The sequence below is a fragment of the Phyllobacterium sp. 22552 genome (genome assembly GCF_052044585.1).
Classification (GTDB): Bacteria; Pseudomonadota; Alphaproteobacteria; order Rhizobiales; family Rhizobiaceae; genus Phyllobacterium; species Phyllobacterium ifriqiyense.
In genome coordinates, this window is sequence record NZ_JBQENG010000009.1 from 1 (window position 1) to 113,616 (window position 113,616).

Consider the following 113,616-nt stretch of genomic DNA (forward strand, 5'->3'; position numbering starts at 1 on the left):
TGAACATCATATCGGGACTCATCATGCTCGTGAAAGACAAGGGCCGCGATATCGCAATCCTTCGAACCATGGGTGCAACGCGAAATTCCATCCTGCGCATATTCCTGATGACTGGGGCTGCTATCGGAGTTGCTGGCACCATTGCAGGTGTTGTCTTAGGTATCGTTGTTTGCCTGAATGTCGAGCGCATCCGGCAATTCTTTTCGTGGCTGTCCGGCACAACTCTTTTCGATCCGAAGCTATATTTCCTAAGCACACTGCCAGCCAGGATGGAGCTCAACGAAACCTTATTGGTCATATCGATGGCGCTTGTCCTGTCTTTTCTGGCGACGCTTTTTCCCGCTTGGCGTGCAGCCAAACTCGATCCCGTTGAAGCTCTGAGGTACGAATAATGTCAGTTTCATCATTACATTGGCTGACTGATTAGCCGATGTCTGAAGCACCGCCCAAGCCCGAAGACTGCAAGGCGTGGGGCAGCTTTGGTTCTCGAGACGATACGGGATTGTCTGGTACTGCGGCGAGCATAAGGGTGAAGGTGAACGCAGAAATAATTCCGGAACCTAATGCTCTCGGGCGGATTGTGTAGTTCGAGTAGTTCTTGGCAACTGGCTTGGTGCACCCTCACCCTCCCGCGAAGATGACGGATGCCAAGCCCTTAATCTTCTTGCACAAGGAAACGGCATTGCCTTTTTCAAAGTCTCCGGGACGGAGCTCTACCAATATAGACTGGCAAGTAATTTCAAAAGCGCAAAATCTTGCATCCGCGTGCCTTCAGCGCCATCCAAAAGACCACGAACACAGTCAGCGCCTCGCACGTTCAATCGTCGATCTGTACCGCCGGGGAATATCGGACCCAGGGGTTCTCAGCACCTTGGCTATCAATCGCGAGAAGGCATTGGAAATCCGGGAACAGAAGGATATGCGGGTGGCGAAGCGACTCGAGCAGCAAGAACGAAGGAAGGCATACGTACCGAAGCAAAGCCAACCGCAAGTTGAATAATGTTATTTCTGCTTTTTTTCAGCTTCTTCCAACCGGACAAGAAGAACTTCAAATCTCTTGTTTGTTGGTATTGGAGCCTTTGCCGAACGCAAGGCTTCTCTAAAGCCAGGAGTACGCATTTGATCGCGAAACTTGTTCACATCGCTTCGATTCGTTGTTGGATTGTTTTCACTCACGACAGAGCCTTTCAAGCACCATACCCGTCAACCTATTAGTCACCGAATAAGTTCCGCGACACAGATTTATTGCTATAAAATATTTTATGGACTCTGGCCGACATCGGCGTATTCTGAATTCAACATCGATAGTATTTATTGGACCGGCGATCGATGTTTGAGAGATACGATGTGCTCTTCGCCTAGTGGGAGAGCACGATTATGCCTTTTCGTAGTCAAATCTACGTCAACAAGTATTCATCCCTTGATTGGGATATCATGGCGATAGCCTTTGAATTAGCTTTCCAGCAAATTGGGACCAATCCCCTGGTGCGAAAAGACCGGCTGGCGCGTTGCGTCATGACGTTCTTTGACAGAGGCGTGCATTGTCCCAGTACGTTGAGTTCGCTGGCTATGAGCCGTGAAATGAGTTTGGTAGACATTGAGCGTACGCGTGGGACGCCCGCCGGCAACTATGATATCAAAGCAGAAGACGATGGGTTTCACTTCAACGGGGCAACAGGGGAATGGAAAGACTCAACCATAAATTAGACTGCAAGGATTGCGGTACAATTTACCTCACCATTCCGGATAATGTCACGGGTAACACTCCGATATTCTGCAGTACCTGCAATCAGTTCATCGGAAGATGGGCAGACCTTGAGCGCGACTTCGATCAGCAGGGTGGCCAAGACGGCGTATTTTCAATGCATGATGGGAAGATTGATCGGATTAGCTAGGGACTGATTCCCTGCAAGAGTCGTTCACCGACTCATGGAAGATAAACCATTCAAAGAAATAACCATAATGACCCGCCAGCTCGGCAAGATGAAGGTAATCACCTCCATTATGCAGGCGGCGGAGTTCATTGTGAATGAGTGGCCGGGCACGGATACCGAAAGGCTTGATATCGCCAAACATGCGCTGCTGGAATGCTACGATGGCACGCTGTCTCCCGGCATTGTCGCATGGCTTTTATTGATGCAGCAAAGGAAGCCGACATTTACGTCGAGGCAGTTGGTCGCCCGCCATCAAACGACAAACTGGAAAAGTGGCGCAAGGGAAAGATGCGGCGCAAAGCTTAACAGGACAAGTCTTTGATAAAAAAGACTTCACTTTGTGGTTGAAAACTGCCGAATGAAATTCTGCCTTGTTCGTGGAAACCGTTGGATCTATGCCAAGCTTGGGGCTCAAGCTCATCAATCACACTCGATGTCATAAGGACATCTCCCCCCTTTGCAAGCATCAGCATTTCCCAATGACGAAACATTTTTCTCCCGATGCCCCTTCCTCGTTGTTCGGGGACAACATAGACCATATCCATGTAAGGGATTTTGCCCCAGAACCAACTGTACCGAATAAAGCCGACTGGACTGTCGCCGCACAGGGCGATGATGTATTCGCCACCGAAAATGCAGCGATTGATCCAAGACGTATCGACGTGAGGATCGTGCTCGATAAGCCACGCTTCGTGCGTGCTGTTAGCTGTCGTTATGTTTGGGTCCGTCATACCGCCTTCATATTAACTGACAGCTTGTTTGGCAATGTTGACGCCAATCGCGCTCTATTCGCTTCAGCCAATATTACAACTGACGAAGCCGTCGCATCATGTCTGACGTCATCGCGCAAAGGCTTGAACGTTCTACGGAATAGTAGGTTTTAGGGAAAGCCTGGAGGTCAGCGCCTCAATCGGTGCTGTTCGAAGAGCTCTCATGAGGCTTTCGCCAGATCCGGCGTGAATAGATTTATTGATTGGGAGGGATCATGGTAACAACTACTTGGATTGGCGGCACTGACAACATGCAGTGGTCAAATCCCAACGTCGACCCGATTTTCAATCCTTGGAACACTTCGTCGAACTGGGATAACGGCATTCCAGGAATGGGCGATGTCGCAATCCTGAACAACACCAGCACTACTTCCTATGTCGTGGACGTAGCTAGTTTAGTATTAAACAACTCCTCGCTGCTGGTCAGCAACTCAATACTGGTCGGATACCTCAATCCCGGAGTGATTTCGGGCGGTTTGATATATTTGTATGGCGCCAATTTTATTGCCGGTTCTGGCGTGTCCTCAGCCACAGGGATAGTTGAGATTGGCAGCGGTGGCTCCTATGAGTGGAATGGCGCGAATTCTACCCAAACCATCAAGATGGCATCAGTTGATCCCGACCATTCGCCCGCCGAAAGTTCTGTCTTCTCTTTTTCCACTCAGTTTGACGGGACCATTGAAGCTTTTTACGTGCACAATGTTATCAATTTCAATGTGAATGGTGCCAGCATAACCGGGATGTCCTTAGACGGTCACACGGTGACTTATACGACAACGGCGGGCAACTACACGCTAAAGTTTGGTGACAACGTCGATGTCTCTGATCTGATCTTCGATGTAAGCACTGGAAAAATCACCACACTCCAAATTGATCCAAACGCTCCATGTTTTGCGAAGGGAACATTAATCCGTACAGTCAGGGGGGATGTCGCTGTTGAAACTTTAAAAGTTGGAGACTTGGTGGTCACGTCAAGCGGTGCTGAGCGTCCGATTGTCTGGCTTGGCTGTTACAATCTGAAACGCACGCGCTCGAGCCAATACGAGATATCCCGCCCGGTTCGCATTCAAGCCAATGCCTTTGGTGAGCAACAGCCCTACGCCGATTTGTGGCTCTCCCCCGGACATGCCGTCTGCGTGCGAGTTCTGGATGAAGTGCTTATTCCAATCGGTTATCTCATTAACGGTGCGACAATCAAACAGGTGGATGTCGCTGAAATTACTTACTGGCATGTGGAGCTTGAAACCCATGACATCCTGATAGCCAATGGCTTGCCCACCGAAAGCTATCTTGATTGCGGGACCCGGGCTTTATTCCACCAAAGCTCTTACAAGCGGCGCGGAATCGACATCTGCGAGGTTACCGCACAATATTGTCGCCCCCTGACGTTGGATAGATCATCCGTAGAAGCTGTGGCTATTCGGTTGCGTGAAAGAGCCAAGCTACTCGGCTGGTCGACGACAAGTGATATGGATATTCATGTTGTTGCCGATGGCATGCGTATTAATCCGCAGGGCACCGGTAATCTGATGCGGTTCCAGATTCCATCAAATGCTCGGGACGTCCATATTTTATCAGAAACGTTTATACCGGCGGAGTGGTCTGACGGCGGAGACACGCGGAAACTTGGCATTTCCATCAATGGTTTCCAGATTAGCGACGACCAAGGACAATGCCGTCGAATTGAGGCTGCGGATGCTTGTTTGGACCAAGAATGTTACCAAGTTGAATTCTACGACAACAAATCATGGCGATGGACCAGCGGTTCATTGAGGGTGCCGAACACAATATTTGCAGACCTTTCTGAGAACAGATTCTTGGAGTTGAACATAAATGCTGGCGGTCAGCAGCGATGGTTAAAACCCATCATCGCAAGTGAACGGCGTGAAAGTGTTGAAACGGCACCACTGGGAATGGTTGCTGCTTGCGCTCTATTCGCTCCAGCATCTGCATTTCCAAACCTACTGTTCAAGTCTCCATCGACTCTGAGCGTGGATTTGGATTATCTCAATGCAGGAGACGAATAATGGCCTATTCGACGAAACCATTTTTCAGAATCGCCCTTATCGCAGGGATTGCTCTCGGCCTAGCATCGCCTTCATTCTCACAGACACCCGTACCGGATCCACAACAGAAAACGGGGGGCCAAGCTGGCTTATTGAGCGAAAGTGAGATCAAAGGAAACAGAGATATTGTAGTCGTAGTGAAACTTCGACTGAGCCGCGCCGGCAAGATCATCGGCACTCCAATTGTGTCTGGCAAAGGTGGCGATTTCATAACTCGCAGCAAAATGAAAAACCGGGCGCTGCGATCGGTATATCGTGCTCAACCGTTTAAACTATCTCCAGATAAGTATGATCAATGGAGCCAGGTGACTCTTACTTTCTATCCGTAGTCACTCAGAAAGGTTCATTCCGATTGGTGAAATACTGTTGGCTGAAACGGCATGACCAGCACGCTCGACAGTACCTTAACTTGACGTGATGTACGATCCCACCGGACTGGTCAGTCCAAGCGCTGGATCATGTTAAAGGATCAGATAAGCACCTGATACAACTGCGATCAGGACCAGGATCAATGAAACCGATTCCCACCATTCTTGGGCCATCTCTTTTTTTGTTCGAATCCTAAAAGCATTATCTTGAGGGTTTTTCATCTCATCCATAAATTTTTGAACTTCAAAATGATTGTTGGTTTCATTCTGTTTCATGGCGGAAATCTCAAGAGTCGTTCAGACAAGGACTGGGCTCCTACAGTTATGGAATTGCAGCTCGTCGGTCACGCTCTATTTTCTCTAACCTATTTAAAACGTGCAAATTGAGATCACGCTGGCCAAAGAACCCGGATTGCGCCTGCTTGATCTCATCGACCTGGCGCTGCAGGTTCATGTCGGCCGCAATCCGTCTGCCGCAAGTTGCGCATCATATGAAAGCCAAGCCCGCTCGTGCTCCTTGCGGGGCAACTGGTTGTCCATCAATTTATTAATATCGCCAGATTCATAATTATTGTGCAGCGCAGCAACTATTTCGCACTTGCAGCATTGCTGTAAAGTTGATGTGAAATTCTTCACAACGAGGTGCGCGCAATGAGAACGATTTCCGACACAATCAGGCGGTTGAATAAACAGCAGAGCGTCTTGTCCAGCGGAAGTGCAAACAACCGAGGGCGATTGTCCCCTCTCGCTGATTTTGGTTCCAATCCCGGACAATTGCGAGGTTGGACTTACCTCTCAGACAACCTGCCGCCCGACGCTCCGCTCGTTGTGGTTCTTCATGGATGCACGCAGTCGGCCGACGATTATGATGTTGGTTCGGGCTGGTCACTTCTTGCCGAGCGCTACGGATTCGGCGTGCTTTTCCCAGAGCAGCAAAGAACGAATAATCCCAATCTCTGCTTCAACTGGTTTTCGACCAGTGACACAACGCGCGGCGAAGGTGAAGTTTGTTCAATTTCACAAATGATCGAGACCCTGCTGAAAAACCACCGGATTGATCGAACGCGCGTCTATGTGACGGGGCTTTCTGCAGGGGGAGCCATGACCGCGTCGTTGCTGGCAACTTATCCTGAGTTATTCAATTCAGGGGCGATCATAGCGGGGATTGCACACGGCACGGCATCCACCATTCCCCAAGCATTTGACCGAATGCGAGGTCATGGACTTGAAGATGGGGCCGCACTTGCCGCACACGTTCGTCAGGCTTCAAGCCATAAAGGCCCTTGGCCGAAGGTATCAGTCTGGCACGGAACGGCAGACACCACCGTAGACCCGATTAATATGGAAGCGGTTATTGGCCAGTGGGGAATTCTGCACGAATTAGACCGACCTGCATCAAAAAGCACTCTTGACGGCCATCAGGTTCGAAAATGGCAAAATGCGGACGGTCAAACAGTTTTGGAGGCTTATGCTATCAACGGTATGGCTCATGGCACTCCCATAAACAGTAGAGCTGAAAACGCTGTCGGGTCAGCGCGGCCCTTCATGCTCGACGTAGGGACTTCATCTACCTGGCATATTGCTCAATCGTGGGGACTAATCGGGGAATCCACAGAGACCACTTCGGCTTTAAATCCGACGGCCGGCTTGTACTCAGTATCTCCAGACAAACAGAGCGGCAATTCGATTAAGAACACGATCGAAAACGCTCTCAAATCGGCTGGTTTATTGAGATGAGGCGCGAATGGGAACAGGCGACGGAATTTGTTAAAGCCGTTTACCTATTGGCAGCGCGCAGAACGGTCTTGAGCGAGGCATAATCGTCCAGTATCGCCAACACCTCGATTTTCACATAATTCCATTCCTCGGATCAACTTTGCTCTCGCGCCTCGCTGTGCCAGTGGTTCGCAACTTCGAAGATGAAATGATCGACGCCGACCGTTCGCCTTCGATGGTGCGCAAGGTTCTCGTAAGCCGGATCGCTTCTCGCCGATGCACAAGAGCGCGGTCTGGTCATAAGAAATCCCGTACGAGACAAGAGCCACGCCCGACGTCAAGTGAGGCGCCAGAAAGGCAAGCTGAGATCGGGATAGACATTCCCTCCCGCGAAGAGATCAAGGCTATTGTGGACGCCCTGGAGGGCAAATGGCGGCCATTGCTATCGACTGGATATTCACTAGGCCCACGCGCTTCGGAGATACGCGGGCTGCGATGGTCAGATGTCAATATCGAAGGGCGAGAAATCCGGGTTCACCAGAGGGCTGATCGCTTCAATCAAATTGGCAAACCTATATCCGAAGCCGGGGAGCGAACGGTGCCTATTCCGCTCTTGGCCTGGAATGCCCACTCCCGCGGACAGGGCAGAAGGATGTAGATGGAAACATCTGACGGAAGAAATCCGGCCGGAACATTTGGTATTCCCAAACAGTCTCGGGAAGGTCGAATCTCTGTCAAAAATAATGCAGCGCGGATTCCAACCATCACAGATACGAGCTGGCGTGTCGGTTCAGACCGGAGAGACAGACAAAGACGGCAATCCAATATCGAAGGCGAAATATACCGGCTTCCATTCGCTGCGGCATTTTCTATGCATCATGGTGCATCAACAGACGGGAAGACGGCGGGCTTAGCTTGCCGCCTAAAATGGTGCAGGAACGCCTTGGACACTCTCACCCTGCCATGGATACCTTTGGCATCTGTTTCCACGCAATGACGATACCGAAGAATTGACCGCTTCAGAGCTCGCTCTTTTGAGATAACTGCGACACACATGCGACATGGAGCTACAAGTAATTGATATTAATTGTGTAATATAAGTTTCCTAATCTGTAGGCCACTGCTTCGAATCCAGTCGGGATCACCAAAAAATTTAAAGCTCGCGCAAACAGATAGCGGAACAACGCTAGGAATGCCTCACCGCCTCGATTTCGGCCCCACTATACTGCTCCAAGGCGTCGGCAACCTGATCGGCAAAACGCACGCGATTACGCCCAGCCTTTTTAGCCTGATAAAGCGCCAGATCAGCCTGATTGACTGTTTCGCTCCAGGACTGATCTCCGACTTGCGCAACGCCGAAGCTCGCCGTGATTTTCAAAACGCTCCCATCCGAAGTCGTCATGGCAAGGCGCTCGACCGCCAGCCGCAATTTCTGGGCAATGATGGCTGCATCCATGCACGAACTGTCATTCAGCAATATTGCAAACTCCTCCCCGCCAAAACGGGCCACGTAATCGCTGTCGCAAATATTGTTTTGCATCAGCTGTGCGATTTCTCTCAAGACCTCATCCCCCACAACGTGCCCATATTTGTCATTGATGGTTTTGAAATTATCTATATCCACAAGCATCAGGAAAGGTATCGACTCCAGATCGGTGTAGTTTTCTGTTGCTGAATTGCCCAAAATATCCAGCGCCCGCCGGTTGAGAAGCCCCGTGAGCCCATCCGTATGTGCCAGATGTTCAAGCCGGGCGACCAGAAAAGATCGTTCTTTCAGCTTGATGGCAATGACCTCAAGCGCAGAATAAAGCGTCTGGATTTCGGCAACATGCCTCGTCTCCCGGTGCAGATCCGTCGGCAGGTCATCGGCAAGCGACACGATTGCTTCGGCTCCGCGGAAAAGCGGCTTGAATATATAATTCTGCACCACCACCACCAGACCGACGACCAGCCCGAGGATCACAAACGCCATCGCACTTGTATAATAGAGCGCTTGGCGCGCAATCCGTTCGCGCTTTTCAAATTTGGCGACGGATGCAGCAAAATAAATATCCCGCAATTCTGCCAATGGCTTCATTGCAGCGGAATATTGCTTGGTAAACGTAACCGCATCAAGAGCCGGAACTCCATTCTGCTGAGCAGTGCGAATCTGATGATCAATCAGCGCAAGCCCTCCAATCATGTAGCGTGAATTTGCTTCTTCGTGTTTTTGATCATCTGATGAGGCTTCAACGTCGGGTTTTCTGCCGAGTTCCAGCAAATGCCAGATTTCACGGATCCGCCCCCCGATAATCCGCATATGGATCACATTCTCGGCAGGAATTGGTTTTCTTACGGCCATTGGCGCAATCAAATATGATCCCAACCTACCAGCATATTCCCGCAAATTGCTGAGCATCGTCACCCTGAATACAACGGCGGCCAAATCCTCATCATGGCGTAGCAGCTCGGTTCCTTGCTGCTGAACAATTTTGTCGTAACTCTCTCGGGCCTGGAACAGGTGAACAATGGCCTCATGGATCTCGCCATAGCGTAATGTGCCTGGATTTGTGAATTGTGCCGCCTCGACTTTCATGCGTCCAAGCCGCAACTGCTCGCGCACATCCTTGAGGAGATTTCTGGGAACACTGCTTGTGTCCAGTTTGCTGAGCGCAGCGTCAGTCTTTTGCAAGGCGATCTGCCAGTTTTCATAGGCTTGGTCGCGGGAAGCATCGTCCACGCTCATCAAAATATTGGCAGGGCCCCGTTCCGCTGAAATAAAACTTGCAGCCATGAAAACAAAAGAAAAACCCTGTATATCCGCCAGATTAGTCACGGCTCTGTTAAATGCCTGAATAGAATTATAAATAGACATGCCTGCCATTATCAAAGTGAATATCATAACAAGCAGAGCCATGCACCAAAGGTGCACTTTCAAGCGGCCTCTTGTCGATTTTCTTGACCGCAAGCCTGCGTATAGAATATCTGGCTTGTTCACGTTTATGGCTTTCCGAAAAGATATGTACCTATATAATTAAAATACTACTGAAAAATAAAACAATCGTATGGAATACTTATTATTATTATTACAGAACAATACTTTCGATCAGCTCGACTGCATGATCTGACTTCGTACAAAATAAGTCTATCAACCCGAAACCGGGGAAGCGTAAATATAGTATAATCTTCGAAGGTTACAACCATACCAATGGATTACAAGGAATGTTATTTCAGGCTTCCTATTACATCCTCACACTACTTAAAGTAGTTTCGATATATTAAATTTCTGCGCCATCATTTAAAAGTAACGCACGTAAAAACCATTGTTACAACTGCAGCAAAGCTATTAGCCCGAAGCTGATTGTAACAAGCGATGCGAGGGAGAGGGTTGCCACCGCCATCACTCGCCCGCCAGCATGAGCAACAGAGCGAATATCAACCGATAATCCAAGCGCGGCCATGGCAATAATCGTCAGCACGCTGGAAAGCTGCCCCATTGGCGCAATTGCCGCCTCGGGTATCAGTCCGGTCGAGCGCAGCATCATCATTATGCCAAATCCGCTGATGAACCACGGCACCAGGGCAATCCGCTTCCCGCTTGGATTGGCGTAAAAGCGGAAATCATCTTGCGGGACTTCGCGCCCTCCAATGGTTTCATGGCGCAAATCGGCCTTCATGATCGCACCAAGTACGAGAAGCACAGGGCCAAGCATAAGCACGCGCACCAGCTTGACCAAAGTTCCGGTTTGTACACCCAGCAATCCTGCGGGAGCCGTCGCAGCAATGACCTGCGGCACGGCATAGACGGTCAGGCCCGCCAGCGTCCCATATTGCGGTACGCTCATTCCGGTGCGGAAATAGAGCAGCGGCAGGAAGAATACGGCTGCTATGCCCAGCACCGCCGTAAAGGTCAGCGCGGCGGCAATTTCCTTGCGGTCTGCCTCTATCACTGGCGCGACCGCAACAATGGCGGAGTTTCCGCAAATTGAATTGCCGCAGGCAATCAAGGTCGCAAGTTTTGGTGGCAATCCGAAGAGCCTGCCAATGCCGTAGCTGATGCTGATCGACAAAATGACAACGCCCGCTATTCCGGCAATCAGTGTGGCGCCTGCCCCTTTCATCGCTGTCAGGCTGATAGATGCGCCAAGCATAACGATTGCCAATTCCAGCAGGAGTTTCGCGCTGAAATCAATACCAACGAGCAGCGATTGGCCCGGTTGATGCAAGGATCGGATGGCAATGCCAATTGCTATGGCCAAAACCAGGCTTTCCACCCATCTTACGCCAAACAACGCGCTCTGGATATATTCGCCAGCCACCGCTGCAAAAGCAACGGCGCAGCAAAGTGCAAGCCCAGGGAGAACAGGAAGGAGGCGATGAGGAATGGTCATAAGCTTGCCATTTGAGAAATTTCAATCATGGCAGACTTATCTCATGCAATATTATCGACTTCTATCGAATATTCTGTCATATTTTGTTCGGTAAAATCGAATGGTTTTCTGATGACCTTTGAACAACTCTCCATTTTCGTTGCCGTGGCAGAACGCGAGCATCTCACTCAAGCCGCAGCAGCAATTAACCTCACGCCGTCGGCGGTCAGCAGCGCCATTAAAAACCTCGAGGTTTTTTACGGCGTCGAGCTGTTCCACCGTGTGGGACGACGTATCGAACTGACGCAGATTGGCCGCGTTTTTCTTGGTGAGGCCAAGGCAACTTTGGCGCGGGTACGCTCATCTGAGTTGATGCTATCAGAGCTTGGCGGTCTGCGGCGCGGCAAGCTTAGCCTTTATGCCAGCCAGACAATCGCCAGCTATTGGCTGCCGCCTTTCCTGATGCGCTTTAAACAGGATTATCCCGGCATTGAGATTGACCTGACCATCGGCAATACAAGGACGGTGGCCGAAGCGGTCACTGAAGGCGGGGCAGAGCTCGGCTTTGTCGAGGGGGAGATTGATGCACCGCTTCTCGTCTCGAAAGTCGTGGCGGAAGATGCTCTGATTATCGTTGTCGCGCCATGCCATCCTTGGGCGGATAAACGTCCGTTGAAGGCTGGGGATATCGTCGGCGGCACTTCATGGGTCATGCGGGAACAGGGTTCGGGCACGCGTTCGGAGTTTGAACATGCCATCGATAATCTCAAAGTCTCCCACGACGATCTGAAGATCGCGCTGGTTCTCCCCTCCAACGAGGCGGTTCTTTCCGCTGTTTGCGCCGGAAATTGTGCCGCCGTCATTTCCAGCGCTGCTGCCCGCGCCTATTTACGCGAAGGGCTTGTCGTCGAGGCCGCCTTCAAGCTGCCGATCCGCCGCTTTCGCATGTTGCGGCACAAACAGCGGCACAGCAGCAAAGCATCGGAAATATTGGAGGGGCTGTGTGGGTAACTCATTCTCTTTGATTGCCATGTCGTTGTGCGTGGTTCGACGGCATGGCAAAACAACCTCAAACCGCACGCACATACCAGCTCATGCTTGAATATCGTTTTTGCGGGCCATGAACACGCCACGCCTCCATCCAAGCATTGCTGTTCTCAAACAAAAACCGTCCATTATAGAGATCACTGCCGCATAGATGCGACACACGTTGTGATGGGCCATATCGCAGGCTGACAAATTCATTGCCGCTCGGGTAGAGCACCCGCACTGCCCCATCTTCAAAGGCAAGCCGATAGGTCCGGACTGCCTGCAGCACATTTGCTCCGACAGACATTTCGCCGCGCTCTTCAAAAAGCTCGGTGGTTATGATGGCGCGCCCGGTAAATCCATATATCGCTCCGGCGCGATGATCGATCACCTTGCGTTTTACCTGCCATGCGCCGCAGATTATTTTTGCGTCAAATTTTTCGATCGCCTGGCTTGATCGATCAAGCATGGAAATCAATCCGCCTGTTCTTCCCAGACGCATGCGGCCGTGTAGATTGCTGCCAATCTTTCCACCCCTGCCTGATCATCCTTGTCAAAACGCGATGGTATAGGACTATCGAGATCAAGCACGCCAAAAACCCGTCCATCATGGATCAAGGGCACCACCAGCTCGGAGCGGGAGGCCGCATCACAGGCAATATGGCCCGGAAAATCGTGCACATCGTCAACGAGGATAGAGGATGCTTGCAGAACTGCGCTTCCACACACGCCGCGCCCCACGGGAATGCGCACGCATGCCGGTTTGCCTTGAAATGGCCCGACCACAAGCTCACTTTGTGAGCGCAGGAAATAGAACCCGGCCCAGTTGATGTCCGGCAGCATCTGGAAGATCAGCGCGGAACTATTGGCCGCATTGGCAGTCGGATCATTCTCGCCCGCAAGCAGCGCTTCCAGTTGATCGCCGAGTTCCCTGTAGAACTGTGGCTTGTCGCCTTCTGTGATCGCTTTTGTAGCAAACATGAAAAATCCTTCCCTTATAGCCTGCGTAACATGGCCACATTTCTGCCGATGCACCTGCCTTGTCAAGCAAACGAAACCCGATCCGGCAATGTACACTCCCTCGCGCCCTGCTATAGATAGGAACCGATTTCCACAGGTGCAATTACAATGAGTTCAAACGCCAAAGGCGACCTGCAAACTTATGTGCGCATCGACTTTCCTGACAAGGAACGGTTGGGGCCGGGGAAAATGCAGCTGCTTGAACATATTCGCGAAACCGGCTCCATTTCTGCGGCAGGCCGCGCCATGGATATGTCCTATCGCCGCGCATGGTTGCTGGTCAGCGCCATGAACACAATGTTCGCAGCGCCAGTGGTCGATTCGCAGCGCGGCGGCGCGCAGGGCGGCGGCGCTGTCGTCACGGAATTCGGCGAAGAGCTTTTGCGCCGCTATCGAAACATGCAAGCAAAAGTCGATACGGCCCTTGAGTCTGATTTTGAATGGATCAACCGCAATCGCAGCAGCCACTAAACTTTCGCAGAGTTGTGCTGTTTGCGTGGTTTTGCAAAGCTGACACGGAAGTACATCATATAGGCTATCACAGCGAAAATCATTGTCAGACCGCCAAGGATGGCAGACCCGCCCCAGAGCGAAAGCCAGTCATTGATAATGGCTGATTGCGGATTTCGCGGATCGTAATACACGCTCACGCTTTCCCCCACGCTAAAGCGCGGCGGCGATGTGCCCAGCCACGAAGTAAACTCGACAGTGGCACCCTCAACTGTTTGAAACTCAACAACCGGCTTATAGACATTGGACTTAGTTGAGTGGCTCTTGACCAGATTTGTCACATGGCCTTTACCTTCCATTGCATTGTTTACGAAGTGACGGACATACAATACGGACCAGCCGAAACTAAAAAACAAAACAACGCATATGGTGCACAGTAGCACTTTGTGGATGACGCGTTTTTCCATGCCAGCAATCCGGATCAGTGACTCATGCGTAGATCAGTTATCGCAATCTTTGTCATTTGCACAATTCTCTGCATTTTCACTTTTCCGCCGGCCATGATGTCATTGGCCTTCACTGGTGCCTTTCCAAAGAAGTATTTTTACATTCTCAGCGTCTGGCCGGTCAGTGCAGTTCTGGGCCCGATTCTCGCCTGGAATACGCGCCGCCGTTTCGGCACATGGGCTTTGCTCTGGTTTGTCCCATGTCTTGCCTATGCGCTGTTTTTCCTGACAGGACATGACCTGGGGACTTAGTCCGGCATTTTATCCGCTTCCATCTCATCATTCTTCCGCTCCAGCCAACGCATGACTGGCGTAACCGTGATACCATGCAGCACGACAGATATAAGCACGACGAGTGACACTGTTACCCATAGAATATTGGCATTTGAAAACGGCGCGTGACCAAGCGCATAGGCCAAATAATAGAATGAGCCGAGGCCGCGAATACCGAAAACAGCGATAACGGCCTTTTCCCTTTTTTCGATGGGGCTTCCCAGCAGCCCCACCCAACCGGCAATCGGGCGGATAAGAAGAAGGATGATCAGCGATGCCACCACGATCCGCCAGTCCAGCGGATGAAATACGCTGCCTTCCGCAATGGCGGCGCCAAAGCAGACAAGCACGACCATCATCATCAGACGTTCGATCTGTTCGGCAAAACTATGCAGATTTTCGTGATAGCCACTGTTGCGCTCCGCATGGCGAAGCGTCAGCGCAGTGACAAACACGCCGACAAACCCATAGCCATGCGCCATCTCTATAAGCCCATAGCTCAGGCATGTGATCCCCAGCACCACGAAACCGTCGCCCGTATGGGCAAGCCCGGCCCTGTTCGGGAGCCGGAAGGTCAGATAGCCAAGCAGCTTGCCGGTAGCCCAGCCAAGCCCCGTGCCCGCAGCAAGCCGCCATATGACATCGGTCGTTAGCCAGTCGAAAAACCACGGAGCACCCGTTGTATTTGAAGCCGCGAGCGCGATTGCCAGATGCACGAAGGGAAAACTCAGCCCGTCATTCAGCCCCGCCTCGGAAGTCAGGGCAAAACGTACCTCGCTCTTCTCCCCCGATTGCGGCGGCCCCACCTGAACATCGCTGGCAAGCACGGGATCTGTGGGCGCCAGCGCTGACCCGAGCAGCAAGGCCGAAGCAACTCCAAGCCCGAGAAAACTCCAGCCGAGCAATGCGATGGCACCGATAGTCAGGGGCATCGATATGGCCAGCAACCGCCACGTTGTCATCCAGCTACGCCAGCCCAATATCCGGTCGATCTTCAGACCGGCACCCATGAGGGCAATGATGACGACAAACTCGGTTATTTTTTCCGTGAGAAAGCGGCTGTCGAGGGGATTGTCGCCGATCATTGCCGACAGCGGCGTCCAGACAAACAGGGTGCCGAAAGCAATGCAGACAATGGGCAGGGAAAGCGGAAATCCCTTCAATAACATGGGCAACCAGGAGGTCATCAAGACGACCAGCCCGAACAAAGCGATCAGAACGAGATAGCTGTTTATTCCCATACTTCACTTCAAACCATCGGCCGGCGCTTTGGTTCCGTGAACATGAAGTTCCCTTCACTGTAAACGTCAATCATTCGAATTTGCTCTATGGGCGATTTCGTATAGACACATCGCAAACACCGGAAATCCTTTCATGACCGCCCAGAGCATACAGACCGTCAACGCCAATCGATTAGCGCTTGCTGCGTTGCTGCTTGGAGGTATTGCCATCGGCGGCTCACCGATTTTCGTGCGCCTGTCCGAGGTCGGGCCGATGACAACCGCTTTCTGGCGCGTTGCGCTGGCTTTCATTCCGCTTCTGGTCTGGTCAAAAGCCATGCCCGATGTCAAACGCAATGCCCGCCCCGAAAGCCTTGCCGATTATTTCTGGCTCTCCATGCCCGGCATCTTTCTGGCCGCTGATCTTGCTGCCTGGCATCTTGCGCTGCACATGACCTCGGTCGCCAATGCAACCCTATTGGCCAATCTCGCGCCGATCTTTGTTACCCTCGGCAGTTGGGCAATTTTCCGCGCCCATGTCAGCAGGATTTTCCTCATCGGCCTTGCGACCGCGCTCATCGGCGTTGTCGTGCTGAAAGGTGGTCCGGCAGCGCTGGGCGATGGCAAGCTTGCAGGCGATGCAACGGCGGCTGTCGCGGCCATTTTCTATGCGGGCTATATTCTCGTCATCGGCCGTCTGCGCGTGCGTTTTTCCACCCGCACGATCATGATCTGGAGCACAGCGTCCGCGGCAATCTGCATGCTGCCCGTATCGCTGATCTTTGAAACAAACCTCATACCGCTGACGCTGTTTGCCTGGGCAGTGCTGGCAGGTCTGGCCTTCATTTCTCATGCGGCGGGCCAGGGGATGATCACCTATGCGCTCGCCTTCCTGCCTCCCGCCTTCTCATCGTTGACCCTGCTCCTGCAGCCGGTCGTTGCCGCAGCATTGGCCTGGTTCCTGCTCAACGAGCCTATAGGTCTGATGCAGGCCATTGGCGGCGTTATCGTGATCCTCGGTATCCTTGTCGCCCGGCGCGGCTGATTATTTTTCAAGGCCCTCTAACAAAGCGCCATCAAGCTGCGCCTCGCCAAACCAGTTCAGCCGGTTAATGCAGACATAGCCACGATCGATCAGATCGTTGTCGTCGCCCTCTTCGCTGGTGTGAGCGCGGCCGCGCGGCACGATGAGCGTGGTTTCATCGCCCTCGGCGCTCACCACCTCCGAGCGAAGCGCGATCTTGTCGCGACCGATGCGCGGCTGGCGAATTTCCGCTGGCAACAGGGTCGGCAGATTCACACTCAGCCAATGCCCCTCCAGCACCCATTCATCACGCTCGTTCCAAAGGGTGCGAACAAAATCTGCCAGCCATTTGACGTCATTCTCCGTCTGCTCCGGCTTCTTCACCCGCGAAAAGCCGATTGCGGCAATGCCCCAAAATGAGGCTTCCCGGGCAATGCCCAGCGTACCGGAATAGGCCAGATCCTCGCCTACGTTCCGCCCGTCATTAATGCCGGAAAGCACCAGATCGGGCCGGTCCTGATCCTTGAACAGCCAGCTCATCGCGGTGACGACACAATCGGCAGGCGTGCCAGAACAGGAATAGCGTTTGGGTGCGAGCTCCCGCATTATCAAAGGTTTGCCAACGGTGATCGAAGCGCCTGCGGCAGTGCGCTTGCCATCCGGCGCGACCACCCAGACATCATCCGTTATCAGCTTGGCCGCCTCTGCCAGTACTGCCAGTCCCGGCGCGTCAATCCCGTCATCATTGCAAACCAGAATTCTCATCGCATTCGCCTTCTATACGTCAATATGGTCGCCGGTGCGCACCGTATCGTTCAGCGCGGGCAGATATTGTTTCAATGCACTGAGTGCGGCGAGCGAGCACGAGTGCCCCAGCGTTGCAGGACGCCCTGCCCCTTCCCATATCGCCACATTGCCTTGCCGGGTCGGATGGGTCGGCAGCCTTATCCACTCTGCCCGCTTTGCCTCAAATAAAGCAGAAGCAGGTGTATTGGGTGGTATATGCCCCGTAAGCAGAATAGGATATCCTTGATCTGCCGCGCGTTTGATTGCCTCCACCGATGGGCCGGCGCTTCCCATGCCATCGAAACTCATGAGCGGGCAGTCCGGCAAAGCATCCGATTCCGACCAGTCCAGCGCCTTGGCCAGCCGCTGTGTCAGCTCTGCTCCAATGCCTGGATGGAAAGCATCTCTTGCGGCGATCTGTGCCGCCACAGCATCGCGCATGCTTGCATGAATCGCGAAGCGCTGAGGCAGGATAGCCATCAGTTCCAGCGGCTTACCGGAAAGCGGCACGGGCAGCAGGCAACCATTCGGTTGCGTCTCGATCCATTGCCGGATCGCGGAAACGCGCTCATCGCTTGAAATAGCATCATCGCCATAGGAGGCATCAAGGATCAAAAGATCGCAAGGCGGAATCTGATCCATGGCGAAAACCCCGCTATCGGGCACCACATCACCGGTATAGACAAGAGCCTTTGCACCATCACTTGCCGCAAACCATACGCCGCCTGCCACATGGCCGGAACGCCCCGTCGAAACGCTCAACTCTCCAAGCTGAATGATATCGCCCGCCGTAAAAACTTCGGCAGAATGAGCGGCAATCTCGAAGGCCTGCATGTGACCCTGCTCGCCATATTGCCCCAGCATGGAAGCAGCTTCCGTCGATGTTTCTGCCGTCATGAAGATACGGCCGCGAAATCCGCGCGACAAAAGCCAGGCCAGCCCGCCAATATGATCCTCATGCGCATGGGAAACAAAGACGGCATCAAGCTTGGCAATCGTTGCATCGTCAATTGCCGGATAATAGTCGCGGCCCGTCGCCCCAACCTTGATGCCAACATCCAGAAGTATGCTCTTGCCGCCGCCCGAAATGCCGACACTGGTCCGGCCTTTTTCGCCAAAACCGCCATGTAGATCAATCCGCATCAGACATTTGCTCCGGTATTACCCAGCCCGAGGCGATGGCAATGCTTGTCGTTTCTCCTTCGGCAAGCCGCTTCGGATCAGCCAGATCGAAATGTAGTTCCTGTGTTTCATTGCCAGCAACTGCCTCGATGCGAGAGCCTCCCCCGCGATAGATGCTGCGCTTCACGGAAACTTCGATTCCGTCCTTGGCTGCCGGGATGATATCGGCGGCACGAATGCACACCTTTGCATCGCCTGTCACGCCTTGGCCGGGACGGCAGCGGAAAACAGCCTCCTGTCCGAGCACTTCCACCTTGCATTGCCCGTTTTCTTCGACAGTCAGAACTTTGGCCGGAAACACCATACCCTGGGCAATAAACGAAGCCACCATGGGCGTCGCCGGTTGTTCATAAAGTTCGCGCGGCGTTGCAAACTGCACGAGATGCCCCTTGTCCATGACAGCAATACGATCCGCCAGAGCCATGGCTTCGGCCTGATCATGGGTAATGTAAATAATCGTCGTGCCCGTGCGTTTATGGAAGGAGGCAAACTCATCCTCCATCGAGGCGCGCAAATGCACATCCAGATTGGCAAGCGGCTCATCAAACAATACCAGCGATGGCGCTGACACAAGGCACCGGGCCAAAGCCACGCGCTGTCTTTGCCCGCCGGAAAGATTGGCCGGGCGGCGATCGCCATATCCTTGCAGATCGACCAGTTCGAGCGCTTCCAAAATGCGCCGGTCCCGCTCTGCCTTGTCGACCTTTGCCACTTTCAGACTATAGCCAACATTTTCTGAAACGCTCATATGCGGCCATAAGGCATAATTCTGGAAAACGATACCGACACGTCTTTGCTCAGGCGGGACGTTCAATTTCGGGTTGGACATCTCCTTCCCGCCAACGGTGATTGTGCCCTGATTGACCTGTTCAAAACCGGCAACAAGGCGCAAGAGCGTCGTCTTCCCGCAGCCGGAAGGTCCGAGCACTGCAACAAATTCGCCATTGGCGACATCCAGCGAGACATTCGACAAGGCGTCATAGTCGCCAAATGTCTTGGTCACATTTTCAATTTTCAATCCCGCCATGGCAGAACTCCGTTTGGAAGGCTGCGTGCAAACAGATTGGTCAACAGCATCAGCGCAAAAATCACGACAATTGTCAGGGTTGATATGGCGGCGGCGTAGTTGGAATCGCCGCCCTGCTCAAAAGAAAAGATCACCACACCGATCGTCTCCGAGCCGGAAGCCCATAGCAGGGCTGAAACGGTCAATTCGCTGAAGGCCGTCATGAAGATCAACACGCCGCCGGCAAGCGTCGCGGGCGCGACGAGCGGAAATACGATGGTTCGCATGCGCCTTATAAGTCCGGCACCGGCAACTTGCGCCGCCTCTTCAAGCGAGCGGTCAATCTGGTGCAGGCCGCTGATTGTGGGCCTCAATGCCAATACGAGAAACCGCGCAAGATAGGCATAGAGAATGATCCAGATTGTATTGTAGATCTGCAAGCCGATGATCGGCAGTGGCTTCAGGAACAAGAGCAGCGAGGCAATCGCCAGAACCACGCCGGGCAGTGCATAGGGCAATTCTGCGGAAAGATTCAGGAACTTCGTCCACCACCTTTTGCGCCAGGTGATGAGATAGCCAAGCGGTACTGCCACGAGCACTGCGAAGGCCGCTGCGGCAAGGGAAAGACCGAAACTGTTGAAAAATGCGCGTTTCGCCGCCGCGTGGTCAAACAGCACAAAAGCGTAATTGGCAAGCGTGACTGTCTTCATGCTCAGCGGCACGCCATATGCCGCGACAAGCGAGGTCAAAAACAACCCGACAATCGGCAGAACCAGCACAATGACAATCAATAGCCACATGGCGAATTCCGCCAAAGCGCGCCAGCGCCCAAGCTCGAAGGGCGCGGCAGGCAGGGAGGTGGAAGCGATACGATAATCGCGGCGGCGGGAGGCATAATCCTGCGCCAGAATTCCGGCCATGGCGATGAGCCCGATGAGCATGGAAAGAACAGCAACTTCGGAAAGAACAGCGGGACCACCGCCAGCCAGCCGCTGATAGATCAATGTCGGCAAGACGAGATAGCCTGCCGGGATGCCAAGAAATGCCGGGATGCCGAAATTGCCCACACAGGAAACAAAAGCCAATGCGGTGGCACCAATGATGGATGGCGTCATCAGTGGCAGGATGATTGTACGAAGTACCGTTAGACGGCTTGCACCACTGCTTAAGGCGGCTTCCACCAGTTCACGCGGCAGCTTGCGCAATCCGGCCCGAACCATCAGGAAAACCAGGGGGCCATATTGCACGCCAAGCAGTGCAATTATGCCGGTCGTCGAATAGAGCGGATTTTTGCTGCCCAGCGCTGGTGCCATGCCAATCAGCTTGAGGAACGGGCTTGCAGGCCCGAACAATTGCAACCATGCCAGTGCCGTGACTTGCGGGGCGATGAGAAGTGGAACGACATAGAGCAGAACGAAAGTGCTGCGACCGCGCACATTGGTCAGGCTCACCAGAAGGGCAACGGCAGTGCCAAGAATAACTGCCAGCAATGTGCCGCCTATGCCCACCTGCAATGAGTGCCACGTGGCGGTCCAGGTGGCCGAACCGGAAAGTGCCGTGCGAAGCGGTGCCGCAGAAAGGCTGCCTTGCGGCATGACGATCTCGAAAGCGAGACGCAGCATTGGTACGATGGAAAGCATCGCGACAATGACCGCCACCCCTGCAATCAGGGCTGTATCAGTACCCTGACGCTTTTCAGCAAATATAGTCATTCACAGTCCCATATTGCATTTTTGCCATGCGTGGTTCGACAAGCTCACCATGAAGAGGGTGGATAGTTGCAAAACCTATCTGCAACGTCTCAGAACAATGCCCTTTGCAAACCACCACTTTCTCATGGTGAGCTATCCTGAGCTAGTCGAAGGACGAACCACGCACAGCGCGATTGCCAAACTGGAAACGGCAAGAGAACTCAATTAAACTCTCTTGCCGGAATAGTTTTAGCCGCCGAACATTCCGGAGAATTTCGCCTTGTCAGCGTCAGTCGCTTCGAGAACCTTCAGAGTTTCGATTGGCATTACCTTGATTTCAACACCTTCAGGCAGCCAGGAAGGACGGCCAATCGATGGTTTGGCAGGCAGATAGCCCTGTGCAAGCGCCAGTTTCTGTCCATCATCCGAAAGGATGAAGTCTACGAATTTCTGCGCGGCAGGAAGGTTCTTCGTGCCAGACATGATCGCGACTGGTTCCGTCACCGCAGGAACACCTTCCGAGGGGAAAACGAATTCAACCGGAGAGCCTTTGGCCTTTGCATTCAGCGCCATGAAATCGACAAGGATGCCATAAGGCTTCTCGCCGCTGGCTACGGATTTCAGCACCGCGCCATTGCCGCGTACGGCTACTGTTTCATTGGCCTTGAGCTTGTCGAAATAGTCCCAGCCAAGTTCGGGATTGCCGACGAAACCGCTCAGCAGATAGGCTGCGGCACCAGAATAAAGCGGGCTTGGCATCACGATCATGCCCTTATATTCCGGCTTGGCAAGGTCTGCCCAATGTTCGGGCTTGGCCGTTGCAGCTGAATTATAGGCGATGCCTGTAGTGATCAGCTTACTACCGAAATAGGTCTTGTCCTTATCAAAAGAGTCTTTGCTGAAACCTTCGACATTGGCCTTCTCATAGGCCTGCAATTTACCCTGTTTCTTCAGGCCTTCCATGCTCACCGCATCGGCGATCAGCAATACGTCGGCCTGTGTGGCACCGGCAGAAAACTCCGCCGCGAGCTTGCTCAAAATATCGCTTGTACCGGACCGGTACACCTGCACCTCGATATCTGGATTAACCTTGCGGAAGGCCTCGACGGTTTTCGCTGCATCAGCATCGGGCTGTGATGTGTAAAGGCTAAGCGTTTCAGCATTGGCCGCACCAAAAGCCAGCGACACAGCAAAAAGAGCTGGCACGCCGAGTGTCATTTTAAGAAACTTATTCATTTTTTCTCCTCCCAAAGGGGATTCGGTTTAATCGGGGGGACATGTGCCCACGAAAAATCCTCCTCCGTGCATTCCAGGTTCTTTTCGACCTGTCATGCCGGAGGAGTGTCCATGTTCAATTGTCTTTTGTCAAATACATTTGAACAATGAAACTTATGTGACAAACAAAACTGAATTCATAAAAAATCGCTGGAGACCCGGTGACGGTTAGAAAACTTAGCCGACAGATTTTAGTGTTCGCATCTCATCTTGATCAGGGTCTTAGAACCGAAAGGCCCGGTCCGGAACCCATAGCGGGGCTGATCGTCAAGCTTATGACAAGACATTCGATAGATCGGCTCGACTTATTTTAAAGCACACCTCGGCTGCGTAAAAAATCCATCAGGCCGACATGGGTAATGGCCTCAAACTCGGCAGCGGCAGCGGCAAATTTTTTACGCTGATTAAGCAGCATGCCGAAAACCTGTTTCATCTCTGATGATACGCCAAAACGCTCCCAGCGCTCTGCCACATGAGGCGGCAAATCGAGATCACGGCAAAAATCTGAAATCGTGGCATAGCCCAGCAGCGCGAGATTTGTTTTCACCTCGTCAACGGGCATACGCTCTTCAACGGCATGGTCATGCAGACGCTGGGCAACCAGACGAAGGTCAGCCGGAGAAGATCCAATGACTCGATTGAGGATGGAACGAACCTCATTTGGAAATGACGACATGTGCAACTCCAGATTTCAAATTACATGTAACTTATAATGATGGTGCCGGTCGGGCCAGTGGAATTTATAGGTCTGCCCCAACGGCCTCTCAAATATGTGAAAAAGTGGCAGAGAAAATCGGGACCCGCCTCTCTTTTCCCGGAAAGATCCGAAGATTTGCTGAAAAACCTTCGATTCTTGCCCAAAATTTACAATCCAAGGATGTGTTTTAGTTGTGCTTGGTTGAATGGGGGCGCTTCGCGACATTGGCCAACAGACATATCGCCGCCATTTAAATCAAGCCGCGCAGCTTCAACTCGTCCTTGAGATAAGCATAGTAGATAGGCGCAGCGACAAGTCCAGCAATGCCGTACCAGGCTTCAAAAACAATCATTGCAAGCAACAATTCCCAGGCGGCAGCCTTGATACGCGACCCGATAATCTTCGCATTCATAAAATACTCAAGCTTATGAATAATAATCAGAAATGCGAGAGATCCGACCGCTGCGCCGAAGGAAACGCTGAGCGCAACAATGACGATTACAGTGTTTGATATCAAATTACCTATGACTGGAAGCAAACCGACAAAAAATGTTACTGCAATCATGGTCTTGACCAATGGCAAGTGAATGCCAAACGCTGGCAATACTACGGCCAGGAAAATTCCGGTAAAAAATGTGTTTAACGCAGAAATACGCAACTGCGAAAAGACGATATTGCGAAATGCATTGCTTAACAATGCTGCGCGCTCCGTCAGGGCTACAGCCAGAGGGCCGGGCTTTTTGGTCGGCGATACAGATGTCAGCGCGATCAATCCACCAATGACCATGCCAAGGATGATCCGTATGAGCAGGACACCAATATCGCGACCGACGAGCTGTAATTGCCCGGCATGATTGCGTAACCATGCGGCGGCAAAGCTTTCCAGCTCTTCAAGGTTGGATGGAAAATAGTCACGCGCCCAAGTCGGCAGATGAAGCTGCGCTGTATCAATGATCTCAGCCATTTTTTGGAACAGTGAAACTATGCCTTCCGACCCATCGGTCAACAGCACCATGCCCCGCATCACACCAATAACGACGAGAAGTATAAAAATTAGCGCAAGTATCGCCAGCGCCAATGTTCTTGTTAAACCATTGGAAACGCCCATTCTTCCAAGTAAAGGGGCGGCCATATGCACCAGACTATAGACCAGAAGTCCAGCCAGAAGCGCGGAAAGCAATCCAAGTTGAAGGGCGCCTAAAAGTGCGACAAGTGCCAATATATACGAAGCTATTTGAGGCTTTGAGATCGTCTGCAAGAGGTCACCAAACAAGGAGAAAATGGATGGAACGTTCCTAGACTTGAAACCTCTTGCTGCGCAAGGCCAATTACAAGAATTGATGCTCCGCTATGGCAATAGTCGCCTGGCACAGATTATTTTTTGGTATTTCATCCATAAAAACCGATCACTTACCGATGCAATGCAAATGACTTGATTATCCGCTATTCTTTGACATTCAACGCTTTTCTTACGCTCTTGTTCAGCTCGATTTTTGCGGAAAGAAAATCCGGGACGGTCGTCCAATATCGTAGCGTTACACTCATCGTCGTTTCGCCCAACTCAGCAATGAATGTATCCGGAGCGGGGGTTTCTTTCACATAAGGACTGTTTACGGCAAGAGCGGTCAGCGTTGCTTGTATCTCGTCGAAGTCGTCAGCATTATCAATAGTAACCGTGATGTCATTTCGTCTTGCACCATTGCGCGTGAAATTCTTCACCGGCTGAGTCCAAAGAGTTGAATTTGGCGCAAGCAAATATATACCATCGGCAGAGCGCAAACGTGTTGCGAATAGTCCGATTTCCTCGACCGTGCCAGAAATACTGCCGACCTCTACATATTCGCCAATACGCAGAGGACGAAGCGCAAGCAACATGATCCCCGCAGCAATATTCTGCAAGGTTCCCTGCAGCGCCAAGCCAATGGCCAGACCGACTGCACCAATGGCAGCTATCATCGACGCGGTTTGAATTCCGAACTGGCCAAGAACCATAACGATTACAAGGCCTAAGACCATATAGCGCGCAATCTTTGAGAAGAACCGGCGCAGGGTCATGTCAAACCCGCTCACCTGCCCAAGTCCAGCATAGACCCAGCGCTCTACCAAACGAGCGGCAAGAAAGCCGACGACCAGCAACAAGATCGCGCCTATGACCGAGAATGAATAGGTGACGATCAGCACTCTGGCTTGATCAATCGCTGCCTGAATGGCGGAAAGAGAGTTCTGGGGATCAAGTTCCATACGGGTGGTCTCCTTTTGGCAAGAAGGTTCAACCCCTATGGCGCTCGGATAGTTCCGTCAAACGGCTAAGCTTCGATAGCTTCCGGATTACGGCGACGATAAATGATCGACGAAACCAGCGAGAATACTATCAGCGTTGCACCAATCAGACCGGTGATTACTTCCGGAATGTGGAACAGTGTCTGGCAATACATGATGACTGCTAGAACGAGGATCGCATAAAATGCGCCGTGCTCCAGATATCGATACTGACCGAGCGTTTCCTTTTCGACCAGCATGATTGTGAGCGACCTTACATAGAACGCACCGATACCAAGGCCGATGGCGATAACAAAAAGGTTGGTTGAAAGGGCAAAAGCGCCAATGACACCGTCGAAAGAGAAACTCGCATCCAGCACTTCGAGGTACAGGAATGCGCCCAATCCACCCTTGTGAACAGTATCCATCTGCTCCTGCGTGGCATCCAGCACTGCGCCGATGCCTTCGACAACGAGGAATGTAAGCAGCCCGTAAATGGCCGACGTCAGGAACGTTACCGAGTCTTCTCCAACGAGTTGGCGGGAGAAGAAAATGATCAGGACAAGAACAACGCCGACTTCAATGCCCTGAATTGATGCAAAGCGGGATGCACGGCTTTCGATGAGCTTGATCCAATGAACGTCTTTCTCATGATCGAAGAAGAATTTAAGCCCCACCATCAGGAGGAAAGTACCGCCAAAAGCAGCGATCCCGACATGCGCCTCCTTCATTATGCGCGCATATTCTTCAGGATTGGAGATGGCCAGTTTCATCGCGGAAATCGGATCAATCCAGGCGGCAACTGCCACAATGGCAAGCGGGAAAACAATGCGCATGCCGAAAACGGCTATGATGATGCCCCATGTCAGGAAGCGATGCTGCCAGACCGGGTCCATGTCCTTGAGTATTTTGGCATTTACGATGGCGTTGTCGAATGACAGCGATATTTCCAATACACCAAGCACAGCGCAGATAAACAGCACCGACAATGCGCCCTGTATATTTCCGGAGTAGATGAAGCCTATCCAGGCCCCGGCCGCCAATCCGAAAATTGTGAAAAGAATTGGCCAGATGAAATATTTATAAGTTGCCATGCGTGTTTCCTGCTCCTGACTCCCTGATTGCCATCAGGACGGGACTTCAACGTTTTTTATTACGTTAAGAATATGAATTTCCACCCGAATGCAATCTCCCACTACCCTTAGAAAGCATAATCCTGTCTTAATCCTGTCGCGAACTCCTTACACCTGCTTGCGAACGGTATAAATAGTAACGGGCAAGGCTGATCGCCAACTATCAAAGCTTCCAAGCGGCTGCGCATGCGACACGCTTAGCTTGATGAGATCTCCACCATGCACTTCCCGCCAACCGACCAGCGCCATTTCGCTTTGAATGGTAACAGCATTTGCGACAAGCCTGCCACCCGGCTTCAATGCAAGCCAGCATGCATCCAAAACCCCGGGGTCAGTCACGCCACCGCCGATGAAAATCGCATCGGGAGTGTCGAGCTCCGCCAGTGCATCCGGCGCTTGCCCCCGCACAAGTTCGAGGCCGGGCACGCCAAGCGTTTTACTATTCTGGATAATCAGAGCCTGCCGCTTCTCGTCGGCCTCGATCGCAATCGCCTTGCATGTCGGATGCGAGCGCATCCACTCAATGCCGATCGAGCCGCATCCTGCTCCGACATCCCAAAGCAATTCGCGCGGCAAGGGTGCCAGATGCGCCAAGGTTACTGCTCGCACATCCCGCTTCGTCAACTGCCCGTCATGTTGGTAAGCCTCGTCTGACAGACCCGCCATAAGGGGATATGAGAGCGAGAATTGATCAGGCTGCCCACAATCCACTGCAAGAACATTGAGGTCCGCACAACGCAATTGGTTCCAGCTTTGTGCAACACCATCAATGCGCCGTTGATTCTCGCCTCCTAAATGCTCGAGCACAGTCAGACGAGCCGTAGTAAAGCCCGACTCGATCAAAAGCCGTGCCACATGGGTAGGCGTTTCACCATCATTGCTGAGAATAAGCAGCTTTGCATCAGGCACAAAGGACTTCGCCAAGGTTTCGAGCGCTCGTCCATGAACACTGAGCAACTCTATGTCTTGTATGGGCCAACCCAGGGCAGCAGCAGCAAGCGAGAATGATGAAGGCGAAGGCAAAACCAGCATTTCCTCCGCGCTCAGGTGCCGCGTGAGCGTTGCCCCCATGCCGTAATGCATCGGATCGCCGCTTGCCAGAACGACAACTGCGTTTCCACGCAAGGCAAGCAGCATCGCATAGGCGTCTGAAAACGGTGTCGGCCATGCTATACGCTTCGCGCCAAATTCTTCGGGCAGGAGATCAAGGTGACGCTTGCCGCCGAATATGGTGCCCGCAGCTTTCAGGGCGGCCCGTGCATTCTGCCCAAGCCCCTCATATCCGTCTTCACCAATCCCGATTATCGTAAGCCACTGCGCCATCATCTATCCCGTTGAGCATTCAATGCCATGCATGCCCGAAAGCGCAAGATGGGTCAACGAAGGTTACAGCGATGAGAATGGTTGGCACACCCTGCGCCATCCTGTAAAACCGTCAAAGCCATGAGCCCGATAATGAAACCCGTCCGCAAAACTTTAGTCCATGACCGGCGCTCCGCCTGTCCGGGGTTGTTTCGTATGGCACAAGCGCTGGATGGCGGAATATGCCGGGTAAAACTGACGTTCGGCAACCTCACTTCCGATCAGGCAAGAGGGATAGCCCGGGCCGCTGAAGAGTTTGGTAATGGAATCATCGACATTACCAATCGGGCAAATGTGCAAATCCGCGGCGTTCGCCCGGACAGCGAAGACGCGCTTGTCGACAGTTTGCTCGCGCTCGGATTGGGGCCTCTGACTGACAAGGGGGATGATATACGCAATGTCATGATCAGCCCGCTTGTCGGACAAGACGATAAAAAAAGCGACATCAGGCCTCTGGCTACGCGCATTCTGACAGAATTGCAGACAAACCCTCGCTATCAGACGCTCTCACCCAAATTCTGTATACTCATCGATGGAGGTGAGGATGTTGCTATGGTCACTCATCCGCATGATCTTTGGCTAAGCCCGATCAACCCGGAAAATCCGGCTTCTGCCTCCGCCTTTGGTATCGCTGGCACTCCCCCTGTTCTTGCAGGGGATCAATCCGCTCTGGGACTAGTCAGCACAGAGAAATCCTTCGAACTGGTAACCGCCATTCTCGATCTTTTCATCGAATGGAACATTGCCAATCCAGATGCATCGCGTTTACGCCATATGCTTGCGGATTTGGGCCGAGACCACTTTATTGGTCGTGTTGAGGGGCGAGTTGACGAGTCTCTCCGCAATGCAGATCTCGGTCAGTGGCGCAGGACTCCACCGCAGGCAAATGGTCATCTGGGTATCGTGAAAACCTCCAATGCGAGTTTCCAGATGGTCGGCGCAATGCCACCACTTGGTCGCTTAATTCCCGATATGCTGCGTAATCTGGCCGCGATTGCCGATCGTTACTGCTCAGGGGCGCTGCAATTGACGCCATGGCAAAGTGTGCTTTTATCCGGAGTAGCGAAGGATCATGCCGAAGATGCGCTCGATGCACTGCGTGCACTTGGGCTTACCAGTGATCCTCTGGAGCCCATTGCAACGATGATCAGCTGCTCCGGATCGGCTGGCTGCAAATCCGCGCTGGCAGCGACGCAATCGGATGGTATCCGCCTCGCCACCTTGCTTGCCGGCAAATCCGAGATGCCGCAAATACACCTTACCGGATGCAGCAAGTCCTGCGCCTCACCTATGGCAAAACCCGTAACGCTCGTAGCAACCTCTGCGGGTCGCTATGATATCTTTCTGCAAGCGACCAATGGACCGTCGCGATTTGGCAAGCTATTGGCTAGCAACCGCACTATCGAGGAATCGGCCGAACTGATCGGCGCTAATTTCGGCTCCGGGGGGCCATCACATGCTTGACTACATTCGCGATGGCCAAGCGATCTATGATCGCTCCTTCGCTATCATTCGCTCTGAGGCTGACCTAAGCCGCATTCCTGCCGATCTGGAAAAACTTGCCGTGCGCGTTGCCCATGCCTGCGGGATGGTTGATGTGATTGAGGATCTGGCATTCTCGGATGGCGCTGCGACAGCAGGACGAAATGCCTTGCTTGCAGGCGCACCGATCTTGTGTGATGCGCGCATGGTTGCGGAGGGCGTCACACGCGCCCGCTTGCCTCGTGATAATCAAGTCATCTGCACATTGAACGACCCCTCCGTGCCAGCACTGGCAATGGAGATGGGTAACACACGCTCTGCTGCGGCTCTTGAACTCTGGCATCCTCATCTGGAGGGGGCTGTCGTTGCCTTTGGCAATGCTCCAACCGCGCTTTTTCGGCTTCTCGAAATGATTGAGGAAGGCGCTCCGCGTCCCGCACTGGTGCTTGGCTTTCCAGTTGGCTTTGTCGGTGCAATGGAATCAAAAGCTGCGCTTGCCGAAAATACCCATGGCATTCCTTTTGTCGTTGTTCATGGGCGTCGTGGTGGCAGCGCCATGGCTGCAGCCGCCATTAATGCGCTTGCGTCGGAGAAAGAATAATGGCGGCGCAGGGAAGACTGTTCGGACTGGGCGTCGGTCCCGGCGATCCGGAGCTCATCACATTGAAGGCGTTGCGGCTACTTCAGTCTGCGCCGGTCGTAGCCTACCATGCCGCAAAGGGCAAAAAGGGTAATGCTCTGACCATTGTTGAAAAATACCTCAGCGACAGCCAGTTGCTGGTGCCGCTGATTTATCCGGTTACAACCGAGATATTGCCAGCCCACATGAATTACGAGGCGATTGTCAGCGATTTTTACAGCGAAATCACCGGCGTTTTGCGCACTCATCTGGATGCGGGATCAGATGTGGCAGTCATCGCTGAAGGCGATCCCTTTTTCTATGGCTCATTCATGTATATCCATGATCGCCTGGCCGAAGACTATCAGACAGAGGTCGTGCCCGGTGTGTGTTCGGTCCTGGGCGGCGCGGCAGTTCTTGGCGCACCGCTTGTCTACCGCAATCAAACCCTGACGGTTCTCTCCGGAGTGCTTCCGGCGGAAGAATTGAAGACAAGACTTGCCGCCACGGAAGCCGCAGCGATTATGAAGCTTGGCAAAAACCTCGCAAAGGTGCGTGATGTTATTGCTGAGCTCGGCCTGATGGACCGCGCACTTTACGTTGAACGGGCGACTATGGACGCCCAGAAAATCGTACCGCTCAGCGAAGTGGATCCGGCGTCATCCCCCTACTTCTCGCTGATTCTGGTTCCCGGAGAAAAGTGGCAAGGCAACGGCGAATGATGGCCTCCCCCATTATTTTGGTTCTCTCCGCCTTAGGTTTGCAAACAGCATTGCAAATTAAGTCGGCCTTGGATGGAAGCACCATCTACGGGCTTGATACGCGCGTCGAAGGGGCTGACGAAAGCTTCGAAAATTTTGGTGACACTGTCCGCCAGCTTTATCAGGCAGGCCATCCCATTATCGCACTTTGCTCGGCAGGAATTATCATTCGTTCGCTCGCATCCATCTTGGAGAACAAGGGCGCGGAGCCGCCTGTACTTGCCGTCGCGGATGATGGTAGCACGGTGGTCCCGCTGCTCGGCGGAACGACTGGCGTCAATATTCTGGCGCGCCAGATTGCTACGATTCTCAATGTTCCAGCTGCTATCACCACGTCCGGCGAGCTTCGTTTCGGGACATGCCTGCTAAATCCACCGCCCGAATTCCAGCTGAAGAATCCCGGAAATGCCAAGAAGTTCATTGCCGATATGCTTGCCGGAAAGACCGTGCGCATAGAAGGAAGTGCGCCTTGGCTTGCCGATGCGCGTCTGCCACTGAATGATGAGGGCGAATTGCTTATCCGGGTGACGCCCGATGACGTGGTCGCAGGCGAAAATGAATTGGTATTTCAATCAACCGCACAGGTCGATCAGACTCGTCCACGAGGAAAACTCAGTGTTATAGGTCTTGGCCCGGGCAATCCCGATTTTATGGTTCCCGCCGTCAAACATGCACTGCAACAGGCTCAAGACATTCTTGGCTATGAAACCTATATTCGCATGGCTGGAACCTTTCGGCCCAACCAGACCATCCATGCGACCGATAATCGCGAAGAGATGCAGCGTGCCCGCCATGCTTTTGAACTTGCTGCAACAGGCCGGTCCGTGGTCATGGTTTCTTCCGGTGACCCCGGCGTTTTCGCCATGGCTGCAGCGGTGATCGAAGCCCTGCACGACTCCGACAATCCTGCATGGCATAGTGTAGAGCTGGAAATATTGCCGGGTGTCTCTGCTGCACTTGCTGCAGCGAGCAAAAGCGGTGCGCCCCTTGGTCATGATTTTTGCATCATTTCATTGTCGGATAATCTGAAGCCTTGGGAGATTATCGAAAAACGCATTTCACTGGCCGCCGAAGCAGATTTTGCTTTTGCCTTCTACAACCCGATTTCCAAGCCGCGGCCCTGGCAATTGCCCCGGGCGATAGAGTTGCTGCGCCAGCATCGCAATCCCGATACGCCGGTTGTCCTGGGCCGTGATATTGGCCGCCCGGCGGAGACCCTGCGAACGATACGGCTGGAAGACTTGACGCCAGAACAGGTCGACATGCGCACGGTCATCATTGTCGGCTCGTCATTAACGCGCAGTTTTCCCAAAACGGATGGCGGGGAATGGACTTACACACCCCGATGGTATGGCATCAAGCCTGACTCCTGATGTAATCCATCATCTAATCGACAAAAGACAATCGCCTCGGTCAAGGATGCCGGAAAAAGGACTGAGCACTTCGTTTTTGTGTCGACGCATTTCAACGGTGCCCCCTATGATCCCGCACAATTGCCAAGATCACTGAATGACGACAGACGGAGTTCCCATGCCAGACCAGAATTATGTCCTGACGCTTACCTGTGAAGACCGGCCAGGAATTGTTGCCTCGGTAACCACAGAACTAGCAGGCATGGATGCCAATATTGCTGAAAGCAATCAGTTCTGGGATCGCCAAACCAACCGCTTCTTCATGCGCATTGCATTTACGGCTGCCGAAGGAACATCGAAAGACGATGTAGAGCGAGCGCTCAAACCTGCTGTTACTCGCTTCGATATGAAGACAAGCCTCATCGATCAATCAAAGAAGCCAAGAATCATTATCATGGTCTCGCGTTTCGACCACGCTTTGCTGCACTTGATTTATCAGATCAAGGTAGGCTGGCTCGATGCGGAAGTCGCGGCGATCGTCTCCAATCATGAAGACAGCCGACGTTTTGCCGACCACGAAGGCATCCCATATCACGTGCTTCCCGTGTCAAAGGACAACAAGAAAGAGCAAGAAGATGCGCTGCTCAAAATTGTCAAAGACACTGGTGCTGATCTTGTGATTCTTGCCCGCTACATGCAGGTCCTTTCCGACAATCTCTCGAAGCGGCTGTTTGGCAAGGTTATCAATATTCACCACTCCTTCCTGCCAAGCTTCAAAGGTGCAAAGCCTTATCACCAGGCTTTCGAGCGAGGCGTGAAGCTGATTGGTGCAACGGCTCATTACGTGACGCCCGACCTTGATGAAGGTCCCATTATCGAACAGGAAACTGAACGCGTAACCCACGCCATGAGCGCAGAAGATTTTGTAGCCACGGGCCGTGACATCGAAAGCCGAGTGTTGGCCCGCGCGGTCAAGAAGCATCTTGAATCGCGCGTTATGCTCAATGGCCACAAGACAGTCGTCTTCGGCTAAAGCTTTCTTGCCTGAACGGAAGTTGCTCGCGGCCTATTTGGCCGCGAAATAATTATCGAGATTGGAGACAACGCGGTCAGCCATGGCCTTGCGGGTTTCAACCGTGGCGCTGCCCATATGCGGCTGTAGAACTACATTATCCAATGCGAACAAGTCCGCAGGCACGTTGGGCTCGTCAACAAAAACGTCAAGCCCGGCCCGGCCGAGTTCCTTTGACTTCAACAATTCGACCAGTGCAATTTCATCAACGACGGTTCCGCGAGCAACATTGATGAATGTTCCCTCGGGCCCAAGTGCCTGCAAAACTTCGCGAGAAATGACACCCTGCGTTGCCTCGCCGCCCGGCAGGATAGCAATCAATGCTGCGCAGTCGCCGGCCATCTCAACCAGATTGTCATAATGCTTAAATGAGATGTCGGGCTTCTTGTTACGCGTGTGGTAGACAACATCGCAGCCAAAAGCCAAGAGCTTGGTCGCGATTACGCTCCCAATCCGCCCCAGCCCGACAAGCCCGACTTTCTTTCCCTCAATACCGAGCGCCAGAGGAGCGGCTTCGCCCTTCGCCCACCGGCCTTCCCGTACAAACCGATCATTGGCAACGATGTCTCTCGTTGAGGCAAGCAAAAGTGTTATTGCCATGTTTGCTGTGTCTTCGTTGAGAACATCCGGCGTATTGGCAATTTTTATGCCCTTCTTATTGGCATAGGCCACGTCAAGAGAGTCGGTGCCGACGCCAAATGACGAAACAATTTTCACGGCGGTTAGAAGGTCAATCATGTCTGCTTTCAGCCCCGTGAAAGTGCTCGTCACAGCCGCCTCAAAGCGTGGCGCATGGGCTTGCAGAAAACCCAGCGCATCCTTCTCCTCATATAGCTTCTCGATCTCGTACTTTTTACCCAACTCTTCAATGAGATAGGGCATAAGCGGTCCGAGAATGAGAAGTGGTTGCTTTGACATGAGAATGAGTCCTATGGATCATGCGTGAAGAATATGCTGAACATAACGATGTTTCGATCACAATGACAAACCATTTACTCGTGAAGCGCTCACTCGTATATGATTATCGCGTGCAAAGTGCTTGCCTCACCGAGACACTCATATGAAAAACAGATATTTAAAGCGGGAAGAATATGGCCAAGAATCTGGAAATAGCTGACCTGAAAAGAATCGCGCAGCGTCGCGTTCCAAAAATGTTCTTTGATTATGCTGATTCAGGCGCCTGGACCGAAAGCACCTATCGCGCCAATGAGGAGGATTTCGCCAAGATTCAATTACGTCAGCGTGTTGCTGTCGACATGGCAGAGCGGACCTTGGAGTCAACAATGGTTGGCCAGCCAGTTTCAATGCCAGTCGCATTGGCACCGACCGGCCTGACCGGCATGCAGCATGCGGATGGCGAGATGCTCGCAGCTCAAGCCGCAGAAGATTTCGGTGTTCCGTTTACCCTGTCCACCATGAGCATCTGCTCTATCGAGGACGTTGCATCCGTTACGAAAAAGCCATTCTGGTTTCAGCTTTATGTCATGCGTGACCGCGACTTTATCAATAATCTGATTGATCGTGCCAAAGCGGCCAAATGCTCAGCTCTTGTCCTAACGCTGGATCTTCAAATTCTCGGCCAGCGCCATAAGGATATTCGCAATGGCCTGTCCGCCCCACCCAAAATAACACCATCCTTTCTCTGGCAGATGATGACCCGTCCACAATGGTGCATGGGCATGCTGAAAACGAAACGCCGTGGGTTCGGCAACATCATCGGTCACGTCAAGGGTGTAGAGAGTATGGCGTCGCTGGGTGTCTGGACCGCTGAACAGTTCGATCCGCGCCTCTCCTGGAGTGACGTGGCATGGATCAAGGAAAGATGGGGCGGCAAGCTCATCATCAAGGGTATTCTTGACGTTGAAGATGCCAAAATTGCTGCGGCCACGGGCGCTGACGCAATCATCGTGTCCAATCATGGAGGACGGCAGCTGGATGGCGCTCCCTCTTCCATTTCCGTGCTTGCCGAAATCGTCGACGCCGTCGGTGACAAGATTGAAGTTCTGTTTGATGGCGGTATTCGTTCTGGGCAGGACGTTCTGAAAGCACTTGCCATTGGCGCCAAAGGAACCTTCATTGGCCGGGCTTTTCTCTATGGTCTGGGCGCTGGCGGTAAGGCCGGTGTGACGGAAGCGTTGGAGATTATCCGCAAGGAGCTCGATATTACGATGGCTTTGTGCGGCGAACGGGATGTGAAGGTCCTTGATCGCAACAATCTCTATAAGAGCGGTCTTGAAACCAAACCGCGCATGGCTCAGGTCAAGAAAAAGAAAACTGGCTGATAAAATGACGCGTTCGCTCTCAGGTCTGTTCAAGAGGATTGTCATCGTTGGCAATGGACCTGTAAGGCCGGGCGTGGCTCACGCCATAGATAGCGCTGACATCGTTATCCGGTTCAATGAAGCGGTTATCATTCCTGAAATGACCGGCAGCAAGACAGATATTCTCTTCCTGATGAACTCCGGCAAATCAATGCAGGCACGTTTGGAAACGCCCTCTTATTGGCAAGAGCCGTTTGTGCGAGATGCGAAGGAGATTATTCTCCCCTACCACCCTTCAATCGTCAGACAGTATCATCCGCGGCCAAACCTCCTGTCCCGTTTAAAGGGTCGCAAGGCAGATTGGACGGCAGAAACATTGAAAAAGGTCCAGGCACTGGGCAAAAAGACGACCGTCCTCTCCGCCGAATTCTACTACGAAACCTGCCGGATACTTGATATCTCTACCAGCGATTTCAGTAAGGTTTTTCCAAGCTCCGGAGTACTGGCTATCCGCTATGTGATTGAAACTCTCGGAACGGATTCAACCCGTGTTGAGTTCTGCGGCTTCAGCTGGCAAGGCTGGAAAAGGCATTCCTGGGGAAATGAACAGCATTGGGTCGACGAACAGATCCAACAGGGACGTATTTTCCCGCTGGTTTAAAGACCTGACAATAAAGATGAATTGGTACGCCCAAGGGGAATCGAACCCCTGTTTGCGCCGTGAGAGGGCGCCGTCCTAACCGCTAGACGATGGGCGCATCGCAGTCGATGTCGCGGGTATAATCAAGGCAGGCGAAAAGTGCAATGGTCATTTGCAACCACCACACTCTTTGCCTAATTACCGGTCGCTTCGGCAATACGGGCTACGACGCGCTTGGTCGCTATGTCATAAATAAGGATTTGCCGAGTGCCGTTGGCCAATCTGGTTTCCAGTGAAAGCGTGTTATCGGAAAGGTTGTGCGACAATATTCGGGTGCCGGGATCTAGGACAATCGATTCTCCCGTCAGCGCTGCACCAAGAGCCTGGCCGGGCGAAACGACGCTAGGCGCAATTGGTACATCCGCTACAGGCTGGTTAATCTTGTAGACAATCGCCGCAAGCACCGCCATAAGACCAATGACCATAATACCGATGGACACAGCTAGCAGCCGGATCATCTTGCGGCGTACCCGCTCCATTGCCGGGTCCAGAGGCTGTTCTTCGCCATCCAGGTCTGGATTTATATTTGCCATGCACGGCATCTCCGAGTTTTAACTCGCACTCGCATCTCGCTTAAGCTAGCGGACGCAGCGCGGTAGGCCTCTGTAACGAAGGGACTAGGTTTTTGAAAGCGCTAATTACCGATATCGATGCTGCAGGCAAGCGTCTCGACGCTTGGTTGTCTGCTCAACTGGCGCCTGACCTGTCGCGAAATCGTATTCAGGCGCTGATAGGCGGCGGTCAGGTAACCATTGACGGCAAAGTCATCAGCGAGACCAAATATAAGCTTCGCGACGGCATGAGCATTGAGATCATAATTCCAGAACCGGAAGATGCAGCGCCATCCGGGGAGAACATTCCTCTCGATATTCTTTATGAAGACACAGATCTTATTGTTATCAACAAGCCGGCTGGCCTTGTCGTTCATCCCGGCAATGGCAACTGGTCCGGCACGCTCGTTAATGCCTTGATACACCATTGCGGGGATACGCTATCAGGCATTGGCGGCGTAAAACGGCCCGGGATTGTTCATCGCCTCGACAAGGAAACCAGTGGTGTCATCGTGGTCGCTAAGAACGATCTTGCCCACCGGCATTTGAGTGCACAATTTGCTGATCATGGCCGCACCGGAGACCTTGAGCGTGCTTATCTGGCAATAGTCTGGGGCACGCCCGACAGGACAACTGGTACGATAGATGCCCATCTTGGCCGCTCGCACCGAGACCGGACCAAACAGGCTATTGTTCACGAAGAACGGGACGACGCCCGCCATGCTGTCACGCATTTTGAAGTGCTTGAACGTTTTGGTGCTCGCGAAGATTCCACAGCGCTTGCATCCTTGGTCGAATGCCAGCTTGAGACCGGCAGAACACACCAGATCCGCGTACATATGACTCATATCGGCCATCCGCTGGTAGGCGATATGGAGTATGGCGGTGCGTACAAAACCAAGGCAAATAAATTTGATGAGCCATTGCAATCTATTGTCAAAGGCTTCAATCGCCAGGCATTGCACGCGCGGCTTCTGGCCTTTGAACATCCGGTGACAGGCGATCTTATGCGTTTTGAAGCCCCGCTTCCCACCGATATGGCTGAACTGCTTGAGGCATTTCGCGGATATCAATAACAAGGGAACCTTTCGGCTTCTGGCGCGTTAGGCTCGGTGAACATATATGACACGATTGTTCACATTTATGTGACGCTTTGTTTCATGACGAAATGCACCGTGTTTTTGACAAAATGATACCTATATATGCATAGCATTAATCTGCTCGCGCCAATGTTTCTGGGCGGGTGGTTGCTGCGAACCTGCCGATAATGGAGGTTCATTTCAAAATGAGGAGGGGTGCTCTGTGGCCCAAAATCTTCCAAGTATTCTAGGCGGTGACGGCGGACTTACCCGTTACCTAGAAGAAATCCGCAAGTTTCCAATGCTTGAACCGCAGGAAGAGTACATGCTCGCCAAGCGGTATCTGGAGCATACTGATGCTAAAGCCGCCCATAAGCTGGTAACAAGCCATCTGCGTCTCGTTGCAAAAATTGCGATGGGTTATCGCGGATATGGCCTGCCAATCGGCGAAGTTATTTCCGAAGGCAATGTCGGCCTGATGCAGGCCGTCAAACGCTTCGAGCCTGAGCGTGGTTTCCGTCTGGCGACCTATGCCATGTGGTGGATCAAAGCTTCCATTCAAGAATATGTCCTGCGCTCCTGGAGCTTGGTCAAAATGGGAACGACCGCCAATCAAAAACGCCTGTTCTTCAACCTGCGTAAGGTAAAGAGCAAGATTCAGGCGCTGGATGATGGCGATCTGAATCCTGAACAGGTCAAGGAAATCGCAACCCGCTTGAGCGTGTCCGAGGATGAGGTCATCTCGATGAACCGCCGTCTTTCCGGCGATGCGTCACTTAATGCGCCAATCCGTTCTTCGGATGGCGAGGCAGGTGGCGATTGGCAGGATTGGCTGGTTGATGATCACGACAGTGCCGAAACCATGCTCATCGAACAGGACGAGCTGGAAAATCGCCGCGAAATGCTCTCCGGCGCCATGTCGTCCTTGAATGATCGTGAACGCCGGATTTTCGAAGCCCGTCGATTGGCGGACGATCCAATTACGCTCGAAGATCTGTCTACCGAATTTGGCATCAGCCGCGAGCGTGTCCGGCAGATCGAAGTTCGCGCTTTTGAAAAAGTTCAGGATGCTGTGAAGGCTGCAGCCATTCGCCAGCAGAAAGCGCTGGTTTCCAGTGGTGCCGACGCAAACTGACAGACATCTTTACTCAATTAAAAAAGGCCGCTTAAGCGGCCTTTTTTATACCTATTAACCACCGACCTTTGTCGCCCATGATTTGAGCACTTCATCAAAGGCCCGTTCGCCCGGCAAACCCTTTTCAAGGGTGATAAGCGCGCGGCGGCCAGTCTTGTATGCGATAGGAATATCAATCCAGGACATGCGCCGCATCAGCGAAGTGTTGGTATCGACGGCCGTTTTTGCATCGTTCATCGCAATAATGAAGAAATTATCCGCGATCTTGGCTGGAATGGCGACAAGCGGGCTGCCCGGCGCTTCTTCCCTGTCCTTGAAAGTCATGCGGGAAACATTGTCGATAGAGCCACCGGCAAAACCTTCAGGCACCGTGAAAATCATCTCGATGAGATGGCTTGCAGGCAGGGTCTTGTCACCATTGCGGCGGATAATCATGCGCAGCTTGATCGCAAGTTCCGGAATCGTCACTTCAGCGCGAATCGCAGGCTCCGGCGGCAGATCATTGCCGGGAGATTCCTGGACGACGGACCATACGACGCCACCTTCTTCGCGTCTTTGCGCATCCTGCCCGGATCGTTCCTCATAGAAGAACGCCTTCTGACCAATCGGCAAGGCCGCAGGAGGTTGGATCTGTCCTGAAGGTTGCTGACCTGACGTTTCCGGTTGCGCTGCCGGATCGGATGTAGAGGTCGCTACAGACGTACCTTCGCCCACTGACGGCGTGTCATTGGCACGGCCGGGATCGATCTCCTGCCCATCAGGCAACAGCCTTTGCGTGAGCTTTGGCTCACCCTTCGGCTCCGTTGAGTTGGGTGTTGCCGTGGGCGTCGTTGCCGGTTGCGTGGGTTTGGCTGGCTGTTGTGGCGCAGGCTGATTGGCAGCCGTCTCAGCCGGATTTGTGGCCGTTTCGGGCTCAGAGCTGGTCATCAGGCTGGCAATATAATCTTTGGCGGCAACGGCCTGCTTCGAGATATCTTCTCGCCAAGTATAACCCGCATAAGCTACACCGGCGACGACAGCGAGCAGGGCAACGATGCTCAAGAGCGGCGCAAAGGACCGTTTCGGCTCAGCTTGTTTAAGCGGCCCGCGGGTATAGACTCCATAATCATTGCGTGAATCTTCAACACTGCTGATGCCAAATTCTTTCTCGTCAATCTCATTGCGAGAAAGGTCCGAACGGGCAGGCGCGCCTGGGAAGTCCTCTTCTTCGTTATCGGCACTTGGCTTGTCCTGGCTGGAAAGAAAATCTTCAAGCGCGTCTGGTTGCGATTCGATCGGCGTAAAAACTGGCGCAGCGGCAACCGGCTCGCTCCGTGACCACGAAGGGGCAGCTTCCTGCCTTGTGTTTGCAGTGGGGGGCGGTGCAAGATCTGGAACAGGTGGTGGTGGAGCAACCGGCAGCGGCTCCGGAATGGTCACTGCCTCTTCCTTCACCGGTGCGAAACTGGCTTCCACTTCGGCAATTGCATCATCAATCGCAGCGATCTGACGCTTCGACACGGCTTCAGGCGCATTCAATGTGACAAGTTTTTGCTCGATCGTTGCACGAGCCTTTGCATATACACGTTGACGGAGCTCGGGAGTTGGGTCCGCAAGCCCGTCAATTGTCTTCCTCAATACTGCAACGAAATCTGCCATTCACCCAAACCTATGGTTTTGTTGTGAGATTAACCTCAAGCCACCCGCACGACTCTAATCATGAAACGGATCGGTAACAAGTATCGTATCGTCCCGTTCCGGGCTGGTCGACAAAAGTGCGATCGGCGCACCGATCAATTCTTCCACGTAGCGGACATATTTGATTGCCTGTGCAGGAAGCTCGCTCCAACTGCGAGCACCAGCCGTGGTATCTTTCCAGCCTTCCAATGTCACATAGATTGGCTTGACGCGAGCCTGCTGGCCTTGGCCTGCCGGAAGATAGTCAATGACCTCGCCATCCAGTTCATAACCGGTGCAAACCTTGATCTCATCAAGCCCATCAAGGACATCGAGCTTGGTAAGAGCGATACCGCTGATGCCGTTATTTGCTACAGCTTGACGAACCAAAACCGCATCGAACCAGCCGCAGCGCCGCTTGCGACCTGTGACCACGCCAAATTCATGGCCGCGCTGGCCGAGGAACTCGCCGACCTCATTTTGCTGCTCGGTCGGGAAAGGCCCTTCGCCTACGCGCGTGGTGTAAGCTTTCGTAATGCCAAGCACGTAATGCAGCGAACCGGGTCCGATGCCTGAGCCAGCCGATGCCTGACCCGCCACGGTATTTGACGAGGTAACAAACGGATAAGTACCATGGTCGATATCGAGCAATGTTCCCTGCGCGCCTTCGAAGAGAATTCGCTCACCTGCGCGCTTCTTCTGGTCAAGGACGTACCATACGCGGTCCATGAATGGCAGAATATGCGGGGCTGCATCTTTCAGTTCGGCTAGAAGCTTTGCTCCGTCAACTTCTTCAATGCCAAGGCCACGGCGCAGCGGATTATGATGTGCGAGCAGACGTTCAATCTTTGCAGGCAGTGTATCGGGATCGGCCAAGTCAAGAACGTGAATAGCGCGACGTCCAACCTTGTCTTCGTAGGCAGGTCCAATGCCACGGCCCGTCGTACCGATTTTGGTGCCCGAATTCGAAGCTTCGCGGCGGCGGTCCAGCTCACCATGGATTGATAGAATAAGCGTCGTATTTTCGGCAATCTTCAGCGTCTCTGGCGTAATTTTAACGCCCTGCGCTTCCAGTTTTGCCTTTTCCGCGATGAAGGCGTGAGGATCAAAAACGACGCCATTTCCGATAATGGAAAGCTTGCCCGTACGAACAACGCCCGAAGGTAAAAGCGAAAGCTTGTAGGTGACGCCATCAACAACGAGCGTATGGCCGGCATTATGCCCGCCTTGAAAGCGAACGATGACATCAGCCCGCTCTGAAAGCCAATCGACAATCTTGCCTTTGCCTTCGTCACCCCATTGCGAACCGATCACGACAACGTTTGCCATTCAAAACTCCTTGAGTCGAATCCTACCAACGCATTTTGCTTAAATGCGGTGCTTCTATACAGGCTGGTTTGAAAAAGCGCGACTATTCTTTACGCTTTGCGAGCGACTATTTGGCTTTCTGTGACGAATAAACCTAATGTTGCTCCAAATGGTTGTAGCAATCGCGCAAACAGAAAAGCTGATCCCATGCATCGTACCGCCTATATCTATCTTCTGATCACTGCTTTCCTCTGGGGTGGCAATGCAGTTGCTGGGAAATTTGCCGTTGGACATATTTCTCCAATGCTTTTGACCGTGCTGCGCTGGCTCTTTGCTTTTCTGATCGTCGCCATTATAAGCAACCGCCAATTGCGGCAGGATTGGCCTGTTCTGCGCAAATACATGCCTTTGCTTGCCGCACTCGGTGCTTTCGGATTTACTTTCTTTAATATGGCCCTCTACAGCGCCTTGAATTACACGTCGGCGATCAATGTCACCATTGAGCAGGCAGGTATTCCGATGGTGATCTTCATTGCCAATCTTATCCTGTTTGGGACACGTGTTCGCCTGGGGCAAGTGCTCGGCTTTAGCCTGTCGCTCATCGGCGTCGCATTGACGGCTGGCCATGGCGACCTTGCCAGCCTATCGGGCTTGAAGGTCAATCTTGGCGACGCCTTGATGCTGATCGCCATTCTTGTTTACAGCGGATATACGGTGGCGCTACGTTTTCGCCCGGAGCTAAACTGGCAAAGCCTGATGGCGGCGATGACCTTTTTCGCCTTCCTGACCGCAGTTCCTTTTGCATTTTGGGAATGGCAAGTCGGGGCGGCAATGCTGCCGGACACAACGGGCTGGACTGTCGTGATCTATACAGCCGTGTTGCCTTCAATTGTAGCACAGGTGCTTTTCATCAAGGGTGTCGAATATATCGGCGCAAATCGCGCCGGGCTTTTCATCAATGCCGTGCCAATATTTGGCACTTTTCTCGCAGTCTTTCTGCTCGGTGAAGCGTTCCAGCCTTACCATGCCGTGGCTCTCATACTCGTTCTTGGCGGCATATGGATTGCGGAGCTTAGTGGCCGCAAACATGCAACAGTCAGCCCAGATATCGCACCATGAAACGCGCATCGTCAGAATAGGTCCGAAGCTTCGTTTCGAGCTCCGGTCGATCATCCGGTTCAAATCCCTGCTTTTGCCAGAATCCTGTGGAGCCATTTACCGCAATCAAGGACATTGTTGCGAATCGGGACCTTTGCGCATGATCAGCAAGAATAGACACGATTTCTCGCGCAGCGCCGGTGCCGCGGGATTGAGGCAGCAAAGCTATATCGTGCAGATAGTACGTCGTGGGTTCGCTGGGTAATTGATCAAGCAGGCTATTGAGCGCCGGCATTGTATAGAGAAGCCATGGATGGGTAAGAGCATATCCAATCAGCTTCCCATCGCCATCCTGCAGGACATGACATCCATCCGGATAAAGCTGCAGCCGTTCTTGATAAACGGCATCCGCCTCGAAGAAATCCGTATGGATAATATTTGCCATGGCGCTGACAGAGGCAAGATCGCTCACCTTCATCGGGCGCCATTGCAATATTTGTGAACCGGATACCATAAATGGTTTCTACTATCAGGAAACGTCGAACTCCAGCGGCTTGGCGGAAACGATCGCTTTATTGTCGATCAATTCCTGCAGAACTGCCTCTGGAATACGTTCGTCAAGATAAAGCAGTGCGATCGCATTGCCGCCTGGATGATCGCGGCCAAGCGAAAAGTTCGCAATATTGACTGCGTTCCTGCCGCAAATAGTTCCCAACGTGCCAATCATGCCAGGCGTATCATTGTTGGTTGTATAGAGCATGTGTTGGCCCACTTCCGCATCAAGGTTGATTCCCTTGATCTGAATGAATCGGGGCTTGCCGTCGGAAAAACAGGTTCCAGCAATTGAACGCGTGAGTGACGCGGTTTTAACTGTGAGCTTGATATAACCATCGAATACGCCCGACTTGTCGCGGCGCACTTCAGACAGCACAATCCCACGCTCTTTTACCATAACTGGCGCGGAGACCATGTTGACGTCGGCGACCTGCGGGCGGATCAAACCAGCCAGGGCCGCACTGATCAGCGCGCGTGTGTTCATCGCGGCTGTTGAACCATCGAAAAGAACTTCAACTTCCTCAATAGGCTCTTCGGTAACCTGGCCGACAAATGCGCCCAACACTTCCGCCAGTTTGACAAATGGCTTCAGTCGAGGTGCCTCTTCAGCGGTGATCGAAGGCATGTTTATCGCATTGGATACTGCGCCCTTGACCAAGTAATCCGCCATCTGTTCGGCAACCTGCAAGGCGACATTCTCCTGCGCCTCACTGGTTGAGGCACCAAGATGCGGAGTGCAAACCACGTTTGGAAGATGGAATAATTCGTTTTCAGTCGCCGGCTCAACTTCAAAAACGTCAATACCGGCTCCGGCAACCTTGCCGGATTTCAAAGCTGCGACGAGATCTTTCTCCACGATCAGACCGCCACGTGCGCAATTGATAATGCGAACACCATCTTTCATCTTGGCGATAGCATCAGCATTGATGATGCCACGGGTCTTGTCCGTCATCGGCGTATGTAGGCTAATGAAATCTGCGCGCGCCAGAAGCTCATCCAGTTCAACTTTCTCAACACCGAGTTCTTCGGCGCGTCCCTCCGAAAGGAATGGATCGAAAGCTATGACATGCATTTTGAGGCCAACACCACGCGTGGCCACGATTGAACCGATATTGCCGCAGCCAATGACACCGAGGGTCTTGCCGGTGATCTCGACACCCATGAAGCGGTTCTTTTCCCACTTGCCTGCACGTGTCGATGCATCAGCTTCCGGCAATTCGCGAGCAACGGCAAACATCAGCGCAACGGCGTGTTCTGCCGTTGTGATCGAGTTGCCGAACGGCGTATTCATCACAATGATACCGCGGCGGGATGCAGCCGGAATATCAACATTGTCGACGCCAATACCAGCGCGTCCGATGACTTTGAGGTTCTTGGCGGCAGCTATGAGCTTTTCCGTAACCTTGGTCGCAGAGCGGATAGCAAGCCCGTCATACTGATCAATGACGTCGAGCAATTTGTCTTTGTCCTTGCCAAGATCAGGAAGGTAATCGACTTCAACGCCGCGATCCTTGAATATTTGCACGGCAGTTGGAGAAAGCTTGTCGGATACGAGTACGCGTGGTGCCATGATGGCCTCCATCTTAAGATCACATGATTGAATGGGAATGGCCGCATGGTTGCGGCCACCACTGAATGAAATCAGGCTGCCTGCTTCAACGCGGCTTTCTGTGACTGGAAAGCCCAGTCAAGCCACAATGTCAGAGCCTGGAGATCCGAAGCCTCAACCGTCGCACCCGCCCATATACGCAGGCCTGAAGGCGCATCGCGATAGGCGCCAATATCGAAAGCGACACCCTCTTTTTCCAGTGCCGTCACGATGTTCTTGGCAAAGGTTGCCTGCGCGTCTGGTTCGAGAGCCGTGATTTCTGGGTCAATAATCGTCAGGCAAACTGAAGTGTTGGAGCGCGTTGATGGGACAACAGCCAAATTGCCAAGCCATGGCGAATTTTCAACGAAGGCATCAAGCACCGCAAAATTTGCGTCGGCGCGGCCAACCAGACCATCGAGCCCGCCGATAGACTTTGCCCAGTTCAACGCATCGAGGTAATCCTCGACGCAGAGCATTGAAGGCGTATTGATCGTTTCGCCAGCAAAAATGCCTTCGATCAGTTTGCCGCCAGATGTAAGGCGAAAAATCTTTGGCAGAGGCCATGCGGGCTTATAGGTCTCAAGACGCTGTACGGCACGCGGGCTCAAGATAAGCATCCCGTGCGCGCCCTCGCCGCCAAGCACTTTTTGCCATGAGAAGGTCACGACATCGAGCTTGTCAAAATCCAGACGCTGCGCAAATGCAGCCGATGTTGCGTCACAAATCGTCAAGCCTTTGCGGTCAGCCGGAATGAAGTCGCCATTCGGCACACGCACACCCGAAGTTGTGCCATTCCAGGTAAAGACCACATCGCGGTCAAAATCCACCTTGGAAAGATCCGGCAACGCGCCATAACCTGCTTCGATAAGACGGGTGTCGGCAAGTTTCAACTGCTTCACGACATCTGTAACCCAGCCAGAACCAAAGCTCTCCCAGGCAACCATGTCGACACCGCGCTCACCAAGCAGCGACCAAAGTGCCATCTCGACAGCACCGGTATCTGAGGCAGGAACAATGCCGATACGATAATCGGCAGGCACCTGCAGAATTTCACGGGTAAGATCAATTGCCTGTTTCAGCTTGGTCTTGCCGACCTTCGCGCGATGCGAGCGACCAAGCGGTGCGTCGGCGAGCGCTTGGAGCGACCAACCGGGACGTTTGGCACAGGGACCTGATGAAAAATTGGGGTTAGCCGGGCGCTGCGCCGGTTTGGAAAGCGTCGTCATGTTTTCTCCTATCCTCTCAGATAGCTTGCCTCTCGTTGGGGAGAGGTGGCCCACTGCGGGAATTAGGAGAAATGTCGTTTGCAGTCAAGAAATATGTTTAAGTGCGACACAGAAAACAAAAACGGCGAGCCATCCGCCTCGCCGCTTTGTTGAGATTAGCCGGTTCTATCAGAATGCGTAACGCACGCCGAGCTTGAAGTCATGCGAAGTAATATCCTTGAACTTCACTGACTCACCACGATTTGATCCATTATTATTGTAGAACGTGCCCGTCTTGGCATCACCGAGATCGACGTAACTATAGCCAAGATCAATAGTCATGTGTTCAGTCGCCTTGATGCCAACACCCGCATGCAGTGCCCATGCAAGGTTCCATTCCGATTCGCTAGCGGCATAACCGCCGCCATTCGTCACAACATTGACATCCCGGAACCCGGAGATTGTGTTGCGCGATGCACCGATACCAGCACCGAGGTAAGGTGTTATGCCCGCATAGGTTCCAAGATCGGCATAGGCATTGGCGAGGAACAGCCATTCGGATTTTTTCGCGCTATAATCATTGGTGCCATTATCGCCACCACCAGGAACGCCGTCTGTATCGTAGTAATCCTGCGCACTGAAATCGGTTTTCCCGCGATACTGCGCCGTGACGTCTGCACGAAGCCAATCATTGAACTGATAGCCGACACCGATCTGACCGGTCATCCCAGCGTCAAACTCGCCATCATTGTTCCACCCGAAATCCTCGGGACCAGAAAAAGCTGAGTAGCTGAGGCCCTTCAACCGCTGGTTGCTCATACCGAGATCGCCGCGCAGGTACCAACCACCGAATTGCTCTACCTCGACGATGGGTGCCTCCTGAATATCCGCAGCGAAGGCGGGGGCAGCCCCCAGGCAAAGAAGTGCTGCGCTCAGTGCAGCATATTTGTTAAAGGCGCTCATTTCTGTTCCCTCATAGGCCAAAAGTCATCGCAGCGGATGCCACCAATAGTTGTGATCCGTACTATGAGTGGAAAAAGTTAAATCACGCTTAACCGTGTTTATTCACCATATCTATTAAGGTTAATAAATTCTCACCGCGACAACGGACAATAAAAAAGGCCCACAAGGGGCCCTTTCTTAACTTGGTGAAATTCACATTCTATGCAGCTGACGAAATGACCGAAATAATGTCATTTACAACTGACTCCACCAGCTTGCGATCGTCCCCTTCCGCCATGACGCGGATCAATGGTTCTGTGCCAGATGGTCGAATGACAAGGCGGCCCGATGTGCCCAGACGACCGCGTGCGTCGTCAATCGCGCTTTTCACGTGCTTGTTCTCAAGCGGCTTTGTTCCCGTCGTGCGAACGTTCTTGAGAAGTTGCGGGACAGGTTCGAATTTGCGGCAAACCTCACTGACAGGTTTTTGCAATTGTTGAACGACTGCAAGTATTTGCAAGGCTGATACGAGACCGTCACCCGTGGTCGAGAAATCTGAAAGTACGATATGCCCCGATTGCTCACCACCAATATTGAAACCATGGTTTCGCATATGTTCAACGACATAACGATCCCCCACCTGCGTGCGCGCCAGTGTCAGGCCCCGATTGTCAAGGAAGCGTTCAAATCCAAGATTTGACATGATGGTAGCGACAACCCCGCCCCCGACAAGGCGGTCCGATTCCTGCCATGACTGGGCAATCACCGCCATCAGCTGATCGCCATCAATGATCGCGCCGTTTTCATCAACAATAAGCACACGGTCTGCATCACCATCCAGCGCAATACCAATATCGGCGCGAACCTCGTGCACCTTCTTGATTAGGCCCAAAGGATGGGTGGAACCGCAATCTTCGTTAATATTTGTGCCGTTCGGTTCATTGTTGATGGTAACAACCTCGGCGCCCAGCTCCCACAGGGCGGCCGGTGCCACCTTGTAAGCTGCGCCATTGGCACAATCGACAACAATGCGCAGACCAGCCAGCGAGATATTCTTGGGCATGGTACGCTTGGCAAACTCGATATAGCGATAGATGTCACCATCCACACGCTTGGCACGCCCAAGCGCTTCGGAAGCAGATAGCCGATCGGCAAGATTTTCATCCATCAATCGTTCAATTTCGAGTTCGATAGCATCTGAAAGCTTGAACCCGTCCGGCCCGAACAGTTTGATGCCGTTATCCTGAAACGGATTGTGCGAAGCCGATATCATCACACCTATGTCAGCGCGCAACGACCGGCACAGCATCGCCACTGCGGGCGTCGGGATCGGGCCCAGAAGGAAAACATCCATTCCGGTTGACGTGAAGCCAGCCACCAAAGCGTTTTCGATCATATAACCGGAAAGTCTGGTATCTTTGCCGATAACGACGCGATTGCGATGCTGACCGCGTTTGAAGGCGAGTCCGACAGCCATGCCAACTTTCATGGCGATATCGGGTGTCATGGGATAGGCGTTTGCCTGTCCACGAATGCCATCGGTGCCAAAATATTTGCGAGCCATATACGGTTATCCAGTTGTTGCGACACGTAGGCGTATAACGGCTACGATTATGGTTGAGTGGTCTTGCTTATTGCAGAAGGACATCTCTTTCGCAGTTCACAAATTGTGTGAGGATTATACTAGAGCAAGTTTCGTTCACAAATCCCTCCCGCAGAACAATTCTAGTTAAGCAAGAAGGACTCTAAATACCGAGGCCTAAACAATTCGTGCAAAAGCGGCCGGTTTTCACCAGCCGCCTTTTTCATTCTTGTTGCAATCACGATTGCGGTTGAGGTTCTAGACCTTTGTCCGGCTCATCGCCCTTACGTGGTTTCTTGGCTCCGGCCTTGGGCACAGCCGATCCACGCGAAGGCGGTGTATCATCCCCAAGGTCGCGGGCAGGCTTGTTGCCAGCCATCAATGCCTTGATTTCTTCGCCGGTCAGCGTTTCATATTCCAAAAGGCCTTCCGCAATCGCAATCCATTCCTTTTTCTTCTTCGTCAAAATGGTGCGAGCAGCGCTATAGGCATCGTCAATCAGCTTACGCACTTCCGCATCAATCAACTGCGCTGTTTCTTCAGAAACATTCTGCGTGCGAGCGACTGAATGGCCGAGGAACACTTCTTCCTGGTTCTCGCCATAAGCAACCTGTCCGAGTTTGTCGGAGAAACCCCAACGCGTAACCATGGCACGGGCAAGCTTCGTTGCCTGTTCAATATCTGACGAGGCACCGGAGGTGATGTTTTCCTTGCCGAATTTGAGTTCCTCAGCAATTCGTCCACCCATCATGATTGCAAGGCGGGAAATCATCCACTTGTAACTCATGGAATAACGATCCGCTTCCGGCAACTGCATGACCATTCCAAGAGCCCGACCGCGCGGAATGATCGTCGCCTTATGCAAGGGATCTGCCAGTGCTACGTTCAGCGCCACGATAGCATGACCTGCTTCGTGATAGGCGGTCAGTTCTTTTTCTGCCTGCGTCATCGCCGTCGAGCGGCGTTCGGCCCCCATCATGATCTTGTCTTTAGCGTCTTCGAATTCCTGCATGGTGACAAGGCGTTTATTGCGCCGTGCAGCCATCAAAGCACCTTCATTGACAAGATTCATCAAATCGGCGCCCGAAAAACCCGGCGTACCACGTGCCAATACTTTAAGATCGACATTTGGTGCCAAAGGTACGTTGCGCACGTGAACCTTGAGAATTTTCTCACGACCGGCAACATCAGGATTTGGAACAACGACTTGTCGGTCAAAACGACCCGGACGCAGCAATGCTGGATCAAGAACATCCGGACGGTTGGTGGCGGCGATCAGGATAACACCCTCATTGGCCTCAAAACCATCCATCTCGACCAGCAACTGGTTCAATGTCTGTTCGCGTTCATCATTACCGCCACCAAGACCTGCACCACGATGGCGACCTACCGCATCGATTTCGTCGATGAAGATAATGCAAGGAGCATTCTTCTTGGCCTGCTCGAACATGTCGCGAACGCGGGAAGCACCCACACCGACAAACATTTCCACAAAGTCCGAACCGGAAATGGTGAAGAAGGGCACATTGGCTTCGCCGGCAATGGCGCGGGCAAGCAAGGTTTTACCGGTACCGGGCGGCCCGACGAGCAAGACACCGCGTGGGATACGTCCGCCCAAGCGCTGGAATTTTTGAGCGTCACGCAGGAACTCGACGATTTCCTCAAGATCTTCCTTGGCTTCATCGACACCAGCCACATCCTGGAAAGTAACCCTGCCATGCGCTTCGGTTAGAAGCTTGGCCTTGGATTTGCCAAACCCCATAGCGCCACGCGAGCCGCCTTGCATCTGTCGCATGAAGAAAATCCACACGCCGAGAATAAGGATCATCGGCAGCCAGGAAATCAACATACCAACCAATGAGGTCGAACCGTCAGATTCAGGGCGGGCAGCGATCTGAACATTCTTGCTTTCCAAACGGCCGACCAGACCCGGATCGCCGGGTGAATAGGTCTGGAAGTTGGAGTTGTTGTCCGTATACGTGCCTGTGATGCGATCACCAGTGATGGTTACCGACTTCACGCGTCCGCTGTTCACATCAGTGATGAATTGCGAATACGGCACATCACTCGATGCTGAACGCGATGTAGGGCTTTGGAAAAGATTGAACAACGCAATCAGAAGCAGAGCTATTATCGCCCACAGCGCGAAGTTCCGGTAGTTAGGATTCATGTCAGGTCCCATCAATTGCACCCGCAAACGCGGAATTTGCATGTAACATAGGTTCGAAGCGCGCCCTTGCCAAGGCTAGCATTCGACTTCAGCTCAATTCTTGTTAATCTGGTTTACAGGATAGCGCTTGTAAGCCGGTATTTTGAGCATCGTAGCAACGCATTGCGCCAATAATTGGTCGTATCCTACGAGAATATTGTCAAACAAGCCAACATAACGCTCGATTATCAATCCTTCAGGCAATTTACCGTGATCATCAAAGATAGGACTGTGCCTGACGCCATTCATGACAATAGCCGGGCTCGACTGGGCTGACGGACCGTGAACATTGTCCATCCGGCTTTTCAATTCAGCAAGTCCCTGCACGCCGTAAGCATCAATGATGACAGAGCGCTTTCCGGCATTGGTCAATCTATAACGTCCGTCCCAGATCACGGACATTCCGGGCTCAACGGTCAGCGTAGGAATTGAACGCATTTCGCGATAGAGCAAAGTATTTTCTGGTCTCGTTTCAATGATGCAACGCCCGATCGAGAGCTTGCTATGCGTGTCAGCCTCTTCGATAAATTTCAGTGCTTTTCTGCATGATGTTGCAGAGGGCAAAAAAGATTGGCCTCCCATGATAGCAAGCAGCACGCCAACAGCCAATTCTTGCACTCCCGGCTTCTGCTGATACCAATTTTCCCGGTTGATCTGCGCCTTGATGCCGCCCAATACCGTTACGCAGCTCGGCAATGCCGTCGCTACCTCCGCATTGAGATTCAGCCGCTTTGATGCCTTGTGCTTGATTTTTGATTGAAGTTCGTCGAGATCATTTTCCTGAATGCTTTTTCGAACCCGGACACGTTCATATTTAAGACTATCGTTCGAGGGGTCGTCTTTCCACGTCACTCCAAGCATCCGCAGATAATCTCGAAGCTCTTCACGGCGCATGTTCAACAGCGGTCGCACCAGCCACACTTCGCGCTCCAGCAAGGTCGCAAGCGCCATGCTTGCCTGCCCACGCTCGCTGCTATCAGCAACGCTGCGATCAGAGCGCATCAGGAATGTTTCAACCTGATCATCAAGCGTATGGCCTGTGAGGATTATCCCTGCTCCGGCATCGCGCGCTACATCACATAGAAGCTTGTAACGTATCTCACGCGCCTTGGCAGAAAGGCCCGTGTCTGGTTTTTGTCCGTGCCATGACAATATCCGATGGGAAATTCCTGCTTTTTGGCAAAGTTCGGCGACATAATTTGCTTCATCGCGGGATTCTGGTCGAAGCCCATGATCAATTGTTACAGCTACTATTTCGGGAAAGGACGGCCGGGATTTACGATAATCGAGAAGCAGATAGAGCAGCGCCAAAGAGTCACTACCGCCGGAAACCGCAACGACGATCGATCGCGAGCCTTCAAAATCAATTGCCGAGAAGATGCCGTTCAGATTGATCGTTTTTTCAGCACTTATTGGCAGCACGCTCATTCTTCACGCGCTCTTTGATCGCCGCCGAAATGTTTGGATATCTGGAAGTAACAGATGCAAATGTCGCGCAAGCCACATCATGATCTTTCATTTTTGCCAGCGTCATGCCCAGTTTGAGCAGATTCTCCGGACTTTTCTTTGAATCCGGAAATTGCTTGTGATTGTCCAGAAAAACCGATGCAGCCTGTTGGTAGCGGCCCTGCCCGAAAAGCGATTCTCCAAGCCAGTAGCGGGCGTCGGCATCAGCTGGATCATTGGGAAAGCGGTCGACATGGCTACGGAATGCAACCTCTGCGCTGCGATAATCGCCCGACAGGAAAAGTTGATAGGCCTGGCTGTACAGTGCTTTCGGATCATCGGTCTGCGGTAGAGCGGCGACAGTTGTGTTATCCGCCTGCTCAGGATCTTCGTTGCGCGTTCCACCGATTACGTTGCCATTGGCATCAAATTGAATCTGTCCGAGCGTTTGCGGCGGTACGCCAAACACCGAATTGTTGGAAGGATCAATCTGTGGGTCAATAGCAGCGGAATCGGTGGAGGCATCTGTCGATGCCTCCGTATTATGCGGCGCGCGGGGAGCTTCGGCGACCGTCCGGTCGCCCTTGCCGCCAGCGTCGGAACGCTTGCCCTTTTCAAGTTCCTGAAAGCGGAACTCATTATCGTCCTGAACTTTCCGCATTTGCTCTTGCATTTGCAGAAGCTGGAAGTTCAGTTCTTCGATTTTACCGGTCAGTTGCCTGATCTGCTCTTCCAACTGGCTGACACGAGGATCACCCGCTTGTGCCATGAGAACAGGCGCATCCATAGCGCCGACCGTCGCCTTGGGAGCTGGCGGAAAAACCCCGCCGCCTCCACTGGCCGCGTGGCTCGCGCCGGTTGCCAGTAATGGCACCAGCGTCATCGCCACTACAAAACTCTTCAATCGTTTGTTCATTCCTTTACCGCCCCTGATATGGGAATTTAACACTGCAACCTTTTGCAGCAGCCCTATCTATCATGAGCAAGGCGACTTCGGCCAAATTTTGTTTCAACATGTTATAAAATACAAAAAGCGGCCCTAAAGCCGCTTTTTATCAACTTTTAACAGTAGGCTTAGCTGCCAGCGCCACCGAGAACGGTGATTGCACGACGGTTCTGCGACCAGCAGGATTCCGAATCGCAAACCGCGACAGGGCGTTCATTACCGTAGGACAGTGTCTTGATGCGCTGGGCTGGAACTCCGCGCGCCGCCAGGAAGTTGCGGGTAGCGGCTGCACGGCGCTGGCCAAGGGCCAGATTGTATTCGCGAGTGCCGCGCTCGTCGGCGTGACCTTCAACAGTGATTGCATAGTTAGGATAACGCTGCAGCCATTGCGCCTGCTTTGACAGGGTCTGCTGAGCATCAGCACGGATAACTGACGAGTCAACGTCAAAGAAAATACGGTCGCCAACGTTAACTGTGAAGTCCTGCGTCGAACCGGGCGTTGCAGCGCCGGCACCCAGGCCGAGGTCGCCGGCACTGTTGACTGGCTTCTTGGCGCAACCCGCGATAGCGAGCGACAGGAAGAGGGCGACGAAAACTGGACTGCGAGCGATCATTTCGAAGCGGCGCATGAGCCTGAACTCCTTGAGAATTGGATTTGTTTCGGTGAACAAGCAGTAACCATATTGAGGTTAAGACCAATTCAAGAAACAGGGTTAATCCACTCTTAACATCAGGATTAACGGCGAAACTTAATGGTTGTGCCGCATCCTTAATGCAAGGAATGCGGCGGAAAAACGACATTCCCGGCGATGTTGGAAAACAACGCCGGGAATCGCCTTAATTCATCAAAACAGGTGCCTTTATTCCAGCAATGGCGACCAAGCCGGGTCAGAAGCCAGATTTGGAGTCTGGATTTGCCGCAAGTTGCGTCCTGTCAAATCGACGGTCATGAGATGCGGGCTGTTTGAGCCGGGAGGCATGCGGAAGAACATCAGCACGCGACCGTTTGGCGCCCATGTAGGACCTTCATCATGATAACCGCTTGTCAGAATACGCTCGCCGGAACCATCGGTTTTCATCACACCGATGGAAAATTGTCCGCCGGATTGTTTGGTGAAGGAAATAAGATCACCGCGAGGAGACCAGACCGGGGTTGAATAAGAACCGTCGCCAAATGAGATACGCTGCGGATTGGAGCCATCGGCGCCCATCTTATAAATCTGCGGGCGTCCGCCGCGATCAGACTCGAACACGACCTGCGTTCCATCTGGCGAGTAGGATGCGCCGGTATCGATTGCAGAAGTACTCGTCAGACGTGTCGTCGTGCGGCTGCGCAGATCCATCGCATAAACATTGGCACTGCCGTCTTCCTGCAGAAGACTCATCACAACCTTTTGCCCATCTGGCGAGAAGCGCGGCGCAATCGTCATGCCGGGAAAATTTCCGACAAGTTCGCGCTGGCCGGTCTCAAGCTGCAACAGGTAAATCTGCGGCTTGCCACCTTCATAGGACATATAAGTGATTTCCTGACGGCTCGGTGAGAAGCGCGGTGTCAGAACGAGGTCCTTGCCATTGGTCAGGTAGCGCACATTCGCGCCATCCTGATCCATGATTCCAAGACGCTTGATGCGTTTTTCCTTGGTGCCGGATTCATCAACGAACACGATGCGCGTATCAAAATAGCCCTTTTCACCTGTCAACCGCTCATAGATTGCGTCAGCAATAATATGGGCAACACGGCGCCAGCTGTCAGGGGAGGTAAAAAACTGCTGACCTTCAAGCTGTTGGCCAGCAAATGTATCCCAAAGCCGGAACTCTGCCTTCAGCCTGCCATCACCTTGCTTGGTCACGCGGCCGGTGACCAGTGCTTGCGCATTGATAACCTTCCAGTCTTCAAAACGGGGCGCAGCATCTGGATTGGATATCTTCTCAATGAAAGCTCCCTTGTCGACCGGGGCAAACAATCCTGAGCGTTCGAGGTCGGCAGCGATAACACCAGAGATTTGAGCGCCAAGCTGATCGCCAGACAAGAAGTCGGTGATAGCAATGGGCAATGGCTCAACAGTGCCTTTGGTAATATCAATTACAACTTCTGCACGCGCTGGCAGCATGACTGTCGTTGCCAGTGCGAAAAACGCAACAAAAGCGGGGAGGATAACACGGAACATTTTCATCATAACTTAGGGGCCCTCATCTGGCTGGCCAATTGGCGTCAGAACATATCGCGTGGATCGAAATTCACCGTTACTTCTGACCAGGTGTCGTATTTATCTTGCGGCAAGGAATACGGAGCACAGCGCAAAACGGCACGGCGAGCACTTTCGATCGCAGCGCGTTGAACGGTCGAATTTCCAGAACCACTTACTTCAGGGGTGCCTTCAACCTCCCCTGACTGTGTCAACTTCATCTTGACCGTGACTCGTAAACCTTCAGCATCTTCCGCACCAGCTGGGATATTCCAGCATTTTTGAATAGCCCCTTTCAACGCCTCCATTTCACTAACACTCAGCTTGGCGCCCGTACTCGGACTACTTGAGCCAAGCGAAGCTTGATCCGTTGAGCGTTTTGCCCCACCACCAGATGCTTTCTGAGCATTCAGCAATGCTGCAACCTCATCAGCAATGCCCTTATCTTTGGATGGCGTCGAGGCAGTCTGTGTCTGCTTAGGTTTTTCGACCGGTTCCTTGCGATCAGGCGTCTTGGCAGTCTGCGCAGGAGGCGTGGGCTTCGCCTGTGGCGTCGCAACCTTTTCCGGCAATTTGAACTCTTCTTCGGCAGGCTTTTCGGCTTGCGGAGCAGGTTCAGCCTTTGGCGTTTCAGCGGGTGCTGGCTCAGGCTTTATGTCGTTGATCGCTTCGGCAACAGGGTCAGGCTTGACCTCCTGCTTGGGCTCCGGCTCTGGCTTCACTTCTGTAGCGGGTACAGATGTTGGCTTCGGCTCAGGCTTTACTTCCGGTTTCGGTTCAGGCTGAGGCTCCGGCTTGTCTACCGGTGTTTCCGAAGGCTTTGGTGCCTCTGCAGCTTCAACTAGCTTTGGTTTGGTTTCAGGCGTTGGCTTAGTGTCTGAATCAACCTCGCTGTCACCGAGATTTTGTGCGTCGGGAATCGTTTGCGGCTTTTGTGTCGGCTTTGGTGCCGGTTTCTCGTTCTTTTCGGCCTTTTTGTCACCCTGCTGCAACTCAGTAACATCGGACACAATGTCAATGGGCATGGATTCCGAGTTAGCCATATCCATCGGGGTTGGCGCAGAAAACGACAACAGACCCCAGCCGAGCAAAGCGGCGTGGATTATTGCTGAAGATGTGATGCTGCCCCGCATAATGGATTAGTTACCTTCCGGCAGACTTACGAGACCGATGTTCTTGAAACCCGAACCCGATATCTGTGCCATAACCTTCATGATCGTACCGTAGTCAGCAGCCTTGTCGCCCTTGACGAAAATGCGTTCTTTATAGCCTGTCTTGGCGATTGCCTGCAGTTTGGGCACGATTTCTTCAAGAGGAATTTCTGTTTCCTGGAGATAGATCTGACCTTGCTGGTTGATCGTTACATAGATCGGATCCGCTTCGCTATTCAGCGTCTGCGCCGATGTTTCCGGCATATCGATCGGCACACCAACGGTCATCATCGGTGCGGTTACCATGAAGATGATCAACAGCACGAGCATGACGTCGACCAGCGGTGTCACGTTGATCTCGCTCATCACGCCCTTGCTGTGCCGACCGCGACGGCGGCGACTACCACCAGAACCATTATTTCCTATAGACATGCCCATGGCATCAATTCTCGCAATTGCTGTATCTGTTGCGCAGGCTTATGTACGCGGCAGTTTCTCATCGATTTGCCGCGATAGTATGGCGGAAAACTCATCGGCGAAGCCTTCCATGCGGGCGGTCAATTTACCGGCATCACTTGAAAGCTTATTGTAGGCAATAACCGCAGGAATAGCGGCGACAAGACCAATTGCCGTCGCCAAAAGCGCCTCAGCAATACCCGGTGCGACGACCGCCAAACTTGTCGACTTTGAGCCCGCAATACCCATGAACGATGTCATGATACCGATAACAGTTCCGAAAAGACCAATGAATGGACCGGCAGAACCGATGGTAGCGAGCGAAGTCAGCCGGGCAGCGAGATAATCGCTTTCGCGGGCAAGTGCCACGTCCATCGCCTTGTCGATACGCATCTGTAAAGCAATGGGTGAGCGGGCGCCCTTTTCGAACGACTTCTTCCATTCGCGCATCGCAGCGATGAAAATAGCACCCATTCCCGTTGTACGCTTATCGCCAAGATTGCGATAGAGTTCCTCAAGCGATTGGCCGGACCAGAAAACCTGCTCGAAGCGGTCAAATGCACGTTTGGCCCGCCCAAAGCCGAGACTCTTGTCGAGAATGATACCCCAGGTCCAGATTGATGCACCCAGCAATCCCACCATCACGAGCTTGACGATAAAACCTGCCTGCCAGAACAATCCCCAGAGGGAAACATCTGTATGAACGGCAACGGCTGTTAGATCTTCCATATTTATCCTCGAATCCGAAAACCCGGCTTGTTGACCGGGGCACAATCGTTTCAATCCAGATGAGCCACGTTTAAAAACCGGATTTATTTCCAGTAACCTTAACGCGGCTTCTTTACGTTAATTTTGGTAAAACGAAGGCGTTAACGCCAAACGCCCCGTTTCATAGCCTTATTCATGATTTGTTATGGTTAAGGATCAGTTATGATTCATGGGACTGATCAATATAAATGGCAATATCTTATGTCCGTGGATTGAAAAGCTTGACCCACTCTGCCGGAAATCTTCGCGGACGACCTGCATTATTGACCATCGCTGCCTCGACAACAGCCGAGATGAGCAAATCACCGTTGCGTTTTATAGCCTGATGCATTTCCACCCGCGCTCCCGATATGGCGGCAGTGTGAGTTTCAACCGTTAATACATCGTCGATGCGGGCGGGCGATCTGAAATCGATTTCCATCCGGCGAACGATCCAGACGAGATTTTCACCGAGTTTTCCTTCGGCAAGTTCCGTATGGTGTACCCCCAGCAAGCGCAGATAATCCGTGCGACCGCGTTCCAGAAACTCCAGATAACGCGCGTGATAGACGACACCTGAGAAGTCCGTATCGGCATAATAGACCCGGGCCTCAAGCCTGTGCCCCTCATCTGTCAGCGCGCCAGCCAACCCGCTCATCAGTCGTCATCCTGAAAAAGCGCGATCTGCTGCTGAACTATGTCGGCAGGCGCGGTCAATCCCAGATGTTTCCAGGCATTCACGGTCAATACCCGTCCGCGCGGCGTGCGTTGGAGAAAGCCCTGTTGGATCATGTAGGGCTCAATGATATCTTCAATAGCGTCACGCGGCTCTGAAAGCCCAGCGGCTATTGTTTCAATTCCCACCGGCCCGCCACCAAAATTATGGGCAATCATCGCCAGATAGCGTCGGTCCAGCTGGTCAAGGCCAAGCCTGTCGACTTCCAGCCTTAATAGCGCCGAGTCGGCAGTTTCACGGTCGATCTTGTCTTTACCATCGACAATGGCGAAGTCCCTCACCCGGCGAAGCAAGCGTCCGGCAATGCGCGGTGTCCCGCGTGAACGCCGGGCAACTTCCAGTGCGCCATCATCCGTCATGCCGATTCCCATGATACGCGCACCGCGACGCACAATGTGCTCCAGCTCCTCAACGGTATAGAAATTCAGCCTGACGGGAATCCCAAAACGATCACGCAAAGGCGTTGTCAGCAAGCCAAGCCGGGTGGTCGCGGCAACAAGTGTAAATTTTGCAAGATCAATCTTCACGGATCGGGCCGCTGGTCCCTCGCCAATAATCAGATCGAGCTGATAATCTTCCATAGCAGGATAGAGGATTTCCTCGACTGCAGGATTCAACCGATGGATTTCATCAATGAAAAGAACGTCATTTTCTTCCAGATTGGTCAGGAGCGCCGCAAGATCGCCTGCCTTGGCGATCACTGGTCCGGAGGTCGAGCGGAAATTGACGCCAAGTTCTTTGGCCATGATCTGCGCCAATGTTGTTTTGCCGAGACCGGGAGGGCCAACAAAGAGCACATGATCCAGCGCTTCACCGCGCGACTTGGCAGCTTCGATGAATACTTTCAAATTGGCGCGCGCCGCTGCCTGACCCACAAAGTCGGCAAGGGTTTGCGGGCGCAGCGAAGTATCAATATCTTCCCCGCGCTTTTCCGGTGTTATCAGACGGCTTGCATCACTCATGCGCCTGTCCTCGCATAGACTGCACGTTCAGACAATGCATCACCGTGACAGCTCTTTCAGCCCCAACCGTATCAATTTCGCCGAATCCGCATCCTCGCCGGCATTTTTTAACGCGGCGGCAATGGCATTGGCAGCCTGGTCGCGTGAATAGCCAAGATTGGTCAGCGCTGAAACAGCATCTGTAACTGGCGCAGGGGCGACGCCCTCACCCAGTTCCTGTTTGAGCCCGATGGTTCCCATTGCTTCACCCGCAAAGGCGGGAGCTTTGTTCTTCAGCTCCGTCACGATTCGCTCGGCAACACGCTTGCCGACGCCGGGGGCTCTTGAAACCATCGCGATGTCACGCAGCGCTATCGCGTTGGCAAGATCAGATGGCGTCAGAGTGCCGAGTACACTCAAAGCAACCTTGGCACCAATTCCCTGAACGCTCTGCAAGAGCCGAAACCACTCGCGCTCGAGAGCGGTTCCAAAGCCGAACAAGCGGATAAGGTCTTCACGCACATAGGTTTCAATCAGGAGCACAACCGCTTCACCAGCCGCCGGGAGATTGGATAAAGTGCGCATTGAGCAAAATACAACATAGCCAACACCGTGCACGTCGACGATCACGTGATCTTCGCCAATTTCGTCTACAGTACCCTTGAGTTTACCAATCATGCCATTGCCGCCAATTTTTGTTCGATCAAAAGACGGCCGATTGCGCTCTGTCGGTGATGTGCATGGCAAATGGCGACGGCTATAGCATCGGCCGCATCATCCGTATCGAACACTGCCTTAGGCATCAAAACCTTGACCATCATATGAATTTGCTTCTTCTCGCCATGGCCGACACCGATGACGGCTTTCTTGACAGCGTTGGGAGCGTATTCCGCAACCTTCAGTCCTGCAAGCGCGGGAACGAGAAGAGCTATCCCTCGTGCCTGCCCCAGTTTCAGCGTAGCAGTCGCGTCCTTGTTGACGAAAGTGTGCTCGACAGCCGACTCGTGCGGTTTCTGATCGTGGATGACACCGGCAAGCCCATCATGCAACTGGCAAAGCCGGGAGGCGAGATCAAGTTTCGCATCGGACAAAATCGTCCCGGAAGCAACGAAACGCAGCGAATTACCCAGCGTTTCAATGATGCCCCAGCCTGTGCGGCGGAGGCCGGGATCAATACCGATGATGCGAATCGCTTCTTTCATTGCCAAACCTTATCTGCGTGTCATTTAACATGACAGCACAAAGGTGAACAAAAGCGAAACAAACGTTGGAAAAATTATCGATGCCCGAAAGCAGTTGCCAAAAGGCTGATCTGATCCGACACGGGATTCGTCGACATGAAGCGATCATGCTCAATGCCCGCTCCGTCATTGTAGATTTCATCATCCATCTGGCGAACGCGCGCTTGCAGCCTCAATGAACGATGAACAATATCGCAGTAGGAAAGCGGAATCTCATCCCAGCCCTCCACTGTTTCAGGTGCCGAATCCGTATCAAGCCGAACCTTGGCTTTTTCTGACATGACTTGTTCAAGCGTCATCTCGCCACTGCGCGACGCCCTTTGCAGCAAAAGCCACGAAGCGACCTGCATCAAGCGTGTCGTCAAGCGCATCGATTCGGCAGCGTAAAGCGTGGCTGCGGTCCGTGAAAGCCGACGCGCGGCCTCGCGACCCTCGCCGTCAAGATAGGCCGCCGCCTCCTCAACAAGGTTCATTCCTTCATCGTAGATGTGATTGAAACTTTCGGAGCGAACCATACGATCTGCAAGCCGGATCGTGTTGTCTGCCTTGAATTCCTGTTCACCCATCATATGCCCTGTCATCTAAAATATGCGCTGCCGCAATCCGCTATTTTCGTCAAAGCAGTAGCCCCTTACTGAAGGAGGAGCCGGAACAGCACAACGGTCGGCGGGCAGTAATCCCCGCAACCTGCCCGTATGTGCACAGTGACGCAAGTTTATCCTTAATAAAGGGTTAACGGCAGGGCGATCAGCGAATGGACAGAGGATATAAACATAAAAAAAGAGCCGCAAAAACGAGGCGGCTCTCAGGAGTCTAACAGGGAGGCGTCAAACAAAGTGGCCAAACCACTTGGTAAGAATCCAGAAAACTGGATGACTTATTTATAGATTGTAATGCTTAACGAGTGGTTAACCTGAACAAGTCGAGAAAATTTGCCTAAAAAGCTGCATTCGTTCCTGCTGGTTACAGATCACCTATTTCACGTGCCCTTTTGCGCAATTCAAACTTTTGGATTTTGCCGGTTGATGTCTTGGGTATTTCCTCAAACACCACATGCCTGGGACATTTATAGCTCGCCAGCAACCCTTTACAATGAGCCATCAACTGCTCAGCAGTCGCTGTATATCCCTGTTTCATTTCGACAAAAGCCAAGGGTGTTTCGCCCCACTTTTCATCAAGTCGGGCCACTACGGCACAGGCACCCACACCCGGAAATTTATAGAGCGCGTCTTCCACTTCTATGGAGGAAATATTCTCTCCGCCCGAGATAATGATGTCCTTGGAACGATCCTTAAGTTGAATATACCCATCCGGATAGGTCACGCCCAAATCGCCCGAATGAAACCATCCGCCCGCAAAGGCTTCATCGCTTGCTTGGCGATTTTTCAAATAACCTTTCATAACGATATTGCCGCGAAACATGACCTCGCCGATAGTTTCGCCATCTGCCGGCACTGGCTCCATGGTTTCCGGATCGAGCACTGCAAGGTTCTCCAGCGCTGTATAGCGGACCCCTTGCCGTGATTTCTTGACAGCCTGTGACGATGGAGAAAGCAGGTTCCATTCATCCTGCCATTCATTCACCACCGCAGGGCCATAGGTCTCCGTAAGCCCATAAAGATGCGTCACTTCAAACCCTGCCTCTGCCATACCGGCCAGTATGGATTCAGGCGGCGAAGCTGCCGCGGTGTTAAACGAAACCGTCTGGGGGAATGTCCTTTTATCGCTCTCGGCGGCATTGATTAAGGTCGACATGACAATGGGTGCGCCACAAAGATGCGTGACGCCATGATCGGCAATCGCATCGTAAATCGGCTTTGCCCTGACCCAGCGAAGACAGACATGGGTCCCGAACTGTAACGCCAACGTCCAGGGGAAGCACCAGCCGTTGCAATGAAACATTGGCAACGTCCAGAGATAAACGGGATAACGCCCGAGCCCTGAGGCAACAATATTGCCATAACCCATCAAGGCTGCGCCGCGATGGTGATATACCACACCCTTGGGATTGCCCGTGGTGCCGGATGTATAATTGAGCGTTATTGCATCCCACTCATCATCAGGCATCGACCAGAGATAGTCCGGATCGCCGCTTTGAACGAAAGCCTCATAGTCCAGTTCACCAATCCTGGGTCCCTGTGCATGAGGCGCATCCTCGGCGTATTCCGTATCCACGAAATCAATGACAATCGGCTTAACCTTCGCCAGCTTGAGCGCTTCGTTGAATACCTTTGAAAACTCGGTATCGACAATCGCGATCTTCGTTTCCGCATGGTCGAGTTGAAAAGCAATAATCGCCGGATCCAGCCGCGTGTTCAGTGAGTGCAATACGGCTTTTGTCATGGGCACGCCAAAATGTGCTTCAAGCATAGGCGGCGTGTTGGAGAGCATCACCGTAATGGTGTCACCTTTACCGATGCCCTTGTGGGCTAAGGCGGAAGCAAGTTGGCGCGTCCGTCGATAAAAAGTGCCGTAATCAGTCTTTTGCGAGCCATGGATTATGGCAATTCTGCCAGGATAAACACGCGCCGCACGCTCCAGATAGGAAAGCGGCGTCAACGGCTGATGGTTTGCCGGGTTGCGATCCAGATCCTGCTCGAAAATATGGCCCATACAGGTCGCCTCCCACAACGATGAAGCCATCTTAACTTAGCTTTGTCGGCGGGGGCTAGAGCCTTTTCTGCTTAAATAAAGCAGTTCTATTTCTATTTAAGCGGGAAAGGCTCTAGTGGTCACGCCCGCAAAAACAAAATTACGAGCGTGATCTGATTGGGCTTGGCTGCTTATGTCGCAGCCTTCAAAGTGGTCACGGCCATGGTTTTTCCGACCAGCACAGGTTTTGCCGGGCTCGGTTTTTGAACCGGACGCCCGCCCCAACCAATGCGGGGCAACCATTCCAGATAATAGGCAAGGGCAAATTGGGCCATGATACCACTGGCGACCAGCAATGTGTCATCCAGCAGTCCACCTGGGTTCATGACCTTGACGACCTGGGCAACCATGGCAAGGATCGTCCCTGCCACAAACACTGGCAGTGAATGTTTACCCAGGATCGCTAGTGGATGATCCTGCGAGGTGCGTGCAAGATTGGAAAGCGCAGGCACCGAGACGATCACATAAGCAAGCGCCAGAACATGAGCCAAGCGGGTCAAAGACAAGAATGTCTTGTCAAAGCCTGTCAGAACCATGGGCAGTCCAAGCGACGTATCCACGCCCCAAAGCGGCCAGCGCACCCAAACCAGCGCGATCAGAATATAAGCGATCGACAGACCAAACAGATATTTGTTGAAGGCAATGGCGCCGCCACGACGAACATGCATGACACCCGCAATACCGATGACGAACAGGAATTGCCACGACAGCGGATTGAGGAACCACACACCATCCGTCGGATAGTTTGGTGGTGCGATCTGATAGATACCTGAAACCAGCCACAACACGCCCGAAACACCAATCATGGCGCTCAGACTGATGCTGCCAATTGCCAAGAACAATGGCAGCATCAAAAGCAGCACGCCATACATGGAAAGAATATTATTATAGCCTAGCTGATGGCCCATCGTTGCCAGCCCGATCAGCGCCTTTGCAGGCTGATCCATCAGCGGTCCGATATTGATAAAGGACATGAATTCAGGACGTTTCAAATAAAGACCTGCGGCACAGAAAACGGTGAGCGTCGCTATCGTCGTCAGAATATGTGTGCTGTAGAGCGTGGCCGCGCGCCGCCAAGCCTTCAACGTCATAAGCATACGATTGCCTGGCTCGAATTTGGAGCCGTAAGCTAAACCAACGGCGATACCTGAAATCAGAACGAATGCCTCTGCAGAATCGGAGAATCCCAGATTCTTATGCGTCAAATGCTCGAAAATAGTGCCCGGAATGTGATTGACGAAAATGGTCAGCAGCGCCAAAGCCCGAAAGACGTCAATGCGGGTATCCCGCTGTTTTGTCATGGACTGTGTCATGAAATTCACCATTTCCTATCAATACTATGCAAGCATTGCGTTCCCGGCCTCGTTGGGAACGACTCATTTGGGCAGTTGCGATTTGATAATGCCTAGGTAAGGCAAAAGTTGCGGCAGCGCCGATCAACTTTGGTTCACGAATATAACAACGAGGCAATTCCGTCGTATGTTAACTTGAGCCCCATCAGCAAAATCATCCCATACATGAAGGGGTAAAACACCTCCGGCCGCATGCGTTTGACGATCCATGCTCCCGCAAAAGTCGCCAGTGGCGCGAGCGGCATGAGAACCGCCGATGCTTCAAGATTCGTCGCATCAAATTGCCCAAGCGCGAAATATGGTATGACTTTCACCGCATTCACGACAGCGAAGAAAATCACGCTGGTACCATTATAAACCTTGGGATCTTGACGCAGTGGGAGAGCGTAAACCTGATAGGGCGGCCCCCCGGCATGAGCGACAAAACTTGTGAACCCGGCTATGGCTGACCAGAAAGTCGCTGCTATCGTATTGTGAGGCTGCGCCTTGGCTCGCCGTTCAGCGCTGGCAAAAACATATCGCGCAAAAAAGATGATCGCGACCAGGCCGACGATAAGTTTAACCATGTCGTCAGTTACGATAGAAGCCGTCAGCCAGCCGATTCCAATGCCAAGCAAGCCGCCTGGCAGCATCAGCTTGAGCGTTTTAGCATCGCTGTGGCCGCGCCATGACCAGAGGCTGGCAACATCCATGACGATCAGTATGGGCAACATGATTGCTGCGGCCTGAACCGGCGGCATGACCAAAGCCATGAGCGGCACGCCCACTTGCCCCATAGCGCCACCAAGACCGCCTTTTGACAATCCTATGAGAATAGTCGCAGGCACGGCAGCGGCATAGAACCAAGGGTTCAATAAAAGATCGGACATGGCAGGAAGACCCGTAGAGAGGAGATTTGTCTTAATCCTGATCGCAGATATTGAGAAATGCTTTCTCCGGAAAATCACCGAAAAAAATCAACTTGCCGTTTTCAGAAACCGCGCAGGGTCTGTTCAAAGCACACACCATCCTTTATGCCCGAATTCGATCATGATTTAACAGTTAAAGAAGAACGATAGTCGGGGTAACAGATGAACAGCGAACCGAATCTAAAGCGTTGCCGTATTGTTCTGGTTGCGCCCAATGCAGCCAGTGTCAACGAGCTTGTAGCAAAACTCGGCGCGGCGCTGAGTGGCGGTGACGTGGCTTCGGTGCTGTTGCCTCCCTATGAAATGGACGAAACCACATTCCAGAATTTGGCCGAGGCTGCGGTTCCACTGATTCAGGAATCGGGAGCGGCTGCCATTATTGTTGGCAACACCCAGATTGCGGGCCGGGTCAAAGCTGATGGGTTGCATTTTGAAGGCCCCGTTGCCGAGCTTGCCGACACTATTACGCGGCTTTCGCCCAAGATGATCGTTGGGACAGGCAACATCAAAAACCGGCACACCGCGCTTGAAATTGGCGAGGCAGCGCCGGACTATGTGCTTTTCGGCAAAATTGGTGCCGACAATAAACCGGAAGCGCATCCGCGAAATATTGATCTTGCTGATTGGTGGGCGTCGATGGTCGAAATCCCCTGCATCATCCAGGCGGGGAACACGCTGGAAAGCATCCCGGACGCAGTTGCCACGCGCGCCGAATTTATTGCTTTGGGTGCCGCGATATTCGACGGTGCGGACCCTGCCGCAGCGATTAAAGAGGCCAATCGCCTGCTTGACGAGCACGCACCCGCATTTGAAGACGGAAACTGATGAAAGCGAAGCAGGACTGATGGAATTGAAGCGCGTTGCTCTCTTAAGTTTTTTTTCGGCAGCTTTGATGGCAGTGCTGGCAGGCTCTGGTTTTACGCAGCAAACGCCTGACACATCGCCATCCATCACCAGCCCCGCTCAAAATCCAACCGACCCTGCACCTGCACAGCTTGAATCACCCGATACAACTCCCAAGCAAGATAAGCCCAAACCTTTGGGCGCTCCCGTTACCGAACCAATTAATCCCACCCGTTTTGGTAAAGGCGCCGAGGACGAAGCTTTTGGCGCTTATCAACGCGGGCTTTACAAGACCGCCTATAATTTGGCGATGCCGCGTGCAGAAGCTGGCGATGCGACAGCGCAGGTACTCGTTGCAGATATTCTCGCCAGAGGCTTGGGTGTTCCCGCCAGTCTTGCTGAATCGGCAAAATGGTATGCCAAGGCGGCCGAGCAGGGCCAACCGGAAGCGCAATTTCGCTACGCAGGCATTCTGCTTGAAGGCAAATATGCAACTAAAGATCCCGTCAAAGCCAAGGAACTAATGAAAGCGGCAGCCAATGCGGGCAATGCCGCAGCGCAGTTCAATCTTGGACAGATTCTCATGCAGGAGCATCCGGGCGAAACCGGGCTGGACAATGCCTATCCGTGGTTCCTGCAGGCCGCAGAAAAGGGCCTCGCTGATGGCGAGTATGCCGTCAGCCAGATTTTAGCCAATGGTACAGTCAAGATTCAACGCGATGAACCTAAAGCGCGCCAATATCTGATAAAGGCTGCCATTAAGGGTTATGATACCGCCCAGATGGACCTTGGAACATGGCTTGTGGAAGGGCGCGGCGGCAAACGCGACTATAAGTCCGGTTTCGGCTGGATGCTTCGTGCTGCGGTGGGAGGCAATGTTGCCGCACAGGCACGGCTTGCAAAACTATATCGCGATGGCTTGGGCGTGGAAGGCGACAGCATCAAGGCAGCAGCATGGTACATTGTGGCACGACGTGCCGGACTGAACGATCCTGATCTGAATTCTTTCATGGATGGGCTGGATGACGATCAGATGAAAGCAGCAATTACCGAGGCAAATAAGCTCCGTTAGTAGCTGTTTTTGCGCTTTCGCTTGCCTATTGCGCGAATTTGTGGTCTTGGAGCGCCATTATTGGACGCCGCTTTTCATGTTGGCGCCAACTCTCAACTTCAATCCGGATAGACAAATGAAAATCAACGGTAATGAAATCCGTCCTGGCAATGTGATTGAACATGATGGCGGACTTTGGGTCGCGGTCAGAACAAACCATGTCAAACCCGGCAAAGGCGGCGCCTATAATCAGGTAGAGCTGAAGAACCTGATCAATGGCACAAAGTTGAACGAGCGTTTCCGTTCCGCTGAAACAGTTGAAAAAGTTCGCCTTGAACAGAAGGACTTCTCCTTCCTTTACGAACAGGGCGATGCCCTGGTATTCATGGACACAGCCAGCTACGAACAACTGGAACTGCAGAAAGATTTCGTTGGCGACCGCGCCGCTTTCCTTCAGGATGGGATGATGGTTACCGTCGAGCTTTATGATGAGCGCCCGATTGGTATTTCCCTGCCAGATTATGTCACGCTTGAAATCACGGAAGCTGATCCTGTCGTCAAGGGCCAGACCGCTGCGTCCTCTTATAAGCCTGCTGTCCTCGAAAACGGAATTCGCGTTCTTGTGCCGCCATTCATTTCGTCCGGTGAACGTATCATCGTCGACACCAATGAACTGACATATGTTCGTCGGGCTGACTAAGACCGGACACAAGCGGCAGCACATTGAAAGCGTGTTGCCGCACTCATTCTATACTACGGAGAAATAAGTCGAATGGCGCGTTCAGCGATACTCAATGTGATGGTTCAGGCTGCAATGAAGGCAGGCCGGTCGCTCGCTCGTGATTTTGGCGAAGTTCAGAATTTGCAGGTATCTCTTAAAGGCCCCGGCGATTATGTTAGTCAGGCCGATAGGAAAGCCGAAGAAATCATCTATACCGAGCTGAAGCGTGCCCGCCCCGATTATAGTTTCCTGATGGAAGAAACCGGCGCGGTCGAAGGCACTGACGGACAGCATCGCTGGTTGGTTGATCCATTGGATGGCACCACAAATTTCCTGCATGGCATCCCGATGTTCGCCGTTTCAATCGCGCTTGAACGTCAGGGCCAGATCGTTGCCGGCGTAATCTTCAATCCAGCCATGGATGAGCTTTATACCGCAGAACGTGGCGGTGGAGCATTCCTCAATGATCGCCGGCTGCGCGTTTCGGGACGCACAAAACTTGTGGACTCCATCATCGGCACAGGTGTTCCTCATCTTGGCCGTGGCGACCACGGCAACTACCTGCTCCAATTACGCAACATCATGGGTGAAGTTTCGGGCGTTCGCCGGATGGGCGCTGCTGCACTTGACCTCGCCTATGTAGCCGCCGGACGTTTTGACGGCTTCTGGGAGGACGGCTTGAACCCTTGGGATATCGGCGCAGGCATCATCATGATCCGGGAAGCTGGCGGCTATGTGACCGACCTTAATGGCGGTCAGGATGTGGTTGAGAGCAAAGCGATCGTGGCTGGCAATGAAGCAGTCCAGAAGGCACTGGTAAAGGCCCTCAAGAAGCCCATCTGATCCGAACCACCGCCTGCGTCACTCGAATGGAATTTATTGTTCCATCGTTGCCCTATTGCGTCTTTCAATTGCAGCGCATTTTCGGTTAGGGTTCGCAGAAATCGATTTGGCACGCGCTAGAAGCGCGCAGCCAACCGAACCGCGGAGACGATATGATGGCTGATTTCAGTTCGACCCGCCAAGGGCTGGACCACGATGATTACGATCCCTACCGGCTTTCAAGCCCAAGGTTCGTTCTTTTGTCGATGGCGATTTTCTTGGTCATCGTTGCATTTCTGGGCGCCATCCTCTTTCGCCAAATATCCGGGTTTTTCACCACCAATCCCGGCTTGAATGGTCTCATCATCGGCGTGCTCGTTGTCGGCATCCTTCTAGGCTTCGGTCAGGTCATCCGTCTGTTTCCCGAGGTGCGGTGGGTCAATTCATTCCGGCGCGGCAATGTTGATCCGGATGCACGACCTGTCATGCTTGCGCCAATGCGCGCGCTGATCGGCCGGCGTCAATCCATGGCTCTTTCAACAAGCGCCATGAGTTCAATGCTTGACTCCATTGCAGCCCGGTTGGACGAAACGCGGGATATTTCGCGCTATCTCATTGGGCTTCTGGTTTTTCTCGGTCTGCTCGGTACATTCTGGGGTTTGCTGGAAACGATCGGTTCTATTGGAACAACCATTCAGTCTCTCGACCCACGCGCGGGCGACGCCAATAGTGTTCTGGATTCCTTGAAGGCTGGTCTTGAGTCGCCGCTACGCGGCATGGGCACAGCATTTTCCTCATCCCTCTTCGGTCTTTCCGGCTCATTGATCCTTGGTTTTCTCGACTTGCAGGCCGGGCGCGCCCAGAACCGTTTCTATACCGAGCTGGAGAACTGGCTTTCCAGCGTCACTGATCTCGGTTCCGACCTGCACGCAATTGATGCGGTGAACAGCGGGACATCCGACGAATTGCGCGCCCTTTCCGAGCGCTTGCAAAACATCCAGGAAACCGGCGGTTCAAGTCAGCGAACGACGGCTGCCTTGGCCAGCCTTGCCGAAGGTATTCAGGGCCTCGTCAAAAACATGCGGGCAGAACAACAAATCATGCGCGATTGGGTTGAGAAACAAGCCGACGAGCAAAAAGCCATCCGCAAGACGCTCGATAAGCTCGGCGATTCTATCGAACGCAACAAGGCAAGCTGACGATGGGTCTTGGTCGCAAACGCCGCCCCATCCGTCATGTGGATTATTGGCCGGGCTTCGTTGACGCTTTGTCGACGCTTCTGCTCTCCATCATGTTTCTGCTGTCGGTCTTTGTTCTGGCTCAATTTCTCTTGAGTCAGGAAATTACGGGCAAGGACGCGGTACTCAACCGGCTCAATTCTCAGATCAATGAATTGACGCAGCTGCTTTCGCTTGAGCAAGGCAATAAGCAGGATCTGGAAGACACGATCGCAAATCTGCAGGCATCCTTGACCAATGCGCAAAGCGAGCAATCGCGTCTGCAATCATTATTGTCGCAAGGTGCTGGTGCCGGTGCCGCGGCAGAAGGCAAGATCAACGAACTGTCGACCGGGCTGGAGAATGAAAAACAGATCAGCGCCCGCGCACTGTCCCAGGTGGAATTGCTCAATCAGCAAATTTCGGCCCTTCGCAGACAAATCGGTGCGCTCGAAGAAGCACTGAACGCCTCTGAATCGCGTGATAAAGAGTCTAATGCGAAGATCGCTGATCTCGGCAAACGGCTCAATGTTGCCTTGGCACAGCGTGTCCAGGAGTTGAATCGCTATCGTTCTGACTTCTTTGGACGGTTACGCGAAATCTTGTCGGATCGTGAGAATATTCGCATTGTTGGCGATCGTTTTGTTTTCCAATCCGAAGTGCTGTTCCCCTCGGGCGCTGCTATCTTGAACCCCGCCGGTTCGGAAGAAATGAAGAAACTGGCGTTGGCGCTGATCGATCTGCAAAAGGAAATTCCCGACGATATCAATTGGGTCCTGCGTGTGGATGGTCACACGGACGATATTGCATTGTCCGGCACAGGCCAGTTCAAGGACAATTGGGAGCTTTCTTCGGCACGCGCAATTTCAGTGGTAAAATTTCTGATCGCGAATGGCGTACCTGCAAACAGGCTTGTAGCAGCCGGTTTTGGCGAATTCCAACCGCTTGAGCCGGGAGAGACACCTGAAGTACGCGCAAAGAACCGCCGTATCGAACTGAAACTGACTGAGCGTTAAATCCCGAACAGGGTAGCCAACAACGCCAGAACGGCTGGGAGAGCCTGTACATAGAGTATTTTTCGGCCGACTGTTGCCGCGCCGAAAAGACCCGCAACGACCACGCAGCCAAGAAAGAATATCTTGATTGCAAAACCATCTTCGCCGAGCCACAGCCCCCAAACAAGTCCAGCAACCAGAAAGCCGTTGTAAAGCCCCTGATTCATCGCCAACGCTTTGGAGGCGGTAGCAAACTCCTGTTTAAGCCGAAATGTTTTTAAACCCAGCGGCTTGTCCCAAGCAACCATTTCCAAATACATGAAATAGATATGAAGCAGCGCCACCAGCGCGATCAGAATATTGGCAACCATCACTCATCCCCTGCTTATTCGGCTGCACCTTTGAAGGCATCCGCCCCGGCTTCAAACTGCAGTTTTGCAAGATTGGCATAAATGCCATTCTTTTTCACAAGCAACTGGTGCGTTCCTTCTTCGACTATACGGCCGTTTTCCATCACCAGAATACGATCTGCTTTCAGCACGGTTGCAAGCCTGTGAGCGATCACCAACGTCGTGCGTCCTTCCATCAGGTGATCAAGCGCCTTCTGCACGAGCATTTCGCTTGCTGCATCAAGTGCGGAGGTCGCCTCATCGAGCAGCAATATCGGCGCGTTGCGCAAAATCGCGCGGGCAATTGCCACGCGTTGGCGCTGCCCACCTGAAAGCGTTACGCCGCGCTCTCCGACTTGCGTATTATAACCATGATCCAAAGCGCAAATGAAATCATGTGCCAAGGCCGCTTTGGCGGCAGCTTCAATATCAGCCTCGCTCGCACCGGGACGGCCGAAACCGATATTCTCACTGACAGTGGCCGCAAAAATAGTTGTGTCCTGCGGGACAATGGCAATGCGGGCGCGCAAAGCCACAGGATCAACATCCCGAATATCAACGCCATCGACTTCGATCCGCCCAGAAAGCGGATCATAATAGCGAAGCAACAGTGAGAAGACCGTGCTTTTTCCAGCGCCGGAGGGGCCAACAATGGCGACTGTCTCACCGGGCTGGATGGTAAAGTTGAGTCCTCTTAGCGCAGGAGCATCAGGGCGGGCCGGATAGTTGAATTGGACATCACCAAAAGTCACCGAACCCACAGGCGGTTGCGGCAAGGCAACTGGATTGACTGGCGCTGCAATAGCAGGCTGTTCGTTGAGAATCTCGGTCAAGCGTTCCGCGGCACCGGCTGCCTGCGATAATTCTCCCCAGACCTCGGAAAGTGCGCCCAAGGCACCTGCGGCAAAAACGGAATAGAGCAGAAACTGCCCCAATGTACCGGGTGTTATGACGCCGGACAGCACATCGCGTGAGCCAAACCAGAGCACCGCGACAACGCTGGAGAAAATCATGAAAATTGCAAATGCCGTCAGCACTGCGCGTGCCTTCACCGACGCCCGGGCCGCCAGAAACGCATCCTCCACCGATGCGCCAAAACGCGATATCGCCAGTTTTTCATTGGTGAAAGCCTGCAATGTTCGCACAGATACAATGGATTCGCTGGCATAGGCTGTGGCATCGGCAAGTGTATCCTGTGCCCGGCGCGAGCGCCTGCGCACGGAACGGCCAAAGGCTATCAGCGGAATAATAATCACGGGAATCGCCGCGATGACCAGACTGGAAAGTTTTGGGCTCGTGATCACCATCATGAAAATAGCGCCAAGGGCGAGTATCAGATTGCGCAAGGCTATGGATGCTGTTGCACCTACCGCTGACTTGATCTGCGTTGTATCGGCAGTCAGACGGGAAACGATCTCGCCCGATTGCGTGCCGTCGAAGAATGCTGGAGAAAGCCTGGTCAAATGCGCGAATACATCACGGCGAAGGTCGGAAATAATCCTCTCGCCTAATGTGATAACGAAATAATAGCGCCCGGCCGAAGCGACCGCCAGCAAAGCGGCGAGGAGCACCAGCATTCCAAAGTAATTGTCAATGAATGCACCATTGGCGCCGGTGAAGCCGTGATCAATCATGCGCCGGACTGCAAGCGGTAACGTCAATGTCGTCACGGCGGCGAGTATCAGGGAAGCCAAAGCTCCTGCCAGCATGCCTTTATAACGGGACATATAGGGGAAGATCCGGCTCAGCGGCTTTAGCGAGCGGCGCTTTCTCTCTGTCTCATCAAGGCGAGATTGAGCCGAATCTGCCATTAATCAATATCCTCACATCGCTTTGGCGACTTTGCAGCCAGATGGCCTTGTTATTGCTTGAAGGCTGATGTATAGGCTCGCCAACAGTTTTGGAAGCCCCAACCGTCTGCAGTTTCTGTGGCGTTTGGCTTCATCTTTAACAATCGGCTCCTGACCAGCACTGCCACAATCAAAGTGGTGCCGGTTTTGCGCCCTCCAGTTTAGGACACTACCGATGAAAGCCAACATTCATCCTGACTACCACAACATCAAAGTCGTCATGACCGATGGTACAGAATACATGACCCGCTCCACATGGGGCAAGGAAGGCGATACGATGAACCTCGATATCGATCCATCCACACACCCAGCATGGACTGGCGGCAATGCGCAGCTTTCCGATCGCGGCGGCCGTGTTTCCAAGTTCAAGACACGCTTCGGCAATCTCGGCATATAATTCTTTTTGCCTTTATGGCATCTTTAAACGGCCCTGCTCTGCGGGGCCGTTTTGGTTTGCGGATTTTTTCGGGGGACACCATTCGTGAAAATTGCTCTGCTGCATACCGCCGAAAGCAATATTGCGGGCTTCGAAGAGGCTGGCATGAAAATCGGGCTTTCTGCCGGGACACTTATGCACAAAGTGCGGGCCGATCTTTTGCAGGCCGCGCGTGAGGCAGGCAAGCTGACGCCATCTATCGCACAGGAGACGGCAGCGGCATTGCAAGCCCTGACCGGGGATGCCGACGTGGTTATGCTGACTTGCTCCACACTCGGCCCTTCAGTTGAACAGCTTGGATCAACCGGCGTCCCTGTCCTGCGCGTCGATGCGGAACTGGCAAAACGCTCTGTCCGCAATGGCGGCTTGGTGGTTGCGCTTTGCGCTCTCGATACAACGATCGAGCCAACGACGCGGCTTTTTACACAAGCTGCGGAGGGTACTGATGCAACGATTGATGTGCGCTTGATTCCGGAAATCTGGGACCTTCTTTTGGCCGGTGATCACATCGCCTATTGCGCGGCAATCGCCAAGGCAGCGGATGCTGCCTATGAAGCGGGAGCCGATATTGTGGCCTTGGCTCAAGCATCAATGGCTGGCGCAGCCGGCAATGTTACCAAAGGCCCAAGACCTTTCGATTCGCCAAGTTCAGGGCTGGCGGCAGCGATTGCCTCTTGTCGCCCCAGCGTTTGACAAGCTGCTGTTTCGCCAATAGCTTTTCTCATACATCTGCGTGCATAGGGAGGGACCATGCAATGACTGACGTGACTTCCGGAGCCAGCACAGTGCCTGGCGCGAAGATTGAGCCAAGCTTGCATAGGGTGATGGGACCTTGGCTTCTCCTGCTTTTCATTGTTGGCGATATTCTCGGCACAGGCATTTATGCATTGACCGGACAAGTCGCAAAACAGGTCGGCGGCGTAGTCTGGCTTCCATTTTTGATCGCTTTCGTTGTGGCCGTTGTCACGGCATTCAGCTATCTGGAACTGGTAACAAAATATCCGCGGGCTGCGGGGGCAGCTCTCTACACGCATAAAGCCTTCGGAATTCACTTCGTGACATTCCTCGTTGCCTTTACGGTCATGTGTTCCGGCATCACCTCGGCGTCGACAGCCTCGCGCGCATTTGCCGCCAATCTCTCCGGTGCATTCCAACTCAATCTTGAGTCCGGGATAGGTATCTCGCTCGTTGGCCTTGGTTTCATGGCGCTGGTTGCAATCGTCAATTTTCGCGGTGTCGGAGAAAGCGTGAAAGCCAATGTGGTTCTCACAATAGTTGAGCTTACCGGCCTTCTGATTATCATTTTCATAGGATTATGGGCCATCAGCGCCGGTCAAGGCGACGTTTCCCGCATCACCCAATTTGCCAGCACTCCAGATTCCAGCATCTTCTGGTCAGTCATGGCAGCGACCACCCTGGCATTTTTTGCAATGGTCGGCTTCGAGGATTCCGTCAATATGGCTGAGGAATGCAAAAACCCTTCCGGGATTTTCCCGAAAGTACTCCTCACCGGGCTCTTCATTACCGGCGCCATCTATGTGTTGGTTTCGATTTCAGCCATCACACTCGTTTCGCCTGCCGATCTTGGCGAAGGCGAAACACCTTTGCTCAAAGTGGTACAGGCTGGAGCTCCCAATTTCCCGCTTTGGATTTTTGGTTTCATAACAATGTTCGCAGTAGCCAATAGCGCCTTGATCAATATGCTCATGGCAAGCCGATTGGTTTACGGTATGAGCCGCGAACATGTCCTGCCGCCCATATTCGGTAAGGTGCATCCAACGCGTCGGACGCCCTATCTTGCCATCGGCTTCACGACCCTTCTGGCCTTTGGGCTCATCCTGTTTGTCGGCGAGGTCCCTGCACTGGGCGGGACAACCGCGCTACTGCTGCTGTTCGTATTTACAATCGTCAATATAGCCGTTCTGATCTTGCGCCGGGAGAAAGTCGAGCATGAGCATTTCCGCACACCGACCTTCCTTCCTGTTATAGGTGCCATCTCCTGCGCTTTCTTCGCAGGTCCATGGACTGGCCGCGATCCGGTTCAATACAAGATCGCCGGGGTTTTGATAGCTATTGGGGTTGTGCTGTGGATCGTCACAGTACTCGTCAATCGCGCTACCGGCGTTACGGAAAAGTCCGACCTCAGTGCTTTGGGCGGCGACGGACCAGTGAACTAAGTTAAATGCAAAAAACCCTGCCGGATTTTCATCCGGCAGGGTTTTTAGCTTGTACGGAACCTCAAATCAGGCGGCGCTTAACTTGGCGAGAACCTCGTCACTAACCTCGAAATTCGCATAAACATTCTGCACGTCATCATCATCGTCCAAGGTCGCAAGCAGTCGCAGCACAGACTGTGCCTTCTCTTCATCGACCGGAGCCGTTGTTGCAGGCTTCCAGATGGCCTTGACGGATTCAGCTTCGCCTAGTGCCGCTTCCAGAGCCTTCGATACGTCGCCAATGTCTTCAAAGGCGCAGATAATGACATGGCCTTCTTCATCGCTTGTAACGTCTTCAGCGCCAGCTTCGATCGCTGCTTCCATAACCTTGTCGGCGTCGCCAACATCAACCTTGTAGGTGATTTCCCCAACTCGGTTGAACATGAAGCCAACCGATCCGGTTTCACCCAACGCACCGCCCGCCTTCGTAAAGGCTGCACGCACATTGGACGCTGTGCGATTCCGGTTATCTGTCAGCGCTTCGACGATGACAGCAACGCCACCCGGGCCGTAACCCTCATAGCGCACTTCATCATAATTCTCGGCGTCGCCGCCGGATGCCTTCTTGATGGCCCGCTCGATATTATCTTTTGGCATTGATTGCGCGCGGGCGTTTTGTACAGCCAGACGCAGGCGTGGGTTCATCAGCGGGTCAGGCAGACCCTGCTTAGCAGCGACAGTGATTTCGCGACCCAGCTTGGAAAAGATTTTCGACCGCACGGCGTCCTGACGCCCTTTGCGGTGCATGATGTTCTTGAATTGTGAATGGCCTGCCATGGCACCCCTGCATGCTTGTCTGCGGTTTTGGAATGGGGGCCCTTATAAGTAAAAACAGCCGCGCCGTCCAGCACCGCCAAAATTCATTCAACAATGTGCAGTTTTACACTGTCATAGCCGTCTGCGGATACGGTCGTACAAAGTTTGAACCATTCGCAGCCTACACAGGCCGTGCGCGTCGTTCCACCAGCAAAGCTTTGGCGCAATCCTTCAAGCGTCGAAAGATTTATCTTGAGCCGGTCACCGACCTGCAATGTCCGCCCCAGCAGCTTGCCAACGTCGAGCAGCGCTTGCGTATCGCGCTCTGTTACACTCACATTGTGGCAGTGTGGCTCAGTAGTTTCGAGAAGGGGCTGACAAATCTCGTCCGGCCCCTCCCCGATAATTATTTCTTCGCCCCCAGCCAGCCTTTCGATAACCCTGTCGTAATTGTCGGTAAAGGCCTGACTATAGCCTTTGCCGACATAGGTCAGCATGCAAAGCAGATGGTGCGGACGAAGCTTTACCGTCAAGACAAGCGGATACCCGAACGACGCAGAGCTTCAAGCATTGCAGCAGCCAATGCAGATTTGAGAACACCGCCAAGAATGAATGGCGCAACGCCCGAAGCCCAGGCGACATCAAATCCAAAAAGACCTGCCAGCCACAATCCGCCGACAGCAAGGCAGAGCGCATTGCCCATAAGCATGACCACTGCCGAACTGAACGGGTTGCGTGTAAACCCGCGTTCAGCCAGATAACCAACCATCGCGGCAACAACTGGGAATGCAAACAAGTAACCTGCCGTGGGCCCGGCGAAGGCCAGTTGGCCGGGCATCCCTTCGGCGAGAACCGGCAGTCCGATGAAGGATTGCAGAAGCCATGCGACCACGGTAATCCCGCCCAAACGCCAGCCATACAGTGCGCCAACCATGGTGACCGCAAAGGTTTGCATCGTTATCGGCACGGGAATCATGGGTACGGATATCCATGAACTTACGGCCAGAAACATCGTGCCTATAACCACCGCCAAAGCTTGAAAACCAAGCGAACGATTGGCTAGCTTTAAAGGCACGAAGGCTTGAGCAGGATTAGTCTGTGTCATTTTCACTTTTCCCCAGTGAGGTTGAATAAAGTTCAATGCTTCTTGCGGCGGCGCGCAAACATATTGAGCGCCTCGACAAGAGCAGAGAAGCCCATCGCGGCATAGATATAGCCCTTCGGTACATGGAAGCCGAAACCATCCGCAATCAGTGTCATACCGATCATGAGCAGGAAGCCCAAGGCCAGCATGACAATGGTTGGATTATTGGCGATAAACTTCGACAAGGGCTCCGCTGCAAAAAGCATGACAGTAACAGCAGCAAGAACCGCGATAACCATAATCACGATCTCGTCGGTCATACCCACAGCCGTGATGATTGAGTCGACAGAGAAAACCAGATCGAGCAAAAGAATCTGACCAATGGCGGCGCCCATGGTCAAGGTGACTTTTCTACCGATAATGTCATCCTTGGCGTCTTCATGATCGACCGTATGATGGATTTCCTTCGTAGCTTTCCACACAAGGAAGAGACCACCGGCGATCAGGATGAGATCTCGCCACGAGAACCCATGGCCGAAAGCTTCGAAGACCGGTTCTGTTAGCTGTACGATAATCGATATGGTAAACAGCAGCGCAATGCGCAGAACCAGCGCGGCGCCAATACCAAGACGGCGGGCGCGAGCCTGCTGTTCTTTCGGCAATTTGTTGGTGAGGATCGAGATAAAGATCAGATTATCGATCCCGAGCACGATCTCCATGACGACCAGCGTTACAAGCGCGATAAGGCCTGCTGGTTGATAAATGAAATCGAAATAAGAAAGGAAGGTTTCCATGGGGTCGTATGTCCCTTGTTAAATGACCGGATGGGATGCAAATATCAATTCACTCCACTGGGAGTGTACGGAACCAAACGTCAACTTATTTCCAGAATGCGGGAATTGTTTCTTCAAGTCGCGGACCGATACGCAATGGAGCGATCTTTTCGGCAAGTCCCGTCCTATCAGAAATTTCAACACCGACACCACATATTGTAGCCTTGCCGCTCGCCGCTTCAAATCGCCCCTTTGGCACCTTGGAAAGAAACCGGTTCAGCGGCTCTTCCTTGTCCATGCCCAGTGACGAGTCGTAGTCGCCGCACATGCCCGCATCAGACATATAGGCCGTGCCGCCATTCAATATCTGTGCATCAGCAGTCGGCACATGAGTATGCGTACCCACAACAAAGCTGGCGCGACCATCAACGAAATGGCCGAAACATTGCTTCTCGCTGGTGGCTTCCGCATGAAAGTCGAAGATCACGGCATCGGCCTGTTCACCCAGAGGGCAGGCTTTGAGAATTTCCTCGGCTATCGTAAACGGGTCATGCAGATCGGGATGCATGAAAACGCGACCCATAATGTTGGAGACAAGAACACGCGCGCCATTCTTGGCAAGAAATACACCAGAACCCTTGCCTGCTGTGCCAAGCGGAAAATTGGCGGGGCGCAGAAAGCGTTGCTCCCTATCGGCGAATATCAGGGCTTCGCGTTGATCCCACACATGATTTCCGGTGGTGACGACATCTGCGCCGGCATTGATCGTATCGTGGAATATTTCTTCGGTGATACCGAAGCCGCCCGCGGCGTTCTCACCATTGACGATGGTAAAGTCGAGTTTCAGATCGGAAATCAAACCGGGCAGTTGTTCGTAAACTGCTGTCCGCCCGGACCGGCCCACCATGTCACCAAGAAAAAGTAATCTCACGCATACATCCTGAATTTCGTTAATTGGCTTTATCGATACTGCCAAAGCTGCGCAACCCGCTTTCCGTCAAGATTGCTTCGAGCGGCACATCATGCGGCTCGTCAGGCACAATTTCGACTTTCTGGCAGTCAAATGCGACCCCAAGCAAGGTGGGATTGGCGCCGAGTGCCAGTAATCTTGCTATTGCCCTGTCATAATAGCCCGCACCATAGCCGATACGATGACCGCGCTCGTCAAAAGCAGCCAAAGGCACCAGCATAAAGGAAGGGTCGACGACAGGTGCATCGTCAGGCGGTCCCGACGTTCCAAATCCTGTTTCAATCATCGGCGCGTCTTGGATCAGCTCCCGAAATATGATCGTCTGCTTGTCGATAATGACTGGAAGGCAAAGCCGGGCACCCTTATCGCGCAAAGCAAACAACAGCGGACGCAGATCAACTTCCGAACGTATTGGCCAGAAACCCGATACAATTTCGCCCGGTTGCAGCAAGATGCCCGACAGGCCGTGGGTGGCAAGCTGTAATGATGCGTTGCTCCTATAATCTGCGGACAAGGCATCGCGGCGCGCCAAAGCTTTGAGACGCAGCGCTTTCTTCAGTTCTTTGATCGGGGATTGGGTTTGCAAAGCGATAATTTCATGAGGCGCCGGAAACCGGCTCGGGATGAAACAGTGGCGTCCACACAACCGATGGAGAAGTCGATCCCGGGAACCTACAAAGTAGGTGGGTGCCGTGTGAAGAAGCCCACGGGCCTCTCCAGGGACAGCTCCCTAAGGGATCATTAAGGCCCCGGGGAATATGTCTCTCCTGTCGTGAGGCGCAGAGCGCCGATCCGAATATAGGACGCCTGTAGCAATAGCGCCAGTAGATCGAACACGATTTTCTGTTCCTGACACAACATTGTCTGTAACCATGTTGTTGATAGCTGCCTGTCGCGATAGTTTGTGCGCGTTGAGGGGGAGACTCGATATATGACGATCACAATGTACCAGGCATCCGTTCCGGTTTTTCAGCGATTGCTGGATAATTGCATAGCGATTCTTAAGAAGGCCGAGGCTCACGCCATTTCAAGCGGCGGTGACACACGGCAAATGATCGAGGCGAAGCTGGCCTCCGATATGTTTCCGTTGAAAGTTCAAATACAAATCTTGGCCGACGGCGCACGCGGTTGCGTGGCGCGACTTGCAGAGCAGGCTTTGCCTTCACCAGATGCCGGGCAGTTTGCGGTGTTCAACCGCGGGTATCATCAGGATTTCGTCGAGTCCCATCAGACCTTTACATCACTGATTGCCTATCTTCACGACGCAATTGATTATCTGGATGCCATTCCGCCGGCTAAGCTGGAAGGCAGCGAAACCACACCCGTTGAGGTTACATGGCGCGGCAATACCCGCTATTTTCACGGGCTGCCATTTCTCCGCGATTACGCGCTGCCGAACTTTTATTTTCATTTGACAATCAGCTACGCGATCTTGCGTATTGCCGGAGTTCCTCTGGGGAAACAGGATTTCGAAGGCACCCCCGTCTATTCCACCGGGCCAGCAGGCCCACACCAGACTTGGCAGCATTAAGGATGCATGATCATGAGCGTTCAAATACGCCCGTTGCAAAAATCGGACGAAGCAGAATGGCGCCGTCTATGGACCGGTTATCTCGATTTCTACGAAACGAAAGTATCGGAGGACGTTTACCAAACCACCTTCGCCCGTTTGAACTCCGGTGATGATCATGAATATAGCGGCCTGATCGCTGAGGTTGATGGCAAGCCGGTCGGCCTTACTCATTATCTGTTTCACCGGCATAATTGGAGCATTGAAAATGTCTGCTATTTGCAGGATCTCTATGCTGACCCTGAAATACGTGGCAAAGGCGTCGGCCGGGCATTGATCGAAGCCGTTCACGCTGAAGCAAAAAAGGCCGGTGCCCATTCGGTTTATTGGCTGACCAATCAGAACAACGACACCGCTCGCCAGCTTTATGATCGGATCGCGAAAGTAACGCCCTTTATCAAATACGTTAAATCAATCTGACTGAACTCCCCAGCTAAGAATTCCTAGCGGTAGTAATCGCCCACCTTGACGCGGGCGATACCCAAGCATAATAATCAAGTCATCAGATGACTTGAGGACTTTGGAATGCAACCTGCCGCTCGAACAAATCTTGCCGACAATGCGGTCAGTAATATACGGGCTGAAATTACCGCCAAACGGTGGCAGGTGGGCGAGCGCATCCCCAATGAAGCGACGCTGGCGGACATGCTGGGCGTCAGCCGCGGAACCGTACGTGAAGCTGTCCGCGTTCTCGTTGCGCAGGGCTTTCTCGATACGCGGCAGGGCTCTGGCACCTATGTCCAGTCTATTACCGGATCGGAAGACCGTCTTTTGCGTATCCGCCGCACGGGCCTGCGTGATCAGGTCGAAACCCGCTGTGCTTTGGAGGTTGAAGCGGCCCGGCTGGCTGCCACGCGCTTCACGCCGGAAACAATCATCAAGCTACGCGACATACTTGCAGATCGCGGCGAGTATAATCCTGCCGCTCATGATCGTTACATTGAGCGTGATCTGAAGTTCCACAAGGCAGTGGTGGCCGCATCGGGCAACCGGGCTTTGATGGAAGTCTATGATTTCTTTTCGCTGTCCATAGGGGAAATCATCAAGGCAACCGTCACGGGCGAATTGCCCGAACCTGATATGGCGGCTCATGCCGCGATCATCGACGCCATTGAATCGGGAAATCCCGAAAAGGCCGAAGCCACCACACGCGCCTTCATGGCACCTATCCTTGCTGAACTTGATCGGCTTCTCACATCATGAACCAACATATGCCTTCCAATGACGCTCAGCCTGCGGCAATCGAGCAGTTGATCGACGCCGAAATCGATTCCACGCCAACACCGCGCGCACCGGTTTTTGCAAGCAGAACGATTGAGATCATAACCGGCATGAGTCTCGTCCTGATCGCATTCAACCTGCGACCTCTATTTTCCAGCGCCTCCGCACTCCTGCCGGAAATCATTGCGCAAACCGGATTATCGTCATTCGGCGCTGGCGTTCTGACAACGCTTCCCGTTGTTTGCCTTGGTGCGTTTGCACCCATAGCGCCGAGATTGGCACAACGGATTGGCGCGGAGCGCACATTGCTTGGCGTTCTCCTTTTGCTGGCCTTGGGCACGGCCTTGCGTGGCTTCTCCTCCCTGCCCTTGCTTTTCATTGGAACTGCGCTCGCCGGTGCATGCATAGCCGTCGGCAATGTCCTGCTTCCGGGATTGGTGAAGCGTGACTTTGCCAGCCGCACCGGCATGATGACCGGCCTCTACACAATGGCACTTTGTGCAGGCGCGGCAAGTGCCGCAGGCGTCACAGCACCATTGCAGCATGTATTTAGCGGGTCCTGGTCTTTAGCACTGGGTGCTTGGGCGGTACCGGCTTTGGTGGTTGCGCTCATCTGGTTCCCGCATGCATTTTTCCGTAAAGTTCGAACCAAGCATGCGGGATTTCGCGTTGAAGGTCTTTGGCGCGACCGCCTCGCCTGGCAGGTCACCCTCTTCATGGGCCTGCAATCATCTCTTGCCTATTGCATCTTTGGCTGGCTGTCGCCGATCCTGCGTGATCGGGGAATGGACGGTGTTACGGCAGGTGTCGTGGTTTCAGTTTCCATCATGGCCCAAGTGGTCACGTGCCTTGGCGTTCCCTCCGTCGCCGTCCGGTGCAAGGATCAACGGCTTGTCAGCGTCACTCTCGTCGCATTTGCTCTGATTGGGCTACTGGGAATGCTGTTTGCACCATTGTCAGGCGTATGGCTCTGGGCAGTCATCCAAGGCATAGGCCAAGGTGGTTTGATCGCACTGGCGATGACGATCATCGTTCTGCGCTCTCCGGATTCTCACATTGCTTCTCATTTGTCAGGCATGGCGCAATGTGTTGGCTATACACTTGCTGCGATAGGACCATTGCTTGTTGGCCTCATCCACAAATTGACAGACAGCTATAGCGCCACATCGGTACTATTTGTTTTGCTGGCTCTGGGTGCTGCCTTTTTCGGTTGGGGTGCCGGTCGTGCACTCCATGTCGGCGCGCGCACTGTCGAGCTTTCTGGCAAGCCATCCAATAAGTAGGCGCTTGGAACAAAAACTCCTTACCCGCATTCTTCCAAATGGCGTGTAAGGAGTTGAGCTTTGGCACCGAGAGCAAATTGGAAGGGCTATTTGAAAGTTGGCGAACTGACTTGCCCTGTCGCGCTCTATACCGCGGCTTCGACATCTGACCGCATCGCCTTTCATACCCTTAACCGCACGACCGGCAATCGCGTCCATCGCCAATTCGTTGATAGTGACAGCGGTAAGCCTGTTGAACGGGAAGATCAGGTAAAAGGCTACGAGGTTGGCGACAATGATTATATTGTGCTTGAACCCGAAGAAGTTGCGGCCGCCGTACCGGAAAGCGACAAGACCCTTTCGATTGAGGCATTTGTCGGAGTTGACGATCTCGACGACGTCTATTTTGACAAGCCATACTATCTCGCGCCAAGCGATAAAAACGGGGAAGAGGCTTTCGCTTTGATCCGGGAAGGAATGAAAGCCAAGAAAGTTGTCGCTCTTGCTCAAACAGTGATTTTCCGTCGCGCAAGAACACTCCTCATTCGGGCTGAAGATCAGGGCCTGATCGCAACAACCTTGAATTTTGACTACGAAGTCCGTTCCGCCAAGGACGCTTTCAGCGATATTCCGGAAATGAAGATCAAGGGCGAGATGCTCGATCTCGCAAAGCATATTATCGAGACCAAAAAAGGCTCATTCGACCCGTCAAAATATGAAGACCGCTACGAGGCAGCCTTGGCCGAACTGGTGAAAGCAAAACTTGAGGGCAAGAAGATCGAAGCCAGAAAACCGGTCAAGTCCGACAAGGTGGTGGACCTCATGGAAGCGCTGCGCGAGAGCGCCAAAGCGCTGGGCGGCAAAAAGCAAGCCACTGCCAGCAAAACCAAAGCCAAAACCAAAGCAGAACCGGCACGACGGAAGGCAAGCTGATCCATGGTTGCGCTTGAAACATACCGCAAGAAACGCGACTTCAACACAACATCGGAGCCTAAAGGACGCAAAGCTCGCAAAGCCGGAAACAGCTTTGTCATACAGAAACATGACGCCACGCGGCTGCATTATGATTTACGTCTGGAAATGGATGGCGTTTTGAAAAGTTGGGCAGTGACACGGGGCCCAAGCCTTGTACCAACGGAAAAGCGGCTGGCGGTTCATGTCGAGGACCATCCGCTCGAATATGGCGATTTCGAAGGCACAATCCCAAAAGGCGAATATGGGGGTGGTACTGTCATCGTGTGGGATCGCGGCACATGGGAGCCCATCCATGATCCCGAACGCGGTTATGCCAAAGGCCATTTGGAATTCGAGTTGCATGGCGAAAAGCTGGGTGGGCGCTGGCATCTTGTACGTATGCATGGAAGGCCGCGCGAAAAACGGGAAAACTGGCTGCTGATCAAGGGTGACGACGATGTGGCCCGTACTTCCAAAGATCCCGATATTTTGAAAGAACAGCCCAATTCTGTGAAGACCGGTCGTGACCTTGCCGCTGTGGCGGGGGAAGAACCCGGCTGGTCATCCAAGACGGGCAAAATTGAAAAGAAGAAACCAACAAAATCCAAAACTGCAAAACCCGCAGAAACAGAGCTTGTCCAACCCGATGTGCCAGACCCTTCAGGTGTCAAAGGTGCCAAAAAGGCTCCGCTTCCCGAATTCGTGGAACCCACTCTTGCAACGCTAACCGCAAAACCGCCGGAGGGAGACCGCTGGATTCATGAGATAAAATATGACGGCTATCGCCTCCAAGCGCGCATTGAAGCCGGACGCGTTAAACTGCTCACGCGCACCGGCCTCGATTGGACAAAGAAGTTTGGCAAAGAGGTTGTCGGCGCATTTCAGGATTTGCCGATAGGTACAGCGATGATTGACGGCGAACTGGTGGTCGAAACCTCTGCTGGCGCATCAGACTTTTCCTCATTGCAAAACGATTTGAGCGAAGGTCGCACCGACCGTTTTATATTCTATGTGTTCGATCTGCTCTATCTCGATGGTTATGATCTACGCGCACTTCCGCTCATTGAGCGCAAGGCAATGCTGGAACAGCTCGCGGCCAATTCAACGGACCCCATTCGCTACAGCGGTCACTTCAATGAAAATGGTGCCACCGTCCTCAGTCATGCTTGCCGTCTTAGCCTCGAAGGCATTGTCTCAAAATTGCGAGACGGCCCTTATCGTTCCGGGCGCGGCAAAAGCTGGATGAAGGCAAAATGTTCGTCGCGGCAGGAGTTTGTCATTGCTGGTTACGTCCCTTCAACAACTTCCCGCAGAGCCATCGGTTCATTGGTCATGGGCGTCTATAATGGCAAGAAGCTCGAGCATGTGGGCCGCGTTGGCACAGGCTATAGCGCCGCCGTGGCAGAAGACCTGTTTAAACGGCTTGAGCGCATTCGCTCCCCGGAAAGTCCCTTTGCCGAGCGCTTGAGTCCTGATGCGTCAAGAAAGGTCCGATACACCAAACCACAGCTTGTTGCCGAGGTGGAGTTCCGTGCCTGGACCGGCGACGGTAACCTGCGTCATGCTGCTTTTCGCGGTTTGCGGGAAGATAAAGTGCCAACCGATGTGGTGCGGGAAATACCGAAATCCGCAGTTACTTCACAATCTCAACCTAAGAGGCGCACCGTGAGACTCACCCATCCGGATCGCATTTACTGGCCAGAGGAAGGCGTGACCAAGGAAGGTCTCGCCGATTATTACACCGATATATGGAAATATATCGAGCCATTCATCACCAAAAGGCCCTTGGCATTGCTGCGCAGTCCTGAGGGTATAAATGGACAGGCTTTCTTCCAGAAACATGCGTGGAAAGGGCTGAACCCCAATATCACGCTGGTCAAGGATCCAAAGGACAAGGATGACGAGCCCCTGATCAGCATTAATGATCTCGATGGTTTGATCGGTCTGGTCCAATCCGCAGTTCTTGAAATCCACCCGTGGGGCTCGACCGTGGCGGATTGGGAGCACCCGGATATGATCATTATGGATCTTGATCCGGGCGAAGGTGTGGATTGGGAAACAGTCATTGCCGGAGCTTATGAAACCCGCGACCGGTTACAGCAGGCTGGACTGGCCGCCTTCGTCAAGACATCTGGCGGAAAGGGCTTGCATGTCGTCTCGCCAATCAAGCCGAAAGCAAATTGGCCCGATGTAAAGGCTTTCACCAAAGCTATTGCAGACAGTATGGCAGCCGACAGTCCTGATAAATATGTTTCGACCATCACCAAGTCGAAGCGTAAAGGCAAAATACTCATTGATTATCTGCGCAACCAACGAGGCATGACTGCGGTAGCACCGTATTCCACACGCGCAAGGCCCGGCGCGGCCGTGTCCATGCCGCTCGCATGGGATGAGCTTACCCCCGGGATCGGCCCTGCCTATTTCACAGTGTTGAACGCGCCGACCCGAATAGCATCGATCAAACGCGATCCTTGGGCTGACTTTCGCGCCGCCGCAACACCAATCGAGAAGACCAAGACCACGCGAGGCAAGAAGCAAGCTTAGCTCTTTTTCTTGCCCTCGCTGGCAATGCTCTTGCGCAGCGCATCCATAATATTGATGACATTGCTCGGCTTCTCGGCCTCGACCTTGGGTTTTGGCGGACGCTTCTTACCCTTTTTCTTGGCTGCGATGATCTCAAGCAATCGATCTTGAACCGGATCATCGACCATTTTTGGGTCCCAAGGCTTGGTACGCTCATCGATGAGGGTTTTGACCAGCGCCATCATCTTGCTCTCGGGCTTGCCATTCTTGGTATCGCCAAAATATTCATCGCGACTGCGAACCTCGTCGCCATATCGCAACGTCCATAAAATGATGCCTTTGCCGCGTGGTTCCAGCATGACTGCCCGCTCGCGCCGATACATGACAAGCCTTGAAATGCCAACGCGCCCCGTTGCTTCCATGGCATCCCGGATCACTGAAAAAGCCTCCTCGCCGACGGGATCATCCGGCGTCAGATAATGAGGCTTGTCATACCATATCCAATCGATGCTATCGCGCGGGACAAACATTTCAATATCAATGGTTCGGGTGCTCTCCAGACCAACGGCGTCAATTTCGTCCTCTTCGAGCATGACATATTCATCTTCACCGCGCTCATACCCCTTGACCTCGTCATCCTCGTCGACGGCCTTGCCGGTAACGCCATCCACATATTGGCTGACGACGCGGTTGCCCGTCTTGCGGTTCAAAGTACGAAACTTGACCTTTTCATTGTCGGTCGTAGCCGGAGCCATGGCGACGGGACATGTCACCAGCGAGAGCTTCAGGTAACCTTTCCAGAATGAACGCGGTGCCATGAGCGCAAACCTTTCCCATACGTTTCACGCAACGGATTCATCCTGCATTTTGTTCCGGCAATGGTTTTTTCCAGCTGGCGGAACAGCAGGACCGGATCAGCGTTACACTCCGGCGACAAGGGGAGATAATATGCCGTTCGACCACGCTTACTACGCGAAAAAATTGGGATTGAAGCTGGTCGACCCGGAAACTTTTACACTCAAACGCGAAACGGCAAAAAACGGCGCCCGCTACATTCGCGTGGATGGCCGCCCTGCCGCAAAGAAGCATATTGAACGTATTCTCGCCCTTGCTATCCCACCGGCCTGGACCAACGTTTTATGCTGCGACGACGATTGCGGCCATATTCAGGCCATCGGCTACGATGTCCTTGGGCGGCGTCAGTACATCTATCATCCAAATTGGGAAGCTGTCCGCAATAGCACGAAGACCCATCGCCTGCTGGCATTCGGCAAAGCACTGCCGCGAATCCGCAAACGGATTGCGCGTGACATCCAGCGTGCCCCCACATCAGGTAAATCTCTTGCAGCCCTGGCCGTAAAGCTCATCGACAAGAAGGCTTTTCGGGCCGGGCATGAAAAATATGCCAAGGATGGGGGACGCGGCATTGCCACGCTCAAAAGCAGTGACTTAAAGATCAACGGCAATATCGCCAACTTTATTTTCGCCGGCAAATCAAAGAAAACGAACAAGATTTCCATTGCGGATCGCTCTGCCGTCAAGCGCTTGAAGGCGCTGAAACGACGTGGGCGATTGTTTCAGTACAAGGACAATAAACGATGGCGCAGCCTTCATGCTCAAGAGCTCAACGATTATTTACGCGAAGTTTCCGGCTCAAAAGTTAGCACCAAGGATTTTCGGACATTCCACGGATCGGCACGCGCACTGGCATTTCTTGCGGAAGTGGAAGCTGAAACCGATACGCAGAAAAAACGTGCGGTCGCGGCAGCCATGCGCGATGTAAGCAACTTCTTGCGCAATACCCCGGCGGTTACCCGTTCAAGCTACGTCCATCCCCTGGTCACGGAGAGTTTCTTTGCCGGCGAACTGGATCGTTCCTTGCTGCGCGCGCCCCATCGCAAGGGCCTGACAGGACCCGAAACCGGCCTTATGCGCCTCCTTGAGAAAGCTGGCACTTAACCAAAAAAACAGGCCACGCTAAATTTTCTGTTCGGCCGGAAATTTTGCATTGCGGTAAGTAGCGCACAGATAAAGCGAATTAAATGCAGTTTGCGGGACGTGAGAAAATACGCTTAGCTTGGCAGGATTGCCGAGCATCAGGGACGTGTCCCACGTACGCTTGATATGTGCTCGCGCCCAACAATGGAGGCGTATGATGGCACTATTAGATAGAGACAGGCGCATATTTGCAACCAGTGACTGGGAGGTCATGCAGCGAGCACACGACAAGGCTTCGCAAATGTTGGACCGCTGCCCGAAAACCCATTCCCGCTGCAACGAATTGGCGAGAACCGTTATGGCGCTCTTTGACAGTGGTGTTCGAGATGTCGACGAATTGGCGGCAATGGCCGCCAATCGTGAACTCGGTCATCTGGCCGTAACGGGCTATTTTCAAAAGCCCTTCGCCTTCAAATCATCATCGGTGATAAGCGAGAATCGTCATTAAAAAGACTGCTGCAGGCGGAACATGCGATGATTGAATCTTGCCCGCAAGATTCAATTATATTTGCCTGACGTTGAAACGACCATATCAGACAATTCATCCGGACCCCGACATCCGTTGAGGCCCTCGGTCGGCTATTTTACCCTCCCCCTCGCATTTTCACCGCCTCAAGTGCCTTTTCGCCAAAGATTAGTCCGTCTTCCCCCAATATCTTCAGCCGGAAAACTGGTTTGGAACAAATTCTCTGCTACATGCAATTGAACGGCTAAATTCAATACAATCATTGGGGGTGATTACATGCCGACACTTTACTCGATAAAACCGGCTTTTCAGAATTTGCTCCGCCCCTTGGTTGGACGTCTTGTGGCAATCGGCGCCACTGCAAATCAGGTCACTGTCGCCGCTACGCTCATCTCCGTGGCGACAGGTGTTGTGATCGCGCTTTTCCCCGATAACACATTGTTGTTCTGGCTGTTGCCCTTGGTACTTTTCGTTCGCATGGCCCTTAATGCGATTGATGGAATGATGGCGCGGGAATTTGGTCAGGCATCGAAGCTTGGTGCCTATCTGAATGAGATCGGCGACATTGTTTCGGATGTAGCTCTTATACTGCCGTTTACGTTGGTATGGCCCTTCGAATCTGTCGAGGTTGTGGCGTTCGCCATTACCGCAATCATAGCAGAATATGCAGGTGTGCTGGGGGTGATGACAGGCGGTGGCCGCGCCTATGACGGCCCATTCGGAAAAAGCGACCGCGCTCTGGCGCTAGGCATTATCGCCGCCTTGATCGGCAGCGGTCTTGATCTACCTTCGTGGTTTGGCTGGGTATTCCCGGCTATGGCGCTTCTATCTGTCTTTACCATGATAAATCGTATCCGCGCCGGTCTTCGCCGCGCGAATTCCTGAAATCACCTCTGCCGGAGCAAACCCATGTCCGTTGACTCAACTCTTGATCCCGCTACAGATGGCGTCGAGGAAACTACCTTTCGCACCCACGACGGAACCGAGCTCTTCTATCGCAAGTGGCCAGCGAAATCCAAAAAGCCGAAGGGTGCGATTGTCCTTCTGCACAGGGGGCATGAACATGGTGGCCGTGTTTCCCATCTGGTTGAGGAGCTTGGTCTGAGTGACTTCGCATTCTATGCCTGGGATGCCCGTGGTCATGGCCGTTCACCTGGCGAACGTGGTTATTCTCCATCCTTTGCGGCCTCTGTCCGCGATCTCGACAGCTTTGTAAAACATATATGCGAAACGGATGGCTTTGCAGTCGAAGATATCGCGGTCATTGCGCAATCAGTGGGTGCCGTTCTGGCGGCAACATGGGTCCATGACTATGCGCCGCCGATCCGCGCGCTGGTGCTCGCATCCCCGGCTTTCAGCGTGAAACTCTATGTGCCATTTGCGCGTGAAGGCATCTGGCTCTGGCAGAAACTGAAGGGGCAGTTCTTCGTAAACTCTTACGTTAAAGCCAAATTTCTCACCCACGATCCCGCGCGCATTGCCTCATTTGACAATGACCCGCTCATCACTCGCGCTATTGCCTCCAATATATTGCTTGACCTATACACAACTGCCGAACGCGTTGTGAACGATGCGCGCGCCATCATTGTGCCAACGCAAATGCTTATTTCCGGCAGCGACTGGGTGGTCAGACATTCTCCCCAGCATCGGTTCTACGAGAATCTGGCCCATCCTTTAAAAGAACGGCATGTGCTTAAGGGCTTTTACCACGATACTCTTGGCGAGAAAGACCGCGCAATCGCCGTTGCCCATGCAAGGCGGTTCATACTTGAATGTTTTGATGTAAAGCCAGACGCGCTTGATGTCACAAAAGCCCATCAGACAGGTTTTACCCGCGACGAACAGGACAGATTGTCATCGCCGCATGACCTGCTTTCCTTGAAAGGCCTTTACTGGGCGCTCTACCGCGCCTCCATTCGCTTTAGTGCACTTTTTTCGAAGGGCTTGAAAACAGGCGTGGATACCGGTTTCGATTCCGGTTCCACACTTGATTATGTCTACGAAAATGAACCGCGTGGTATGGGTCCCGGCGGCAAATTAATCGACAAGCAATTTCTGCAAGCCATCGGCTGGCGAGGTATCTGCCAGCGCAAAGTGCATCTGGAAGAGCTTATCGACACTGCTCTGGCAAAGTTGCAGGATGCAGGTCGAAGCACCAATATTCTCGATATTGCTGCTGGTCATGGCCGCTACGTGCTTGATGCGATTGCTAAATCCACGCTGAAACCGACAAGCGTCCGGCTGCAGGATTATTCGCCGATTAATGTGGATGCCGGGCGGAAATCCATCGCAGAGCGTAAGCTGGAAGAGATCGCAAGTTTCCATCAGGCTGACGCTTTTGATGGCGAAAAACTTGCCGCGATCCAGCCCGCGCCGGATCTGGCGATTGTCTCCGGTCTCTACGAGCTTTTTCCGGATAATGCCCTCATCGAACGCTCGCTTGGTGGCCTTGCCAAATCCATGCAGGCTGGCAGTCTTCTGATCTACACCAACCAGCCATGGCATCCTCAACTTGAAATGATTGCACGAGCGCTCACTTCGCATCGTGGCGGCGAGGCCTGGGTCATGCGCCGCCGCACTCAAGCGGAAATGGATCAACTGGTCGCGGCGGCTGGTTTCAGGAAGATTGATCAGCGCATCGATGAGTGGGGCATCTTCACTGTTTGCGTCGCCGAACGCATATGACGAAACAAATCACACCCATCGGAGCATGGCGCTTCGACCAGACTGTCGCCAAACGGGCACTGATCTGGCTTGTTTGTCTTGCGCCCTTGTTTTATGCAAGTTACGGAACTGCCAATTGGCTGGCATCGCAGCGTGCAGATGTTCCCAACATCACCTTTGCCTGGGAACATGCCATTCCCTTTATTGCATGGACGATCTTTCCCTATTGGTCGATCAATCTGTTTTATGGTCTTTCGCTGTTTTTCAACGACACCCCACTTGAAGTTGATCGTTTGGCAAAACGCTATTTAACAGTGCAACTCATCGCCGTTGCCTGCTTCATCGCATTCCCACTGACCGCAATCTTCCAGAAGCCCGCCACCAGCGGCGCTGCCGGGTTTCTTTTCGATATGCTCGGAGGCTTCGACAAACCATTCAATCAAGCGCCATCGCTGCACATCGCCCTTTTGACAATTATCTGGTCGCATTGGCGCATTCGACTGTCAGGCATCACCCGCTGGATGTGGCATATCTGGTGTGCATTGATTGGACTTTCGGTTCTCACCACCTACCAGCACCATTTCATCGACATCCCGACAGGACTGCTTCTAGGCCTGTTTGCGCTATGGCTCTTTCCGGCGCGGGCTCCTTCACCTCTCGCGGCGTTCCGCCTGACCAATGATACCAAAGCGCGACGCATTGGCACCTATTATGCGGCAGGAAGCCTGTTGTTTCTGCTAGCTGCCATTTTTGGAACGGCATCATCGCCCGCATTTCTGTTTTGCCTGTGGCCAGCTCTTGCACTCGCAATAGTGTCTCTTGGCTATTTGGGTGCAGGGCCCGCTGTCTTTCAAAAGAATTTTCAGGGCACGTTTTCTTTTGCCAGCAAATGGCTGCTGGCGCCCTACCGCCTCGGCGCGATCATCAATAGTCGCATCTGGACACGCAATCTTACGGCCTCTGTTACCATTCGCAAGAACATTCATCTGGGCCGGCTGCCGCGAAGAGACGAGCAGTCGCGATTTGCAACAATCATTGATCTCACTGCTGAGCTGGCAAAGCCTTCCGGTATAAATGTTGACTGGCAATCAGTCCCACTTCTGGATCTCGTTTCACCGCCATCCGCTGAACTGCAGCGAGCGGCTGACGCTATAGAGCTCGCCCGAAACAAGGGTCCCGTTCTTGTTTGCTGCGCTCTCGGCTTCCAGCGCAGCGCTGCCGCAATTGCCATGTGGCTCTTGCAGTATGACAGCGCCAAAACTGCTGCCGATGCTATCCAGATAGTCGCATCCAAAGGCAGGCGCATTCATCTAACAGAAGACATGCTTTTTTCAGCGCCAAATCCGCATGAATGAGCGAGCCGCAGCCTTTGCTTCTCGCCTCCAGCGCCAAGGCATGGGTTTTGGCATCGTCACTATTTGCCTGATGCTGATCCTTCTTTTTGGCGAAGCCCGGCGATGGGGTCATATCGCGACTGCCGCCAGCGGCTTCATCGTCTTGTTTCTCGCCGCCTATATGCTTTTTGAAGCCGCTCTTTTCAGGCTCATAGCTTCAAAGCCAAGCGAAGAAGAAGGCTGCCGTGCCGTGGATAAATTGCTGGCAAAGCTGCATTTGCGAAGATTTCCGCAGGCGACACGCATGCTGGATGCGCGAATGGCGGGCACAAACCGCCTCTTGTTAAAGCTGCATCTTGCATTTGTTGTTTTTCTTGTTCTATTCGCTGGCATTACAACCTATGGGTTGTGGGGGCACATATGAATTTAAAAGCAATGATGAGACGAAGCTGCGCAATGCTGCTGGCCGGGCTGGCACGCGGTATCACGGGTGTTCGTCCAATCTGGCAAGGATGCTCACCATCAGATCGCCAGCGCATATATTTCGCCAACCATTGCAGTCACGGCGACTTTATCCTGCTCTCTTCCAGTTTGCCGCCGCGTGAACGCGAGCGCACACGTGCTGTTGCCGGGGCCGACTACTGGAAGCGCAATAAATTGCGGCACATTTTGGCAAAGGACTTGCTGAATACGGTGCTGGTTGATCGCAATTGGGTCGAGCGTGCGGATGATCCGATGGTCATCATGCTCGATGCACTTGCGCAAGGCAGCTCGCTGATTGTCTTTCCCGAAGGCACGCGCAACATGACGGAGGAACCGCTGCTGCGCTTTCGCTCGGGGCTTTACAATCTTGCCCTAGCGCGCCCCGATGTTGAACTCGTGCCCTGCTGGATCGAAAACATGTCACGCGTCCTGCCCAAAGGCGCATTTTTGCCAGTCCCGCTACTATGTCGCGTGGTCTTTGGCACGCCAGTAGTGCTTGAGCCGAATGAGGACCGCAAGGATTTCCTCGCGAGAGCACGCCAATCCCTGCTCGATCTTTCGCCGGAACGGCAGAAGGTGCTTAATCATGGCTGAAACGGTCTGGCTCTTTATCGGCTTGCTCGGCGTACTCACGCTTGCCAGTGCCATTGCGACCATGCTGACCTGGAAAAGTCGGCGCACAGCGGATGTTCTGCCCTCCACACTGGTCAACCTCAACTCGCGCATCAAGGCGTGGTGGATCATGATTGGCGGCATTTCCGTCGCCTTCCTGTTTGGCAAACAGGGCGTTATTCTCCTGTTCGCTTTCGTCTCATTCGCGGCTTTACGCGAATATGTCACCCTTACCCATACGCGCCGCGGCGATCATCATATCCTCATCGGCATGTTTCTGGTCATCATTCCCATCCAATATTACCTGCTGTGGATTGAATGGTACGGCCTCTACTCAATCTTCGTGCCGGTTTATTGCTTCCTCGCCATGCCAGCCCTGACTGCGATTTCCGGTGATACGGAACGCTTTCTTGAACGTGTCAGCGAGCAGCAATGGGGCATCATGCTGTCGGTCTATTGCATCAGTCATGTACCAGCTCTGCTAACATTGCCGATCCCAGGCTTTGAAGGCAAAGGCCTGCTTCTCATCGCCTTCCTGATCGCCACCGTCCAAGGCAGTGACGTGCTGCAATATGTATTTGGCAAGCTGTTTGGAAAGCACAAGGTTGCGCCCAAAATCTCCCCTTCCAAAACTTGGGAAGGTCTGATCGGCGGCATTATCAGCGCTTCGTTGCTGGGAGCGTCATTGGCGTGGCTGACACCATTCACCGTGATTCAAGCCGGTCTGATGGCCGGTCTTGCCTGTATCATGGGATTCTTCGGCGGCCTCGTTGCTTCAGCTATCAAGCGGGATCGCGGCGTCAAGGATTGGGGCCATATGATTGAAGGCCATGGCGGTATGCTCGACCGGGCGGACAGCCTGATTTTCGCCGCCCCGGTCTTTTTTCACATCGTTCGCTATTTCTGGGTTCCCTAGGTCAGACCCTAGAGCAAATCCGCCTTGGCGAGATCACGCAGCAAATGGCTTGTTCCGTAAGTCCAGGCTGCACACTCGGTCGAAAGCCTGACACGGTTCGACAATGTACCCAGCGTCGGCGTGGAAATTGAAACCACGTCATTCATCTTATGGGTGAAGCCCTTGCCCGGACCATCGCGGTCTTTGACCGGTGCGAACATGGTACCGAGATAGAGCACCAGACCGTCAGGATATTGATGGTGTCTGCCAATAGTCGCTTCCACCAGCGATTCCGGCGTGCGCGAAATCTTGGCCATGTTCGACGCACCATCCAGAACAAAGCCATCCGTGCCCTCGACACGCATGCTGAGCTCGGCGTTCTTCACCGTTTCGATTGTAAAATCTCCATCGAAAAGACGAATGAGCGGCCCGACTGCCCCTGATGCATTATTATCCTTGGCCTTGCCGAGAAGCAGTGCCGAACGACCTTCAACGTCGCGCAAATTCACATCATTGCCAAGCGTCGCACCAACAATCCTCCCGGCACTCGAAACCACCAGCACAATTTCCGGTTCCGGATTGTTCCAGCTTGAAATTGGATGGAGACCCACATCAGAACCGTAGCCGACTGTCGACATCGGCTGGCCCTTGGTAAAGATTTCCGCATCGGGTCCAATTCCCACTTCGAGATATTGGCTCCACGCGCCTCGGGCAATCAAGGCTTCCTTGACCTTCATGGCTGCCGGAGAACCTGGCACGATCTGTGATAGATCCGCACCAATCAGATTGAGAACATCGGAACGCAGCGAATCCGCCTTTGCCTTGTCGCCTTTGGCTTGCTCTTCAATGACACGTTCAAGCATTGATGCCACAAAGGTAACACCTGAAGCCTTCACGGCCTGCAAATCGATTGGCGATACCAGAGACGGTGCGCCTGAATTGCTGGTTTCCGACCAGCTGTTTTCAACAATCGTGTTGATATCGCCGATTTCCACGCCTTCAGCCTGCGCCACATAAGCTGCGGGGTTTTCCAGTTCAGCTATATCGCGAACCGTTGGCGCTGATTTACTCGTTATATCGAAGACTGTCCCCCCACGCACAGTGATGACACGCGGATAGTTGCAACCCGGCAATTTGGCTCTACCGAGTAGAATACCCTTGTCAGGAACAGTTGCACTGGACATGGCTCGACTTCCTTCAGACTTGCAATAAGAATTCATGGGCGGGGATAGGCTGGTATCATTTATGCGGCACAAGACTGCGCCAATCAAGGCCGCAGCGTAAACTTTGCCAGAAGCAGATCTGCTGACACCGATATGTCAGCAGGCGTGAGTTTGCTGCTGCCGCTTCATTGCATGTCCAGTCGAACCCGGCTCTAATTGTTTTGGATATACGACAGATGGAACAACAAGAATGATATCTCCATACCGGCTGGGGCTGATATTTGTAACGGCTTCTGCAATCGCCTGGAGCCTTGCCGGATTGTTCACCCAAATCATACCCCTGGACAGTTGGACCATCCTGTCGTGGCGAGGCATATTTGGCGCTATCGGCCTTGCCGTGGTGATCTTGATCACCGAGCGCGGCAAGCATTGGAAAGAAATCTTCCGTATCGGCAAGCCGGGCTGGCTCTTTGTAATTGTGTCGGGCATCTGCATGGTCTTCTTTATAAATGCACTCAAGGAAACCACCGTTGCCCATGTGGCGGTAATCTACGCGACAATTCCTTTCTGCGCGGCGACGCTAGCTTGGCTCGTTATGGGCGAGCAGCCGGAAATCCGCGCGATAATGGCCAGCTTGGCCGCGCTCGCTGGTGTGGTCATCATGGTCGGGTTGGGCACTGAAGGTACACTCTTCGGCGATCTTCTTGCTTTTGGCATGACGTTGGGGATGGCAGTCCTCATGATTATTGTCCGCCGTCATCCAGATATCGCCGTCATGCCTGCAACTTGTCTATCTGCCCTGTTCAGTTCGGTCATATGCTGGCCGTTTGGCGATGCTCTTGCAGTATCCAATCAGAATCTGCTGCTGATCGCCCTCTTTGGACTGATGGTGTCCGCGGTTGGCGTTGCTCTCTTCGCGCTCGGCGCCAAGCATCTTCCACCCATTGAAACAGCCCTTATCGGGTCGCTGGACGCGCCACTCGCTCCGCTCTGGATATGGATCGCATTCGGAGAAATACCGGGCAGCAGCACCTTGATTGGCGGCAGCATTGTCTTTGGCGCTGTCATGCTTCACATCATTTTCAGCGCGTCGAAAAGCAAGCCAGCACCCATTCTAAGTTGAGCATCCCTGCTCTCAGTGGTTGACGACTGGCCGCTCTCCGGTCATTCCTGAAGCATATCCTACTTGGTGCCAACCGGCGCCTCAGCGTACTGGCAGACAATAATGGCCGCGACCAACATTTCCTTCGCCCGCTCTACCTTGATCATGCTCACCGTGGGGGTTCTTATCCTGCTCGGTATCGTTGCCTCGACGATCTGGCTGGTTACCGAAAGCCGCCAGCGCTTCGATAATGTTGTCGCTGCGCGCAGCATTCGCAGCAACTCAGCCGATCTTCTCTCAACCATGCAGGATGCCGAAACAGGTCAGCGGGGCTATCTTCTCTCTCAAGAGGACAGTTTTCTAAACCCCTATAAAACCGCATTGGCAACCCTTACCGCACGGCAGGAGGCACTGGGGCGAAGCGTTAAAAACAGCCCGAAATTTGCCGCCCGCCTGCCGGAGTTGAACAGGCTCATCACGCTGAAGACAGAAGAAATGAACCGGACATTGGAGCTTGCCGGTAGCGGCAAGACAGCCGAAGCCATTGGCATTGTTCGTGCAGGCTCCGGGCAGAGGTCAATGGACGGCATCCGGGAATTGTTAAGTGCGCTCATGGTCGAGTCTGAGCTTGATCTCCAGCGCGGAATGGACGAGCAGTCCAGTGCGATCGCGGCATTGCAACGGGCGACAATAGTGGGCGCAGTAGCCATTGTGGCTGTACTTGGCGGCGCGATCTTTATTATTTTCCAGCATGTCCGCGACCTGTCGACGGCACGCCGCGAGGTTGAACTTCTCAATACCAGCCTTGAGGAACGCGTCAATGAGCGCACCGAAGACCTCATTCGGGCCAATCAGGAAATCCAGCGATTTGCCTATATTGTTACCCATGACCTGCGCGCGCCGCTCGTCAATATTATGGGCTTCACCAGCGAACTTGAAACCTCTCTCAAGGCAATCCAGGGCTATATTCTGAACGACGGCGAGCCATTGACTGAAGAAGACGCAAAACTTGCACGGATCGCAGCCAGCGAAGATTTGCCGGAAGCCATTTCCTTTATCAGGTCATCAACGAAGAAAATGGATGGGTTGATCAACGCGATCCTTAAAATCTCCCGCGATGGCCGCCGTGAATTGAAGCCGGAGCCAATCGATCTCAAGGCCCTGCTGGAAGTGAGCGCAGCCAGCATAAACCACCAGATCGCTGAACTGGACGGCAAGGTGGATATCTCTGGTAAAATGCCAAAGATCACAACTGACAGGCTGTCTCTTGAGCAGATTTTTGGAAACCTGTTCGACAATGCCGTTAAATATGCCAGCCCGGACCGACCACTGGAATTATCAGTCCGCGCCTATAATGACGGATACAAATTCATACGCGTAGACGTTTCCGATAATGGACGCGGCATTTCCGAAGACGACCTTGAACGTGTCTTCGAACTATTCCGGCGTTCGGGCCAGCAGGACAAGCCAGGGGAAGGTATCGGACTTGCCCATGTACGCTCTCTTATCCGAAAGCTTGGCGGCGATATCTTCGTAAAATCAACATTTGGAAAAGGCAGCACCTTTGTGCTACGGCTTCCCTCGGATTTGACTAAAGTAGTAGGAGTTTAGCGGCGTGCAAGGTACTGGCAAAGAAGTCACTATCGTTATGATCGAAGATGATGAAGGTCACGCACGCCTCATCGAAAAGAATGTTCGGCGTGCTGGCGTCAACAATCCGATTGTTCCCTTTTCCGACGGCAATTCCGCGCTCGATTTCATTTTGGGCAAGGAACGTACCGGCGAAGGAAACAAGAATAATTATCTTCTTATCCTGCTGGATCTCAACCTGCCCGATATGTCTGGCATTGATATTCTGGAGAAAATAAAGAGCAATCCGCATACCAAGCGGTTGCCCGTGGTTATTTTGACGACAACCGATGATGAAGGCGAGATCCAACGCTGTTACGACCTCGGGGCGAATGTCTATATAACCAAACCAGTTGAATATGACAGTTTTGCCAATGCCATCCGGCAGTTGGGTCTATTCTTCTCCGTCATGCAAATTCCTTGATCGATCCGAAAATCATGCCGGGCAAAATTCTCTATGTTGATGATGATCCAGCGCTCGTTCGTCTGGTGCAAAAAGCGCTGGGTCGTTCGGGTTTCGAGATCGTTCATGCCGATAATGTTGCTACCGGGCTGGAAATACTCGGCCAGGGCGACATCGACGTCATTGTCCTTGATCATTATTTGCAAACCACGACTGGCACCGAATTTCTGAAAATACTGCGCGAGAACGGGATAACTGTTCCTGTTGTTTACGTGACAGGGTCGAGTGAAGCGAAGATCGCCGTTGATGCCCTGAAGGCGGGCGCTGCCGATTATGTCATAAAGACAGTCGGCGAAGAGTTTATGCCCTTGCTTGAAAGCGCTGTAGCGCAGGCTATTGCAACTGCGGAATTACGCCGTGACCGTGAGCGGGCCGATATGGAAATTCTACGCGGCAAGGAACGTGCCGAGGTACTGCTTGCCGAGGTCAATCATCGTGTTGGCAACAGCCTTGCTCTCGTTGCGGCCCTGATACGACTGCAAATTTCAAGCATCGACAATGAGGAAGTCAAGCACGCGCTGACCGAGGCGCAAGCACGCATCACGGCCATTGGCGGGATGCATCGCAGTCTCTACAGTTCCGATGACGTGCGTCAGGTCGAGATGGACAAATACCTCGCTAGCCTCACCTCGGAACTTCGCAGTTCGTTGGAACACGCTGATCGTAAACTAGTGATTTCGCTCGATGTGCAAGACATCCGGCTTTCGTCGGATCAGGCTGTATCTGTCGGTATGGTGGTAACGGAACTGGTCACAAATGCCTATAAATACGCGTATCCCGGAACCAATGACGGTGAGATCAGAATATCGTTTCTTCGCTCCGGAGACGACAAGGCAGTGCTGGCTGTCGAAGATGATGGCGTTGGCTTGAAACAAGGCGACCAGCCAAAGGGCACTGGACTTGGCACCCGCATCGTCAAGGCCATGGCTGCAAGTCTCGGTACTAAAATAGATTACACTGCACGCGATAAGGGAACGCGGGCCGAAATGGCCGTCAACGCTGCTGGCTGATCGAAACGCACGGATTCCGTCATTGCATCGTTCAAATCCATGGGTTAACTCTGTACTCCGCAAAAGCCCCACTGATATCCGCAAAGGAACTGTGGGCGGCGATAGCGCAGCAAATTCGAGGATCTGCGTAACTGATATGGGAGGGGCCTGAATGTCACCGTTGCTGACTGTCACCGGTTGGATCGACGAACTCAGTCGTCGGATAGGTATTGTTGCGATTTATTTCGTTCTCTTTGCCTCATTGGTTTGTGCGTTTAATGCCTTCTTGCGCTACAGCATCGGAGGCCTGATCTGGCTGGAACAGAATGTGGGCGGTGCCGGGCTTTTCCGCGGAATTCTGGGCGTTTATGGACGCAATTCCAATTCGCTTTCCGAGGCACAATGGTACCTTTTTGCCGGAATGGTCATGTTAGGCGGCGCTTGGACCTTCAAACTGAATGAACATGTCCGCGTCGACCTCGTTTATGGTTCGGTCAGCGAAAGAACCAGAACATGGATCGATCTTCTCGGTGGGATCTTCTTTTTGCTGCCGATCTGCGCCTTGATGATCTACTTCACCTGGCCGTGGTTCGTTCTTTCATGGGTCACCAATGAAGCATCGTCAAATTCGGGCGGCCTGCCACTTTGGCCGGTCAAGCTCAGCCTGCCCGTAGGATTTGCGCTCGTGGGCCTTCAGGGCATCTCGGAAATAATCAAATGCTATCTCGCCCTCACATCCGATTACGTGCGTGAATTCGCCTACGAGAAGCCTGTTCAATGATAACATTTTTTGCTGATAATCTTGCCCCGTTGATGTTCTTCGGGCTGATCATCTTTATGGTGATCGGCTATCCTGCCGCCTTCTCTCTTGCAGCTGTTGGCCTGTTTTTCGGGTTCATCGCCATCGAGATGGGGGCTATCGGTCCGGACTTCCTTGGAAACCTGACCTATCAGATGTTTTCGGTGCTCTCCAATGAGTTGCTCCTCGCTATCCCGTTCTTTACCTTCATGGGCGTGATTCTCGAACGATGCGGCCTTGCCGAAGATTTGCTCGATGGTTTCGGACAATTATTCGGCGGCGTACGCGGCGGCCTTTCCTATGCAGTCATCCTTGTCGGCGCCATCCTTGGCGCAATCACCGGCACGGTGGCTGCCTCTGTCATCGCCATGGGCCTCATATCGCTGCCTGTCATGGCAAAATACGGCTATAATATCCGGCACGCCACGGGTGTCATCGCGGCATCCGGAACAATAACACAGCTCATTCCACCGTCGCTCGTCCTGATCGTTCTTGCTGACCAGCTCGGCAAGTCGCCGGGTGACATGTATATCGGCGCAACCGGCGCCAGCATCGTTCAGGTTCTGTTGTTTGCCGGTTGGGTATTCATCCTCAGCATTATCAAGCCACATTACGTTCCCGCACTTCCTCCGGAAGCTCGCACCCTGCGCGGCTGGCCGCTATTTGTTCGTTGTGCACGCGGCATGATCCCCTCGCTCGCCCTTATCTTCATCGTTCTCGGCACCATTTTCATGGGCCTTGCTACACCGACAGAAGCTGGCGCGATGGGCGTTGTTGGCGCCATGCTCATGGCTTGGCTGAACAGCCGCCTCACATGGAAACTCGTCTATGAAGCAATGACCATGACCATGCGGCTAACCGCCATGGTTGTCTTCATCCTTCTCGGCGCGCGCGTTTTCAGCCTGGTTTTCCAGGGTGTGGGCGGCAGTCACTGGATCGAAGGTATGCTGACATCCTTGCCTGGCGGTGTTGTCGGCTTCCTCATCTTCGTCAATATCTTTATCTTCGTCATCGCGTTTTTCCTGGATTTCTTTGAAATCGCCTTCATCATTATTCCGCTTTTGGCCCCCGCCGCCAGCGCATTGGGCATCGATCTGATCTGGTTCGGCGTCATGATCTGCGCCAACATGCAGACCAGCTTCATGCACCCGCCATTCGGCTTTGCACTGTTCTACCTGCGAGGTATTGCACCCAAATCAATCAAGACCAGCGATATTTATATGGGCGCAATCCCATGGCTGGTGCTGCAATTGATTCTGGTTGGCCTCCTCATTGCCTTCCCCGGCATGGTGACCTATTTCCTTGATCCTGCTGTGGCCGTGGATATGGAGAACTTCAAGATCGAGCTGCCCAATGCGCCAGCGAATGATCTTGGCAACGCACCATCATTTGACCTCGGCCAGCCACCCTCGTTCAAATGATTGCTATAAACCGGCGAAGTATAAATTTCGCCGATTTAACCTTCCGCAAATTTTCTGCTGAGGAAGCGGGAGCTCTTCGCGCCAAACCGCCAAGGCGTTTCCGCGCCCTTTGTGATGCCGATACGCGGTCCGATGCTTAGTTCAATCGGATCCGCGCGCTGTTCCAGAGAAAAGGGCGCTTCCAGAATAGGCAAACCATCGTGGGACTTGGTAACACCGAGAGCCTGCGCAACCCTGCCCGGCCCCGAGCACAATAGTCGTGGATTGTCGGTTGACCGTCTCTCACTCATCGTCTCCATACCCAGCAAAGGCTCCAATGCTCTGATCAAAACTGCGGAGCCGGGCAGGCAGACAATATTCAGGCACCAATGAATGCCGTATGATCGGTAGACATAGGCGTTTCCCGCTGGCCCGAACATTGCCTTGTTGGAAGGGCCAGGGCCTCTGAAACTATGCGATGCCGGGTCGTCTTGCGTATAGGCTTCAGTCTCGACAATCCGTCCGCCGACACCATGAAGAAAGAGCTTCGCGCCAATAAGATCTCTTGAAACTGTAACCGCGTCACGTTGAAAGAACTCCGGCGTAATCATCGCACCTCCTTTAAATTAGCCGCCACAATTTTCATCCTTCAACGCTTTGAAAAAAATTTAAGAGCACTTGTAGGAGATATTACCCATGGTTCGTCCTTGAGGCACTACATCACACTCAAAAGGACGAACGAAGATGGAAAATATCGCATATGCCGGCAACATTTCCGGCAAGAGCCTGTGGGCTGGCCGTATCCTCAGCGGCATTTTTATACTGTTCATGATCTTTGATGGCGGCATCAAGCTCGTACCACTGGATATTGTTATCCAGACAAGCGCTGAAATCGGGCTTCCAACCACGGTGGCATTCGCGCGCGGCCTTGGTATCTTGGGCTTGGTCTGTACCGCTCTCTATGCCTGGCCGCGCACTTCCATACTGGGTGCGATCCTGCTCACAGGCTATCTCGGCGGCGCAATCCTCACACAATTGCGCATTGGCAATCCGCTGTTTACGCATCTGTTCTTCGGCGTTTATCTTGGCCTGATCATGTGGGGAGGTCTTTATCTGCGTGACCGTCGCCTTCGGGCTCTTATCCCATTCAATTAGGAGTGGCGCAAACTTTCGATCGCGTCAGAAATCGGACTTCCCGGCCATTATCCAGCGAGAACATTCCGCCGCGGCCGGGAACCACATCGATAATAAGCTCGGTATGCTTCCAGACATCATATTGCGACGCGCTGATATAAACCGGCGCACCGCCAATCTCACCAAGCTTCACATCATTATCGCCGATGATAAAGTCACCCTGCGCATAGCACATGGGAGACGAGCCATCGCAACAGCCCCCAGACTGGTGAAACAGGATTGGGCCATATTCGGATTGCAAAGTTGCAATCAACTCGAGCGCCGCTGGTGTCGCGCTCACCTTGTTTTCAACCATATGGCCCATGCACACCTCCAACCTCTCCTCGGCTTACCAATCGGTAGTAAAACCATTTGAGAATTCAGCCTGACAAGGCATGGTACGCCCGTCAGGCTGTATTCACATCGGTTTTTAGAAGAAGCCGAGTTTCTTTGGACTATAGCTTACCAGCATATTCTTGGTTTGCTGATAGTGATCAAGCATCTTCAGGTGGTTTTCACGGCCGATGCCCGATTGCTTATATCCGCCAAACGCGGCATGAGCCGGATAGGCGTGATAACAATTGGTCCAGACGCGACCGGCCTGAATGGCGCGGCCAAAGCGGTAGCACCTGTTAGCATCACGGCTCCAAATGCCTGCGCCGAGGCCGTAAAGCGTATCATTGGCGATAGACAGGGCTTCGTCATCATCTTTGAACGTCGTCACCGAAACGACAGGGCCAAAGATTTCTTCCTGGAAAATCCGCATCCGGTTATGACCCTTGAACACGGTCGGATGCACGTAATAACCCCCAGCAAGATCGCCGGACAGAACATTGCGTTCGCCGCCGATAAGAACCTCAGCGCCTTCCTGTTTGCCAATGTCCATATATGACAGGATTTTTTCCAGCTGTTCACTGGATGCCTGCGCACCAATCATGGTCGCCGGATCAAGCGGATCGCCCTGTACGATGGCTTCCACGCGCTTAAGGGCACGCTCCATGAAACGATCATAGATTGACTCGTGAATGAGCGCGCGGCTCGGGCAGGTACAGACCTCGCCCTGGTTAAGCGCAAACATGACGAAACCCTCGATGGCCTTGTCAAAGAAGTCATCATCCTCAGCCACCACATCCTTGAAGAATATATTTGGTGACTTGCCGCCCAGCTCCAGCGTAACGGGAATAAGGTTCTGGCTGGCATATTGCATGATCAGACGACCCGTCGTGGTCTCGCCGGTAAACGCGATCTTGGCAATGCGCGGGCTCGACGCGAGCGGTTTTCCTGCTTCCAGACCAAAACCATTGACGATGTTGAGAACACCCGGCGGCAGGATATCGGCAATCAGTTCCGCAAGTACCAGAATGGATGCCGGGGTCTGCTCGGCAGGTTTAAGCACCACGCAATTGCCCGCCGCCAATGCCGGGGCGAGTTTCCACACAGCCATCAATATTGGGAAATTCCACGGAATGATCTGTCCGACAACACCCAGCGGTTCGTGGAAGTGATAGGCCACAGTATCGTGGTCAATCTCTGAAATTCCGCCTTCCTGCGCACGGATGGCACCGGCAAAATAGCGGAAGTGGTCGATTGCAAGCGGCATGTCGGCTGCCGTCGTTTCGCGGATTGGTTTGCCATTGTCCCAGGTTTCAGCCTGCGCCAACATAGCAAGATTATCTTCCATTACCTGTGCAATCTTGTTGAGCATGACGCTGCGCTCAGCGGCACTTGTCCGGCCCCAGGCATCCTTTGCAGCATGAGCGGCGTCCAACGCGGCCTCCACATCGCTGGCATCAGACCGGGCAATTTCGCACAGCACCTGCCCGTTGACCGGCGATGTATTCTCGAAGTAACGGCCTGCCTTCGGCTCGACGAATTTCCCGCCAATGAAGTTGCCGTAGCGTTTCTTGAAGTTGGGTTTGACGGTTCGGTTGAATTCTACCTTGTTCATTGAACTTCCTCCCTGAAGCAACGCGTCAGGGTAAGGACCGGACGCATTGCACGATTTCCACACCGCCTCCTCGCGGCATATTCAGAGGATCGCGCTTTACAGCTTGAGTGTCATCCCTGGCAGGCAAAGCGAATGCAGGATTTGTCGCAATATTGAGACACATGAAAGTCTCAGTTCAAGCCAAGCCGTTTAAGCTTGCGATGCAGGGTAGCTCTGCTCATGCCCATCATGTTCGCGGCAATGGAAACATTGCCATCTGCTTTTCGCAGAACTCGCTGGATCACGCTGCGTTCGGCGGCTGCAAATCCTCGTTCCGCATCGGTATCCTGCCCGAGCAGATTCGCCGCAGGTAATGGGCTGCTCAGGCTTTCGTCAGTCAGCCCGAGAAGTGCACGCGCCGAACGCGATGCGCCAACCACAAGATCGTCTTCGTCCACTGCAATTAATGCGTTCAAAGCCCGGTCATGGCCGCGTTCGCTACCCTGTGCCATGACGATGCGCGCTTTGGGAAAGGCCAATCGGAAATTTTCCGCTTCCACCCGCCGGGCGGCATCCACCACAGCCATGGCAATGAGTTTGACAAAGCCCTCGGTCAGATCGGAACGTGCCGACGATACGTCAATCGCTGCCATCAGCCGCCCGCGATGATCGAAAATCGGTGCCACAGTACAAGAAAGCGCTGTGTTGCGACTGCGGAAATGCTGGTCGCGGTGGATCGTCAGGGCACGTTGTTCAGCCAGCGCTGTGCCAATGCCATTGGTGCCCTCGCACTCTTCGCTCCAGACTGCTCCCGTCCAAAGTCCCGCCTTGCAAAAGGTGGCATCATCGCCCTCATAGCCCCGGCGATCGACTGGAACACCATTCTTGTCCGCTAAAAGGACGCAACATCCCGCACCACCCACCGCCGAATAAAGCCGGTCGAGTGCGATTTCTGCGGTTTCTATGAGAGATCCCAGCTCTTCACGCGCTTCACGCAATTCCTGATCGGTCAGCATGTTTGGCGGCGTGCCCTCATCAGGCTTCAAGCCGTAGAGACGCATTGAACGCCCCCACGATGCAACAACCGCTGACTGCGCAGCAGCGTCACCTGTCACGGCAGATTGGATATGCTCGGCATGTAAGCCGTCATCCTGCGTTCCCATGGTCCTCCTCCGAAGTCCATGTACAGGGTGACGCCTGTTCTCGCCTACGTCAAGTCACCTATTGATGGCGGCAACCGGGGCTGCTCTACCGCCGCGATTTAAGGGCGTAGGTCCAAAACGCCCCCGGTTATAATCGCAGCTATTCTCCAATCTCGTCATATGACCTTTTCAGCAAATATGTATCCATGATCCAGCCCTTTTGCGCGCGCGCAACATTTCGCAACCGCTCAATATCGTCAACGACATCGCGCAGCTTGCCGGACATGAGAATCTCGTCTTCCGTTCCTATGTAAGCACCCCAATAAATATCGACATCTTCATCAATTGCCTTGAACGCGCCCTCGCCATCGAGCATCACAATCACGCTTTCCGAATTGTTCGGAAAACCTTCGGCAAGCTTGCGCCCTGTGGTTATCGTAATGGACTCGCCGATTCGATTGAGCACAACCTTATGCTTTGCCGTGAGCGCCTGAATGCTGCTAATGCCGGGAATGACATCATAGTCCAGTTCGAAATTGCCCTTTGCGTTAAGTCTGTCGAGAATGCGGATCGTGCTGTCATAAAGCGATGGATCACCCCATACGAGGAAAGCACCACACTCATCATCGCCAAGCTCCTCCATAAGCAGGTGCGCATAGGTCGCTTCCATTTTGTCGTGCCAATCCGTGACACTTGTTCGATAGGTCGAGGACGGTTTCTCGCGCAGCGGCGTTTCAAAATCCACCATGCGGTAGTCTGGGGCGGTGATGAACCGCTCGCAAATTTCCCGACGGATCCGGGACAGCTGCTCTTTCTCAGCTCCCTTATCGGGAATGAAAAACACATCGACCTGATTGAGCGCATTGACTGCCTGTATGGTCACGTAGTCTGGGTTGCCCGCGCCAATTCCGATGATGAGCAATTTGCGTTTCACTGGGGCACACGCGAGGCCGACGATAGTTCCGGCCTTTGACTCTCTTCGATCAAAGCACAGAACAGTTCGTGGAGGCGTTTTGCCCCCGCATGTTTTCCGGCAAAGGCCTCAAGCTTTATAATCTCCTGACTTGCAGCTGCAACGATATTGGTGCCGCGAGGCCGGGAAAGCAGCCAGGCAAAAAACACGTCTTCCGGCACAGTTGCCGCGTTGACCGATTGTGGGTTGTTATATTGATTTGTACTGGCGCCGAGTATCATGCTTAACCCCGATTGTTGGGAACAAGGGTCAAGCGCGAAGATTGCAGATAGTCAGCCTGCGGCAAACCATTGCAAGCGACACACCGGGACACCCCGCCCGTGGACGTTCATCATGTTTCGGCAGGTCTCCTGGCTCACAGGTCAGTATTACTGTCTGGCCTTCCCGGGAAATCCCAGTGACCTTTTGCCTGAACGAATTCAAGCGACAGCAACTCGCTGTTTACAGTTGCGGGGGCAGCGCCGGCATTGGTGAATATCACTTCACCGGCTTCCCTCTTAGCTCCCGGCTTTGCAGCACGGGAGAACCGGAACACTCTTATAAGAACCCAGCCCACCTATTGAGGTCAACAGGGCAGGCGTAAATTTATCGGGGGGAAACCGGTAAACGGCTGAATGCGGCGCATCACCAATAGAAAATGGCGCAGGCTGGTGCCCGCGCCATTCCAAACTATTCAAACAAGATCAAGCGGCGAGAACTTCTTCCGCATCTTCCGGCACTTCAGAAATTGTCCGCAGGATTTGCGACGCGATCTGGTAGGGGTCGCCCTGCGAATTCGGACGGCGATCTTCAAGATAACCGCGATAGCCATTGTTTACAAAGCTGTGCGGAACGCGGATTGATGCACCGCGATCAGCAATGCCGTAGCTGAACTGGTGGATCGACTGGGTTTCATGCTTGCCGGTAAGGCGCATATGATTGTCCGGTCCATATACGGCGATATGGGCAGCGCAATTCTGCTCAAATGCCGCCATGACCTTTTCGAAGTAATCCTTGCCGCCGACTTCACGCATATAGGTGGTGGAGAAGTTGGCATGCATGCCCGAACCATTCCAATCAGTATCGCCGAGCGGCTTGCAATGATATTCGATATCGATGCCGTATTTTTCAGTCAGGCGCTGCAGGAGATAGCGTGCAATCCAGACCTCATCGGCAGCCTTCTTGGAACCTTTTCCGAAAATCTGGAATTCCCACTGGCCTTTTGCCACTTCAGCATTGATGCCTTCATGGTTGATGCCGGCATTCAGGCAGATATCGAGATGCTCTTCGACGATCTTGCGGGCGATATCGCCAACATTGCTGTAGCCAACGCCTGTATAATATGGGCCCTGCGGCGCAGGAAAACCTGTCTCAGGGAAGCCGAGCGGGCGGCCGTTCTTGTAGAAGAAATATTCTTGTTCGAAGCCGAACCATGCGCCGTCATCATCAAGAACAGTTGCGCGGGTGTTGGAAGGATGCGGTGTCTTGCCATCGGGCATCATGACTTCGCACATGACGAGAACGCCATTCTTGCGTTCACTGTCCGGATAAAGAGAAACAGGCTTCAATACGCAATCCGAGCTTTTGCCCTCTGCCTGCATTGTCGAGCTTCCATCGAAGCCCCAAAGCGGCAATTGTTCCAGCGTCGGAAATACGTCGAATTCCTTGATCAGCGTCTTACCGCGAAGATTTGGCGAAGGGACATAACCGTCGAGCCAGATATATTCGAGTTTATATTTTGCCATTCCGTTTCTCTCATATTTTATTGTGCAGACCGGTTGCGAGGCCTGCATCGTGGAGCGCAGTTCGCAGATAGAATTGACAATGCAAACAGCGTGCCAATTCGCTCAGCCGGATCGCAAAAATTTGAAAAACATATTAGCCGGATATTTTTAGCGGTGCTTTTTGCAGTTTGAAGCTGCCATTGCTATGCTGACGGCTCAGAAAAACCGCTTTTACCAATCGCCACGTTGATACATTTTTAGGCAGGTGCGGAATTTCTAGGCATGATAAGGCGCAAATTCTGTCGCGAGCTTGGAACCAATAACTCACTTCCGGATTAACGATCTGGAATGAACGAAATGGAGAGTATTATGGAAAGTGCCGGAATCGGGTGGATCGCAGCAATCATCATTGGTGGCGTTGCGGGCTGGCTTGCAGAGATGTTCATGAAGAGCAACATGGGCGTCATCATGAACATCATACTCGGGATCGTGGGCGCGATAATCGCCAACGCAATCCTTTCCATGGTCGGCGTCGTCCTTACAGGCTGGCTGGGCTATTTGATTGCTGGCTTTATTGGCGCCTGTATTCTTATCGCTGTTGCCCGCATGTTCAAACGAACAGCCTGATTTGATTAATGAGAAACGGCAGCGAGTATAGCCTCGCTGCGAATTTCCTCGGTCAATTGAAGCCGTATCCGGGCAAACTCGGGTGCGGCTTTAACCGTGTAATGGCGCGGATGTCCCAGCGGTACCGGCGTGATCGACTTGATACGGCCCGGCCGCGCTGACATCGTAACCACGCGTGACGCCAGAAAAATCGCTTCTTCAATATCGTGCGTGACAAAGATAACTGTCTTTTGTTCCCGCTCCCAAATACTGAGCAGCAGTTCCTGCATCAAGCCTCGCGTCTGGTTATCCAGCGCTCCGAAAGGCTCATCCAGAAGTAGTATTTTCGGATCATTCGCCAAGGCGCGGGCAATTGCCGTGCGCTGCTGCATGCCACCGGACAATTGCTTTGGCCAATGGTTTTCAAATCCTTTAAGTCCCACCTTGTCGATGTAAGAGGCGACAATTTCAGCTTTTTCCTTTGCGCCGACGCCGCGTTCTGTCAGGCCGAAACCAATATTCTGTTCGATCGTCAGCCATGGAAACAGCGTATAGGACTGGAACACGACACCGCGATCTGCGCCTGGACCTTTCACCTCTTTGCCATCAAGCGTGACCGTGCCCGTGGTCGGCCGGTCAAGCCCCGCAACAATACGTAACAGCGTGGATTTTCCGCAGCCGGATGGTCCGAGGATGGACACGAAATCATTGTGCGGAACAGTCAAATCCGTCGGTTGCAGCGCCTGCACAGGCTGCCCGCCGCGAACACCCGGAAAGACACGGCTCACGCCTTTAATGATGAGCGTGCTCATGCGAGCCTCCATGCAAAAAGGCGGCGATTGACCGACTTGAACAGGAAATCTGAAATCAAACCGATAATGCCGATAACAATAATGCCGAAAATAATCTGACCTGTAGCGAGCAGCGCCTGACTGTTGATGATCATATACCCGATACCGGAGGATGCGCCGATCATTTCAGCCACGATGACATAGGTCCACGCCCAGCCCAGAACCAGCCGCAATGTCTCAGCCACGTCCGGGGCATTGGCAGGAATAAGCACGCGCTTGACCACACCCCGGTCATTGGCGCCGAGTGTATAGGCCGCTTCCACCAGGTCTCGCCTTGTATTGGCAACGGCAACGGCAACCATGAGAATGATTTGAAAAACGGCACCGATGAAAATCACCAGCAGCTTTTGCAATTCGCCGATACCCGCCCACAAAATGAGAAGCGGAATAAATGCCGATGCAGGGAGATAACGCGCGAAGGATACAAATGGCTCAAGGAGGGCTTCGATCGGTTTGTAAGCTCCCATCGCAATGCCAAGCGGCACGGCGATAATGGCAGCGATGATGAAGCCGCCAACAACACGCCAGATCGTCATTCCGATATCATAGAGAAAGTTCTGCTCCGACAGCAAAATCCAGCCATCATTCACCATGGTCAGAGGGTCTGCAAGAAAGGTGCTGGATACAAAGCCGCCGAAAGTCGCAAAAGACCAGCCACCGACAAAGAGAATGAAAAACAGAATACCCAGAAGTATCCGCGCTTGCGCCCCGATGGGCTGTAAAGGTCTGAACATAAAGTCCCCTTGGCAAAAACGAAGAGCGGACAATGCCCGCTCTTCGCGCAAGCCTCATTATTGTATGAAGCTGGTATCTACAATTGTTGAAAGATCGGGCTTCTTCTTGATGATGCCAATTTCAAGCAGCAATTCTGCAGCTTCCTCAGAAAAGGTCATGAATTCCTTTTCGAAGAAGATCTTGTTTGCAGCCTGATCCTGCCACTTCAGGTACTGGGCAGATTCTGCGAACTTTGCACCGGACTGCTTTACATCTGCTCCCATGATCTCAAAAGATTTATCCTTGTCTGAAGCAATCAGGGCCAATGCATCAAAATAGCTTTTGGCCAGCGCTTTTGCAGCTTCAGGATTCTTCTCCAGAAACTCATTCGTGCAGCCGAAAGTATCCATCACAGCCGGATAATCCAATGTGGTGGCGATGATCTTGCCCTTGTCTGGCGCAGCGCGAACAGTGGACAGATATGGCTCATAGGTCATGGCCGCGTCATTCTGCCCAGCGACGAAAGCCTGTGCCGCCGGTCCAGGTTCCATATTGACTACTTTCACGTCTTTGATCGAAAGACCATTCTTCTTCAGCATCCATGCCAGCACGAAATAAGGCGAGGTGCCAGGTGCAGAGGCCGCAACGGATTTGCCCTTGAGGTCAGCAATCGCGTTGACATCGCTGCGTACCACCATTCCGTCCGCGCCAAAGGATTTGTCCATCTGGAAAATCTGCTTCGTCGCGACACCATTGGCATTCCACGAAATCCATGTTTCCACGGTGGTTGCCGCGCATTGAACATCGCCGGAAGCAAGCGCCAGATGACGGCTGGCTTGCG

At 53.1% G+C, this 113,616-nt stretch carries 115 protein-coding genes, 1 tRNA gene, 1 other RNA gene and 1 riboswitch (1 of these 118 only partly in view); of the genes, 51 read left to right on the forward strand and 66 right to left on the reverse strand.

Annotated features, from left to right (window positions below; genetic code table 11):
• Positions 1–392, forward strand: a 392-nt coding sequence (locus tag ACTJI9_RS19555; protein ID WP_440810432.1) for an FtsX-like permease family protein, incomplete at its 5' end; no start/stop codon positions are given.
• A gap of 610 nt (positions 393–1,002) precedes the next feature.
• Here ACTJI9_RS19555 and ACTJI9_RS19560 read toward each other — a convergent pair.
• Positions 1,003–1,176 (reverse strand): hypothetical protein, encoded by a 174-nt coding sequence (locus ACTJI9_RS19560; RefSeq protein ID WP_337353957.1) that lies wholly within the window; start codon positions 1,174–1,176, stop codon positions 1,003–1,005.
• A 201-nt stretch (positions 1,177–1,377) separates the two neighbouring features.
• Here ACTJI9_RS19560 and ACTJI9_RS19565 point away from each other — a divergent pair, with 201 nt between their 5' ends.
• Positions 1,378–1,707: a hypothetical protein gene (locus ACTJI9_RS19565; RefSeq protein ID WP_307280530.1), complete on the forward strand. Its 330-nt coding sequence runs from the start codon at positions 1,378–1,380 to the stop codon at positions 1,705–1,707.
• Between the two features lie 255 nt (positions 1,708–1,962).
• Positions 1,963–2,256 (forward strand): DUF982 domain-containing protein, encoded by a 294-nt coding sequence (locus ACTJI9_RS19570; protein WP_440810434.1) that lies wholly within the window; start codon positions 1,963–1,965, stop codon positions 2,254–2,256.
• Here the strand turns inward: ACTJI9_RS19570 and ACTJI9_RS19575 are convergent.
• The gene (locus ACTJI9_RS19575) at positions 2,237–2,665 is read right to left on the reverse strand and encodes a GNAT family N-acetyltransferase (RefSeq protein WP_440810436.1); all 429 of its coding nucleotides are present in this window, start codon (positions 2,663–2,665) and stop codon (positions 2,237–2,239) included. The two genes, ACTJI9_RS19570 and ACTJI9_RS19575, sit on opposite strands and share 20 nt — an antisense overlap.
• A 254-nt stretch (positions 2,666–2,919) precedes the next feature.
• Here ACTJI9_RS19575 and ACTJI9_RS19580 point away from each other — a divergent pair, with 254 nt between their 5' ends.
• Both ACTJI9_RS19580 and ACTJI9_RS19585 read left to right on the forward strand, forming a co-directional pair.
• Positions 2,920–4,731: a Hint domain-containing protein gene (locus tag ACTJI9_RS19580; RefSeq protein ID WP_440810438.1), complete on the forward strand. Its 1,812-nt coding sequence runs from the start codon at positions 2,920–2,922 to the stop codon at positions 4,729–4,731.
• Complete coding sequence (locus tag ACTJI9_RS19585; RefSeq protein ID WP_307280537.1) at positions 4,731–5,099, forward strand: cell envelope integrity protein TolA; 369 nt, start codon at positions 4,731–4,733, stop codon at positions 5,097–5,099. The genes ACTJI9_RS19580 and ACTJI9_RS19585 overlap by 1 nt, the downstream gene beginning before the upstream one ends.
• Positions 5,100–5,231: 132 nt before the next feature.
• Here ACTJI9_RS19585 and ACTJI9_RS19590 read toward each other — a convergent pair whose 3' ends face one another.
• Positions 5,232–5,414, reverse strand: coding sequence for a hypothetical protein (locus tag ACTJI9_RS19590; RefSeq protein WP_115054259.1), 183 nt, complete (start codon positions 5,412–5,414; stop codon positions 5,232–5,234).
• 375 nt (positions 5,415–5,789) lie between these two features.
• Between ACTJI9_RS19590 and ACTJI9_RS19595 the strand changes: the two genes are divergently transcribed.
• Positions 5,790–6,875: an extracellular catalytic domain type 1 short-chain-length polyhydroxyalkanoate depolymerase gene (locus ACTJI9_RS19595; RefSeq protein WP_440810441.1), complete on the forward strand. Its 1,086-nt coding sequence runs from the start codon at positions 5,790–5,792 to the stop codon at positions 6,873–6,875.
• A gap of 1,165 nt (positions 6,876–8,040) precedes the next feature.
• Here ACTJI9_RS19595 and ACTJI9_RS19600 read toward each other — a convergent pair.
• Positions 8,041–9,708 (reverse strand): GGDEF domain-containing protein, encoded by a 1,668-nt coding sequence (locus ACTJI9_RS19600; RefSeq protein ID WP_162802584.1) that lies wholly within the window; start codon positions 9,706–9,708, stop codon positions 8,041–8,043.
• Positions 9,709–10,159: 451 nt separating this feature from the next.
• The gene (locus tag ACTJI9_RS19605) at positions 10,160–11,224 is read right to left on the reverse strand and encodes a YeiH family protein (RefSeq protein ID WP_440810443.1); all 1,065 of its coding nucleotides are present in this window, start codon (positions 11,222–11,224) and stop codon (positions 10,160–10,162) included.
• Between the two features lie 111 nt (positions 11,225–11,335).
• On the opposite strand from ACTJI9_RS19605, the gene ACTJI9_RS19610 reads away from it, so the two are divergent.
• A complete protein-coding gene (locus ACTJI9_RS19610; RefSeq protein ID WP_440810445.1) occupies positions 11,336–12,214 on the forward strand; it encodes a LysR substrate-binding domain-containing protein in 879 nt (292 codons plus the stop codon).
• 58 nt (positions 12,215–12,272) lie between these two features.
• On the opposite strand, the gene ACTJI9_RS19615 is transcribed toward ACTJI9_RS19610, so the two are convergent.
• Both ACTJI9_RS19615 and ACTJI9_RS19620 read right to left on the reverse strand, forming a co-directional pair.
• Positions 12,273–12,701, reverse strand: a complete 429-nt coding sequence (locus ACTJI9_RS19615; protein WP_307280565.1) for a DUF6314 family protein — start codon at positions 12,699–12,701, stop codon at positions 12,273–12,275.
• A 5-nt stretch (positions 12,702–12,706) separates the two neighbouring features.
• Positions 12,707–13,213 carry a GAF domain-containing protein gene (locus ACTJI9_RS19620; protein WP_440810447.1) on the reverse strand — a complete coding sequence of 169 codons (507 nt, stop codon included), beginning with the start codon at positions 13,211–13,213 and terminating at the stop codon, positions 12,707–12,709.
• A gap of 147 nt (positions 13,214–13,360) precedes the next feature.
• Here ACTJI9_RS19620 and ACTJI9_RS19625 point away from each other — a divergent pair, with 147 nt between their 5' ends.
• Positions 13,361–13,723: a winged helix-turn-helix domain-containing protein gene (locus ACTJI9_RS19625; RefSeq protein ID WP_307280570.1), complete on the forward strand. Its 363-nt coding sequence runs from the start codon at positions 13,361–13,363 to the stop codon at positions 13,721–13,723.
• Here ACTJI9_RS19625 and ACTJI9_RS19630 read toward each other — a convergent pair.
• Positions 13,720–14,169, reverse strand: coding sequence for a DUF3592 domain-containing protein (locus ACTJI9_RS19630; RefSeq protein WP_307280573.1), 450 nt, complete (start codon positions 14,167–14,169; stop codon positions 13,720–13,722). The two genes, ACTJI9_RS19625 and ACTJI9_RS19630, sit on opposite strands and share 4 nt — an antisense overlap.
• A 24-nt stretch (positions 14,170–14,193) precedes the next feature.
• Between ACTJI9_RS19630 and ACTJI9_RS19635 the strand changes: the two genes are divergently transcribed.
• A complete protein-coding gene (locus ACTJI9_RS19635; RefSeq protein WP_440810450.1) occupies positions 14,194–14,460 on the forward strand; it encodes a hypothetical protein in 267 nt (88 codons plus the stop codon).
• On the opposite strand, the gene ACTJI9_RS19640 is transcribed toward ACTJI9_RS19635, so the two are convergent.
• A complete protein-coding gene (locus ACTJI9_RS19640; protein ID WP_354343559.1) occupies positions 14,457–15,716 on the reverse strand; it encodes a cation:proton antiporter in 1,260 nt (419 codons plus the stop codon). The genes ACTJI9_RS19635 and ACTJI9_RS19640 overlap by 4 nt on opposite strands.
• A 139-nt stretch (positions 15,717–15,855) precedes the next feature.
• Between ACTJI9_RS19640 and ACTJI9_RS19645 the strand changes: the two genes are divergently transcribed.
• Entirely contained in the window at positions 15,856–16,746 is an 891-nt protein-coding gene (locus ACTJI9_RS19645; RefSeq protein ID WP_115054248.1) for a DMT family transporter, read from the forward strand.
• On the opposite strand, the gene surE is transcribed toward ACTJI9_RS19645, so the two are convergent.
• From surE to cbiE, 10 genes are all read right to left on the reverse strand, one after another.
• Entirely contained in the window at positions 16,747–17,490 is a 744-nt protein-coding gene (gene surE, locus ACTJI9_RS19650) for a 5'/3'-nucleotidase SurE (RefSeq protein ID WP_440810452.1), read from the reverse strand.
• A gap of 12 nt (positions 17,491–17,502) precedes the next feature.
• Complete coding sequence (locus tag ACTJI9_RS19655) at positions 17,503–18,654, reverse strand: MBL fold metallo-hydrolase (protein WP_440810454.1); 1,152 nt, start codon at positions 18,652–18,654, stop codon at positions 17,503–17,505.
• Complete coding sequence (locus ACTJI9_RS19660; RefSeq protein ID WP_440810456.1) at positions 18,644–19,720, reverse strand: ABC transporter ATP-binding protein; 1,077 nt, start codon at positions 19,718–19,720, stop codon at positions 18,644–18,646. The genes ACTJI9_RS19655 and ACTJI9_RS19660 overlap by 11 nt, the downstream gene beginning before the upstream one ends.
• Positions 19,708–21,411: an ABC transporter permease gene (locus ACTJI9_RS19665; protein ID WP_307280592.1), complete on the reverse strand. Its 1,704-nt coding sequence runs from the start codon at positions 21,409–21,411 to the stop codon at positions 19,708–19,710. The genes ACTJI9_RS19660 and ACTJI9_RS19665 overlap by 13 nt, the downstream gene beginning before the upstream one ends.
• A gap of 228 nt (positions 21,412–21,639) precedes the next feature.
• On the reverse strand, positions 21,640–22,626 hold the full coding sequence (locus tag ACTJI9_RS19670) for an ABC transporter substrate-binding protein (RefSeq protein ID WP_337354303.1): 987 nt from the start codon (positions 22,624–22,626) through the stop codon (positions 21,640–21,642).
• A gap of 349 nt (positions 22,627–22,975) precedes the next feature.
• Positions 22,976–23,341 carry a hypothetical protein gene (locus ACTJI9_RS19675; protein WP_336442095.1) on the reverse strand — a complete coding sequence of 122 codons (366 nt, stop codon included), beginning with the start codon at positions 23,339–23,341 and terminating at the stop codon, positions 22,976–22,978.
• A 271-nt stretch (positions 23,342–23,612) separates the two neighbouring features.
• Positions 23,613–24,620, reverse strand: coding sequence for an AI-2E family transporter (locus ACTJI9_RS19680; protein ID WP_440810457.1), 1,008 nt, complete (start codon positions 24,618–24,620; stop codon positions 23,613–23,615).
• A 185-nt stretch (positions 24,621–24,805) separates the two neighbouring features.
• The gene (locus tag ACTJI9_RS19685) at positions 24,806–25,603 is read right to left on the reverse strand and encodes a mechanosensitive ion channel family protein (RefSeq protein ID WP_337354302.1); all 798 of its coding nucleotides are present in this window, start codon (positions 25,601–25,603) and stop codon (positions 24,806–24,808) included.
• 65 nt (positions 25,604–25,668) lie between these two features.
• Complete coding sequence (locus tag ACTJI9_RS19690; RefSeq protein ID WP_115054240.1) at positions 25,669–26,715, reverse strand: DUF475 domain-containing protein; 1,047 nt, start codon at positions 26,713–26,715, stop codon at positions 25,669–25,671.
• A gap of 147 nt (positions 26,716–26,862) precedes the next feature.
• Entirely contained in the window at positions 26,863–28,077 is a 1,215-nt protein-coding gene (gene cbiE / locus ACTJI9_RS19695) for a precorrin-6y C5,15-methyltransferase (decarboxylating) subunit CbiE (protein ID WP_440810460.1), read from the reverse strand.
• 132 nt (positions 28,078–28,209) lie between these two features.
• On the opposite strand from cbiE, the gene cobG reads away from it, so the two are divergent.
• The 5 genes from cobG to purU all read left to right on the forward strand — a co-directional run bounded on the left by cobG (position 28,210) and on the right by purU (position 33,363).
• Complete coding sequence (gene cobG, locus ACTJI9_RS19700) at positions 28,210–29,580, forward strand: precorrin-3B synthase (protein WP_440810461.1); 1,371 nt, start codon at positions 28,210–28,212, stop codon at positions 29,578–29,580.
• Complete coding sequence (locus ACTJI9_RS19705; RefSeq protein ID WP_307280616.1) at positions 29,573–30,199, forward strand: precorrin-8X methylmutase; 627 nt, start codon at positions 29,573–29,575, stop codon at positions 30,197–30,199. The genes cobG and ACTJI9_RS19705 overlap by 8 nt, the downstream gene beginning before the upstream one ends.
• Positions 30,199–30,939, forward strand: a complete 741-nt coding sequence (locus tag ACTJI9_RS19710) for a precorrin-2 C(20)-methyltransferase (protein ID WP_115054236.1) — start codon at positions 30,199–30,201, stop codon at positions 30,937–30,939. Before ACTJI9_RS19705 ends, ACTJI9_RS19710 begins: the two co-directional genes overlap by 1 nt.
• Positions 30,936–32,351: a precorrin-3B C(17)-methyltransferase gene (gene cobJ, locus ACTJI9_RS19715; RefSeq protein WP_440810463.1), complete on the forward strand. Its 1,416-nt coding sequence runs from the start codon at positions 30,936–30,938 to the stop codon at positions 32,349–32,351. Before ACTJI9_RS19710 ends, cobJ begins: the two co-directional genes overlap by 4 nt.
• Before the next feature lie 157 nt (positions 32,352–32,508).
• Complete coding sequence (gene purU, locus ACTJI9_RS19720) at positions 32,509–33,363, forward strand: formyltetrahydrofolate deformylase (protein WP_115054234.1); 855 nt, start codon at positions 32,509–32,511, stop codon at positions 33,361–33,363.
• Between the two features lie 33 nt (positions 33,364–33,396).
• Here the strand turns inward: purU and ACTJI9_RS19725 are convergent, their stop codons facing one another.
• Positions 33,397–34,320 (reverse strand): 2-hydroxyacid dehydrogenase, encoded by a 924-nt coding sequence (locus ACTJI9_RS19725; protein ID WP_115054233.1) that lies wholly within the window; start codon positions 34,318–34,320, stop codon positions 33,397–33,399.
• Between the two features lie 173 nt (positions 34,321–34,493).
• Here ACTJI9_RS19725 and ACTJI9_RS19730 point away from each other — a divergent pair, with 173 nt between their 5' ends.
• Both ACTJI9_RS19730 and ACTJI9_RS19735 read left to right on the forward strand, forming a co-directional pair.
• Entirely contained in the window at positions 34,494–35,684 is a 1,191-nt protein-coding gene (locus tag ACTJI9_RS19730) for an alpha-hydroxy acid oxidase (RefSeq protein ID WP_307280626.1), read from the forward strand.
• Between the two features lie 4 nt (positions 35,685–35,688).
• On the forward strand, positions 35,689–36,324 hold the full coding sequence (locus ACTJI9_RS19735; RefSeq protein WP_440810466.1) for a glycosyltransferase family 29 protein: 636 nt from the start codon (positions 35,689–35,691) through the stop codon (positions 36,322–36,324).
• A 22-nt stretch (positions 36,325–36,346) separates the two neighbouring features.
• Here the strand turns inward: ACTJI9_RS19735 and ACTJI9_RS19740 are convergent.
• Positions 36,347–36,421 (reverse strand) — tRNA-Glu (locus ACTJI9_RS19740).
• Positions 36,422–36,497: 76 nt separating this feature from the next.
• Entirely contained in the window at positions 36,498–36,896 is a 399-nt protein-coding gene (locus ACTJI9_RS19745; RefSeq protein WP_336442077.1) for a fimbrial protein, read from the reverse strand.
• 92 nt (positions 36,897–36,988) lie between these two features.
• Here ACTJI9_RS19745 and ACTJI9_RS19750 point away from each other — a divergent pair, with 92 nt between their 5' ends.
• Together ACTJI9_RS19750 and rpoH are read left to right on the forward strand one after the other, a co-directional pair.
• The gene (locus tag ACTJI9_RS19750) at positions 36,989–37,990 is read left to right on the forward strand and encodes an RluA family pseudouridine synthase (protein WP_115054229.1); all 1,002 of its coding nucleotides are present in this window, start codon (positions 36,989–36,991) and stop codon (positions 37,988–37,990) included.
• Between the two features lie 226 nt (positions 37,991–38,216).
• Complete coding sequence (gene rpoH, locus ACTJI9_RS19755; RefSeq protein WP_115054228.1) at positions 38,217–39,128, forward strand: RNA polymerase sigma factor RpoH; 912 nt, start codon at positions 38,217–38,219, stop codon at positions 39,126–39,128.
• A gap of 54 nt (positions 39,129–39,182) precedes the next feature.
• On the opposite strand, the gene ACTJI9_RS19760 is transcribed toward rpoH, so the two are convergent.
• A complete protein-coding gene (locus ACTJI9_RS19760; RefSeq protein WP_440810469.1) occupies positions 39,183–40,766 on the reverse strand; it encodes a transcriptional regulator in 1,584 nt (527 codons plus the stop codon).
• Positions 40,767–40,820: 54 nt separating this feature from the next.
• Positions 40,821–42,113 carry an adenylosuccinate synthase gene (locus ACTJI9_RS19765; RefSeq protein WP_115054226.1) on the reverse strand — a complete coding sequence of 431 codons (1,293 nt, stop codon included), beginning with the start codon at positions 42,111–42,113 and terminating at the stop codon, positions 40,821–40,823.
• Between the two features lie 186 nt (positions 42,114–42,299).
• Between ACTJI9_RS19765 and ACTJI9_RS19770 the strand changes: the two genes are divergently transcribed.
• On the forward strand, positions 42,300–43,211 hold the full coding sequence (locus ACTJI9_RS19770; RefSeq protein ID WP_307280645.1) for a DMT family transporter: 912 nt from the start codon (positions 42,300–42,302) through the stop codon (positions 43,209–43,211).
• Here ACTJI9_RS19770 and ACTJI9_RS19775 read toward each other — a convergent pair.
• The 21 genes from ACTJI9_RS19775 to ACTJI9_RS19875 form a co-directional block, all read right to left on the reverse strand.
• Positions 43,189–43,704 (reverse strand): GNAT family N-acetyltransferase, encoded by a 516-nt coding sequence (locus ACTJI9_RS19775; RefSeq protein ID WP_440810472.1) that lies wholly within the window; start codon positions 43,702–43,704, stop codon positions 43,189–43,191. The genes ACTJI9_RS19770 and ACTJI9_RS19775 overlap by 23 nt on opposite strands.
• Before the next feature lie 15 nt (positions 43,705–43,719).
• The gene (gene serA, locus ACTJI9_RS19780; RefSeq protein ID WP_115054223.1) at positions 43,720–45,315 is read right to left on the reverse strand and encodes a phosphoglycerate dehydrogenase; all 1,596 of its coding nucleotides are present in this window, start codon (positions 45,313–45,315) and stop codon (positions 43,720–43,722) included.
• 71 nt (positions 45,316–45,386) lie between these two features.
• The gene (locus ACTJI9_RS19785; protein ID WP_115054222.1) at positions 45,387–46,562 is read right to left on the reverse strand and encodes a phosphoserine transaminase; all 1,176 of its coding nucleotides are present in this window, start codon (positions 46,560–46,562) and stop codon (positions 45,387–45,389) included.
• Between the two features lie 168 nt (positions 46,563–46,730).
• Positions 46,731–47,504 carry an outer membrane protein gene (locus ACTJI9_RS19790; protein ID WP_440810474.1) on the reverse strand — a complete coding sequence of 258 codons (774 nt, stop codon included), beginning with the start codon at positions 47,502–47,504 and terminating at the stop codon, positions 46,731–46,733.
• A 199-nt stretch (positions 47,505–47,703) separates the two neighbouring features.
• The gene (gene glmM, locus ACTJI9_RS19795) at positions 47,704–49,047 is read right to left on the reverse strand and encodes a phosphoglucosamine mutase (RefSeq protein WP_440810476.1); all 1,344 of its coding nucleotides are present in this window, start codon (positions 49,045–49,047) and stop codon (positions 47,704–47,706) included.
• Between the two features lie 256 nt (positions 49,048–49,303).
• Positions 49,304–51,235 carry an ATP-dependent zinc metalloprotease FtsH gene (gene ftsH / locus ACTJI9_RS19800; protein ID WP_115054277.1) on the reverse strand — a complete coding sequence of 644 codons (1,932 nt, stop codon included), beginning with the start codon at positions 51,233–51,235 and terminating at the stop codon, positions 49,304–49,306.
• A gap of 93 nt (positions 51,236–51,328) precedes the next feature.
• Positions 51,329–52,702, reverse strand: a complete 1,374-nt coding sequence (tilS, locus tag ACTJI9_RS19805) for a tRNA lysidine(34) synthetase TilS (protein ID WP_440810478.1) — start codon at positions 52,700–52,702, stop codon at positions 51,329–51,331.
• Entirely contained in the window at positions 52,677–53,636 is a 960-nt protein-coding gene (gene ybgF / locus ACTJI9_RS19810) for a tol-pal system protein YbgF (protein WP_307280659.1), read from the reverse strand. The genes tilS and ybgF overlap by 26 nt, the downstream gene beginning before the upstream one ends.
• Positions 53,637–53,794: 158 nt before the next feature.
• Positions 53,795–54,295 (reverse strand): peptidoglycan-associated lipoprotein Pal, encoded by a 501-nt coding sequence (gene pal, locus ACTJI9_RS19815; RefSeq protein WP_115054218.1) that lies wholly within the window; start codon positions 54,293–54,295, stop codon positions 53,795–53,797.
• Between the two features lie 231 nt (positions 54,296–54,526).
• A complete protein-coding gene (tolB, locus tag ACTJI9_RS19820; RefSeq protein WP_336442116.1) occupies positions 54,527–55,834 on the reverse strand; it encodes a Tol-Pal system beta propeller repeat protein TolB in 1,308 nt (435 codons plus the stop codon).
• A gap of 44 nt (positions 55,835–55,878) precedes the next feature.
• Positions 55,879–56,985, reverse strand: coding sequence for a hypothetical protein (locus ACTJI9_RS19825; protein ID WP_440810481.1), 1,107 nt, complete (start codon positions 56,983–56,985; stop codon positions 55,879–55,881).
• A gap of 6 nt (positions 56,986–56,991) precedes the next feature.
• A complete protein-coding gene (gene tolR, locus ACTJI9_RS19830; RefSeq protein WP_115054215.1) occupies positions 56,992–57,441 on the reverse strand; it encodes a protein TolR in 450 nt (149 codons plus the stop codon).
• A 39-nt stretch (positions 57,442–57,480) separates the two neighbouring features.
• Positions 57,481–58,188: a protein TolQ gene (gene tolQ / locus ACTJI9_RS19835; RefSeq protein ID WP_008128090.1), complete on the reverse strand. Its 708-nt coding sequence runs from the start codon at positions 58,186–58,188 to the stop codon at positions 57,481–57,483.
• A gap of 238 nt (positions 58,189–58,426) precedes the next feature.
• A complete protein-coding gene (gene ybgC / locus ACTJI9_RS19840) occupies positions 58,427–58,864 on the reverse strand; it encodes a tol-pal system-associated acyl-CoA thioesterase (protein WP_115054214.1) in 438 nt (145 codons plus the stop codon).
• On the reverse strand, positions 58,864–59,904 hold the full coding sequence (gene ruvB / locus ACTJI9_RS19845) for a Holliday junction branch migration DNA helicase RuvB (protein WP_440810484.1): 1,041 nt from the start codon (positions 59,902–59,904) through the stop codon (positions 58,864–58,866). The genes ybgC and ruvB overlap by 1 nt, the downstream gene beginning before the upstream one ends.
• 39 nt (positions 59,905–59,943) lie before the next feature.
• Positions 59,944–60,561 carry a Holliday junction branch migration protein RuvA gene (gene ruvA / locus ACTJI9_RS19850; RefSeq protein ID WP_115054212.1) on the reverse strand — a complete coding sequence of 206 codons (618 nt, stop codon included), beginning with the start codon at positions 60,559–60,561 and terminating at the stop codon, positions 59,944–59,946.
• Positions 60,558–61,085 (reverse strand): crossover junction endodeoxyribonuclease RuvC, encoded by a 528-nt coding sequence (gene ruvC / locus ACTJI9_RS19855; RefSeq protein ID WP_440810487.1) that lies wholly within the window; start codon positions 61,083–61,085, stop codon positions 60,558–60,560. Before ruvC ends, ruvA begins: the two co-directional genes overlap by 4 nt.
• Before the next feature lie 74 nt (positions 61,086–61,159).
• Complete coding sequence (rcdA, locus tag ACTJI9_RS19860; protein ID WP_370878838.1) at positions 61,160–61,693, reverse strand: protease adaptor protein RcdA; 534 nt, start codon at positions 61,691–61,693, stop codon at positions 61,160–61,162.
• Positions 61,694–62,087: 394 nt separating this feature from the next.
• Positions 62,088–63,737, reverse strand: a complete 1,650-nt coding sequence (locus ACTJI9_RS19865; protein ID WP_440810489.1) for an acyl-CoA synthetase — start codon at positions 63,735–63,737, stop codon at positions 62,088–62,090.
• Between the two features lie 170 nt (positions 63,738–63,907).
• Positions 63,908–65,098, reverse strand: coding sequence for an OpgC family protein (locus ACTJI9_RS19870; RefSeq protein ID WP_440810571.1), 1,191 nt, complete (start codon positions 65,096–65,098; stop codon positions 63,908–63,910).
• 125 nt (positions 65,099–65,223) lie between these two features.
• A complete protein-coding gene (locus ACTJI9_RS19875; protein ID WP_440810491.1) occupies positions 65,224–65,997 on the reverse strand; it encodes a sulfite exporter TauE/SafE family protein in 774 nt (257 codons plus the stop codon).
• Between the two features lie 201 nt (positions 65,998–66,198).
• Between ACTJI9_RS19875 and ACTJI9_RS19880 the strand changes: the two genes are divergently transcribed.
• From ACTJI9_RS19880 to ACTJI9_RS19905, 6 genes are all read left to right on the forward strand, one after another.
• A complete protein-coding gene (locus ACTJI9_RS19880) occupies positions 66,199–66,861 on the forward strand; it encodes a thiamine phosphate synthase (protein ID WP_115054207.1) in 663 nt (220 codons plus the stop codon).
• Between the two features lie 19 nt (positions 66,862–66,880).
• The gene (locus ACTJI9_RS19885) at positions 66,881–67,951 is read left to right on the forward strand and encodes a tetratricopeptide repeat protein (protein WP_440810493.1); all 1,071 of its coding nucleotides are present in this window, start codon (positions 66,881–66,883) and stop codon (positions 67,949–67,951) included.
• Between the two features lie 115 nt (positions 67,952–68,066).
• Complete coding sequence (efp, locus tag ACTJI9_RS19890) at positions 68,067–68,630, forward strand: elongation factor P (protein ID WP_115054206.1); 564 nt, start codon at positions 68,067–68,069, stop codon at positions 68,628–68,630.
• 72 nt (positions 68,631–68,702) lie between these two features.
• A complete protein-coding gene (locus ACTJI9_RS19895; protein WP_337354285.1) occupies positions 68,703–69,494 on the forward strand; it encodes an inositol monophosphatase family protein in 792 nt (263 codons plus the stop codon).
• Between the two features lie 155 nt (positions 69,495–69,649).
• The gene (locus ACTJI9_RS19900) at positions 69,650–70,672 is read left to right on the forward strand and encodes a MotA/TolQ/ExbB proton channel family protein (protein WP_115054273.1); all 1,023 of its coding nucleotides are present in this window, start codon (positions 69,650–69,652) and stop codon (positions 70,670–70,672) included.
• Positions 70,673–70,674: 2 nt separating this feature from the next.
• Positions 70,675–71,706 (forward strand): peptidoglycan -binding protein, encoded by a 1,032-nt coding sequence (locus ACTJI9_RS19905; protein ID WP_115054204.1) that lies wholly within the window; start codon positions 70,675–70,677, stop codon positions 71,704–71,706.
• On the opposite strand, the gene ACTJI9_RS19910 is transcribed toward ACTJI9_RS19905, so the two are convergent.
• The gene (locus ACTJI9_RS19910; RefSeq protein ID WP_307280691.1) at positions 71,703–72,056 is read right to left on the reverse strand and encodes a DUF1304 domain-containing protein; all 354 of its coding nucleotides are present in this window, start codon (positions 72,054–72,056) and stop codon (positions 71,703–71,705) included. The two genes, ACTJI9_RS19905 and ACTJI9_RS19910, sit on opposite strands and share 4 nt — an antisense overlap.
• Before the next feature lie 14 nt (positions 72,057–72,070).
• Positions 72,071–73,885 carry an ABC transporter transmembrane domain-containing protein gene (locus ACTJI9_RS19915; protein WP_115054202.1) on the reverse strand — a complete coding sequence of 605 codons (1,815 nt, stop codon included), beginning with the start codon at positions 73,883–73,885 and terminating at the stop codon, positions 72,071–72,073.
• Positions 73,886–74,099: 214 nt separating this feature from the next.
• Between ACTJI9_RS19915 and rpmE the strand changes: the two genes are divergently transcribed.
• From rpmE to ACTJI9_RS19930, 3 genes are all read left to right on the forward strand, one after another.
• Positions 74,100–74,321, forward strand: a complete 222-nt coding sequence (gene rpmE, locus ACTJI9_RS19920; RefSeq protein WP_115054201.1) for a 50S ribosomal protein L31 — start codon at positions 74,100–74,102, stop codon at positions 74,319–74,321.
• Positions 74,322–74,405: 84 nt separating this feature from the next.
• Positions 74,406–75,053: an Asp/Glu racemase gene (locus ACTJI9_RS19925; RefSeq protein ID WP_440810496.1), complete on the forward strand. Its 648-nt coding sequence runs from the start codon at positions 74,406–74,408 to the stop codon at positions 75,051–75,053.
• Positions 75,054–75,115: 62 nt separating this feature from the next.
• Positions 75,116–76,537 (forward strand): APC family permease, encoded by a 1,422-nt coding sequence (locus ACTJI9_RS19930; protein ID WP_440810498.1) that lies wholly within the window; start codon positions 75,116–75,118, stop codon positions 76,535–76,537.
• A gap of 66 nt (positions 76,538–76,603) precedes the next feature.
• Here the strand turns inward: ACTJI9_RS19930 and ACTJI9_RS19935 are convergent, their stop codons facing one another.
• The 7 genes from ACTJI9_RS19935 to ssrS form a co-directional block, all read right to left on the reverse strand.
• On the reverse strand, positions 76,604–77,353 hold the full coding sequence (locus ACTJI9_RS19935; RefSeq protein WP_115054198.1) for a YebC/PmpR family DNA-binding transcriptional regulator: 750 nt from the start codon (positions 77,351–77,353) through the stop codon (positions 76,604–76,606).
• Positions 77,354–77,436: 83 nt separating this feature from the next.
• A complete protein-coding gene (locus ACTJI9_RS19940) occupies positions 77,437–77,865 on the reverse strand; it encodes a DUF1284 domain-containing protein (RefSeq protein ID WP_440810500.1) in 429 nt (142 codons plus the stop codon).
• Entirely contained in the window at positions 77,862–78,437 is a 576-nt protein-coding gene (locus ACTJI9_RS19945; protein WP_440810502.1) for a biotin transporter BioY, read from the reverse strand. Before ACTJI9_RS19945 ends, ACTJI9_RS19940 begins: the two co-directional genes overlap by 4 nt.
• Positions 78,438–78,469: 32 nt before the next feature.
• Positions 78,470–79,210: a TerC family protein gene (locus ACTJI9_RS19950; protein ID WP_115054196.1), complete on the reverse strand. Its 741-nt coding sequence runs from the start codon at positions 79,208–79,210 to the stop codon at positions 78,470–78,472.
• 85 nt (positions 79,211–79,295) lie between these two features.
• The gene (locus tag ACTJI9_RS19955; protein WP_115054195.1) at positions 79,296–80,120 is read right to left on the reverse strand and encodes a TIGR00282 family metallophosphoesterase; all 825 of its coding nucleotides are present in this window, start codon (positions 80,118–80,120) and stop codon (positions 79,296–79,298) included.
• A gap of 19 nt (positions 80,121–80,139) precedes the next feature.
• Entirely contained in the window at positions 80,140–80,745 is a 606-nt protein-coding gene (locus ACTJI9_RS19960) for a 5-formyltetrahydrofolate cyclo-ligase (protein WP_440810504.1), read from the reverse strand.
• A 46-nt stretch (positions 80,746–80,791) separates the two neighbouring features.
• Positions 80,792–80,948, reverse strand: a non-coding RNA gene (gene ssrS / locus ACTJI9_RS19965) — 6S RNA.
• Positions 80,949–81,090: 142 nt separating this feature from the next.
• Here ssrS and ACTJI9_RS19970 point away from each other — a divergent pair.
• The 6 genes from ACTJI9_RS19970 (at position 81,091) to ligD (ending at position 87,710) form a co-directional block, all read left to right on the forward strand.
• A complete protein-coding gene (locus tag ACTJI9_RS19970; protein WP_115054194.1) occupies positions 81,091–81,690 on the forward strand; it encodes a DUF1993 domain-containing protein in 600 nt (199 codons plus the stop codon).
• A 12-nt stretch (positions 81,691–81,702) separates the two neighbouring features.
• Positions 81,703–82,149 (forward strand): GNAT family N-acetyltransferase, encoded by a 447-nt coding sequence (locus tag ACTJI9_RS19975; protein ID WP_115054270.1) that lies wholly within the window; start codon positions 81,703–81,705, stop codon positions 82,147–82,149.
• A gap of 105 nt (positions 82,150–82,254) precedes the next feature.
• The gene (locus ACTJI9_RS19980) at positions 82,255–82,932 is read left to right on the forward strand and encodes a FadR/GntR family transcriptional regulator (RefSeq protein ID WP_336442063.1); all 678 of its coding nucleotides are present in this window, start codon (positions 82,255–82,257) and stop codon (positions 82,930–82,932) included.
• On the forward strand, positions 82,929–84,233 hold the full coding sequence (locus ACTJI9_RS19985) for a CynX/NimT family MFS transporter (protein WP_440810507.1): 1,305 nt from the start codon (positions 82,929–82,931) through the stop codon (positions 84,231–84,233). Before ACTJI9_RS19980 ends, ACTJI9_RS19985 begins: the two co-directional genes overlap by 4 nt.
• A 60-nt stretch (positions 84,234–84,293) precedes the next feature.
• Positions 84,294–85,145, forward strand: a complete 852-nt coding sequence (gene ku, locus ACTJI9_RS19990; RefSeq protein WP_115054191.1) for a non-homologous end joining protein Ku — start codon at positions 84,294–84,296, stop codon at positions 85,143–85,145.
• A 3-nt stretch (positions 85,146–85,148) separates the two neighbouring features.
• Positions 85,149–87,710 (forward strand): DNA ligase D, encoded by a 2,562-nt coding sequence (gene ligD, locus ACTJI9_RS19995; protein WP_440810509.1) that lies wholly within the window; start codon positions 85,149–85,151, stop codon positions 87,708–87,710.
• On the opposite strand, the gene ku (ACTJI9_RS20000) is transcribed toward ligD, so the two are convergent.
• Positions 87,707–88,507 (reverse strand): non-homologous end joining protein Ku, encoded by an 801-nt coding sequence (gene ku, locus ACTJI9_RS20000; RefSeq protein WP_115054189.1) that lies wholly within the window; start codon positions 88,505–88,507, stop codon positions 87,707–87,709. The genes ligD and ku (ACTJI9_RS20000) overlap by 4 nt on opposite strands.
• Here ku (ACTJI9_RS20000) and ACTJI9_RS20005 point away from each other — a divergent pair.
• From ACTJI9_RS20005 to ACTJI9_RS20040, 8 genes are all read left to right on the forward strand, one after another.
• Entirely contained in the window at positions 88,506–89,648 is a 1,143-nt protein-coding gene (locus tag ACTJI9_RS20005) for a DNA topoisomerase IB (protein ID WP_440810511.1), read from the forward strand. The genes ku (ACTJI9_RS20000) and ACTJI9_RS20005 overlap by 2 nt on opposite strands.
• Before the next feature lie 196 nt (positions 89,649–89,844).
• Positions 89,845–90,135, forward strand: coding sequence for a hypothetical protein (locus ACTJI9_RS20010; protein ID WP_162802579.1), 291 nt, complete (start codon positions 89,845–89,847; stop codon positions 90,133–90,135).
• 294 nt (positions 90,136–90,429) lie between these two features.
• Positions 90,430–91,038: a CDP-alcohol phosphatidyltransferase family protein gene (locus tag ACTJI9_RS20015; RefSeq protein WP_440810512.1), complete on the forward strand. Its 609-nt coding sequence runs from the start codon at positions 90,430–90,432 to the stop codon at positions 91,036–91,038.
• Between the two features lie 24 nt (positions 91,039–91,062).
• Positions 91,063–92,838, forward strand: coding sequence for a bifunctional alpha/beta hydrolase/class I SAM-dependent methyltransferase (locus tag ACTJI9_RS20020; RefSeq protein WP_440810514.1), 1,776 nt, complete (start codon positions 91,063–91,065; stop codon positions 92,836–92,838).
• Entirely contained in the window at positions 92,835–94,172 is a 1,338-nt protein-coding gene (locus tag ACTJI9_RS20025) for a phosphatase PAP2/dual specificity phosphatase family protein (RefSeq protein WP_440810516.1), read from the forward strand. The genes ACTJI9_RS20020 and ACTJI9_RS20025 overlap by 4 nt, the downstream gene beginning before the upstream one ends.
• Entirely contained in the window at positions 94,165–94,575 is a 411-nt protein-coding gene (locus ACTJI9_RS20030) for a hypothetical protein (protein ID WP_440810518.1), read from the forward strand. Before ACTJI9_RS20025 ends, ACTJI9_RS20030 begins: the two co-directional genes overlap by 8 nt.
• Entirely contained in the window at positions 94,572–95,228 is a 657-nt protein-coding gene (locus ACTJI9_RS20035) for a lysophospholipid acyltransferase family protein (protein ID WP_337354271.1), read from the forward strand. The genes ACTJI9_RS20030 and ACTJI9_RS20035 overlap by 4 nt, the downstream gene beginning before the upstream one ends.
• Positions 95,221–96,162: a phosphatidate cytidylyltransferase gene (locus tag ACTJI9_RS20040; RefSeq protein ID WP_115054181.1), complete on the forward strand. Its 942-nt coding sequence runs from the start codon at positions 95,221–95,223 to the stop codon at positions 96,160–96,162. Before ACTJI9_RS20035 ends, ACTJI9_RS20040 begins: the two co-directional genes overlap by 8 nt.
• A gap of 8 nt (positions 96,163–96,170) precedes the next feature.
• Here ACTJI9_RS20040 and ACTJI9_RS20045 read toward each other — a convergent pair whose 3' ends face one another.
• A complete protein-coding gene (locus tag ACTJI9_RS20045) occupies positions 96,171–97,325 on the reverse strand; it encodes a fumarylacetoacetate hydrolase family protein (protein WP_337354270.1) in 1,155 nt (384 codons plus the stop codon).
• Between the two features lie 229 nt (positions 97,326–97,554).
• Here ACTJI9_RS20045 and ACTJI9_RS20050 point away from each other — a divergent pair, with 229 nt between their 5' ends.
• The 6 genes from ACTJI9_RS20050 (at position 97,555) to ACTJI9_RS20075 (ending at position 103,707) form a co-directional block, all read left to right on the forward strand.
• On the forward strand, positions 97,555–98,427 hold the full coding sequence (locus tag ACTJI9_RS20050) for a DMT family transporter (protein WP_440810520.1): 873 nt from the start codon (positions 97,555–97,557) through the stop codon (positions 98,425–98,427).
• 102 nt (positions 98,428–98,529) lie between these two features.
• Entirely contained in the window at positions 98,530–100,017 is a 1,488-nt protein-coding gene (locus tag ACTJI9_RS20055) for a sensor histidine kinase (protein WP_307280759.1), read from the forward strand.
• 4 nt (positions 100,018–100,021) lie between these two features.
• Positions 100,022–100,459: a response regulator gene (locus ACTJI9_RS20060; RefSeq protein WP_115054177.1), complete on the forward strand. Its 438-nt coding sequence runs from the start codon at positions 100,022–100,024 to the stop codon at positions 100,457–100,459.
• Positions 100,456–101,508, forward strand: coding sequence for a response regulator (locus ACTJI9_RS20065; protein ID WP_307280762.1), 1,053 nt, complete (start codon positions 100,456–100,458; stop codon positions 101,506–101,508). The genes ACTJI9_RS20060 and ACTJI9_RS20065 overlap by 4 nt, the downstream gene beginning before the upstream one ends.
• Before the next feature lie 151 nt (positions 101,509–101,659).
• Entirely contained in the window at positions 101,660–102,268 is a 609-nt protein-coding gene (locus ACTJI9_RS20070; protein WP_115054176.1) for a TRAP transporter small permease subunit, read from the forward strand.
• Positions 102,265–103,707, forward strand: coding sequence for a TRAP transporter large permease (locus ACTJI9_RS20075; RefSeq protein ID WP_115054175.1), 1,443 nt, complete (start codon positions 102,265–102,267; stop codon positions 103,705–103,707). The genes ACTJI9_RS20070 and ACTJI9_RS20075 overlap by 4 nt, the downstream gene beginning before the upstream one ends.
• 35 nt (positions 103,708–103,742) lie before the next feature.
• On the opposite strand, the gene ACTJI9_RS20080 is transcribed toward ACTJI9_RS20075, so the two are convergent.
• Positions 103,743–104,297 carry a DNA-3-methyladenine glycosylase gene (locus ACTJI9_RS20080; RefSeq protein WP_307280770.1) on the reverse strand — a complete coding sequence of 185 codons (555 nt, stop codon included), beginning with the start codon at positions 104,295–104,297 and terminating at the stop codon, positions 103,743–103,745.
• Positions 104,298–104,430: 133 nt separating this feature from the next.
• On the opposite strand from ACTJI9_RS20080, the gene ACTJI9_RS20085 reads away from it, so the two are divergent.
• On the forward strand, positions 104,431–104,841 hold the full coding sequence (locus ACTJI9_RS20085; RefSeq protein ID WP_115054173.1) for a DoxX family protein: 411 nt from the start codon (positions 104,431–104,433) through the stop codon (positions 104,839–104,841).
• Here the strand turns inward: ACTJI9_RS20085 and ACTJI9_RS20090 are convergent.
• From ACTJI9_RS20090 to ACTJI9_RS20115, 6 genes are all read right to left on the reverse strand, one after another.
• A complete protein-coding gene (locus ACTJI9_RS20090; RefSeq protein ID WP_440810524.1) occupies positions 104,834–105,184 on the reverse strand; it encodes a DUF779 domain-containing protein in 351 nt (116 codons plus the stop codon). The genes ACTJI9_RS20085 and ACTJI9_RS20090 overlap by 8 nt on opposite strands.
• Before the next feature lie 105 nt (positions 105,185–105,289).
• Positions 105,290–106,807 carry an aldehyde dehydrogenase gene (adh, locus tag ACTJI9_RS20095; protein WP_336442052.1) on the reverse strand — a complete coding sequence of 506 codons (1,518 nt, stop codon included), beginning with the start codon at positions 106,805–106,807 and terminating at the stop codon, positions 105,290–105,292.
• 170 nt (positions 106,808–106,977) lie between these two features.
• Complete coding sequence (locus tag ACTJI9_RS20100) at positions 106,978–107,949, reverse strand: sigma-54-dependent Fis family transcriptional regulator (RefSeq protein ID WP_115054170.1); 972 nt, start codon at positions 107,947–107,949, stop codon at positions 106,978–106,980.
• Positions 107,950–108,088: 139 nt separating this feature from the next.
• Positions 108,089–108,862 carry a precorrin-6A synthase (deacetylating) gene (cobF, locus tag ACTJI9_RS20105; protein ID WP_440810527.1) on the reverse strand — a complete coding sequence of 258 codons (774 nt, stop codon included), beginning with the start codon at positions 108,860–108,862 and terminating at the stop codon, positions 108,089–108,091.
• Positions 108,859–109,122, reverse strand: coding sequence for a hypothetical protein (locus ACTJI9_RS20110; RefSeq protein WP_440810529.1), 264 nt, complete (start codon positions 109,120–109,122; stop codon positions 108,859–108,861). Before ACTJI9_RS20110 ends, cobF begins: the two co-directional genes overlap by 4 nt.
• A gap of 102 nt (positions 109,123–109,224) precedes the next feature.
• A riboswitch (cobalamin riboswitch) is annotated at positions 109,225–109,447 on the reverse strand.
• Positions 109,448–109,584: 137 nt separating this feature from the next.
• Positions 109,585–110,625: a glutamine synthetase beta-grasp domain-containing protein gene (locus ACTJI9_RS20115; RefSeq protein WP_115054167.1), complete on the reverse strand. Its 1,041-nt coding sequence runs from the start codon at positions 110,623–110,625 to the stop codon at positions 109,585–109,587.
• Between the two features lie 348 nt (positions 110,626–110,973).
• On the opposite strand from ACTJI9_RS20115, the gene ACTJI9_RS20120 reads away from it, so the two are divergent.
• Positions 110,974–111,231 carry a GlsB/YeaQ/YmgE family stress response membrane protein gene (locus ACTJI9_RS20120; protein WP_115054166.1) on the forward strand — a complete coding sequence of 86 codons (258 nt, stop codon included), beginning with the start codon at positions 110,974–110,976 and terminating at the stop codon, positions 111,229–111,231.
• A 5-nt stretch (positions 111,232–111,236) separates the two neighbouring features.
• Here ACTJI9_RS20120 and ACTJI9_RS20125 read toward each other — a convergent pair whose 3' ends face one another.
• The 3 genes in view from ACTJI9_RS20125 to ACTJI9_RS20135 are tightly spaced (at most 57 nt apart) and all read right to left on the reverse strand, a layout consistent with a single transcriptional unit that may run on beyond the window.
• Entirely contained in the window at positions 111,237–112,022 is a 786-nt protein-coding gene (locus tag ACTJI9_RS20125) for an ABC transporter ATP-binding protein (protein WP_307280793.1), read from the reverse strand.
• Positions 112,019–112,795, reverse strand: coding sequence for an ABC transporter permease (locus tag ACTJI9_RS20130; protein ID WP_307280797.1), 777 nt, complete (start codon positions 112,793–112,795; stop codon positions 112,019–112,021). The genes ACTJI9_RS20125 and ACTJI9_RS20130 overlap by 4 nt, the downstream gene beginning before the upstream one ends.
• Positions 112,796–112,852: 57 nt before the next feature.
• Positions 112,853–113,616 carry the 3' portion of an ABC transporter substrate-binding protein gene (locus ACTJI9_RS20135; RefSeq protein WP_115054163.1) on the reverse strand. 184 nt of this gene lie beyond the right edge of the window, so only the last 764 of its 948 coding nucleotides appear in the window; its start codon lies off the right edge, out of view; the stop codon is at positions 112,853–112,855.

Coding starts and splice junctions, on each gene's coding strand:
- ACTJI9_RS19565 (WP_307280530.1), top strand. CDS start 1,378: ATGCCTTTTCGTAGTCAAATCTACGTCAACAAGTATTCATCCCTTGAT.
- ACTJI9_RS19570 (WP_440810434.1), top strand. CDS start 1,963: ATGACCCGCCAGCTCGGCAAGATGAAGGTAATCACCTCCATTATGCAG.
- ACTJI9_RS19575 (WP_440810436.1), bottom strand. CDS start 2,665: ATGACGGACCCAAACATAACGACAGCTAACAGCACGCACGAAGCGTGG.
- ACTJI9_RS19580 (WP_440810438.1), top strand. CDS start 2,920: ATGGTAACAACTACTTGGATTGGCGGCACTGACAACATGCAGTGGTCA.
- ACTJI9_RS19585 (WP_307280537.1), top strand. CDS start 4,731: ATGGCCTATTCGACGAAACCATTTTTCAGAATCGCCCTTATCGCAGGG.
- ACTJI9_RS19590 (WP_115054259.1), bottom strand. CDS start 5,414: ATGAAACAGAATGAAACCAACAATCATTTTGAAGTTCAAAAATTTATG.
- ACTJI9_RS19595 (WP_440810441.1), top strand. CDS start 5,790: ATGAGAACGATTTCCGACACAATCAGGCGGTTGAATAAACAGCAGAGC.
- ACTJI9_RS19600 (WP_162802584.1), bottom strand. CDS start 9,708: ATGTCTATTTATAATTCTATTCAGGCATTTAACAGAGCCGTGACTAAT.
- ACTJI9_RS19605 (WP_440810443.1), bottom strand. CDS start 11,224: ATGACCATTCCTCATCGCCTCCTTCCTGTTCTCCCTGGGCTTGCACTT.
- ACTJI9_RS19610 (WP_440810445.1), top strand. CDS start 11,336: ATGACCTTTGAACAACTCTCCATTTTCGTTGCCGTGGCAGAACGCGAG.
- ACTJI9_RS19615 (WP_307280565.1), bottom strand. CDS start 12,701: ATGCTTGATCGATCAAGCCAGGCGATCGAAAAATTTGACGCAAAAATA.
- ACTJI9_RS19620 (WP_440810447.1), bottom strand. CDS start 13,213: ATGTTTGCTACAAAAGCGATCACAGAAGGCGACAAGCCACAGTTCTAC.
- ACTJI9_RS19625 (WP_307280570.1), top strand. CDS start 13,361: ATGAGTTCAAACGCCAAAGGCGACCTGCAAACTTATGTGCGCATCGAC.
- ACTJI9_RS19630 (WP_307280573.1), bottom strand. CDS start 14,169: ATGGAAAAACGCGTCATCCACAAAGTGCTACTGTGCACCATATGCGTT.
- ACTJI9_RS19635 (WP_440810450.1), top strand. CDS start 14,194: ATGCGTAGATCAGTTATCGCAATCTTTGTCATTTGCACAATTCTCTGC.
- ACTJI9_RS19645 (WP_115054248.1), top strand. CDS start 15,856: ATGACCGCCCAGAGCATACAGACCGTCAACGCCAATCGATTAGCGCTT.
- surE (WP_440810452.1), bottom strand. CDS start 17,490: ATGAGAATTCTGGTTTGCAATGATGACGGGATTGACGCGCCGGGACTG.
- ACTJI9_RS19655 (WP_440810454.1), bottom strand. CDS start 18,654: ATGCGGATTGATCTACATGGCGGTTTTGGCGAAAAAGGCCGGACCAGT.
- ACTJI9_RS19660 (WP_440810456.1), bottom strand. CDS start 19,720: ATGGCGGGATTGAAAATTGAAAATGTGACCAAGACATTTGGCGACTAT.
- ACTJI9_RS19665 (WP_307280592.1), bottom strand. CDS start 21,411: ATGACTATATTTGCTGAAAAGCGTCAGGGTACTGATACAGCCCTGATT.
- ACTJI9_RS19670 (WP_337354303.1), bottom strand. CDS start 22,626: ATGAATAAGTTTCTTAAAATGACACTCGGCGTGCCAGCTCTTTTTGCT.
- ACTJI9_RS19675 (WP_336442095.1), bottom strand. CDS start 23,341: ATGTCGTCATTTCCAAATGAGGTTCGTTCCATCCTCAATCGAGTCATT.
- ACTJI9_RS19685 (WP_337354302.1), bottom strand. CDS start 25,603: ATGGAACTTGATCCCCAGAACTCTCTTTCCGCCATTCAGGCAGCGATT.
- ACTJI9_RS19690 (WP_115054240.1), bottom strand. CDS start 26,715: ATGGCAACTTATAAATATTTCATCTGGCCAATTCTTTTCACAATTTTC.
- cbiE (WP_440810460.1), bottom strand. CDS start 28,077: ATGGCGCAGTGGCTTACGATAATCGGGATTGGTGAAGACGGATATGAG.
- cobG (WP_440810461.1), top strand. CDS start 28,210: ATGAAACCCGTCCGCAAAACTTTAGTCCATGACCGGCGCTCCGCCTGT.
- ACTJI9_RS19705 (WP_307280616.1), top strand. CDS start 29,573: ATGCTTGACTACATTCGCGATGGCCAAGCGATCTATGATCGCTCCTTC.
- ACTJI9_RS19710 (WP_115054236.1), top strand. CDS start 30,199: ATGGCGGCGCAGGGAAGACTGTTCGGACTGGGCGTCGGTCCCGGCGAT.
- cobJ (WP_440810463.1), top strand. CDS start 30,936: ATGATGGCCTCCCCCATTATTTTGGTTCTCTCCGCCTTAGGTTTGCAA.
- purU (WP_115054234.1), top strand. CDS start 32,509: ATGCCAGACCAGAATTATGTCCTGACGCTTACCTGTGAAGACCGGCCA.
- ACTJI9_RS19725 (WP_115054233.1), bottom strand. CDS start 34,320: ATGTCAAAGCAACCACTTCTCATTCTCGGACCGCTTATGCCCTATCTC.
- ACTJI9_RS19730 (WP_307280626.1), top strand. CDS start 34,494: ATGGCCAAGAATCTGGAAATAGCTGACCTGAAAAGAATCGCGCAGCGT.
- ACTJI9_RS19735 (WP_440810466.1), top strand. CDS start 35,689: ATGACGCGTTCGCTCTCAGGTCTGTTCAAGAGGATTGTCATCGTTGGC.
- ACTJI9_RS19745 (WP_336442077.1), bottom strand. CDS start 36,896: ATGGCAAATATAAATCCAGACCTGGATGGCGAAGAACAGCCTCTGGAC.
- ACTJI9_RS19760 (WP_440810469.1), bottom strand. CDS start 40,766: ATGGCAGATTTCGTTGCAGTATTGAGGAAGACAATTGACGGGCTTGCG.
- ACTJI9_RS19765 (WP_115054226.1), bottom strand. CDS start 42,113: ATGGCAAACGTTGTCGTGATCGGTTCGCAATGGGGTGACGAAGGCAAA.
- ACTJI9_RS19770 (WP_307280645.1), top strand. CDS start 42,300: ATGCATCGTACCGCCTATATCTATCTTCTGATCACTGCTTTCCTCTGG.
- ACTJI9_RS19775 (WP_440810472.1), bottom strand. CDS start 43,704: ATGGTATCCGGTTCACAAATATTGCAATGGCGCCCGATGAAGGTGAGC.
- serA (WP_115054223.1), bottom strand. CDS start 45,315: ATGGCACCACGCGTACTCGTATCCGACAAGCTTTCTCCAACTGCCGTG.
- ACTJI9_RS19785 (WP_115054222.1), bottom strand. CDS start 46,562: ATGACGACGCTTTCCAAACCGGCGCAGCGCCCGGCTAACCCCAATTTT.
- ACTJI9_RS19790 (WP_440810474.1), bottom strand. CDS start 47,504: ATGAGCGCCTTTAACAAATATGCTGCACTGAGCGCAGCACTTCTTTGC.
- glmM (WP_440810476.1), bottom strand. CDS start 49,047: ATGGCTCGCAAATATTTTGGCACCGATGGCATTCGTGGACAGGCAAAC.
- ftsH (WP_115054277.1), bottom strand. CDS start 51,235: ATGAATCCTAACTACCGGAACTTCGCGCTGTGGGCGATAATAGCTCTG.
- tilS (WP_440810478.1), bottom strand. CDS start 52,702: ATGAGCGTGCTGCCAATAAGTGCTGAAAAAACGATCAATCTGAACGGC.
- ybgF (WP_307280659.1), bottom strand. CDS start 53,636: ATGAACAAACGATTGAAGAGTTTTGTAGTGGCGATGACGCTGGTGCCA.
- pal (WP_115054218.1), bottom strand. CDS start 54,295: ATGCGCCGCTTCGAAATGATCGCTCGCAGTCCAGTTTTCGTCGCCCTC.
- tolB (WP_336442116.1), bottom strand. CDS start 55,834: ATGTTCCGTGTTATCCTCCCCGCTTTTGTTGCGTTTTTCGCACTGGCA.
- ACTJI9_RS19825 (WP_440810481.1), bottom strand. CDS start 56,985: ATGCGGGGCAGCATCACATCTTCAGCAATAATCCACGCCGCTTTGCTC.
- tolR (WP_115054215.1), bottom strand. CDS start 57,441: ATGGGCATGTCTATAGGAAATAATGGTTCTGGTGGTAGTCGCCGCCGT.
- tolQ (WP_008128090.1), bottom strand. CDS start 58,188: ATGGAAGATCTAACAGCCGTTGCCGTTCATACAGATGTTTCCCTCTGG.
- ybgC (WP_115054214.1), bottom strand. CDS start 58,864: ATGAGCGGGTTGGCTGGCGCGCTGACAGATGAGGGGCACAGGCTTGAG.
- ruvB (WP_440810484.1), bottom strand. CDS start 59,904: ATGAGTGATGCAAGCCGTCTGATAACACCGGAAAAGCGCGGGGAAGAT.
- ruvA (WP_115054212.1), bottom strand. CDS start 60,561: ATGATTGGTAAACTCAAGGGTACTGTAGACGAAATTGGCGAAGATCAC.
- ruvC (WP_440810487.1), bottom strand. CDS start 61,085: ATGAAAGAAGCGATTCGCATCATCGGTATTGATCCCGGCCTCCGCCGC.
- rcdA (WP_370878838.1), bottom strand. CDS start 61,693: ATGATGGGTGAACAGGAATTCAAGGCAGACAACACGATCCGGCTTGCA.
- ACTJI9_RS19865 (WP_440810489.1), bottom strand. CDS start 63,737: ATGGGCCATATTTTCGAGCAGGATCTGGATCGCAACCCGGCAAACCAT.
- ACTJI9_RS19875 (WP_440810491.1), bottom strand. CDS start 65,997: ATGTCCGATCTTTTATTGAACCCTTGGTTCTATGCCGCTGCCGTGCCT.
- ACTJI9_RS19880 (WP_115054207.1), top strand. CDS start 66,199: ATGAACAGCGAACCGAATCTAAAGCGTTGCCGTATTGTTCTGGTTGCG.
- ACTJI9_RS19885 (WP_440810493.1), top strand. CDS start 66,881: ATGGAATTGAAGCGCGTTGCTCTCTTAAGTTTTTTTTCGGCAGCTTTG.
- efp (WP_115054206.1), top strand. CDS start 68,067: ATGAAAATCAACGGTAATGAAATCCGTCCTGGCAATGTGATTGAACAT.
- ACTJI9_RS19895 (WP_337354285.1), top strand. CDS start 68,703: ATGGCGCGTTCAGCGATACTCAATGTGATGGTTCAGGCTGCAATGAAG.
- ACTJI9_RS19900 (WP_115054273.1), top strand. CDS start 69,650: ATGGCTGATTTCAGTTCGACCCGCCAAGGGCTGGACCACGATGATTAC.
- ACTJI9_RS19905 (WP_115054204.1), top strand. CDS start 70,675: ATGGGTCTTGGTCGCAAACGCCGCCCCATCCGTCATGTGGATTATTGG.
- ACTJI9_RS19910 (WP_307280691.1), bottom strand. CDS start 72,056: ATGGTTGCCAATATTCTGATCGCGCTGGTGGCGCTGCTTCATATCTAT.
- ACTJI9_RS19915 (WP_115054202.1), bottom strand. CDS start 73,885: ATGGCAGATTCGGCTCAATCTCGCCTTGATGAGACAGAGAGAAAGCGC.
- rpmE (WP_115054201.1), top strand. CDS start 74,100: ATGAAAGCCAACATTCATCCTGACTACCACAACATCAAAGTCGTCATG.
- ACTJI9_RS19930 (WP_440810498.1), top strand. CDS start 75,116: ATGACTGACGTGACTTCCGGAGCCAGCACAGTGCCTGGCGCGAAGATT.
- ACTJI9_RS19935 (WP_115054198.1), bottom strand. CDS start 77,353: ATGGCAGGCCATTCACAATTCAAGAACATCATGCACCGCAAAGGGCGT.
- ACTJI9_RS19945 (WP_440810502.1), bottom strand. CDS start 78,437: ATGACACAGACTAATCCTGCTCAAGCCTTCGTGCCTTTAAAGCTAGCC.
- ACTJI9_RS19950 (WP_115054196.1), bottom strand. CDS start 79,210: ATGGAAACCTTCCTTTCTTATTTCGATTTCATTTATCAACCAGCAGGC.
- ACTJI9_RS19970 (WP_115054194.1), top strand. CDS start 81,091: ATGACGATCACAATGTACCAGGCATCCGTTCCGGTTTTTCAGCGATTG.
- ACTJI9_RS19975 (WP_115054270.1), top strand. CDS start 81,703: ATGAGCGTTCAAATACGCCCGTTGCAAAAATCGGACGAAGCAGAATGG.
- ACTJI9_RS19980 (WP_336442063.1), top strand. CDS start 82,255: ATGCAACCTGCCGCTCGAACAAATCTTGCCGACAATGCGGTCAGTAAT.
- ACTJI9_RS19985 (WP_440810507.1), top strand. CDS start 82,929: ATGAACCAACATATGCCTTCCAATGACGCTCAGCCTGCGGCAATCGAG.
- ligD (WP_440810509.1), top strand. CDS start 85,149: ATGGTTGCGCTTGAAACATACCGCAAGAAACGCGACTTCAACACAACA.
- ACTJI9_RS20005 (WP_440810511.1), top strand. CDS start 88,506: ATGAGCGCAAACCTTTCCCATACGTTTCACGCAACGGATTCATCCTGC.
- ku (WP_115054189.1), bottom strand. CDS start 88,507: ATGGCACCGCGTTCATTCTGGAAAGGTTACCTGAAGCTCTCGCTGGTG.
- ACTJI9_RS20010 (WP_162802579.1), top strand. CDS start 89,845: ATGGCACTATTAGATAGAGACAGGCGCATATTTGCAACCAGTGACTGG.
- ACTJI9_RS20015 (WP_440810512.1), top strand. CDS start 90,430: ATGCCGACACTTTACTCGATAAAACCGGCTTTTCAGAATTTGCTCCGC.
- ACTJI9_RS20020 (WP_440810514.1), top strand. CDS start 91,063: ATGTCCGTTGACTCAACTCTTGATCCCGCTACAGATGGCGTCGAGGAA.
- ACTJI9_RS20025 (WP_440810516.1), top strand. CDS start 92,835: ATGACGAAACAAATCACACCCATCGGAGCATGGCGCTTCGACCAGACT.
- ACTJI9_RS20030 (WP_440810518.1), top strand. CDS start 94,165: ATGAATGAGCGAGCCGCAGCCTTTGCTTCTCGCCTCCAGCGCCAAGGC.
- ACTJI9_RS20035 (WP_337354271.1), top strand. CDS start 94,572: ATGAATTTAAAAGCAATGATGAGACGAAGCTGCGCAATGCTGCTGGCC.
- ACTJI9_RS20040 (WP_115054181.1), top strand. CDS start 95,221: ATGGCTGAAACGGTCTGGCTCTTTATCGGCTTGCTCGGCGTACTCACG.
- ACTJI9_RS20045 (WP_337354270.1), bottom strand. CDS start 97,325: ATGTCCAGTGCAACTGTTCCTGACAAGGGTATTCTACTCGGTAGAGCC.
- ACTJI9_RS20050 (WP_440810520.1), top strand. CDS start 97,555: ATGATATCTCCATACCGGCTGGGGCTGATATTTGTAACGGCTTCTGCA.
- ACTJI9_RS20055 (WP_307280759.1), top strand. CDS start 98,530: ATGGCCGCGACCAACATTTCCTTCGCCCGCTCTACCTTGATCATGCTC.
- ACTJI9_RS20070 (WP_115054176.1), top strand. CDS start 101,660: ATGTCACCGTTGCTGACTGTCACCGGTTGGATCGACGAACTCAGTCGT.
- ACTJI9_RS20075 (WP_115054175.1), top strand. CDS start 102,265: ATGATAACATTTTTTGCTGATAATCTTGCCCCGTTGATGTTCTTCGGG.
- ACTJI9_RS20080 (WP_307280770.1), bottom strand. CDS start 104,297: ATGATTACGCCGGAGTTCTTTCAACGTGACGCGGTTACAGTTTCAAGA.
- ACTJI9_RS20085 (WP_115054173.1), top strand. CDS start 104,431: ATGGAAAATATCGCATATGCCGGCAACATTTCCGGCAAGAGCCTGTGG.
- ACTJI9_RS20090 (WP_440810524.1), bottom strand. CDS start 105,184: ATGGGCCATATGGTTGAAAACAAGGTGAGCGCGACACCAGCGGCGCTC.
- adh (WP_336442052.1), bottom strand. CDS start 106,807: ATGAACAAGGTAGAATTCAACCGAACCGTCAAACCCAACTTCAAGAAA.
- ACTJI9_RS20100 (WP_115054170.1), bottom strand. CDS start 107,949: ATGGGAACGCAGGATGACGGCTTACATGCCGAGCATATCCAATCTGCC.
- ACTJI9_RS20110 (WP_440810529.1), bottom strand. CDS start 109,122: ATGATACTCGGCGCCAGTACAAATCAATATAACAACCCACAATCGGTC.
- ACTJI9_RS20115 (WP_115054167.1), bottom strand. CDS start 110,625: ATGGCAAAATATAAACTCGAATATATCTGGCTCGACGGTTATGTCCCT.
- ACTJI9_RS20120 (WP_115054166.1), top strand. CDS start 110,974: ATGGAAAGTGCCGGAATCGGGTGGATCGCAGCAATCATCATTGGTGGC.
- ACTJI9_RS20125 (WP_307280793.1), bottom strand. CDS start 112,022: ATGAGCACGCTCATCATTAAAGGCGTGAGCCGTGTCTTTCCGGGTGTT.
- ACTJI9_RS20130 (WP_307280797.1), bottom strand. CDS start 112,795: ATGTTCAGACCTTTACAGCCCATCGGGGCGCAAGCGCGGATACTTCTG.